The 115,343-nt window shown below is 57.1% G+C and carries 97 protein-coding genes and 2 tRNA genes (1 of these 99 running past the window's edge); 68 read left to right on the forward strand and 31 right to left on the reverse strand.

The annotated features are described in order from the left end of the window. The 11 genes from IEX96_RS09025 to IEX96_RS09075 form a co-directional block, all read left to right on the forward strand. The coding region (locus IEX96_RS09025) for a phage tail tape measure C-terminal domain-containing protein (RefSeq protein WP_188873811.1) at positions 1 to 2,171 on the forward strand (2,171 nt) is incomplete at its 5' end. A gap of 20 nt (positions 2,172 to 2,191) precedes the next feature. After that, positions 2,192 to 2,821: a DUF2460 domain-containing protein gene (locus tag IEX96_RS09030; RefSeq protein WP_150005197.1), complete on the forward strand. Its 630-nt coding sequence runs from the start codon at positions 2,192 to 2,194 to the stop codon at positions 2,819 to 2,821. Continuing rightward, positions 2,818 to 5,616, forward strand: coding sequence for a phage/gene transfer agent baseplate hub protein (locus tag IEX96_RS09035; RefSeq protein WP_150005196.1), 2,799 nt, complete (start codon positions 2,818 to 2,820; stop codon positions 5,614 to 5,616). Before IEX96_RS09030 ends, IEX96_RS09035 begins: the two co-directional genes overlap by 4 nt. A gap of 38 nt (positions 5,617 to 5,654) precedes the next feature. Continuing rightward, complete coding sequence (locus IEX96_RS09040; protein ID WP_150005195.1) at positions 5,655 to 6,086, forward strand: C40 family peptidase; 432 nt, start codon at positions 5,655 to 5,657, stop codon at positions 6,084 to 6,086. 2 nt (positions 6,087 to 6,088) lie between these two features. Further along, the gene (locus tag IEX96_RS09045; RefSeq protein ID WP_150005194.1) at positions 6,089 to 8,335 is read left to right on the forward strand and encodes a phage tail protein; all 2,247 of its coding nucleotides are present in this window, start codon (positions 6,089 to 6,091) and stop codon (positions 8,333 to 8,335) included. Then, positions 8,335 to 8,991 carry a DUF2793 domain-containing protein gene (locus IEX96_RS09050; RefSeq protein WP_150005193.1) on the forward strand — a complete coding sequence of 219 codons (657 nt, stop codon included), beginning with the start codon at positions 8,335 to 8,337 and terminating at the stop codon, positions 8,989 to 8,991. Before IEX96_RS09045 ends, IEX96_RS09050 begins: the two co-directional genes overlap by 1 nt. Positions 8,992 to 9,013: 22 nt before the next feature. Next, entirely contained in the window at positions 9,014 to 9,274 is a 261-nt protein-coding gene (locus tag IEX96_RS09055) for a DUF6127 family protein (RefSeq protein WP_150005192.1), read from the forward strand. Then, complete coding sequence (locus tag IEX96_RS09060) at positions 9,274 to 9,819, forward strand: glycoside hydrolase family 108 protein (RefSeq protein WP_150005191.1); 546 nt, start codon at positions 9,274 to 9,276, stop codon at positions 9,817 to 9,819. The genes IEX96_RS09055 and IEX96_RS09060 overlap by 1 nt, the downstream gene beginning before the upstream one ends. Next, a complete protein-coding gene (locus IEX96_RS09065; RefSeq protein WP_150005190.1) occupies positions 9,816 to 10,340 on the forward strand; it encodes a 3TM-type holin in 525 nt (174 codons plus the stop codon). Before IEX96_RS09060 ends, IEX96_RS09065 begins: the two co-directional genes overlap by 4 nt. Positions 10,341 to 10,588: 248 nt before the next feature. Then, complete coding sequence (locus IEX96_RS09070) at positions 10,589 to 11,824, forward strand: nucleoside triphosphate pyrophosphohydrolase family protein (RefSeq protein WP_229773633.1); 1,236 nt, start codon at positions 10,589 to 10,591, stop codon at positions 11,822 to 11,824. Continuing rightward, positions 11,821 to 12,513: a uracil-DNA glycosylase gene (locus IEX96_RS09075; RefSeq protein WP_150005189.1), complete on the forward strand. Its 693-nt coding sequence runs from the start codon at positions 11,821 to 11,823 to the stop codon at positions 12,511 to 12,513. The genes IEX96_RS09070 and IEX96_RS09075 overlap by 4 nt, the downstream gene beginning before the upstream one ends. Positions 12,514 to 12,535: 22 nt before the next feature. Here the strand turns inward: IEX96_RS09075 and IEX96_RS09080 are convergent, their stop codons facing one another. The 4 genes from IEX96_RS09080 to IEX96_RS09095 all read right to left on the reverse strand — a co-directional run bounded on the left by IEX96_RS09080 (position 12,536) and on the right by IEX96_RS09095 (position 14,930). Beyond that, entirely contained in the window at positions 12,536 to 13,147 is a 612-nt protein-coding gene (locus tag IEX96_RS09080; protein WP_150005188.1) for an Nmad2 family putative nucleotide modification protein, read from the reverse strand. A gap of 13 nt (positions 13,148 to 13,160) precedes the next feature. Continuing rightward, complete coding sequence (locus tag IEX96_RS09085; protein ID WP_150005187.1) at positions 13,161 to 13,634, reverse strand: TIR domain-containing protein; 474 nt, start codon at positions 13,632 to 13,634, stop codon at positions 13,161 to 13,163. A gap of 77 nt (positions 13,635 to 13,711) precedes the next feature. Next, a complete protein-coding gene (locus tag IEX96_RS09090) occupies positions 13,712 to 14,371 on the reverse strand; it encodes a hypothetical protein (protein WP_150005186.1) in 660 nt (219 codons plus the stop codon). A 4-nt stretch (positions 14,372 to 14,375) separates the two neighbouring features. Further along, positions 14,376 to 14,930: a TIR domain-containing protein gene (locus tag IEX96_RS09095; RefSeq protein ID WP_150005185.1), complete on the reverse strand. Its 555-nt coding sequence runs from the start codon at positions 14,928 to 14,930 to the stop codon at positions 14,376 to 14,378. Between the two features lie 99 nt (positions 14,931 to 15,029). On the opposite strand from IEX96_RS09095, the gene IEX96_RS09100 reads away from it, so the two are divergent. The 5 genes from IEX96_RS09100 (at position 15,030) to IEX96_RS09120 (ending at position 22,396) form a co-directional block, all read left to right on the forward strand. Then, positions 15,030 to 16,871: an N-6 DNA methylase gene (locus tag IEX96_RS09100; protein ID WP_150005184.1), complete on the forward strand. Its 1,842-nt coding sequence runs from the start codon at positions 15,030 to 15,032 to the stop codon at positions 16,869 to 16,871. Next, positions 16,858 to 18,162 (forward strand): restriction endonuclease subunit S, encoded by a 1,305-nt coding sequence (locus IEX96_RS09105; RefSeq protein WP_229773634.1) that lies wholly within the window; start codon positions 16,858 to 16,860, stop codon positions 18,160 to 18,162. The genes IEX96_RS09100 and IEX96_RS09105 overlap by 14 nt, the downstream gene beginning before the upstream one ends. Beyond that, the gene (locus IEX96_RS09110) at positions 18,159 to 18,911 is read left to right on the forward strand and encodes a DUF3800 domain-containing protein (protein WP_150005183.1); all 753 of its coding nucleotides are present in this window, start codon (positions 18,159 to 18,161) and stop codon (positions 18,909 to 18,911) included. Before IEX96_RS09105 ends, IEX96_RS09110 begins: the two co-directional genes overlap by 4 nt. A gap of 211 nt (positions 18,912 to 19,122) precedes the next feature. Next, the gene (locus tag IEX96_RS09115; protein ID WP_150005182.1) at positions 19,123 to 22,074 is read left to right on the forward strand and encodes a type I restriction endonuclease subunit R; all 2,952 of its coding nucleotides are present in this window, start codon (positions 19,123 to 19,125) and stop codon (positions 22,072 to 22,074) included. Further along, entirely contained in the window at positions 22,061 to 22,396 is a 336-nt protein-coding gene (locus IEX96_RS09120; RefSeq protein WP_150005181.1) for a M48 metallopeptidase family protein, read from the forward strand. Before IEX96_RS09115 ends, IEX96_RS09120 begins: the two co-directional genes overlap by 14 nt. Positions 22,397 to 22,519: 123 nt before the next feature. On the opposite strand, the gene IEX96_RS09125 is transcribed toward IEX96_RS09120, so the two are convergent. The 5 genes from IEX96_RS09125 to IEX96_RS09140 all read right to left on the reverse strand — a co-directional run bounded on the left by IEX96_RS09125 (position 22,520) and on the right by IEX96_RS09140 (position 31,843). Next, on the reverse strand, positions 22,520 to 25,060 hold the full coding sequence (locus IEX96_RS09125; RefSeq protein WP_150005180.1) for a S8 family peptidase: 2,541 nt from the start codon (positions 25,058 to 25,060) through the stop codon (positions 22,520 to 22,522). Between the two features lie 19 nt (positions 25,061 to 25,079). Next, positions 25,080 to 26,066, reverse strand: a complete 987-nt coding sequence (locus IEX96_RS09130; protein ID WP_188873813.1) for an AAA family ATPase — start codon at positions 26,064 to 26,066, stop codon at positions 25,080 to 25,082. Positions 26,067 to 26,361: 295 nt separating this feature from the next. Beyond that, positions 26,362 to 27,825, reverse strand: coding sequence for a DEAD/DEAH box helicase (locus IEX96_RS14050; RefSeq protein ID WP_229773635.1), 1,464 nt, complete (start codon positions 27,823 to 27,825; stop codon positions 26,362 to 26,364). Between the two features lie 225 nt (positions 27,826 to 28,050). Then, positions 28,051 to 29,823 (reverse strand): TM0106 family RecB-like putative nuclease, encoded by a 1,773-nt coding sequence (locus IEX96_RS14055; protein WP_229773636.1) that lies wholly within the window; start codon positions 29,821 to 29,823, stop codon positions 28,051 to 28,053. A gap of 754 nt (positions 29,824 to 30,577) precedes the next feature. Next, positions 30,578 to 31,843 carry a DUF2254 domain-containing protein gene (locus tag IEX96_RS09140; protein ID WP_150005179.1) on the reverse strand — a complete coding sequence of 422 codons (1,266 nt, stop codon included), beginning with the start codon at positions 31,841 to 31,843 and terminating at the stop codon, positions 30,578 to 30,580. Positions 31,844 to 32,681: 838 nt separating this feature from the next. On the opposite strand from IEX96_RS09140, the gene IEX96_RS09145 reads away from it, so the two are divergent. Genes IEX96_RS09145 through IEX96_RS09155 form a run of 3 tightly spaced genes read left to right on the forward strand, consistent with a single transcriptional unit; the run spans position 32,682 to position 35,214 of the window. Next, complete coding sequence (locus IEX96_RS09145) at positions 32,682 to 32,942, forward strand: helix-turn-helix domain-containing protein (protein ID WP_149999546.1); 261 nt, start codon at positions 32,682 to 32,684, stop codon at positions 32,940 to 32,942. Then, positions 32,942 to 34,648 (forward strand): SulP family inorganic anion transporter, encoded by a 1,707-nt coding sequence (locus tag IEX96_RS09150; protein ID WP_188873814.1) that lies wholly within the window; start codon positions 32,942 to 32,944, stop codon positions 34,646 to 34,648. Before IEX96_RS09145 ends, IEX96_RS09150 begins: the two co-directional genes overlap by 1 nt. Before the next feature lie 26 nt (positions 34,649 to 34,674). Further along, positions 34,675 to 35,214: a GNAT family N-acetyltransferase gene (locus IEX96_RS09155; RefSeq protein ID WP_150005177.1), complete on the forward strand. Its 540-nt coding sequence runs from the start codon at positions 34,675 to 34,677 to the stop codon at positions 35,212 to 35,214. A 26-nt stretch (positions 35,215 to 35,240) separates the two neighbouring features. Here IEX96_RS09155 and IEX96_RS09160 read toward each other — a convergent pair whose 3' ends face one another. Further along, the gene (locus IEX96_RS09160; RefSeq protein WP_188873815.1) at positions 35,241 to 36,524 is read right to left on the reverse strand and encodes an OmpP1/FadL family transporter; all 1,284 of its coding nucleotides are present in this window, start codon (positions 36,522 to 36,524) and stop codon (positions 35,241 to 35,243) included. A 241-nt stretch (positions 36,525 to 36,765) separates the two neighbouring features. Here IEX96_RS09160 and IEX96_RS09165 point away from each other — a divergent pair, with 241 nt between their 5' ends. Next, on the forward strand, positions 36,766 to 37,257 hold the full coding sequence (locus IEX96_RS09165; RefSeq protein WP_150005175.1) for a (2Fe-2S)-binding protein: 492 nt from the start codon (positions 36,766 to 36,768) through the stop codon (positions 37,255 to 37,257). Beyond that, entirely contained in the window at positions 37,250 to 39,517 is a 2,268-nt protein-coding gene (locus IEX96_RS09170; RefSeq protein WP_188873816.1) for a xanthine dehydrogenase family protein molybdopterin-binding subunit, read from the forward strand. Before IEX96_RS09165 ends, IEX96_RS09170 begins: the two co-directional genes overlap by 8 nt. On the opposite strand, the gene IEX96_RS09175 is transcribed toward IEX96_RS09170, so the two are convergent. After that, entirely contained in the window at positions 39,514 to 40,518 is a 1,005-nt protein-coding gene (locus IEX96_RS09175; protein ID WP_188873817.1) for a LysR family transcriptional regulator, read from the reverse strand. The two genes, IEX96_RS09170 and IEX96_RS09175, sit on opposite strands and share 4 nt — an antisense overlap. Positions 40,519 to 40,895: 377 nt before the next feature. Here IEX96_RS09175 and IEX96_RS09180 point away from each other — a divergent pair, with 377 nt between their 5' ends. Then, positions 40,896 to 42,140 (forward strand): efflux RND transporter periplasmic adaptor subunit, encoded by a 1,245-nt coding sequence (locus IEX96_RS09180; protein ID WP_150005173.1) that lies wholly within the window; start codon positions 40,896 to 40,898, stop codon positions 42,138 to 42,140. A 3-nt stretch (positions 42,141 to 42,143) separates the two neighbouring features. Beyond that, positions 42,144 to 45,320 carry an efflux RND transporter permease subunit gene (locus IEX96_RS09185; protein ID WP_150005172.1) on the forward strand — a complete coding sequence of 1,059 codons (3,177 nt, stop codon included), beginning with the start codon at positions 42,144 to 42,146 and terminating at the stop codon, positions 45,318 to 45,320. A gap of 52 nt (positions 45,321 to 45,372) precedes the next feature. Here the strand turns inward: IEX96_RS09185 and IEX96_RS09190 are convergent, their stop codons facing one another. Further along, positions 45,373 to 46,596, reverse strand: a complete 1,224-nt coding sequence (locus IEX96_RS09190; RefSeq protein ID WP_150005171.1) for an NAD(P)/FAD-dependent oxidoreductase — start codon at positions 46,594 to 46,596, stop codon at positions 45,373 to 45,375. A 105-nt stretch (positions 46,597 to 46,701) separates the two neighbouring features. On the opposite strand from IEX96_RS09190, the gene IEX96_RS09195 reads away from it, so the two are divergent. Then, on the forward strand, positions 46,702 to 49,140 hold the full coding sequence (locus IEX96_RS09195; protein WP_188873818.1) for a patatin-like protein: 2,439 nt from the start codon (positions 46,702 to 46,704) through the stop codon (positions 49,138 to 49,140). 82 nt (positions 49,141 to 49,222) lie between these two features. Here the strand turns inward: IEX96_RS09195 and IEX96_RS09200 are convergent, their stop codons facing one another. Further along, complete coding sequence (locus tag IEX96_RS09200; protein ID WP_188873819.1) at positions 49,223 to 50,233, reverse strand: zinc-binding alcohol dehydrogenase family protein; 1,011 nt, start codon at positions 50,231 to 50,233, stop codon at positions 49,223 to 49,225. 286 nt (positions 50,234 to 50,519) lie between these two features. Here IEX96_RS09200 and IEX96_RS09205 point away from each other — a divergent pair, with 286 nt between their 5' ends. From IEX96_RS09205 to scpA, 3 genes are all read left to right on the forward strand, one after another. Next, entirely contained in the window at positions 50,520 to 51,311 is a 792-nt protein-coding gene (locus IEX96_RS09205; RefSeq protein WP_229773657.1) for a sulfite exporter TauE/SafE family protein, read from the forward strand. A gap of 113 nt (positions 51,312 to 51,424) precedes the next feature. Next, positions 51,425 to 53,347 carry a methylmalonyl-CoA mutase family protein gene (locus IEX96_RS09210; RefSeq protein ID WP_150005167.1) on the forward strand — a complete coding sequence of 641 codons (1,923 nt, stop codon included), beginning with the start codon at positions 51,425 to 51,427 and terminating at the stop codon, positions 53,345 to 53,347. Further along, positions 53,344 to 55,542 (forward strand): methylmalonyl-CoA mutase, encoded by a 2,199-nt coding sequence (gene scpA, locus IEX96_RS09215; RefSeq protein WP_150005166.1) that lies wholly within the window; start codon positions 53,344 to 53,346, stop codon positions 55,540 to 55,542. Before IEX96_RS09210 ends, scpA begins: the two co-directional genes overlap by 4 nt. A 1-nt stretch (position 55,543) precedes the next feature. Here scpA and IEX96_RS09220 read toward each other — a convergent pair whose 3' ends face one another. After that, positions 55,544 to 55,975, reverse strand: coding sequence for a group III truncated hemoglobin (locus IEX96_RS09220; protein ID WP_229773637.1), 432 nt, complete (start codon positions 55,973 to 55,975; stop codon positions 55,544 to 55,546). Positions 55,976 to 56,152: 177 nt separating this feature from the next. On the opposite strand from IEX96_RS09220, the gene IEX96_RS09225 reads away from it, so the two are divergent. The 5 genes from IEX96_RS09225 (at position 56,153) to IEX96_RS09245 (ending at position 63,470) form a co-directional block, all read left to right on the forward strand. Continuing rightward, the gene (locus tag IEX96_RS09225) at positions 56,153 to 57,697 is read left to right on the forward strand and encodes a tetratricopeptide repeat protein (RefSeq protein WP_150005165.1); all 1,545 of its coding nucleotides are present in this window, start codon (positions 56,153 to 56,155) and stop codon (positions 57,695 to 57,697) included. Between the two features lie 51 nt (positions 57,698 to 57,748). Beyond that, a complete protein-coding gene (meaB, locus tag IEX96_RS09230) occupies positions 57,749 to 58,732 on the forward strand; it encodes a methylmalonyl Co-A mutase-associated GTPase MeaB (RefSeq protein ID WP_150005164.1) in 984 nt (327 codons plus the stop codon). Between the two features lie 126 nt (positions 58,733 to 58,858). Then, positions 58,859 to 59,431, forward strand: a complete 573-nt coding sequence (locus IEX96_RS09235) for a LemA family protein (RefSeq protein ID WP_229773638.1) — start codon at positions 58,859 to 58,861, stop codon at positions 59,429 to 59,431. A gap of 12 nt (positions 59,432 to 59,443) precedes the next feature. Next, positions 59,444 to 61,180 carry a DUF2207 domain-containing protein gene (locus IEX96_RS09240; RefSeq protein ID WP_188873821.1) on the forward strand — a complete coding sequence of 579 codons (1,737 nt, stop codon included), beginning with the start codon at positions 59,444 to 59,446 and terminating at the stop codon, positions 61,178 to 61,180. A 73-nt stretch (positions 61,181 to 61,253) separates the two neighbouring features. After that, entirely contained in the window at positions 61,254 to 63,470 is a 2,217-nt protein-coding gene (locus IEX96_RS09245) for a S9 family peptidase (protein WP_188873822.1), read from the forward strand. 93 nt (positions 63,471 to 63,563) lie between these two features. Here IEX96_RS09245 and IEX96_RS09250 read toward each other — a convergent pair whose 3' ends face one another. Beyond that, positions 63,564 to 65,381: a PHA/PHB synthase family protein gene (locus IEX96_RS09250; RefSeq protein WP_229773639.1), complete on the reverse strand. Its 1,818-nt coding sequence runs from the start codon at positions 65,379 to 65,381 to the stop codon at positions 63,564 to 63,566. Positions 65,382 to 65,616: 235 nt separating this feature from the next. Between IEX96_RS09250 and glpX the strand changes: the two genes are divergently transcribed. From glpX to IEX96_RS09265, 3 genes are all read left to right on the forward strand, one after another. Beyond that, on the forward strand, positions 65,617 to 66,588 hold the full coding sequence (gene glpX, locus IEX96_RS09255) for a class II fructose-bisphosphatase (protein WP_150005161.1): 972 nt from the start codon (positions 65,617 to 65,619) through the stop codon (positions 66,586 to 66,588). Beyond that, on the forward strand, positions 66,585 to 68,381 hold the full coding sequence (gene recJ / locus IEX96_RS09260) for a single-stranded-DNA-specific exonuclease RecJ (protein WP_229773640.1): 1,797 nt from the start codon (positions 66,585 to 66,587) through the stop codon (positions 68,379 to 68,381). The genes glpX and recJ overlap by 4 nt, the downstream gene beginning before the upstream one ends. 95 nt (positions 68,382 to 68,476) lie before the next feature. Then, a tRNA-Glu gene (locus IEX96_RS09265) sits at positions 68,477 to 68,552 on the forward strand. A gap of 206 nt (positions 68,553 to 68,758) precedes the next feature. Here IEX96_RS09265 and IEX96_RS09270 read toward each other — a convergent pair. The 4 genes from IEX96_RS09270 to IEX96_RS09285 all read right to left on the reverse strand — a co-directional run bounded on the left by IEX96_RS09270 (position 68,759) and on the right by IEX96_RS09285 (position 72,551). Continuing rightward, positions 68,759 to 69,715 carry a S1C family serine protease gene (locus tag IEX96_RS09270; protein WP_150005160.1) on the reverse strand — a complete coding sequence of 319 codons (957 nt, stop codon included), beginning with the start codon at positions 69,713 to 69,715 and terminating at the stop codon, positions 68,759 to 68,761. A gap of 22 nt (positions 69,716 to 69,737) precedes the next feature. Then, on the reverse strand, positions 69,738 to 70,169 hold the full coding sequence (locus IEX96_RS09275) for a YccF domain-containing protein (protein WP_188873823.1): 432 nt from the start codon (positions 70,167 to 70,169) through the stop codon (positions 69,738 to 69,740). Positions 70,170 to 70,295: 126 nt separating this feature from the next. Beyond that, a complete protein-coding gene (locus IEX96_RS09280) occupies positions 70,296 to 71,429 on the reverse strand; it encodes an acyl-CoA dehydrogenase family protein (protein WP_150005159.1) in 1,134 nt (377 codons plus the stop codon). Between the two features lie 78 nt (positions 71,430 to 71,507). Further along, positions 71,508 to 72,551, reverse strand: a complete 1,044-nt coding sequence (locus IEX96_RS09285) for a glutathione S-transferase family protein (RefSeq protein ID WP_150005158.1) — start codon at positions 72,549 to 72,551, stop codon at positions 71,508 to 71,510. Between the two features lie 148 nt (positions 72,552 to 72,699). On the opposite strand from IEX96_RS09285, the gene mazG reads away from it, so the two are divergent. The 8 genes from mazG to IEX96_RS09325 all read left to right on the forward strand — a co-directional run bounded on the left by mazG (position 72,700) and on the right by IEX96_RS09325 (position 80,443). Beyond that, complete coding sequence (gene mazG, locus IEX96_RS09290) at positions 72,700 to 73,542, forward strand: nucleoside triphosphate pyrophosphohydrolase (RefSeq protein ID WP_150005157.1); 843 nt, start codon at positions 72,700 to 72,702, stop codon at positions 73,540 to 73,542. Positions 73,543 to 73,738: 196 nt separating this feature from the next. Then, a complete protein-coding gene (locus IEX96_RS09295; protein WP_188873824.1) occupies positions 73,739 to 74,722 on the forward strand; it encodes a M23 family metallopeptidase in 984 nt (327 codons plus the stop codon). 146 nt (positions 74,723 to 74,868) lie between these two features. Further along, complete coding sequence (yajC, locus tag IEX96_RS09300) at positions 74,869 to 75,198, forward strand: preprotein translocase subunit YajC (RefSeq protein WP_150005155.1); 330 nt, start codon at positions 74,869 to 74,871, stop codon at positions 75,196 to 75,198. A gap of 96 nt (positions 75,199 to 75,294) precedes the next feature. Continuing rightward, complete coding sequence (gene secD / locus IEX96_RS09305; protein ID WP_150005154.1) at positions 75,295 to 76,881, forward strand: protein translocase subunit SecD; 1,587 nt, start codon at positions 75,295 to 75,297, stop codon at positions 76,879 to 76,881. 18 nt (positions 76,882 to 76,899) lie between these two features. Continuing rightward, entirely contained in the window at positions 76,900 to 77,853 is a 954-nt protein-coding gene (gene secF, locus IEX96_RS09310; protein WP_150005153.1) for a protein translocase subunit SecF, read from the forward strand. Between the two features lie 42 nt (positions 77,854 to 77,895). Further along, a complete protein-coding gene (locus IEX96_RS09315) occupies positions 77,896 to 78,270 on the forward strand; it encodes an Mth938-like domain-containing protein (protein WP_150005152.1) in 375 nt (124 codons plus the stop codon). A gap of 102 nt (positions 78,271 to 78,372) precedes the next feature. Next, entirely contained in the window at positions 78,373 to 79,836 is a 1,464-nt protein-coding gene (locus tag IEX96_RS09320) for an NAD-dependent succinate-semialdehyde dehydrogenase (RefSeq protein WP_150005151.1), read from the forward strand. 190 nt (positions 79,837 to 80,026) lie between these two features. Then, entirely contained in the window at positions 80,027 to 80,443 is a 417-nt protein-coding gene (locus tag IEX96_RS09325; protein WP_188873825.1) for a phasin family protein, read from the forward strand. A 93-nt stretch (positions 80,444 to 80,536) separates the two neighbouring features. Here the strand turns inward: IEX96_RS09325 and IEX96_RS09330 are convergent, their stop codons facing one another. Beyond that, on the reverse strand, positions 80,537 to 81,382 hold the full coding sequence (locus tag IEX96_RS09330; protein ID WP_150005149.1) for an AAA family ATPase: 846 nt from the start codon (positions 81,380 to 81,382) through the stop codon (positions 80,537 to 80,539). Positions 81,383 to 81,702: 320 nt separating this feature from the next. Between IEX96_RS09330 and flbT the strand changes: the two genes are divergently transcribed. From flbT to IEX96_RS14250, 5 genes are all read left to right on the forward strand, one after another. After that, positions 81,703 to 82,098, forward strand: coding sequence for a flagellar biosynthesis repressor FlbT (flbT, locus tag IEX96_RS09335; protein WP_150005148.1), 396 nt, complete (start codon positions 81,703 to 81,705; stop codon positions 82,096 to 82,098). Further along, positions 82,088 to 82,522, forward strand: a complete 435-nt coding sequence (gene flaF / locus IEX96_RS09340) for a flagellar biosynthesis regulator FlaF (RefSeq protein WP_150005147.1) — start codon at positions 82,088 to 82,090, stop codon at positions 82,520 to 82,522. Before flbT ends, flaF begins: the two co-directional genes overlap by 11 nt. A gap of 358 nt (positions 82,523 to 82,880) precedes the next feature. Beyond that, complete coding sequence (locus tag IEX96_RS09345; protein ID WP_150005146.1) at positions 82,881 to 84,158, forward strand: flagellin family protein; 1,278 nt, start codon at positions 82,881 to 82,883, stop codon at positions 84,156 to 84,158. 95 nt (positions 84,159 to 84,253) lie between these two features. Next, positions 84,254 to 84,652: a flagellar protein FlaG gene (locus IEX96_RS09350; protein WP_188873826.1), complete on the forward strand. Its 399-nt coding sequence runs from the start codon at positions 84,254 to 84,256 to the stop codon at positions 84,650 to 84,652. A 397-nt stretch (positions 84,653 to 85,049) separates the two neighbouring features. Next, a complete protein-coding gene (locus tag IEX96_RS14250) occupies positions 85,050 to 86,282 on the forward strand; it encodes a flagellin N-terminal helical domain-containing protein (protein ID WP_188873827.1) in 1,233 nt (410 codons plus the stop codon). 60 nt (positions 86,283 to 86,342) lie between these two features. Here the strand turns inward: IEX96_RS14250 and IEX96_RS09360 are convergent, their stop codons facing one another. The 3 genes from IEX96_RS09360 to IEX96_RS09370 are packed head-to-tail and all read right to left on the reverse strand — an operon-like array spanning position 86,343 to position 87,441. After that, complete coding sequence (locus IEX96_RS09360; RefSeq protein WP_188873828.1) at positions 86,343 to 86,900, reverse strand: YbjQ family protein; 558 nt, start codon at positions 86,898 to 86,900, stop codon at positions 86,343 to 86,345. Continuing rightward, positions 86,869 to 87,189 carry a YbjQ family protein gene (locus tag IEX96_RS09365; protein ID WP_150005140.1) on the reverse strand — a complete coding sequence of 107 codons (321 nt, stop codon included), beginning with the start codon at positions 87,187 to 87,189 and terminating at the stop codon, positions 86,869 to 86,871. Before IEX96_RS09365 ends, IEX96_RS09360 begins: the two co-directional genes overlap by 32 nt. Before the next feature lie 36 nt (positions 87,190 to 87,225). Continuing rightward, complete coding sequence (locus tag IEX96_RS09370; protein WP_188873829.1) at positions 87,226 to 87,441, reverse strand: hypothetical protein; 216 nt, start codon at positions 87,439 to 87,441, stop codon at positions 87,226 to 87,228. 187 nt (positions 87,442 to 87,628) lie between these two features. Here IEX96_RS09370 and IEX96_RS09375 point away from each other — a divergent pair, with 187 nt between their 5' ends. Beyond that, a complete protein-coding gene (locus tag IEX96_RS09375; protein ID WP_150005139.1) occupies positions 87,629 to 88,819 on the forward strand; it encodes an acetyl-CoA C-acyltransferase in 1,191 nt (396 codons plus the stop codon). A gap of 13 nt (positions 88,820 to 88,832) precedes the next feature. Here the strand turns inward: IEX96_RS09375 and IEX96_RS09380 are convergent, their stop codons facing one another. After that, complete coding sequence (locus IEX96_RS09380) at positions 88,833 to 89,333, reverse strand: MarR family winged helix-turn-helix transcriptional regulator (protein WP_150005138.1); 501 nt, start codon at positions 89,331 to 89,333, stop codon at positions 88,833 to 88,835. A gap of 225 nt (positions 89,334 to 89,558) precedes the next feature. Here IEX96_RS09380 and hppD point away from each other — a divergent pair, with 225 nt between their 5' ends. The 8 genes from hppD (at position 89,559) to IEX96_RS09420 (ending at position 96,457) form a co-directional block, all read left to right on the forward strand. Beyond that, complete coding sequence (hppD, locus tag IEX96_RS09385; protein ID WP_150005137.1) at positions 89,559 to 90,650, forward strand: 4-hydroxyphenylpyruvate dioxygenase; 1,092 nt, start codon at positions 89,559 to 89,561, stop codon at positions 90,648 to 90,650. A 50-nt stretch (positions 90,651 to 90,700) separates the two neighbouring features. Next, positions 90,701 to 91,849, forward strand: coding sequence for a homogentisate 1,2-dioxygenase (locus IEX96_RS09390; protein ID WP_150005136.1), 1,149 nt, complete (start codon positions 90,701 to 90,703; stop codon positions 91,847 to 91,849). A gap of 29 nt (positions 91,850 to 91,878) precedes the next feature. Further along, the gene (locus IEX96_RS09395) at positions 91,879 to 92,892 is read left to right on the forward strand and encodes a fumarylacetoacetate hydrolase family protein (protein WP_150005135.1); all 1,014 of its coding nucleotides are present in this window, start codon (positions 91,879 to 91,881) and stop codon (positions 92,890 to 92,892) included. A 111-nt stretch (positions 92,893 to 93,003) separates the two neighbouring features. Beyond that, positions 93,004 to 93,870 (forward strand): phenylalanine 4-monooxygenase, encoded by an 867-nt coding sequence (gene phhA / locus IEX96_RS09400; RefSeq protein WP_188873830.1) that lies wholly within the window; start codon positions 93,004 to 93,006, stop codon positions 93,868 to 93,870. Between the two features lie 58 nt (positions 93,871 to 93,928). Next, entirely contained in the window at positions 93,929 to 94,555 is a 627-nt protein-coding gene (locus IEX96_RS09405) for a glycosyltransferase (protein ID WP_150005133.1), read from the forward strand. After that, the gene (locus tag IEX96_RS09410) at positions 94,552 to 95,223 is read left to right on the forward strand and encodes a TIGR04282 family arsenosugar biosynthesis glycosyltransferase (RefSeq protein WP_188873831.1); all 672 of its coding nucleotides are present in this window, start codon (positions 94,552 to 94,554) and stop codon (positions 95,221 to 95,223) included. Before IEX96_RS09405 ends, IEX96_RS09410 begins: the two co-directional genes overlap by 4 nt. A 108-nt stretch (positions 95,224 to 95,331) precedes the next feature. Continuing rightward, a complete protein-coding gene (gene coaD, locus IEX96_RS09415; protein ID WP_150005210.1) occupies positions 95,332 to 95,850 on the forward strand; it encodes a pantetheine-phosphate adenylyltransferase in 519 nt (172 codons plus the stop codon). Positions 95,851 to 95,902: 52 nt separating this feature from the next. After that, the gene (locus tag IEX96_RS09420) at positions 95,903 to 96,457 is read left to right on the forward strand and encodes a peptidylprolyl isomerase (RefSeq protein ID WP_150005131.1); all 555 of its coding nucleotides are present in this window, start codon (positions 95,903 to 95,905) and stop codon (positions 96,455 to 96,457) included. Positions 96,458 to 96,499: 42 nt separating this feature from the next. Here the strand turns inward: IEX96_RS09420 and trmFO are convergent, their stop codons facing one another. Beyond that, the gene (trmFO, locus tag IEX96_RS09425) at positions 96,500 to 97,846 is read right to left on the reverse strand and encodes a methylenetetrahydrofolate--tRNA-(uracil(54)-C(5))-methyltransferase (FADH(2)-oxidizing) TrmFO (RefSeq protein ID WP_150005130.1); all 1,347 of its coding nucleotides are present in this window, start codon (positions 97,844 to 97,846) and stop codon (positions 96,500 to 96,502) included. 128 nt (positions 97,847 to 97,974) lie between these two features. On the opposite strand from trmFO, the gene nrtS reads away from it, so the two are divergent. After that, a complete protein-coding gene (gene nrtS, locus IEX96_RS09430) occupies positions 97,975 to 98,229 on the forward strand; it encodes a nitrate/nitrite transporter NrtS (RefSeq protein WP_229773642.1) in 255 nt (84 codons plus the stop codon). Positions 98,230 to 98,283: 54 nt separating this feature from the next. On the opposite strand, the gene hspQ is transcribed toward nrtS, so the two are convergent. Together hspQ and IEX96_RS09440 are read right to left on the reverse strand one after the other, a co-directional pair. Continuing rightward, positions 98,284 to 98,613 carry a heat shock protein HspQ gene (hspQ, locus tag IEX96_RS09435; protein WP_150005129.1) on the reverse strand — a complete coding sequence of 110 codons (330 nt, stop codon included), beginning with the start codon at positions 98,611 to 98,613 and terminating at the stop codon, positions 98,284 to 98,286. 96 nt (positions 98,614 to 98,709) lie between these two features. Further along, positions 98,710 to 99,156 (reverse strand): hypothetical protein, encoded by a 447-nt coding sequence (locus IEX96_RS09440; protein ID WP_150005128.1) that lies wholly within the window; start codon positions 99,154 to 99,156, stop codon positions 98,710 to 98,712. A gap of 109 nt (positions 99,157 to 99,265) precedes the next feature. On the opposite strand from IEX96_RS09440, the gene IEX96_RS09445 reads away from it, so the two are divergent. From IEX96_RS09445 to pssA, 3 genes are all read left to right on the forward strand, one after another. Continuing rightward, positions 99,266 to 101,086 carry an ABCB family ABC transporter ATP-binding protein/permease gene (locus IEX96_RS09445; protein WP_229773643.1) on the forward strand — a complete coding sequence of 607 codons (1,821 nt, stop codon included), beginning with the start codon at positions 99,266 to 99,268 and terminating at the stop codon, positions 101,084 to 101,086. A 166-nt stretch (positions 101,087 to 101,252) separates the two neighbouring features. Then, the gene (locus tag IEX96_RS09450) at positions 101,253 to 101,966 is read left to right on the forward strand and encodes a phosphatidylserine decarboxylase (protein ID WP_373293764.1); all 714 of its coding nucleotides are present in this window, start codon (positions 101,253 to 101,255) and stop codon (positions 101,964 to 101,966) included. After that, complete coding sequence (pssA, locus tag IEX96_RS09455) at positions 101,966 to 102,754, forward strand: CDP-diacylglycerol--serine O-phosphatidyltransferase (protein ID WP_150005126.1); 789 nt, start codon at positions 101,966 to 101,968, stop codon at positions 102,752 to 102,754. The genes IEX96_RS09450 and pssA overlap by 1 nt, the downstream gene beginning before the upstream one ends. A gap of 17 nt (positions 102,755 to 102,771) precedes the next feature. On the opposite strand, the gene IEX96_RS09460 is transcribed toward pssA, so the two are convergent. The 3 genes from IEX96_RS09460 to IEX96_RS09470 form a co-directional block, all read right to left on the reverse strand. Next, positions 102,772 to 105,945 (reverse strand): efflux RND transporter permease subunit, encoded by a 3,174-nt coding sequence (locus tag IEX96_RS09460; RefSeq protein WP_188873832.1) that lies wholly within the window; start codon positions 105,943 to 105,945, stop codon positions 102,772 to 102,774. Beyond that, a complete protein-coding gene (locus IEX96_RS09465; protein WP_150005125.1) occupies positions 105,942 to 107,036 on the reverse strand; it encodes an efflux RND transporter periplasmic adaptor subunit in 1,095 nt (364 codons plus the stop codon). Before IEX96_RS09465 ends, IEX96_RS09460 begins: the two co-directional genes overlap by 4 nt. 106 nt (positions 107,037 to 107,142) lie before the next feature. Further along, positions 107,143 to 107,682, reverse strand: coding sequence for a PadR family transcriptional regulator (locus tag IEX96_RS09470; protein WP_150005124.1), 540 nt, complete (start codon positions 107,680 to 107,682; stop codon positions 107,143 to 107,145). A 195-nt stretch (positions 107,683 to 107,877) separates the two neighbouring features. Here IEX96_RS09470 and IEX96_RS09475 point away from each other — a divergent pair, with 195 nt between their 5' ends. Then, positions 107,878 to 108,672, forward strand: a complete 795-nt coding sequence (locus IEX96_RS09475) for an SPOR domain-containing protein (protein WP_188873833.1) — start codon at positions 107,878 to 107,880, stop codon at positions 108,670 to 108,672. Between the two features lie 531 nt (positions 108,673 to 109,203). On the opposite strand, the gene IEX96_RS09480 is transcribed toward IEX96_RS09475, so the two are convergent. Continuing rightward, positions 109,204 to 109,277 (reverse strand) — tRNA-Gln (locus IEX96_RS09480). Positions 109,278 to 109,488: 211 nt separating this feature from the next. Here IEX96_RS09480 and IEX96_RS09485 point away from each other — a divergent pair. The 6 genes from IEX96_RS09485 to guaA all read left to right on the forward strand — a co-directional run. Next, entirely contained in the window at positions 109,489 to 110,559 is a 1,071-nt protein-coding gene (locus tag IEX96_RS09485) for a Ppx/GppA phosphatase family protein (protein ID WP_188873834.1), read from the forward strand. A gap of 1 nt (position 110,560) precedes the next feature. Continuing rightward, positions 110,561 to 111,292 (forward strand): RlmE family RNA methyltransferase, encoded by a 732-nt coding sequence (locus IEX96_RS09490; RefSeq protein WP_150005122.1) that lies wholly within the window; start codon positions 110,561 to 110,563, stop codon positions 111,290 to 111,292. A gap of 99 nt (positions 111,293 to 111,391) precedes the next feature. Continuing rightward, positions 111,392 to 112,864 carry an IMP dehydrogenase gene (guaB, locus tag IEX96_RS09495; RefSeq protein ID WP_188873835.1) on the forward strand — a complete coding sequence of 491 codons (1,473 nt, stop codon included), beginning with the start codon at positions 111,392 to 111,394 and terminating at the stop codon, positions 112,862 to 112,864. A gap of 75 nt (positions 112,865 to 112,939) precedes the next feature. Next, a complete protein-coding gene (locus IEX96_RS09500; protein WP_150005121.1) occupies positions 112,940 to 114,253 on the forward strand; it encodes an RsmB/NOP family class I SAM-dependent RNA methyltransferase in 1,314 nt (437 codons plus the stop codon). 133 nt (positions 114,254 to 114,386) lie between these two features. Then, the gene (locus tag IEX96_RS09505; RefSeq protein ID WP_188873836.1) at positions 114,387 to 114,914 is read left to right on the forward strand and encodes a tetratricopeptide repeat protein; all 528 of its coding nucleotides are present in this window, start codon (positions 114,387 to 114,389) and stop codon (positions 114,912 to 114,914) included. A gap of 86 nt (positions 114,915 to 115,000) precedes the next feature. Next, positions 115,001 to 115,343 carry the 5' end (the start) of a glutamine-hydrolyzing GMP synthase gene (gene guaA / locus IEX96_RS09510; protein ID WP_150005119.1) on the forward strand. The gene runs 1,205 nt beyond the window's last position, so 343 of the gene's 1,548 nt are visible here — the first part of the coding sequence; its start codon is at positions 115,001 to 115,003; the stop codon falls past the right edge of the window.

Raw genomic sequence — 115,343 nt, forward strand, 5'->3', positions numbered from 1 at the left:
CGGCGGGGCTGGCGGCCGGGGCGGCGCTCGCCGGCGTCGGGCTCGTGCTCGCACGCGGCATCGCCGAAGCCGCCGAGGCCGAGCGGTCGTACCGCCGCCTCGAGGCGGTGCTGCGGGCCACGGGTTTTGCCTCCGGCTTGACCGCGCGCGACATCGCCGGCTTTGCCGACGAGATGGAGCGCTCGACGCTAGCCTCTGCCGAAGCGGTGCAGGACGCGGCCGCGGTGCTCGCCACCTTCCGCTCGGTCGCGGGCGCGACCTTCACCCGCGCCATCCGGCTGGCCCAGGACCTCTCGGCGGTGTTCGGTCAGGACCTGCGCTCGTCGGCCACCCAGCTCGGCAAGGCGCTCGAAGAGCCGGTCCAGGGCATCTCGGCGCTCCGCCGGGTCGGCGTGTCGTTTACGGCATCGCAGAAGGAATTGATCGAGTCCCTGGTCGAGACCGGGCGGACGGCCGAAGCCCAGAAGGTCATCCTCGATGCGCTGGAACAACAGGTCGGCGGCGCCGGTGCGGCGGAGGCCGGCGGCCTCACCGGGGCCGCCAACCGGCTCTCGGATGCCTGGGGCAATCTCCTCGAATCGATCGGCCGCACGCCGGCGGTGTCGGGCACGGCGGAAACGTCGTTGAACCTGCTCGCGCGCTCACTCGAGGGTCTGGCGACGCTGTTCGAGGAGGACCCGATCTCCGTCCAGATCGTCGAGGCCAACAAGGCGTTGATCGAAGCCGAGGACAAGCTGGCGCGGTTCCAGGATCAGGGCCGCGGGCGGGCCGTGGTCCAGCTCGCCGAGCTGCGGGTCGAGCAGTTGCGGGCCGAGGTTGACGCCCTGATTGCCCGGGCGCGGCAGGAGTCCCAGGTCTTTTCCGAGGAGCAGCGCCGCGCCGAAGGAGGCCGGCGGGCGGCGGAATCCGAGCGCTTGGGCGAACTGCTCAGTACCCAGCGCGGGAGCATCGACCGCGCCCTCGATCAGCTCGCGACCGACCCCGCCGAGCGCATCGCCAAGGTCAACCGCGAACTCGACGAGACGAAAAAGAAACTTGAGGCGCTGCGGGCGCCCGATGGCGGCAACGCCGTCGACGTCGACGCGGCCCTCGGCAATGCCGAGGAACTGGCGCGGCGGCGGATCGAAGCGATCGAGCGCCCGGCCCAGGAGGCCGCCCGCCGCGTCGCCGAGGCCAATATGAAGGTCGTCGATGACCTGGCGGGCCAGCTTGCCGGCCTTGCCGACGAACGCGCGGCCTTCATCGACCAGGCCCTCTCGCGTCTCTCCGACGGCGCTACCGACGCCCAGCGGGCAGAGGTCGAGCGGCTCGCGGGCGCGCTGTTCGATGAGAAGGCGGCGCGCGAGGCGCTGGCCGAGGCGATGCGCGCCGAGGACCGGCTGCGCCAGGAGGGTGCCCGCATCATCGCGGCGACCCGGACGCCGGCGGAGGACTATGCCGCCACCCTCGAGCGGCTCAATATGCTGCTCCAGGCCGGTGCCATCGACCAGGACAGCTTCAACCGCGCGCTGGGCGAGGCCGATACGGCGTTCGCCGACGCCCGCGATCGGATGCTGGCGGAGAGCCGCGACTTCGGCGACGGCGTCGACCGCGCCGTTCGTGACATCGCGGACCGGGCGACCGATGCCGCCGCCGCGGCCGAGACGGTGACCCGCAACCTGTTCGCCGGCATGGAGGACGCGCTGGTCTCCTTCGTCACCACCGGCAAGCTCCAGTTCGGCGACTTCGCCCGCGCGATCATCGCCGATATCGCCCGCATCGCCATCCGGCAGGCGATCATCGCGCCGCTTCTGGGCGCCATCGGTGGCGGCACGGGAGGGGGCGGCGGACTCTTCGCCGGCCTCTTCCATGCCGGCGGCGTGGTCGGTCGCGACACCGGTCCCGCGCGCCTGGTGCCCACGGACGCCTTCATCGGCGCACCCCACTTTGCCCGAGGCGGGGTCGTCGGCCCCGACGAGGTGCCGGCGATCCTGCACCGCGGCGAGGCGGTGCTGACGCCGGCGCAAATGGCGATGCTGGGCGAACGTCTCTCGGCGCGGGAGGCGGGGATACCGAGCGTGGTGATCAACTTCAACGGTCCGGTCTCGAACGCCGCCGAGGTCCGCCGCTCCGCCGCCCAGGCCGCAGCAAACCTCGCCCGCATGGTGAGCGCCGGACGGCGGGGTCTTTGATCCGGAATGACTGATCACCGATGACCGACTTCGACGACATCCGCTTTCCGCTCGGGCTAAGCATGGGCTCGACCGCGGGGCCCGAGTTCTCGACCGAGGTCACCGAGTTCGCCTCGGGCTTCGAGGCCCGCAACCGCAACTGGGCCGGCGCCCGGCTGCGCTTCAACGTGGCCCCCGGGGTGCGCAGTGTCGCCGACTATGAGACGCTGCTCGCCTTCTTCTACGCCCGGGCCGGGCGGGCGCGGGGCTTCCGCTTCCGCGACTGGTCGGACTGGAAGTCGGGGACCTTGAAGGCGCCGGTGACGCCGACCGATCAGGCGATCGGCAGCGGCGACGGCGCCGAGCAGTTCTTTGCGCTCGTGAAGACTTACACGTCGGGCGGGATCGATCATGTCCGCCGGATCACCCGGCCGGTCGCGGGGACGGTCCGGATCGCGCTCGGCGGCATCGAGCAGGCGGCAGGCTGGAGTGTCGATATCGCCACCGGCATCGTCACCTTTGACCTGCCGCCGCCTGCCGGCGTGGTGGTGACGGCGGGCTACGAGTTCGACGTGCCCGCCCGCTTCGACATCGACCGGCTGGAGGCCACGGCCCCCGTGCCCAACATGATGCAGCTCTCCGAGATTCCGATCGTTGAGATCCGTGAATGAGCAAATTGATCCCCTATCCGAAGCCCGGAGCCACAGGCACGATCCGCCGCTTCGAGCCGGCCTGGTGGCATGTCGATTTTCCGCTTCCGATGATGGCGACGGTGGTGACCACCGGGCCCGATGCTCTGCGGGTGATGGCGACCTTCCGCACCAACCGCGACCTCATGGGGCTGATCTGGCCGACCGAGGATACGATCGACCACGGGCTCTATGCCTGGCCGCGGCGCAAGGATTATCGGGGCATCGTCTTCGAGTTCGACTGGCTGTCGGCGGGCATCCGTTCGATGGACCGGCTGCAGTCGGTGACGCTCACCGTCGAGACCTATGCCGGGCCCACCCATTTCGTGCGGATATGGAACTATGCAACCGCCGGCACGCCCGACGATTGCCATATCCGGGTGGTCTTGGACGAGACCACCAAATCCGGCTTCTTCGCTGGCACGCTGGTTCCCTGGCATGACGTGAAGCGGCTGTTCTTCTCGCTGCAGCCGGAGCAGGCGGGGCGCGGCAACTGCACGCTGGCAGCCCAGGCGCCGGCTGGCGCGACCTTCCTCACCATCAATGTCGGGGATGCGGGGCCGATCGAGCCGGGGGACCGCATCTTCATCCTCGGCCTTGCCGCCGAGCAGCCGTTCCTCACCGTCACCTCGTCGACCACCGGCCCGGTGCAGACGGTGACGGTCGCCGAGCCGCTCGCGACTGTCGGCGGCTTCACCGTCGCGGCGGGGGCGGAGGTCTTCGTCGAGACCAGGGACGCCGAGCCGATCGGCGAGCAGGAGGCCATGGTCGAGATCGCCAATATCAGCGTCACGGGCCCCAACAGTACGCTACCGGTCGAACTGGCGCCGCGTGCCCCTCACGCCCTGCGCATGGCCGACGGCTTCGACAATGCCTGGCCGCTGACCCCCGAACGCATCGTCGAGCAGGTCTGGCGGCTCGGCTATCGGGATTTCTATGTGCTCTTCATGGGGATCAGCAAATTCCACGCGCTTTCGTGGGACGAAGGCGAGGGGCGCTACATCGTCGATCCGGCAAAGCCGGTCCTGAACGCGCCCACCGCACAGTGGATCGACGACCTGTTCGCCCGGCTCACCGCCAAGGGCTATAAGATCATCGTCTCGCTCTCCTTCGAGATATTGAACCGCTTCATGCCGGCGGCCTGGATGCAGCGCGACCACGCCGGCAATCCGGGGCTCACCGGCTGGCAGCCGCCCTCGTCGCTGATCGCGCCCACGGTGGTGGCGGCGCTCGCCTATCTGCGCGCCGTCTATCTCGACTTGCTCGGCCGCGTGGCGGTCGCGGGCGGCGAGCCCGCCTTCCAGATCGGCGAGCCCTGGTGGTGGGACGGCAGCTTCGGCAGCGAGGCGCCGCATATCTATGACGCCACCACCATGGCGGCCTACACGACGGCGACCGGCGCGGCGGTGCCCGAGCCCAAGCTCACCACCATCTTCGGCCAGCCGGCGGCGCAGCATCTGCCCTATATCCAATGGTGCCGCGACCGGCTGGGCGCCGCGACCGCCTGGCTGGTCGCCGAAATTCGCGCCGTGTTTCCTGCGGCGGTGTCGCACATCCTCCTATTCTCGCCCCAACTGCTGCGCGAGGGGGCGCCGCTTCTGAAGATGCTGAACCTGCCGGTCGAGGACTGGAAATCTCCCGCCTTCGATATCCTCCAGATCGAGGAGTACGACCGCGTCATCGAGGGCGACTTCGCCTTCTCCCGGAAAACCTGGGGGCTGGCGACCGCAATCCTCGGCTACCCGAAGGACCGCATCCATTATTTTGCCGGGTTCAATCTGCTCGCTGCCACCAGCTGGACCTGGTTCAACATCGACCAGGCGATCTGGCGGGCCTTCGCGCAAGGACCGGCGGAGGTCTTCGTCTGGTCGCGCGAGCAGGTGATGCGCGACGGCTGGCTGTTCGACAAGCAGTCCTGGAAGCTCTATCCCGGCCTCACCCATCTCGCCACCTGCTGGCGGATCGCCCGCACCGATGGGGTGGTCCTCGGGTTCACATCGCACGACCGGCCGCTTGAGGTCGACGGGGTCACCTACCGGCCCGCCAACGGCTTCACCGCCTCGGCGCTCGCCTCCGACACCGAGATGGCGGCGGCCGATGCCGAGATGCTGGGCGCTATCGACGCCGACGAGATCACCGCCACCGACCTCTTGGCCGGCCTTTACGACCATGCCGAGGTCGAGCTGTTCCTCGTGGACTGGTCCGATATCACCATCCCGAAGACCATCCTCAGGCGCGGCACCATCGGCACCGTCAGCCAGTCCGACGCCGCCTTCACCGCCGAGCTCCGCGGCCTCGCCCAGCGCATCCAGCAGCCGGTGATCGACAGCTATTCGCCGGAATGCCGGGTCGACCTGTTCTCGGCCCCCTGCGGCATCGACCGCGAGGCATTCCAGATCTTCGCCACGGTGTCGGCGGTGACCGATGGCACGCTCGGCGCCGTCTCCGACAACCGCGTGTTTTTTACGAACGATCTGGCCCAGGAGGACGGCTGGTTCGACTATGGCGAGCTGCTGTGGCTGACGGGCGCCAATGCCGGCAGGAGGACCGAAATCCGCACCTGGACCGCGCCGACGGCCGACAGCCTTGGCCGCCTCGAGCTCTGGGAACCGATGGGCCGCGACATCGCCGTCGGTGACACGTTCCGCATCTGGCCCGGCTGCGACAAGCGGCTCTCCACCTGCCGGGACAAGTTCTCCAACGTCGTCAACTTCCGCGGCGAGCCCCATGTCCCAGGAACCGACGCCATGCTGCGGATACCGGATCCCAAAGCGTGACCAGTAATCAGTGACCGGTGATCAGTGATCGGAACCATATGATGGCAGATGAAATTGTCACTGCCGCACGGCGCTGGCTCGGCACGCCGTTTCATCACCAGGGCCGTGTCCGCGGCGTCGGCGTCGACTGCGCCGGGCTCGTCATTGGCGTCGCTCGGGAGCTGGACCTCATGTGCATCGACGTCACCGGCTACGGCCACCGGCCCGACGACACGGAAATGGAGCGCCTGGTCCGTGCCCATCTTACCGAGATCCCGCTCGCCGAAGCCGGACTCGGCGACGTGCTGCTGCTCTTGATCGACGGCCGGCCACAGCATCTCGCGATCAGGACGGATATCGGCATGATCCACGCCTACGCCCCGGCGCGGAAAGTCGTCGAGCACCGCATCGACGATTCCTGGGCGTCCCGCATCGTGGCCGCCTTCCGTTTCCCGATCACCGATCACCGATCACTGATCACCGGTCACTGAACATGGCCACTCTCGTCCTCACCGCCGTCGGCACCGCCTTCGCGGGGCCCTTGGGCGCCTTCGCGGGCGCGCTGGTCGGCTCGCGCATCGATGCGGCGCTCTTTGGCCCGGTGAGCAAATCCGAGGGCCCGCGGCTCGACGACCTCTCGGTCCAGGCCTCGACCTACGGCCAGCCGGTGCCGCGCCTCTATGGCACGGTGCGGGTCGCCGGCAATCTGATCTGGTCGTCGGGCCTGGTCGAGACCGAGACCACCAAGGTGCAGGGTGGCAAGGGCGGCGGCGGCAAGACCAAGACCACCACCTTCACCTGGCACGTCGACTGCGCCATCGCGCTCGGCAAAGGCCCGATCACGTCCGTTCGCCGCATCTGGGCCGACGGCAAGCTCTTTCGCGACGAGGCGGGCGTGCAGAAACATGCCTCCGCCCTGCGGGTCTATCCGGGTTCGGAGACCCAGCTTCCCGATCCCGTCATCCAGGCGGCCTTGGGCCCGGCCGACACCCCGGCCTTCCGGGGCATGGCTTATATCGTCTTCGAGCATCTGGAACTGGGCGACTTCGGCAACCGCATCCCCAACTTCACCTTCGAGGTGGTGAAGGGCGAGACGGCGACGGTCGCGACCGTGATCGAGGATCTGTTTTCCGACGCCGATATCCCGTTCCTCGATGCCGCGCGCACCGAGCGGATCGACCTTCAGGGCTACGCCATCGCCCGTCCGACGACGCTGCGCTCGGCCCTCGACCCCCTGCGATCGGCCTTCTTTTTCGACATGGCCGAGATCGAGGGCGTGCTCGAGGTCTTCCCGGTCGACGGCACGCCCACCGCCAAGGTGCCGGGCGGGCATCTGGCTGCTCATCCTTTCGGTACCGACCGGCCGCGGACCTTCGAGGCGAAGCGCACCGCCGACCTCGAGCTGCCGCGCCAGGTGACGGTGCAGCATCTCGACCCGGCGCGGGACTTCCAGGCCAATAGTCAGCGGGCGCGGCGCTCGACCTTGAACTCCACGGCCGACATCACGGTCGACCTGCCGCTCATCCTCGGCGCGGCCGAGGCCAAGGCGATCGCCGAGCGCATGCTGTCGATCGCCTGGGCGCGCCGCGATGCGGTGACACTCCAATTGCCGATGCTCTACCTCCATGTCGAGCCGGGCATGAAACTGGTTACCAGCCTCGAGGAGGGACGGGAACGACTGCTGCGGGTGACGCGCAAGGAATTGCGCCCGCCGGGCACCGTCCTGCTCGAATGCGAGACCGATGGGTCGAGCGTGCTGACCAAGGGGGCGCTGGCCGCGGGAGCCGCCGTGCCGGCCCAGAAGGTCCTGCTGCCGGGCGTGACCGTCGCCCATCTTCTCGACCTTCCGATGCTGCGCGACGCCGACGACGATGCCGGTTTCTATGTCGCCGGCAACGGCGCGTCCGCCGGCTGGGCCGGAGCGGTCCTGTTCCGCTCGCGCGACGGCGGCATCAATTACGATCCCTTCCTCGATTTGCCGACCGGCGCGGTGATCGGGACGACGCTCGATGCCCTGACGCCAGGGCCGGCCGACTATTGGGATCGGGAGGCGAGTGTCACGGTCGCCCTCCTGGACCCGGGCGACACGCTCGCCTCGGTCATGGAGGCGGACGTGCTGAACGGCGCCAATGCGGCGCTGATCGGCGAGGAGATCGTGCAGTTCACCAGCGCGACGTTGACGGCACCCGGCCAATATCGGCTCTCCGGATTCCTGCGCGGGAGGAAGGGCACGGAGGGCGCGATCGCCACGCATCAGACGGGCGAGCGCTTCGTGTTTCTCATCGGCGGCGGCGTTCTGCGGCCGGTGGTCGAGACTTCGGAGATCGGCGTCGCGCGCCACTTCAAAGCGGCTTCGGTCGGCACACTCGTATCGGACGCCGAGTCCGTCGAGTTCACCGACACCGGCCGGGCCTTGCGGCCCTATGCCCCGGTGCATTTGGCCGGACGCCGCGATGGCGACGACCTCGTCGTCACCTGGATTCGCCGCACCCGCCTCGATGCCTCCTGGCTCGACGGCGTCGATGCGCCGCTCGGCGAGGAAGCCGAGGCCTATGAGGTCGACATCCTCGATGCCGCGGACACCGTGGTGCGAACCCTGTCCGCGACCACGTCCACCGTCACCTATTTGGCCGCCGACCAGATCGCCGATTTCGGCGCCGTGCCGGTGTCGGTTCGTGTCCGAGTCCATCAACTGAGCGCCCGTGTCGGGCGCGGAATGCCTACGGAGGGAATTCTCTGATGCCGTCTCCCAATCTCGCGCTGCCCTATATCGTCCAATCCCAAGCCCAGAAGGAGGTGACCCACAACGAAGCCCTGAACCGCCTCGACGTGCTGGTCATGCCTTCGGTGCTCGACGCCGACCGCACCGTACCGCCCGCCGCCCCGGCCGAAGGCGACCGCCATCTCGTCGCCTCCGGCGCCACGGGGGCTTGGGCGGGGCATGACGGCGCCATCGCGGCGTGGTTCGCGGGCTGGCGGTTCCATGTGCCCGCCACAGGCTGGCGGACCTTCAACCGGGCCGACGGCAAGACCTGGGTCTTCGATGGCGCCGGCTGGCTGGAAGACGTACCCGACTTGAGCCCGGGCGCGTGGCAGATCCCGTCCCTCAACATGAACTGGATCGGCCTCGGGGGCAGCTGGCAAAACCCGCGATACCGTATCGACAAGTCCGGTCTCGTGACGATCGAGGGCGCCATCCAGAACGGCACGGCGTCGGAAGATGGCGTGATCTTCACCCTGCTCGCCGGCTACCGGCCGGAGAGCGATCTCATCTTCCCCGGCTACTCGGCCGGGGGCCTCAGCCGCTGGAACATCCACGCCAATGGTGACGTCGAGGTGGCCGCCTCGAACATGTTCTTCACCAGCCTGTCCGGCATCCGGTTCTATGCCGCTTGAAACCGATCAAGGAGGTCGGAAAATGAACGACACCGATCAACATCTCGAAGCGGTGATCGCCCGCGCCGTCGAGCAGGGCGTCGCCCGGGCGCTGGCCGAGATCGGCCTCGAGAATGGCAAGGCGCGCGAGGACATCCGCGATCTCAGGGCTCTCCTCCACGCCCTGCGTCTCGCGCAGCGCACGGCTTGGCAGACCATGGTGCGGCTCGTCACCACCGCCGTCTTCGCCCTGCTCTTGGCCGGCCTCGCCTGGAAGCTTCACCTCTTCAATGGAGGCAATTGATGGAAAGGATCGAGAAACTGCTCGACGAGGTGCTCGCCCGCGAGGGCGGCTATGTCCATCACCCGGCCGACCGCGGCGGGCCGACCAAGTTCGGGATCACGCGGGCGACGCTCTCGGAATGGCTCGGCCGGCCGGCGAGCATCGACGAGGTGCGTCAGCTCGACGAGGAAACGGCGCGCGAGATTTATACCGCCCGCTATCTCGCCGGCCCGCGCATCGACACGCTGCCGGACGAGATCGTGGACCAGGTGTTCGACATGGCCGTCAACCACGGCCCGCGGCGCGCCGTGCGCATCCTGCAGGAGATATTGGGGCTTGCCGGCTGGCGGGTCGATGTCGACGGCACGGTCGGGCCCGAGACGCGCCGGGCTGCGGCCGAGGCACAAGAACAGATGGGTCCGTTCCTCGCCAATGCCATCGCCGACCAGCGGGCGAACTTCTACCGCCGCCTCGTCGCCGCCGACCCGGCGCAGAGGGTGTTCCTGCGCGGCTGGTTGAAGCGCGCCGAATCCTTCAAACAACCCGTCGAGGAGTCCGTGGCATGATCGGAAAACTGCTTTCCATGCTCACCGGTGGCGGCGCGCAGCGCCTCGTGGAGACCGTCTTCGGCGACCGTGCCGCCCGCGACCGCTACGCCGCCGAGGAGCAGATGGCCGTGCAGACCGGCTTCCAGGCCGAGTTCTCGCACCGCGAGCGCCGCACATGGTGGGACAGCTTTGTGGACGGCCTCAACCGCCTGCCGCGGCCGCTGATGACCTTCGGCGTCATCGCCCTCTTCGTCTGGGCGGTGATCGACCCGCCGGCCTTTTCGCTTGCCATGCTGGCGCTCCAGAACGTGCCGGAGATGCTCTGGTACATCATGCTTTCCGTCATCGGCTTCTGGTTCGGCACCAAGATGATCGAGAAAGCCCCGCGCCGCATCGAGGGGCCGAGCGTCGAGGACGTGAAGCGCGTCCACGACCTCGAGGCCGAGCGGCGCTACCAGGAGGAGATTGCCGACACCTCGAAGCCGCTCTCGAACGCTGCGATTCTGGAATGGAATAGGCGGAGGAAAGCAACGGAGTGACGGTCCAGCTTTCCCGTGAGAGGCATTCGCTTAGCTTTATTTGTCGTCCCTCGGCACTGTGCCGTGGCTTCAAGTCCACAGCGGGATATCTGTAGGCTGATGCAGGTTGATCAGGGGTTCCCAAATTGCTCCATTTGTGATTCTCTACCTCCGTCGCTTAACGGTTGTACCATCGTTGGCGGATCGGTGTGATCGCTACGTCAAGGCGGCGAAGGGGGAGTTCGGCTCAGGGGAATGGGGGAAATCAGTTGGCGACAGCCGACGAAATCAGGCTTATTCGCTCACAGCTTGGGCTGTTTCCTGATGCCGAAACGCCCGTCAGCCTAGACGAATACCAACAGTTCACCACCAAAACCGACAAAAACAAGCGGCCGGGTGTCGCCGGATTGGGGTTCGTGCTTCTCGGACTGTTTGGTGAAGTTGGCAGCCTTCTGAGCGAGCTAAAGAAGAAGCAGAGGGATAGGGACTCCTATGTCGCCTACCGTGACGCCGTCATCGAGGAGTTCGGAGATGTGCTTTGGTATTTTGCCAATGCGGCCCTCCGTGCGAACCTCTCTCTTTCCGCGATAGCCAAGCTCGTTCCTGCCGATCTTGCCAACTGGGAATATCACGGGCGCGAGGGGGCATCGACCTTCGTCGATCTCCAGACAACAAAGGCAGAATTTTCAGGGCCGCGCTCCACAATGCGGGTTGAAAGGCGGCTGCTGGCGCTGGCCGGAAAGGTCGGTCAGCTCATGGAGAATTTCAGCAACAAGAAATTCAAACTAAATCGGGACGCACTCTCTGCCAATCTCGTAGAAATTTTCCGCGCGCTGATTGCAGCAGCCGATGATGCCGATGTCAGTCTCGAGGAAGCCGCATGCCGGAATATCGCGAAAGCGTTCAGCCGCTGGCCCTTAGAACGAAAGTGGGGGGCCCTCTATGACGAAAGTGAGCGCTTTGACGAAGACGAACGCCTGCCTCGCCGAATCAAAGTGGTGTTCAAGGAGAAGGACGTTGATGGGAAGAAATACGTCTTTCAGCAATGCAACGGTATCAACATCGGCGATCGGTTGACGGACAATCGGTTCGAGCCGGATGACTATCGATTCCACGACGTGTTTCACCTCGCATATGCGGCGATCCTCGGCTGGTCCCCGGTTATGCGTGCCCTGTTCAAGGTCAAGCGCAAGAGCTGTCCTAAGATCGATGAGAATGAGGACGGTGCACGCGCCATCCTGATTGAGGAAGGCGTTTCAACATGGGTTTTCAACCACGGCCTTCGGAATCATCATTTTCGTAGCATCAAGTCCCTTGACTATTCACTCCTGAAGGCTATCCGCGAACTGGTGAAGGGGTATGAAGTCGAGGACCGTCCACTCTGGCAATGGGAGCGCGCGATTTTGGAAGGATTTCGTGTGTTCAGAAAATTACAGGAACACCGTGGCGGCACGGTCATTGCCGATTTGAACAAGCACACCCTCACTTTTAGAGCACCGAAATGAATGAGATTGGAAACTCGCCGGTTCTCGCCTTCTTAGAGCACCTATCGTCGTTACGATTCAATAATGCCTTCAATCCTTATGCCGACACATGCCCGGACTGCGACGAGGGTGACGCACCGGCGACTCGTCGACGCAACCTTGAATTGGTTCTTGAGGCCGCCCTTTCGAAGGGGGTGGATTCAATCTGGATCGCTCGGGACCTCGGGTATCGAGGCGGGCGCCGGACAGGTCTTGCCTTGACGGACGAGGTACATTTGTCATTTCATGCAGCACTCTTCGGCACGCCGCCGCTTTTGCGCGCCACCAAAGGGCCTGCGCTCGCTGAGAGGACTGCGACGGTTGTTTGGCGCATGCTTCGAGTGATCGAGCGCCCGATCTTTCTGTGGAACGTCTTTCCGCTCCATCCACATGAGCCGGGTGATCCGATGTCGAACCGCAGTCACACCCGGTCGGAACGGGAGGCCTGTCAACCCTTGTTGGCTTGGCTCTTGGAAAAGCTGAAGCCAAACAATATTGTCGCCATCGGCCGCGATGCGCACGGCGCTCTTCAAAGCATGGGCGTGAAAGCGACCGCGGTGCGACACCCAAGCTATGGCGGCCAGGCGGAGTTCATCAGTGGGCTCACCACTATTTATGATTTGAACTCTCGCAGTGGTAACGGGCTCCCGCAGCTTCCTTTATTCCACTGAGAGGGCCTCCATGGCTTCCGCATCAGGGGGACAGCGCCCAGTCAAGTGGAGTCCCGACGTATCCATGCTCGCCCTGAGACCTGATCCATTCGATGAACCCCTGAACAAACAGGTCGGGGAAACGGTTCTTGTGCCCTCGACCGGCACATAAATCCGTGCCCCGACTGCCGCGAAAGCGTTCGGGAATTTCGGGCCCGCTACCGCCCCAATAGATGTAGTCATCGCTTATGAGAACGCGATCCGTCTGTGTGTCATTAGCAATATTCTTCTGGTTTGCGCACCCGTCCGCGTAGCTGTGGTGCGAATTTTCCTGGCACCAAGCGCCTAACACTGGATCGCGATGATAGATATTGTCGCCGAAAGCTTGTTTCTTGCTTCCTGCCAAGTTCGGCCTCTTGAGAAAGAATCGGGGATCGCCCCAGAACTCGTCAAAGGTCATTGTCTCCGTCACGCGCATCGCGAACACCATATGGCCGTGACGACGACGGGTCTTGGAACCAGTTCCTACCACCCAGTCGCCGATTTGAGCCATGCGTCTGATGATCGGTTTACACGTGGCGAGAGTGCAGAAGCCGTAGAACGGATTCGGCGCGAAGCCAAAGTCCCGGGCGACTACATACGAGTGCAGCTTCACGCTTCGATCTCCATCAGCAGCTATAGCGGGTGATTGGTCGGTCCGTCCGCAAATCCCCTTCTGGCGTTCTCCAGTCGTTAACATGGCCGGTGATGGCATCGATGATGCGGTCGCTATTCCAGCCGACGACAGCGTCCGCATACTGATCCAGGGCGTCGGGAACGTCACACTGGGCGGCGCCATGCGCCCAAACGCCGACAATGCGCTTGCCGAGCCTGTGCGCATATTCGATTTCCCAATTGACCCAAGGGCTGTTGCGGGTCTCCGGGGAAATATAGACGATCATGGTCCCAGCCCACTGAATGCGGGGGGCCAGAATTTGGGATTTGATGTACTCGGGGCTAGTCGCGTTATTCGGCTTCTCCGCGTTGATGGAGCCATCCCGTATATTGAAGCCCCTCTTTCCAAGGAGCTCCTTCATTTTCCCGAGGCCATCATCGTCCTCGTGGACGTGGCTAATGAAGACGTTTCGAGTTTCTTCGGCCATGAGAAGTTCCTCCATCATGTTGTCCCCGCCCAATTCGGGCGAAGGTCACGTTGACCGATTACCGATCTATCACCCTCTCACTCCGTCATGACCAAGCGACGCATGTTTTCTCGATAGCTAATCAGGCGCCGATTGACCTGCTCCATGTCGGCCTTCAACTCATCGTACTTTGGGAATTTTTGTTGTATTTCCTGCGGGTCGATCACCAGATCGCCGTCCTTCTTTTCCAATTCGTTCTCGTACCACCGCCGAAAGCGTGCCTGCCATGTCGTCAAATGGGGTCGCAGCCCCTCGTTCAGGACTTCTATCGACAGCTTGATGATCTTCTGCGTGCTTTTGTGGCGTACCTTGTTGACCGGGATTGATTTCACGAGCTCCCGGGTGACGCCGAAGAAATCGTGCCAGCTGTTGTAGATTTCGGCGATCACGTCATGCTCGAAATCGATGGGCAAGCCGATCTTCCGTGTGCTGAGTTCCACCCAGATCGCATAGGCGACTTGTCGATCGGTCATATTGGGCTTGAGCCGGAGTTTCCCGGTGCCCGTGCCAATCTCGGCCTGATCGATCTCGAATTCCTTCCAGCTCGATCCACCGGAAATCCATCGCCAAATGGCATAGATCGCGACCGGGACCAGAAGCGCACCGACGACCCAGACACTGACTTGGATTGCGAGCGACCAATCCGACAGAAATCGGACGGACAAGAGGTCGATATTCGATTGTTCTATGGTGTCCATCGGTTCACCCACATTGCCGGTTGTAGCCAAAGCGGTCTCGGGGATTGTCGATCCATCGAGCGTGCGTCCTGCGGTGCTGAAAGGCCTCCTCAATCGCGGCCCACAGCGCATCCGAAGATTGCGGATACGACAACCAACGAGCATAGCAGTCATATCCCGCATTCTTCTTTTCGAGACTCAGAAGGTTTGTGTTTAGACGTTCGGGAAATATGCCGTTCTCGGGAAAGGTCGGTAGTTTGATGGCGAGCAGCCCGTTGGGTAATCCGCCTTGTGGCGCTCGCAGGGACGCCTGGATTTCCCAGTCGACATAGCGCCGTGCCCATGTGCACCTGCCGAGCATCACCAAGGTGACGGTGGAGTCCGAGATGTATAGTTCCCGGATGCGCCGCATGACGTAATCGGGATTCGTGCTATCGATGATGTCTTGCGCCATCGTCTGCCCCAGCCCGCGCGCGATGAAGAGATTTCGACCATGATCGAAGGTATTCAAGAATTGATCAACCCACGCTTGATCAGCATGGTGGTATGAAATGAAGCACTTTCGGCGAACCAATCTCATCTTTTCCCGTTTCCTCCCGTTCGTCCCGCCTCAATGCGCCGATCTGGGGGCATTCGGATCCGGCTTGACGATAAATCAAATATAACAGATATAGCAAACATGACAAAAAGACAGGACATCCCCTCCATCCTTCGCGCCATCCGCGCCAACCTCAACCTGACGCAGGAGCAGCTCGCCGAGCGGCTCGGCGTGTCGTTCGCGACCGTCAACCGCTGGGAGGGCGGCGCCAACATGCCGCAGAAAGCCGCGCGCGCGACCATCGCCGCTCTTGCCAACGAGGCTGGCGTCGACATGGAAGAGTCTAGCGCGGATTCGACCGAGGCGGCAGCGAAAGTGACCCGCCGCCGCACCGGCACGCGCTCCGCCACGCCCTCCACGAAATCCATGGAGCAGATGCTGTGGGATGCGGCCTGCTCGATCCGCGGCGAGAAGGACGCGGCCAAGTTCAAGGACTACCTGCTGCCGCTCCTCTTCCTCAAGCGCCTGTCAGATGTCTTCGACGACGAGATCGCGCGGCTGGCGGAGGAATATGGCGACCGCGAAACGGCGCTGGAGATCGCGGAGGAGGACCACGCTCTCCTGCGCTTCTACCTGCCGCCGGAAGCGCGCTGGGCGGTGATCAGCGGCCGGCAACCCTATGAATGGCCCAGCGACGAACAGGGTCGCCCCACGCGCCCGAGGGACATTGGCGAGCACCTGACCAGGGCGGTGCGCGCGGTTGTTCGTCATAACCCGTCCCTGTCCGGTGTCATCGACGTGGTAGACTTCGCCGCCGAGCGGAACGGCGAGCGAGACATCAATCCGGCCAAGCTGCGCGAGGTGGTCGAGACCTTCTCCGATCCGCGCTATCGCCTCGGCCTCGCCGACGTGCAGCCTGATTTCCTCGGCCGCGCCTACGAGTATCTGCTGCGGAAGTTCGCGGAAGGCTCGGGCCAGAGCGCCGGGGAGTTCTTCACGCCGACCGAGGTGGGATTCCTGATGGCGCACATCATGCGCCCGAAGCCCGGCGAAGAATGCCACGACTATGCCTGCGGCTCGGCGGGGCTCCTCGTGAAGCTCCAACTCGTCGCGCGCGAGCTCGACCCCACCAGCAAGGTTCCCCTCAAGCTCTACGGCCAGGAGCTGACCGCCGAGAGCTACGCCGTCGCCCAGATGAATGCAATCATCCACGACATGAGCGTCGAAATGGCGCGCGGCGACACGATGATCAATCCGAAGTTCAAGACGGCGGACAGCAAGATCCGCACCTACGACATTGTCGTCGCCAATCCGATGTGGAACCAGCCGTTCAACCCGGACATCTTCGCCGATGATCCGTTCGACCGGTTCCGAACGGCTGGCGGCGCCACCACCGGCAAGGGCGATTGGGCCTGGCTCCAGCACACGCTCGCCTGTCTGAACGATCGCGGCCGGGCAGCGGTGGTGCTCGACACCGGGGCGGTGACGCGCGGCTCAGGGAGCAAGAACGAGGACAAGGAACGCAACATCCGCAAGTGGTTCGTCGAGCACGATCTGATCGACGGCGTGATTCTGCTGCCCGACAACCTGTTTTACAACACCACGGCCGCCGGCGTGATCGTGGTGTTGCGCAAATCGAAGCCCGCCGACCGTAAGGGCAAGATCGTGCTGATGAACGCCTCGCGCTGCGTGCAGAAGGGGCGGCCGAAGAACTTCATCCCCGAGGAGGACATCCGCCCGCTGGCCGCCGCCTACCTGAAGGGCGAGCCGGTTGACGGCGAGATCGCCGTGATTACCCGCGAGCAGGCGGCAGAGGCGGATTATAACCTGAGCCCGAGCCGGTGGGTAGGCGAATCCAGCTCTGTGGAAGTCGGCTCGGTAAGTGAGCTGGTCCGCGAACTCGGCAAACTCGACAATGAGGCGCATCAGCTTTCGGCCATGATTTCCAAGATGCTAGCGGGGGTCGTCGATGAGCCTGCTTGATGCCGATCTTGGAGAAGGCCGTGGTTGGACGAAGGTCGGTGACGGCTATGCGGTGACCAAAAAGCCGCGGGGCCTGGACCGTACCAAGTTTGCGACGGTCCCCTTTGCCGCGATGGAGGCTATTCCTCAGGGCGGGGCCTACTCGCCCGATTTCGTCATGAAGCCGGGCGATGCCATCGCCAGCGGCACTTACTTCGAGCGCGGCGATGTCCTTGTAGGCAAGATCACGCCGTCATTCGAGAACGGAAAGCAGGCTCTGATACAGGAACTGCCCGCGCCATTCGGCTATGCGACGACCGAGGTGATCCCGCTTCATCCGATCTCGGACCGCCACGATCCTCGATTCCTGTTCTTCTACCTCCTCCACCCCGACGTCAGGCACTACGTTGCGGAACGGATGGAAGGATCGACTGGGCGCAAACGGGTCCCGGAGCATGTCCTGCTCGACCTTGCCATCCCGGACCTTTCGCAAGTCGAACAGAAGGCCGTCGCGGACGGGCTCGAGACGCTTCACAGAGCGATTACAGCTGAGGGGTACTGCGAAAGAACAGCCCAGGACCTCAAGCGCGCGGCGATGCGGGCGCTGTTCACCAAGGGCCTGCGCGGCGAGGCGCAGAAGGAAACCGAGATCGGCCTGGTGCCGGAGAGCTGGGAACTTCGCTCGCTCCTCGATCTTTGCGATATCCGGAGCGGCGGCACACCACGGAAGTCTGTTCCTGAGTACTGGAACGGAGAGATTCCGTGGGTTTCGGGGAAAGACCTGAAGGCGCCCACGCTTGACGATGCAATTGACCATGTGTCTGCCGAAGGGGTCGAGGCAGGCAGTCGATTGGCTCCTGCCGGGACAGTTCTCGTCCTGGTGCGAGGAATGGGTCTGGCGAAGGATCTCCCGGTCGCGGTCATTACTCGCCCCATGGCCTTCAACCAGGACATCAAGGCTCTCGTGTCGCGTGGGAAATTCAGCGGCAAGTTCCTTCGCTCCGCAATCTATGTCCACAAGGATCGGTTGCTGGCGAGAATTGTGCCGTCGGCGCACGGGACGATGACTTTGAACCTGAATGATATCGAGACGTTCATGGTGCCTTGCCCCGCAGATCCCACCGAAGCTGATGAGATCGTCGCCATCCTCGACGCCATCGATCGGAAGATCGACCTGCACCGCCGCAAGCGCGCCGTGCTCGACGAGCTTTTCAAGGCGCTCTTGCACAAGCTGATGACCGGCGAGATCCGCGTCGCCGACCTCGACCTCTCGGCGCCGGATGCGAAGCCGGTTGCGGAGGTGGCGGCATGATCGATGCCGGCATCGCCAATTCCCGTTTCATCGCCTTCTTCGACGAATGCGGCGACCATTCGCTCGTCAAGATCAACCCGCAGCTTCCCGTCTTCGTGCTGTGCACGCTCATCGTCGAGCGCGAGGTGTATGCGCGGAGGATCGTCCCGGAAATCGCGGCGTTCAAGCTGCGCTACTTCCCTCATGAAGGCGTCAATCTCCATAGCCGGGATATCCGTAAAGCCGAGGGGCCTTTTTCCATCCTCCAGAACGCGGAAGTGCGTGAGCGTTTCATGGACGAATTGACGGCGCTGATGGAAAGTTTGCCCTTCACGCTGTTCGCCACGGTGATCCGGAAGGATGCGCATTTGAAGCGGTATGGAGACGAGGCCGCGAACCCCTATAACGTCGCGCTGGAATATAGTTTCGAGCGGATACTCCATTTCATGGAGGCCAATCGCGCCACCGACTTGCCGGTGATCGCCGAAGCGCGCGGCAAGAATGAAGACAATGAATTGCGCGCCAGCTTTCACCGCCTGATGACACGGGGGACCTATTACAATGAAGCGGAACGGTTCCGCCGCCTCGTGTGCCCGCTGGCGTTCCGCCGCAAGCACGACAATATCGCAGGGATTCAGTTGGCGGATCTGTGCGCCCATCCGATCGCGCGTAGGATCATCAAACCCAACCAACCCAATCGCGCCTTCTCCGCGATCGAGGGCCATTTCTATGCGGCCGGCAGGGTGAAGGGCCTGAAGGTGTTTCCCTAATGAAAACGAGCGCCTCCGGTATTACCAGACGACGCCCGCCGATCGGGCATTCCCGATCCCACGATCCATATATGCATTTTGGCCCCAAAAGTCAAAGGAAATGTGCCCGCAGGGCTTCGGCAGCGAGTGCTGCCATCGAATGGAAATCATTATATTTCAACATGTTATATCGTCTGTCAGCGCCTCTGGCGGGCACGCGGGAGGTGTCGCCATGACCGATCTCTCGATCAGCGAGGCCGGCACCGTCCAGTTCCCGATGGTGGCCCACGCCGCCAGCATCGGCTGGACGCCGATCACGCCCGAGGTCGCCAAGCAGAAGCGCGGCGGCGAGGCGGGCATGATGCTGCGCGACGAGCTGGAGGCGGCGCTGGCCAAATTCAATCCGTGGATGACGGCCGATGCCATCCGCCAGGTGATCGAGAAACTGGAGGCGATCCCGCCCACCATCGAGGGCAACCGCGAGGTTCTGTCTTGGCTGCGGGGCGAGCGGCAATGGTACGACGAGAGTGAGAAGCGCCACCGCCATGTTCAGCTCATCGACTTCGAGACGCCGGGCGAGAATGTCTTTCACGTCACCTGGGAATGGAAGCTGAAGCCGCCGGCGCGCAAGGGCAACCGGGCGGATGTGATGTTCGTCATCAACGGCGTGCCCGTGTGCATCGTCGAACACAAGAACCCCAAGGATGGCGGCGCCATCGACCGGGGCGTGACCCAGCTCAAGCGCTATGAGAAGGAGACGCCAGAGCTGATCGGCGCGCCCCAGCTCTTCAACGTCACCCATCTGCTGGATTACTGGTACGGCGTGACCTGGAACGCCAATCGCCGCTTCATGGCCCGCTGGAAGCAGCAGCCCGAAGAGACCTACAAGTTCGCGGTGCAGGCGTTCTTCGAGCCCACCGACTTCCTGCGTACGCTCCGCGACTGGATCCTGTTCTATGTCGAGGACGGCGAGACCCGCAAATCCATCCTGCGCCAGCACCAGCGCATCGCCATCGACAAGATCGTTGCGCGCTGCGAGGACAAGGCCAAGAAGCGCGGCCTCGTCTGGCACACGCAGGGCTCGGGCAAGACCTTCACCTTGCTCACCGCCGCGAAGCTGATCCTGGAAGACAAGGCGCGGTTCCAGAACGCCACCGTCATCCTGGTGGTGGACCGCACCGAGCTCGAGGGTCAGCTCAAGGGCTGGGTCGAGAAATTGCTCGGCGAGATGCAGAGCCAGGACATCCCGGTCTGGCGGGCCAACTCCAAGGCCGAGGTGCAGGAGCTGCTCAAGACCGACAAGCGCGGCCTGATCATCTCGATGATCCACAAGTTCGAGGGCATCGACAAGGACGCCAACACCCGCGAGAACATCTACGTCTTCATAGACGAGGCGCACCGCTCCGTCGCCAGGGACCTCGGCACCTACATGATGGCGGCCGTGCCGAACGCGACCATCATCGGCTTCACCGGCACGCCGATCGCCAAGACGGCGCAGGGCGAAGGCACCTTCAAGATCTTCGGCACCGAGGACGAGCAGGGCTATCTCGACAAATACTCGATTTGCGAGTCGATCGAGGACGAGACCACGCTGCCCATCCGCCACACCATGGCGCCGAGCGAGATGACAGTGCCGGCCGAACGGCTGGACAAGGAATTCTTCGAGCTCGCCGCCGCCGAGGGCGTGACGGATGTCGAGGAACTGAACAAGGTGCTCGACCGCGCGGTCGGCCTGCGCACCTTCCTCACCGCTGACGACCGCATCGAGAAGGTCGCCGCCTTTGTCGCCGAGCACTTCAAGGAAAACGTGCTGCCGCTCGGCTACAAGGCGTTTCTGGTCGGCGTGAACCGCGAGGCCTGCGCCAAATACAAGCGGGCGCTCGACAAGCTGCTGCCACCTGAATGGTCAGAGGCCGTCTACACCGAGAACGCGGCGGACATCGTCGACCGCCCGCTGGTGGCCGAGGTTCAGCTCTCGCCCGAGCGCGAGGCCGATGTGCGCTTGCTGTTCAAGAAACCGAACGAGGCCCCGAAGATCCTCATCGTCACCGACAAGCTGCTCACCGGCTACGACGCACCGCTGCTCTATTGCATGTATCTCGACAAGCCGATGCGGGATCATGTGCTGCTCCAGGCCATCGCCCGCGTGAACCGGCCTTATGTCGACGCCAATGGCGTGCAGAAGCGCGTCGGTCTCGTTGTCGATTTCGTCGGCGTGCTGCGAGAGCTGAAGAAGGCGTTGCAGTTCGACAGCTCCGACGTCAGCGGCGTGATCGAGGATCTGGACCTCCTTCTCAAGGATTTCCTCGGCAAGATCGAAAAAGCCAAGGACGATTACCTCGACGCCGGCGATGAGGGCAGCGCCGACGAGAAGCTGGAGAGGCTGATCTATGGCCGCTTCCTCGATCCCGAGCCGCGCAAGGCGTTTTTCGAGGCCTACAAGGAGATCGAAGCCTTGTGGGAAATCCTTTCGCCTTCGCCCGAACTGCGCGATTACATCACGACCTTCAAGCGGTTGGCGCAGCTCTATGCCGCCGTGCGGAACGCCTATGCGGACCATGTCGGCTACGTCGCCGACCTCGCCTACAAAACTCGCCGCCTGGTCGAGGAGAGCGCGACGCAGGAGGGCCTCGGCCGGCTGACCAAGACGGTCACCTTCGATGTCAAGACTCTCGAAGGGCTGCGCGGCGAGCGGGGGTCGGACGAGGGCAAGGTGTTCAACCTCGTGCGCGGGCTCCAGAAGGAGATCGAGGACGAGGCCGACACCGCTCCGGTCCTGCAATCCCTGAAGGACCGTGCGGAGAGGATCCTGAAGGATCTGGAGAACCGGAACACCACCGGCCTCGCCGCCATGGACATGCTGGCCGCGCTGGCAAAGGAAAAGGAAGAGGCGATCAAGGCCGCGAAGGATAGCGGGCTGTCGACGCGGGCGTTCGGGGTCTACTGGGCCTTGAAAGACGACGAGGCCCTTCAAAAAGCGGGCGTTTCGGCAATGGAACTGGCCCAGGAGGCGGAAACGCAGATCGTTCGCTTCCCCAATGCGAGGGTCAACGACGATGAGCGCCGCAAGCTTCGGGCTGCGCTCTACCGCCCGCTGCTGGGGCTCGGCAAAGAGGAGCGAGGCCGTGTAGTCGATACCGTCCTCGCGATCCTGCTCGATGGCGATCACGATGCGAACGCGTGAAGATCGGCGCGAACACCTTCGTCAACGCGTCGAGTACTGGTCTGAGCGGCTCAAAGCCGAACCCCGGATCGTACGCGTGCAGTGCATGACGCGGAAATGGGGTTCGTGCTCGACCAGCGGCATCGTCACGCTTGCCGACGATCTGGCCGGTCAGGACCCGGAATTCCAGGATTTCGTGATTGTGCATGAACTCCTGCATTTGCGGGTGCCCAGCCACGGCCGCCTGTTCAAGGCACTGATGACGGCACACGTGCCAGGATGGCGGAGCCTTGAAGTCGCGCGGCGCCAATATCGAGATGTCTCAGCTGCATTCGAGGCTTGAAGGCGGTAGAAATGCGGATCAACACAGCAATCTCTCCGCCGCAACGGGAGTTCGCGGTAACGTTTGTCCCTGCGTCACCGGGCTGGTCGAACGTTAAGCCGGCGCAGGGCTTGTGCCCCGCCGTCAAATTTCGATAACCGCTTCCTCAACAGGAACGCCGATCTCCTGCGCCACGGGCGTCCATATATCCACGCCTTCCGCCTCAGTCTCTATCGCGACAATCAGCGCATAGCGCGCACCGAATTTGCTGCGGTCGCGCTTGGGCTGGTCCTTCCACCATCCGGAGACAGGGTAAATCCCTACCACGCCTCGTTCCGCCAGATCTGCGGCCGTTCCGACCCATAAATCGGAGTGGATCGAGCCCTTGTTGCGCGCCATTTCGCCGAGGAACCAACCAGCCGTGTCGCCAGTGTCCGGCCTGTCTTCATCCTCGTCGAGCGCTCGTTGGTTGAGGCGCTTGCGGAATTCGTCGATCGACTCGGTCGGGGTCTTCAGATCGAACCGCAAACCATGCGAAGCATATCGATGACGCTTTTTCCACCCGCGGCGCCCCGGATTGGGCTCGATGAAATACGACAAGGTTACACGAAGGCGGACCGGAGTCTGACCCAGCTCTTCCAGGACTTCCTTGGGCCATGGGAGTTCATGGACGTGCATCTCCCGCATCTTACCTTCGGAAAAGGGCCGGATGGTTGCCTGCGCGACCAGGGTCAGGGCATCGTTTGCACTGCGCAGTGCACGATCGAGGTGTGGCACACCGAAGCCGTAGCGACGGACCAGTTTTGCCCGTGCACGCTTTCCCCCTGCACCGCGCAGGTGGGCCTGCATGGCTCTTGTCCATACGGCGGAATGAACGACCAGTGCCCGCACGGTCTCAGGCCAGTACTCCGGGTAATCCGCCCTTATAATTGCGGCAATACGGGCAACTTGTGCGGTCGCCGCACTCGTCGCCCACGACAGGACGAACGCCTTCTGGTTTGGTTGATAATAGGTCGACAAGAGGCAGAGATCGGGGACAGCATTGTCGAACGACCCTCCATCCGTGGCGACGTTACCACCTTCGCAAACGACATCTGGCTTGATTGGCCAGCGCTCCTGAAACGTGACGGACGTCGTGCTCCACGGCGACAGATCGCCGGGCGGTGCCAAGGGTGACCAACCGTTCAAGGCGGGGTCGCCGATGGCGGACTTCTCGGTGAAAGCCCCCACGGTCAGCGCGTTCCAGGCGTGGGCCGGGTCGTGCACGGCCTCCACATCGCTGCGACCGAGGTGGTCATCCTGCAAATGGTCAGGAGCGACGTTTCCCGCACTCAATATGAATAGCCGGCGTGCGCCTTCGTCGGCCTCGTCCAGATAGATGAGGCCTTGGGTGGCCGGATCGAAGGTGCGCCCCGCCGCAAGTGCATCAACGGCAGCAGACCATGATGTTGGCTGACCACGGTCGCGCTCGTCCGTCGCCGTCACCGCCATCGAGAAGATACGAGGGCGCTGAGGCGCGTTGATCTCGGGGCGTGTGACCGCCTGCGCCGTGATTGCCCCATAGAGCTCGGGAGGATTGGCCCCTCTGGGCGGAAGGATTTTCACCGACTCAAGACGATGCCGCATCTGTACGGGCGCCCGGGAGGCGAGGTGAGGTGCCAAGTCGCCGAAAGCGGCAAGGCCGGCCATTTCGGTTCCGTGCCCCATGTTGCCCGGGCCGCCGCCGTCATCATGTCCACCCCAGGCCGGGTCCACCGCCATCGCGTCGGCAGCTGCAATATGATCCACGAGCAGGGGGTGCGCACGCGTGACGCCGGTATCGAGGATGCAGACTGTCGGCGCATTTTTGGCGGCGGGAATTATCCGTTGTCTGAAATCGTCAAGCCACTCCGCTTGTTCCTCGGGTGACACATCGACAAAGAATGCGGCGCTTTCCTTGGCTTTGCGAACCTCCGCAAGATCGTTGAGCACATCCAGTGACGCTGAGATCTGGCTGGCCGTGCCCCGCACGAGGATCACGATTCGATCATCGAAACCCAGCCGACGTTCGCCAACATCGAGACCAGCCTGTCCTGCAAATTCCAAGAGCCGCTGGAGCTCATTTCCGTCATGTCGGCGGAGCCAGACCTCCCACCAGATTGCATCATCATCGTCGGGATAGGCTTCGGCGTCGTCGGTCCACAGCGCTTGCAGGGTTGCCTTTCGTAGGGCGGCAATGCGGTCCACCATATCCTTGTGGCGGGGCTGGTCTTTCTTGGTTCTTTCTTCCGTATACTGCCGGAAGCGATCGAAAAAATGCTTCAGGGCACCGTCCGGCACGAATACCGTGGCGAGTTGGGTGGTGGGCTCGTCGGGTGCGGCTGGAGATCGACGAACGGCCACCAGCTCAATGCCGCGGCGCCGGTCCTCAAGAGATTCGAGCTTGAGATCGACGTCTGGCGGGCTTTCAAACTCGACATAGAGGCCTGGCTCGGCGCCGTGCACGGCGATGTCTGCGGCTTCACGGTTTGCTTCGCCTTCTTGCTGGGCCGCTGTCAATGCATCGCGAAGAGCCGCGGCATGACGCCGCCGGTCCGGAGGAGCAGGAATAATTGGCGGCGGAATCTTTCGATCGTGCGGCCTGTACACCTCAGAGGAAGGCGCCGCCCGAACGAGGAGGTGTTTGCGATTTCGCGGGGCCGGCATCGGTCAGCTCCCCCGAAAACTATTGGTGGGCGGCGCGTCGTTCGATCAGAGCTTCTACGAGCTCGGCCGTATCGATGCGCGTGTGGTGTTGCAGAATGGCATTCTTGGCCGCGTGCTCGCACGCGCGCGTGATATCCGAATGGCTCAATCCCTTAGCAGCATCGAGGGCTTCACTCCAATTGACCTCCGAGGCGTCGAGAAGCGAAAGCCGGGCGCGCATCACCTCCTCGGCGACGTTCTCCGACGGCAGACGATATTCGATGACGGAATCGAACCTCCGAAACAGCGCCCGGTCGAGGATTTGCGGATGATTGGTGGCGGCGACGATGATGCTGTCTGAGTCGTCCTGTTCGAGAAACTGGAGGAACGAGTTCAGAACGCGCCGTATCTCTCCCACCTCGTTCCTGGCCGCGCGTTCGCCCCCAAGCGCATCAAATTCATCAAACAGATACACCGCCCTGGTCTGCTGAATCGCCTCGAAAATCAGGCGGAGCTTGGCCGCGGTTTCGCCCAGATATTTCGTGATCAACCCGTCAAGCTGGATCGTGAAGAGAGGGGTGCTCAATTCGCCGGCCAGCGCCGCAGCGGTCGTAGTCTTGCCGGTGCCCGGCGGTCCGACCAGGAGCAACTTGCGGAGCGGCGACATGCCATGCGCGCGAATGGTCTCGCGCTGCCGCTGTTCGAGGAGGATACGATCGATCCGAGCGCGGAGCGCATCGTCCAGTGCCATATCCGCTATGCGGCTTTTCGGGAAAGCCGCGCTAAGAAGCCCGGCGAGTTCCCCGCGCGGCTGAATAATCGGAACAGGCTTCGTCCGCTGCCCCGAAGGCTCTGCTTTCGCACGAAGCTTCGCCTGATCGACCAAGTTGCGAAGTTCCTGGGCGAACTTCGTGTGCCCCTGTCTGGCAGCCTGGGCGGCGACTTGCATTGCAATTGCGTAAAAACGCTCGTCGTCGCCCTCGGCGTGACTTCGGATCAGGGCCTTGACATGATCCGCTGTCGCCATTTTCTATTTCCCTCCGGGTTCGACATCAATCTTTTGCTTTATCATTACTCCTTGGGGAGTGGCGTCTTTCTTTGGGGCGTGTGCAACGTCACCTCGACCGAGACAGCTTGATAAGCTTTTACCCCATGGCGATTCCGCCGTCGAGGCGCAAATCGACACTGAGGCACGACGTGCCGGTGCGAAACATTGCCAATGGCACCGGCACGCCCTCGACATCGTGACCGGCGGCTTATCTGCAGGTCACGCAGCCGGCGCTATGTCGGCCGGCCTGGCGGGCTCCGAGAGGAATCGTTATTCATGCGGTGCCGGCGATTGTGCTGGGTCCGCGATCTCCCCCACCAATCGGCTTAGCCAGCTCCAGATACCGGCAGAAGGCGTTGGCAAGCTGTATTTGGCGCGGTGTCCGGCATTCGGCTTCGAAAATCGCCGGCGAACTGACAAGGATCGAGATGCATTTGGCGCGCGAAGTCGCCACGTTGAGCCGGTTCAGGCTGTAGAGAAACTCCATGACGCGCGGGGCGTCGGCATGGCTTGAGGTCGCGGTCGAGTAAATCGCAATCGGTGCCTGCTGTCCCTGGAATTTATCGACTGTGCCGACCCGCGCGCCGGGCAGGCGCTCCTGGATTTCGAAGACCTGCGCGTTGTAGGGCGTGATGATGACGATATCATGCCGCGTCACCGGCTTTTCGATCCCGTCACGGTCAACCCAGGTCGCCTTGCTTTCGAGGATGCAAGTCACGAGCGCGGCGACCGCTTCCGCCTCCTCGGGGGAGCTGTTCTGGTTGCCGTGATGCGCGACCGGGAGGAAGCGCAGCCCGGCGCCGCTGACCGGCGATGCCGCACCCTTGATCACCTGAACTTCAAGGCCAGGCTTCGAGCGGAGCTTGCCTTCGTAGAACAGCTCGGAGGTGTAGGCGCAGACTGCCGGGTGCAGCCGCCAGCTCTCCTCGAGGAACAGGCCCTTGTCCGGCGGGATAGTCTGCTCGCCGGCGAGGATATGATCGAGCGCCGAGACATCCGTGCCGTCCGGGTGAGAACCTTGCCGCGGCTGGTCGAGCTGCTGCGGATCGCCGATCAGCACCAGCGTCTTCGCTGCTTGCGATACGGCCACCACATCAGCCAAGGACATCTGCGCCGCCTCGTCCACAAACAGCACATCAACGCTCCCGGCCGCCTCTTCGCGAGCCCAGTGCCACGCCGTACCGCCGCCGACTTGCGCCGTGGTCCCGAGCGCAGCGTCGAGGTCTTTGCTTCGTTTCGTGAAACACAGTCGGGGCTGCGGCTCTTCGATCTCGTCGGGTTTCTGGCAGCAATGCAGATCGATGCCCTGTTCGTCGGCGAGCTTGATCACCTCGTCGATCAAGTTGCGGATGACCTTGTGGCTGTTCGCCGTAATGCCGACTGTCTTGCCGAGCCGAACCAGCTCGCAGATCATGTGCGCTCCGGTAAAGGTCTTGCCCGCGCCGGGCGGCCCCTGGATCGGCAGCACGCCGCCTTCCAAATACGCGCATAGGCGCACGGCGGCATCGACGGTGGTTTCGCCTTCATGATGCAGCGCCTGTCCATCGACCCGCGGCGGCAGTCTTAGCAGCAGATCGCGCGCGGCCTGGTACGGCCCGTCGCCGCCAAGGCCGTGATCCACGACATGCTGCGCAATGCGCACCAAGGCGTTCTTGATGACGTCCTTACCCACGAACTTATGGGCGAAGACGGCCTGAGGATGGATGTCGGCGCCGTCGCGCCGCTTTTTGATGTCCACCGTGCAATCATCGAGCGACAGGGCTGCGATCTGACCAAGTTTCGCTCCGCCGAGATTGTGCAGGTCTTCACCGCCGCGCAGCTCGGTTTCCTGCGGCGGAAAGCTGTAGCGGTGGATCGGGGCCTTCGCCGTGCCGCCGGCATCACCGATATAGGTCAGGCCTGAGAGCCCGGCGCGTTCATCCAGCAGGTCTTCGGCTGACAGGTCGGACAGGCGAAAGAGTTCTCACCAGACCGATTTTTCCTCGCGCCGGTGGTAGTCGAGCAGGTTGGCCAGAATCCAGCGGGCCTGCTGATCGTCATTGCGCTCTTCATGGTCGGGCGGAATATCGGCGGTGAGCTTTTCAAACAATGGCCCGATCAGTGCGAGCCATGCACTGATCTTTTCGTTCGGCGCCCCTTCGCCCGGTTCGGGGCGGGGCACATCGGTTCCGCCGGCGACCAATTCGCCGCGCAGTTTCTCCAGCCAGTCGCGCAAGCCGGCTGCGGCAGCGCAGTCATCGCGATTATAAGCCCGCACTGCTTCCTTGCTCTCGTCGGGAATCGAAGTCGGATCACCCAGTTCCAGGTTGGCTTGAAGCGCGGCGAGCGCGACATTGGCCTCAGTCAGCGGTGTTTCGCGCTCAAAGCCGAAAAACGATTCGAGCTGCTTGATGGAATAGCTTTCCACGCTTGCGCGCACGGCGTGCCGGACGACCTGGTACAGATCGACGAACAGCGTTGCCCGGAGCATCCGGTCGATCTCGTCTTCCCGGCTTGCATAGTGGCCCATCAGGCGCTTCAGCGCCGCCGGCTCATAGGGCGCATAATGGTAGATGTGCAGATCGGGGAAGACTTCCCAGCGGGCCATCACGAAATCGACGAAGCGCTCGAACGCCTGCTTTTCATCGGCGCGGGTGAAGGCCCATTCGCCCCGGTAGGTAGTCTCACCATCTGCGCCCGCGAACAGATAGCCGAAGAGATACTCGAGGCCATGCTCGCCGACAAAGGGATCGCCTTCCAAATCAAGGAAGATGTCGCCTTCGGAGGGCGCAGGCAAGCGCGTCAGGCCGAAGCCGTGCTCCACCGGCATCAGCTCGAATTTGCGCGCGCCGGACGCGCGCGCCTCGTACTGAATTCGTGCCTGCTCGCACACGCGAATGAGCGCCTCGGGCGAACCACGACCCGGCTTCCATGCGAGCGGGAGTGACATTGCAGCGAGGTCCTGCAGCGTCGCGACGCCATGCGCCTTCAGCTCGTTAATCTGGAGTTTAGAGATACCGGCGACGAGGCAAATATGATCGTCATCACGCCGGCGCTTCTCGCAATCCTCGCGCCACCTGCAGATATCGCAGTGCGCGATGGGATCGGGGTAGGTCCGTTCCCCATCGCCCGCGGCAAGGCTCGCCGCGAGGCCGGTCTTCACCTGCCGGTAATAGGCCCCGTAATCGGCGAAGCGATAGCATTGGGGTTCGAAATCCGACCACGGCACGACCACGTACATCCATTCCGGCGCTACCCCCTGGACTGCGTGGAGCAGGTCCGAGTAAAGACAGAGCTGGAGCACCGTACCCGCCTTGGTCTCCCGCGCGAGCTTCGTATCGATCGCTTCATAGGACCACGCACCGAGAGCGCTCGGGGTCTCAACGCGGCGCAAAATGTCGGCGCGGCCTGCCCAGCCGTCATGCGCCAGCGCGCCCTGCACGATCACTTCCGCCCCGTCTTTCATGGCGACCGATGTCTCGGCAATCCCGGAGTCGGTCACATCAATGCCGTCGATTCTAACGACTTTCAGGCCCGCATTCGCCAAGTGATCGACGTACTTCTGTTCGTGGATCGCGCCCCGCTCCCGGAGAATCTCGAGCAGCGGGTCCCAGACCTTGGGCTTCGCGCGCGTTCCTTCAGCGACCGCGCGGTCAAGTGCGGTCAAATGGCGGCAATTCAGATAGCCGACGAGATCGCTGGCACTGAGCCGAAAAGAGCCCCCGATCTTCTCCATGGGAGAAGGATAGCGAAGCATTCTTGCATTGGCCAAACGGAAATCGGGCGCTCCCTACATCATCCAGGCCAAAAATGACGAGGCTCGTGCCTAGGACGAAGGCTTCGACTTCGAGCCCAGCCCCACCGACCCCTGCCATCTCTTCTTGCTGATGAAAGACCTTCGGGCACTACTTGGCGATTGACGAAAAGGGGGCTTCAAGAGACACCTACACCGCTCTTCGCACCAGTACGCAACAATAGCACGCAACTACTTGGAGAGGGTTGGATGCCGGGTCCACTCCCTCCGCCATTATTACCATTGCGAACCAGTGACACTGCCCTGACGGGCACTGATTTTTTTGTGTTTTCAAAGGGGTTTGCGGAAACCGACTGAACCTCATAGATGCGCCGCCACGTCGACTGTGGGCTCAGAATGGCCCTCAGTCTCAGTTTGGGCGATCCTCGTCCAAACCCCGCCAAAACCAAACACGTATTCCGAACGATATCGGTGGTAACATAGACCGAACGCGCGGTAAGCGCGTTGATCGGGATGCCAGCGCAGCACAACATCCCCAAGCGACCGTTTACGGCATGGCGATCCACCCCGCGAGTCCCCCGATAATGATCGCGCCAAGAATTCCCAATCCCGTACTAATTTCCGTTCTTCGTTATTTTGATCCCTTTTGGGATAACTGCGAGGAGGACCAGAAATCGCATGTAGGTTTTTGTATGCAGCTTTGATAAACCGGTAAAGTTACGATAAACAAGCTGGCACCATGGCGGGCCGGTTGACGTCATGATGGCTCATGCCGCGCGTCCCGTCTCAACTTGACCGCAGAAACCTGTTGAAGAAGCCGGTACTCGCTCTCGGTCAAGGCGTTCTGAGCCCTTGACAGGGCATCCGCGGCCATGTCGGAGGCCGGATCCGCGAACACGCAGGGCGCGATTTTCGCAAGCGCATTCAACGCCTTCTGGACACGAAGTTGGACCTCTACCGAGGACGCACCGTCCCGGACGATGGGCCGGAAAGCATCGACGATTACGTCGGCAGGCATTACTCCCGGCACAAACACCGACCGATGGTCAATTTTCGCATCCGGGTTTTCTTTCCAGCGGGCCAGGATCCGCACCAACCGTCCAACGACGCTGATGGCCGTCCCGGGATCGTTCACCGCTGGCGACAGCGCGCGGGAGGCGATTTCAGAAATCACAATCAATCCGAAACGTGGGTCCTGCTCGAAGCTACGTTCCGCCCCGATTGTAAATGCAGTCCTAAGCTTCTGCAGCGCTTCATCGTCGTTTATTTCTCGCTCTACATGCAATAGCGGGCCTGCCTGGTGCACGAATGATCCGGGCAAGGCATTGAGCCAAACCTTGATCTTCAAACTCTCGGCAACAGAGTCGAGTTTGCCGACATCGACATGCAGAACATATCCGGCCTCTCTGGAAAGCACGGGAAGGCAGGTGTTCGGGATTCCGGCAGTAATTGGTCGCCCCCCGAGAAACGGATTGTTGAGCCGGTTCTCGAGGGATGTGATGGCAGCCGCTTCCACCCTATCCAATGTGTCGCCCATTCTGCCGAAGGTCATCAGGTGGCTGATCCACCGCAGCAGCGCCAAGACGACCAGCGCGATCACTGAGGCGGTTGCCACGAACAGGACGAGGCGACCAGCGCTGTCGTAATACCCCGCTTGGAGCGCGATGATACCAACCAAACTGAACAAGAACGCGCCCAGGAAAGTAGCAAGAACATTCTGTGCGGTTGGGTCTTCCTGAAGAAGTGCCGTCGCCCTCGGTGTCGCCGTGCTGGCGGCCGCCGAAAAAGCGGAGATGGCAATCGCCAACGAGAAGGTTGTCACGGCAAGCATCGAGGATGCGACGATATTAAGGACCTGATCCACTGAATCGGCGCCGATCTTCACTGTCCATGCGGAGGGAATAAGAGGCGCAACCAATTGGGAAACGCCTGCCGTCACAATCGCCAACACTGCAAAAGAGGCGACGCGGACCCACACATTGCGCAGTTGTCGCAATAGATGCCATGTGATTTTTGAAGACATTGAACAAACTCGCTGCGTTCCGCCTAGCGCAACCCCAGTCCGACGTTTTACGAATACGCGATCGACGACAGCCAGAGCCTGAAGGTAGACACTCGATCTTTATACTAGAGTAACTTACGTCATGCCAGCGCGGTCACCACACCGGACCCGCAGGCGTCAAAAATGGTCCGCTATGTGAACGCTAACCGTTGCACGAGCTTTGCAGATCCTGCCGTCACTCCGATGGCTTTCGGGGCGGCGGTTTTTATTTCAGGAAATTGGACTGTTCTGTTGTGATAACTCGCAAAAACTCTTGTCCAAATTGTTGTCCACCAATCTGACAACGTTGATTCGTAAATTATTGTTTTACTTGAGTTATTTTGACGTTCTGTGAGACGGAGGCGGACTGTCTCTTCGTCATTATCTTGATGGGATCAATGAAATGCGGGGACGATGCGACAGCTTCCCGCTGAATTGTCCTTAATTACGCTTCGCTTTGCGCCAGCAGAATTTCTTCCAGCCAGCATTAACAAAACGATTTCCCGATGGCGGCATCAAGGCACGCCACACCCAGCCAGACTGCGTGGGAGGGTGCCGAAAGGCCTAATGGCTTTTTAATATCACTGCACCTAGGGTTGAGGGTAAGATTGCCCTACAGCCGGTCATCGGTCTGATTGAGGTCGTTAAGATTAAGGGGGGGGCAAGGCCAGAATCTGTTTTTCGAGCATTTAGCCTTATCTGCCGAAGATTGCCCTGTGGATCGCCGCATATGGTGCAATGCGGCAAATTGCCTGTTTATCTTTCTATAATGATGTTTTATATATCATTTCTACCATATTAACAGTAATACGGGTGTGAAATGATAACTTCGGCGCAGATGCGGGCCGCGCGGGCTTTGTTGGGCATTGACCAAAAAGAACTGGCGGTGCGGGCCGGGCTTTCCGTGCCCACCATCCAACGGATGGAGGCCAGCGAAGGCTTGGTGCGCGGCGTTGTGGATTCTCTGAGCAAAGTTGTGGAAGCCCTTGAAGCATCGGGCATTGAACTGATCGCTGAAGGCATGGTCAGTGCATCGGGAGGGCGGGGCGTTCGCCTGAATTCAAGAGAAGGAGACGCCTGATGACCACAGATTCTACCGCTCAAAAATCGGGGAAACCCAGCTTCATTCCGCAATTCACACCCAAGCTGGTTACGGTTTTGAAGGATGGCTATAGCTTGTCCCATTTGCGGGCCGATGCCATCGCAGGGTTGACGGTGGCCGTTGTCGCCTTGCCTTTGTCCATGGCCATCGCCATTGCTTCCGGCGCAACGCCGGCTCAAGGCTTGTACACCGCCATTGTGGGGGGCTTTCTGGTGTCGCTTTTGGGGGGAAGCCGCTTTCAAATCGGCGGGCCTGCCGGGGCGTTTATCGTGTTGGTGGCGGCCACGGCCCATACCCACGGGATGGAGGGCTTGTTGCTGGCCACCATGATGTCTGGTGCCATGCTGATGCTGGCCGGCTTCTTCCGCCTTGGAACCTATGTCAAATTTGTGCCCTATCCGGTGACTGTCGGCTTTACGGCGGGCATTGCGGTGATCATTTTCGCAAGCCAGATCAAGGATATTTTCGGGCTGAGCCTATCAATGCCCGAGCCGGGGCCCTTATTGGAGAAATTGCCGGTTTTGGTTGAGGCTTTGCCCAGCGCCAGCCCGGCATCGATGGTTCTGGCGGGGGCGACCATCCTTGCGATCCAAGGGTTGAAACGCCTGAATCCGCATCTGCCGGGCATGTTGATCGCTGTGGCCAGCGCCGCCATCATCGCTGCAGTGGCCGGATTGCCGGTGGAAACCATTGGCTCGAAATTTGGCGGGATTCCGACCAGCTTTCCCCTGCCGCATCTGCCCAATTTCAGCATGGAGAAAGTCCAGGCTGTTTTCCCCAGCGCTGTGGCTTTTACACTTTTGGGGGCGATTGAATCGCTGTTGTCTGCCGTTGTGGCCGATGGCATGACAGGGCGGCGGCATCGCTCTAATTGTGAATTGGTGGCGCAGGGCGTTGCGAATATGGGATCGGCTTTGTTCGGCGGTATTTGCGTAACGGGCACCATTGCACGCACCGCAACCAATGTGCGGGCAGGGGCGCATGGCCCGGTTGCCGGCATGCTACATGCGGTGTTTTTGCTCGGCTTTATTTTGGTTGCCGCGCCCTTGGCTGCGTTTATTCCCTTGGCCAGCCTTGCGGGCGTGTTGGCCATTGTTGCGTGGAATATGGTGGAAAAACCAGCCTTTGCGACATTGCTTCGGGCTTCACGCGGGGATGCATTGGTGCTTTTGGCCACATTTGGGCTGACCATTTTCCGCGACCTGACCGAGGCGATCATTGTAGGCTTTGCTTTGGGGTCTGTGCTGTTCATCCACCGCATGTCGCAAATCACCAAGGTGGAAACCGCCGTTCCCTTCGTTGCCGAAGACAGGGCAGATGATGATGAAGGCGCGCGGCAGCCCTATGATGAAAAACGGATGAATGTCCCCGATATTGTGATTTACCGCATATCCGGCGCGTTTTTCTTTGGGGCTGCGGCCTCGGTTGGTTCGGTTCTTGACCGTATCAATGACCAGCATAAAGCCTTGATCATTGATTTTTCCGCCGTCCCCTTTGCCGATGCAACGGCGGCCAATGTTATCGAGCTATTGGCCCATAAGGCGCAAAAGCGCAATATCGCGGTGTTTCTTGCGGGCGCGGCGCCAGAGGTGCGGCGAGAGCTTTCCCGCCATGGCTTGAGACCCCCGCATGTGCGCTATGAGGCATCGATCGAAAGTGCCGTGGCACACGCACAACAAGGCTGATATCAGCAGTCGAGGGACAGAAGGTTATGTTGACAATCCGCTTGGCCACCATGGCCGATTTGGAGCCTCTGACAGATCTGATGGACCGGGCCATTAACGAACTGCAAAAAGGCTTTCTTAACGCACAGCAGATCGCCGCCAGCCGCGCCATTATGGGGATCGATACCCAGCTTATCCGGGATGAAACCTATTTTGTCGTGCTGTGGAACGGAGCTTTGGCGGGCTGTGGCGGCTGGAGCTTTCGTAAAACCCTTTATGGCGGCGACCACAGCAAAGATTTGCGCGATCGTGGCAGGCTTGATCTATCCTGTGACGCGGCAAAAATCCGTGCCATGTACACCCATCCCGATTTCACGCGGCGCGGGGTGGGGCGGGCGATTTTGAAGGCTTCGGAAGATGCCGCACGGGCGGCAGGGTTCAAAAGGGCGGAAATGATGGCCACCCTTGCAGGGGTGCCGCTTTATGAACGCTGCGGCTATCAGGTGATCGAGAAAGTCCAGTCGCCCCTCGCGGGCGGTGTTGATGGCATGTCAGTGCCGCTTTTGCGTATGGGAAAGGCCCTATAAAGGGCCTGTTCCCAAGCAGAGCCGCCTCAAAAGCCGATGGTGATGCCGGCTGTCAGTTCAAACTGATGCATGTCCAGCCGGATCTGTTGCGCGGGGTTCAGCGGATTGGCGCCGCTGACAGATGATTCCGGCGCATACATACCACCCAGATGTCCGGTGACAGAGCCGAACAATGTGCGTGATAGTCCCGCAGTCACATGATGGCGGACAACTCCGGGGGCGAGGATATTGAACAGCACTTCCGAAGGCTGAACAGGCTGGTCATTATAGGCATAGCCTGCACGCAAGGCCCATTGGTCGTTTATGGTCCATTCCGCGCCAAAGCGGGCCACGTCCACATCGCGCCAGCCAAATCCCGGCCCGTCTTGTGCGCCAAGGGGCTGTGTGCTGGCAAACGGATTGCCGATGGACCGGATATTGGAATACCAGATGCGTTGATAATCCCCATAGAGCGTTAGATGGTCGCTCGCTTTAAAGGCAAGACCTGCCGTTAAGGCCGGAGGGATATCAAACCCTCCTTGATCTGCAAACAAGCCGCTGAATTTTTCAAATTTGTCCATATAAATGCGGCTGACATAGGAGATGCCAAACTCCAGCCTGTCGGTCAGCGCCATTTGCGCCCCAAGGCGAAAGCCCGCGCCAAAGGCATAATCGGCGCTTTGATTGGACAAACGGTCCGGTGCGCTGGAAAGGGCGGCAAATGATCCGATGCCCTCTGCTTCAAAGCGCTGGACGGAAAAAATCGGGCTGATGCCAATGGAAATCCGGTCGGTCACTTGATGGGCATAGCCGGGGGCAAAGAAAAGCTGGATCAGATCCACGCCGGCGGCTCCGGCGCAAAACAATCCCGAGCCCGGCCCGACAGCACCGGAGGCGGGGTCCGGGCATTGTCGATCAAAGGCAGGAAATTCCGTGTTCATGCCACCATTTCCGTAAATGGCAAAGCCCACGCTGTTTTTATCATCCAACCGGTAAGAGACACCAAAATGCGGAATGACGAACAGTTCATTGCCGCTTTCTACCCGTCCGTCCGGAGGAAAGCCGAAATCGCCGCCGCCTGTGGCCGTTACCGCGCGGTGGGGGCTGAACATGGAAAACCCAAGATCCAAACCATTGTCGAGCTTTGTCAGCCCTGCGGGATTGAGGGCCAGAGTGAGGGCATCTTGCCCCGCGGCCACACCGGCTCCGCCCAGCGCTTTTGTTTTCGCCCCATATCCATTTTGGAAATATCCATTGGTGGCCAAGGCGGGGCTTATGGAAAGAAAACCGCAGCCAAGGGCAAAAAGACATGTCAATTGTTTGGTACGCATAAAACCGCCTGCTTATAAAATCGCGTGTATCGCGGACTGGACATATCAGCGAGAGCCGAAACATAAGCAGTGGCGTATGGGCGACAAACGACCTCTTCTGATGTGGTGCGTTAGCAGGGCTTGTTCATCGCCTTATATTGATATGCAAGGATGCTTTTGGATGTTGATCCTTGTAAACTTCTGACCGTTTTATAAAAGATCAGGAACGATTTGCCCTTTAACAAACAAGCGGGAGGACGCGGTGGTTCACTTCACGGTCAATGGACAATCTGTCACGGTGGATGCGCCGGACGACACGCCGTTTTTGTGGGTTTTGCGTGATAAGCTTGGCCTTATGGGCACCAAATTCGGCTGCGGCATCGCCCAATGCGGCGCCTGCACTGTCCATCAAGATGGCATTGCCATTCGATCTTGCGTGACACAGTTGTCCGATCTTGAAGGGGCCGAGATCACCACCATCGAGGGCTTGTCGGAAACGGGCGAACATCCCTTGCAGCAGGCCTGGGTGGAAGAACAGGTGCCGCAGTGCGGTTATTGTCAATCGGGGCAGATCATGCAGGCCGCTCAATTGCTTGATGAGGTGGAAAACCCCACCGACGATGACATCGACAACTATATGAGCGGAAATCTATGTCGCTGTATGGCCTATATCCGGATCAGAAAAGCCATCAAACGCGCTGCCCAAATCCAAACTGGTGGCCAAATCCAAACCGGGGGCCAAAACCATGACTAAAACAAAAAGCACGCCCGATGCTGTGATGGCCGCCACCCGTCGGCAATTTCTGGTGGGCTCCGTTGCCGGTGGTTTGATGATGGCTTTTGCCGTCAACCACACGGCCTTGGGGGCGGCGCGGACATTGGGGGCAGGGGCTTATGAGCCGAGCATCTGGTTCCAGATTGGCCCTGATGGCCGTATTCTCGTGAATATCGCCAAGGCGGAAATGGGGCAGCATGTGGGAACCGCTTTGGCCCGTGTGGTGGCCGAGGAACTGGAAGCGGATTGGGCCGATATCGAGATCGTTCATGTGGATAGCGATCCCAAATGGGGCTATATGGTTACCGGCGGGTCATGGTCTGTTCACACCAGTTTCGATCAATTGTCGCGTGCAGGGGCCGCCGGTCGCATCGCCCTTTTGGAAGCCGGTGCACAGATGCTTGGTGTGGCGCCGGACCAGTGCCGTGCCCGCAATAGTATGGTGATGTGTGGCGATGTTTCTGTCAGCTATGGCGAGATTGTCGCTGCAGGGAAAATAGACCGGACGTTCACGGACAAAGAGCTGGCGGCTCTTGGCTTGAAGCCGGCCTCTGCGCGGCGGGTATTGGGGGGCGCTGTAAAGGCGCTGGACATCCCCACAAAAACCACGGGCGAGGCGCGCTATGGGTTGGATGCGCAGGTAGAAGGCATGCTGTATGCTCGACCTGTTTTGCCGCCCACCCGCTATGGTTCAAAGGTTCTTTCGGTAGATGAACGCGCCGCCAAAGCAGTGAAGGGATACCGCCAGACCGTGGCTTTAGAGGACCCGTCCGGTGTTTGCCAAGGCTGGCTTGCCGTGGTGGCCGACAGCACTCACGCAGCCATTAAAGCCGCCGATGCCTTGAAGGTCGATTGGCAGGCCGGGCCACGGGCCACTATGGATGAGGCCGGGATTTTGGCAGAAGGCGAACGCCTTGTGAATGATGCCCGGGCCGGGGCCTTGTGGGTACAGGAAGGCGATGTGGATGCCGCCTTCCAATCTGCCGATAAAATTGTTGAAACCACCTACCGAACCCATTCGGTTCTGCATTTTCAATTGGAACCGGTGAATGCGCTGGCTTTTGAAAAAGACGGCCATTGGCACATTCATTCGGGCAATCAGTGGCAATCCCTGATCTTGCCGGTTCTGGCGCAGGCACTGGCGGTGGAGGAAAGCCGCATCACCCTTCACCAATATTATCTGGGCGGTGGGTTTGGCCGGCGGCTTTATGGGGATTATATGATTCCCGCCGCCCTTACGGCGAAAGCCATCAAGAAGCCGGTGAAGATGATCTTCACCCGATCCGATGATACGGGCTTTGATTGTGTGCGCTCGCCTTCGGTGCAGAAAGTCAGAAGTGCGCTGGATGCCAATGGTATGCCGATTGCTTATGATCATGCGGCGGCGGCGGGATGGCCCACAGCCTCTATGGCTCCGGGATTTCTGGCGGAAAAAGTGGAAGGCGGGGGAAAGGCTGACAGCTTTTCCATCAGTGGGTCCGACCATTGGTATTCCATCCCCAATCAACGGGTGCGTGCCATCAAAAATACGGTGGCGCAGGAAACCTTTTTGCCCGGCTGGCTGCGCTCTGTGGGGCCGGGATGGATCGGTTGGGCCGTTGAGCAGCACATGGATGAACTGGCCCATGCGGCCGGGAAAGATCCGGTGGCCTTCCGGCTTGCCTTGCTTGATGGTAAGGGCCGCAATGCGGGCGAAGCACCAGCCAGTACAGGTGGGGCTTTGCGGTTGAAGGCTGTGTTGGCGCGGGCGGCGGAAAAAGCCGGATGGGCGAAGCGCGATGCGCTGCCTAAAGGCGAGGGCATGGGCGTTGCCACCTGTTTCGGGCAGGAGCGGGGCATGCCCACATGGGTTGCCTGTATCGCCCATGTGGCGGTGGATCAAGACAAAGGGGATGTGCGTGTGAAACGGCTTACATCTGTTGTGGATGTGGGGACCGTGGTGCATCCCGATGGGGCATTGGCGCAGATGGAAGGCTCGACCCTTTGGGGCCTGTCTATGGCGCTTTATGAAAGCACGGCCATTGAAAATGGCATGGTTTCAGATCGCAATCTGGATACATATTCTCCGCTGCGCATGGATCAGGTGCCCGAATTGGATATCGAATTCATACAGAATGATCACATGCCTTCGGGCTTGGGGGAGCCGGGTGTAATCGTGGTTGCTCCGGCCATTGCGAATGCCATTTTCCATGCGACGGGTCTTCGCGTGCGGGATTTGCCGATCAAGCTCAAGGCCTAGGATATGGGGGGTGTTTTGGGCATGGCGCCTGCCTTGCTATCCAGACTGTGATCGGTTTTTTCTTGCTGCAAAAGGCAAGGATCATGATCCAGCATAAACCGGCCGCGGTGCGATTCTTCCAATGTGAAATCGATGAAGGATCGCACCCTTAAAGGCAGGTTTTTCCGCCCCGGATAACAAACATAAAGCGTGTGGATGGTTGCCCGGTAATCGACCAGAACGGGGACAAGAGACCCATCTCGTAATTGTTGCTGCACGAAATGGATGGGCGCTTGAAAAAGCCCCAATCCTGCAAGACCCGCAGCAATCACCGCATCCGCTTCATTGGCGATGAAATGGGCATGGGGGGTGATGCGGCGAACGGTATCGTTTATCCGAAAGGCCCAGGCATAAAGCGCGCGGCTGTCCGTTAGCCGGTAATTGATACATTGATGATGCTCCAGATCATCGGGCGTTTGGGGCACACCATGGGCTTCAAAATAGCTGGGCGCCGCCAGAGTGACCAATGTCATATCCAGAAGCGGACGGGCCACCATGGATGTATCGCTCAGTTCTGTTGCCAGCCGGAAGGCCACATCCACCTGATCGTCAATGAAGCTGCGGATACTGTCGGAAATATCCAGTTCGATGGTCACAAGCGGATGGCGCTTGTTGAAGTCGGCAACCAGTGGCACAAGTTTTTTGCGGCCAAATTCCGTGGGGGCTGCAATGCGCAAGGCCCCGGATGCAATGCCCCGGCTTTCCTGGATTACATGGCCCACTTGTTCCAGCTCGGCCAAGGGTTGCCGCACACGGTCCAGAAGCAATTCACCTTCCAGGGTGAGGGCCATTTTTCTCGTGGTGCGTGTGAATAATTTGACCCCGTAATCGTCTTCCAATCTGCGGATGGCTTGTCCAACGGCGGCAGGGGAAACACCAATGGCCCGTGCGGCTGCAGCAAAGCTTCCCAAACGGGCCGTATAAACAAAAGCATGGAGTGCCGTGGACAGATGCGGTAACATTATAAATCCATTCTTCATTCTTTGCTGGGCATTGTCGTTTGAAAAGCCCGGCCATACTCCATTATAAGGGGGAATGGGATGGCTGTGAATGTGTATGAATTCTGCGATTGTATTTCACTTTTCTGTGAAATGGTGTCTGTAATCGCGTGGCTGTGAATGTCCTTGGCCCTGTTTTCCTTGGGATTGGGGTATGAGGCCCATTCGAAAATTTATGTTTTGAATGTAACAAGCTGTCGCGGTCTAATGTTGCGACGCAAAAGACGCCAGATAGTGGGCTCTTAAAAAGAGGGCCATGCGCTTTGCCATGCTCCGAATTCCAATATTGCCCGCCATCAAGGTCGTCGGGCGGTCTTGGCCTGTATATTAAAGAGGAAAGAATGTCTTTTAATCCGACTGAGCCTTTGTCGCGCCTTCGTTCGCATAAGCGTCGTCGTTTTCCGATGATTGCTGTTTCTGCCATTGCCTTTTTGGCGCTGGGTGGCGTGTTTTATAAGGGCTGGCATTCTGAAAGCGCCGTGGCACAGGCCCAGAACGGGGCGGAGCAACCTGCGCTTGCCGTAACGGTCAGTCATCCGGCGGTGCGTGATCTGGTGGAGTGGGATGAATATACGGGCCGGTTTGAAGCCATCGACTCCGTGGAAATCCGGGCGCGTGTTTCGGGCTATCTGACAGAGATCGCGTTTGAAGACGGGGCGCGGGTGGAAAAAGGCGACCTGTTGTTTCGTGTTGATCCCCGGCCTTTTGAAGCGGCGCTTGATCGGGCGAAGGCAGATCTGGCCTCGGCCAAGGCGACCCTTGCCAATGCCACACGCGATGTAGAACGTGGTGAGGAATTGGTGAAAACAGCCGCCCTGAGCCGTGAGGTTTTGGATCGCCGCAAGCGCGATGAAGATGTGGCCCGTGCACAAGTGGCGGCGGCGCAAGCCTCTTTGTTATCGGCCCAGATCAATCTGGACTACACATCCATCCGGGCCCCCATTACCGGTCGGGTGAGCGATGAACGGGTGTCTTTGGGCAATTTGGTGACGGGGGATCAAACGATCCTCACCACGCTGGTCTCGGAAGATCCCATCTATTTCGAGTTTACCATCTCTGAAGCGGATTATCTGGATTATGCGCGGATGATGGCTGAACGCGGCCCCGATCAGGTGATCCCGGTTCAGGTGCGCTTGATGGATGAAGATGACTTTGCCCATGAAGGCCGCTTGAGCTTTGTGGACAACCAGTTGGACCGGTCCACCGGCACCATGCGCGTACGCGCCACTTTGGATAATCCCCAAGGGCTTCTTTTGCCGCAAATGTTCGGGCGGGTGCGCCTTGCCGCTTTAGACAGCCATGAAACCCTTTTGATTACCGATAGCGCCATTCAAAGCGATCAGGGATCGAAATATGTCTGGGCGGTGGATGCCAATGACACGATTGTGCAAAAGCGCGTGGTTCTGGGCCCCTTGATGGGGGATTGGCGCGTTGTGCGTGCCGGTGTGACTTCGCAAGACCGTATCGTGACCCAAGGCGTGCAGTTCGTGAATTCGGGCATGAAAGTGCGCCCTGATCTTCATCAGGTCGATCCACAGATCGTGCAGGCCTTTGAAGCACCGACGCCTGTTGATGAAAGGGGCTGATCGGTGAGATTTGCACATTTCTTTATTAACCGCCCAATTTTTGCCAGCGCAATTTGGGTGCTCACCATATTGGTGGGGCTGATCGCCTATCTGAATTTGCCGGTTGCGCAATATCCCGATGTGGCGCCGCCCACCATTCAGGTTACGGCAAGCTTCCCCGGTGCTTCGGCTCAAACGGTGTCGGAAACGGTGGCATCCGTCATTGAAGAAGAAATCAATGGCGTCGAAAATATGCTGTATATCAGTTCGCAATCCACCAATGCGGGCACGGCAACCATTCAGGTGGTGTTCAATCAGGGTACGGATCTCGATATTGCGCAGGTTTTGGTGCAAAACCGTGTTGCTTTGGCTGAGCCGCGCCTGCCGGCGGAGGTGCGCCAGCTTGGCGTGAGCACCGTCAAATCCAATCCCGATGCGCTGATGGTGGTGCATCTTTATTCCCCCGATCAAAGCCGCAACCAGCTTTATATCTCCAACTATTACCGCTTGCAGATGCGCGATGAATTGCAGCGTCTCAATGGGGTGGGGCAGGTGCAGGCTTTTGGTCTGCGCGAATATGCCATGCGTGTGTGGATCGACCCTGACCGGGCGGCGCGTTTTGACCTGAATGCAGGGGATATTGTTGCCGCACTTCGGGGCCAGAATCTTGAGGTTGCCAGTGGCACCTTGGGCCAACAGCCCATGGATAATCCCGGTGCGTTTGAAATTTCGGTACAAACGCAAGGGCGGTTGCGCACAGCAGATGAATTTGGTGATGTGGTGTTGAAATCCAGCCCCACCGGCGCCCTTGTGCGGCTTAAGGATGTGGCCCGTTTGGAGCTGGGTGCACAGGATTATGCCACCAATGCTTCTTTGGATGGCAAGCCGGCCCTGGCTTTGCTGTTCAATCAAGAGCCCGGTGCCAATGCTTTGGAAACGGCGGAGACCATTCTGGAAACGGTGGCGACCATGTCCAAGCGTTTCCCCGAAGGTTTATCCTATGATGTGGTGTTCAACCCCACGCAATATGTGGCGAAATCCGTTGAAAAGGTTCAGGAAACCATTTTTGAAGCGGTAATTTTGGTCGCACTTGTGGTGTTTGTGTTTTTGCAAAGCGTGCGCGCCGCCATCATTCCCATCGTGGCCATTCCGATCTCGCTGATCGGGACCTTTGCAATGATGCAGGCCTTTGGCTTTTCGCTCAACAATTTGTCCTTGTTCGGATTGGTTCTGTCCATCGGGATCGTGGTGGATGATGCCATTGTTGTGGTGGAAAATGTCGAACGCAATATGAAGGAAGGGATGTCGGCACGGGACGCCGCGCACAAAACCATTGATGAAGTGGGTGGGGCCTTGATTGCCATCGCGCTTGTGCTGTCGGCCGTGTTTATCCCAACGGCATTCCTGACGGGCATTTCCGGTGAATTCTATCGCCAGTTTGCCATCACCATTGCCAGCGCGACGATCATTTCTGCGGGCGTATCGCTTACCTTGTCGCCTGCTTTATCGGCAATCTTGCTAAAACAGCACAGCAAGGAAGATCATAGCATACGGTGGTGGCAGCGCCCGATAAACGGGTTCTTTTCCCGGTTCGAGCGGTTTTTCGATCGGGTATCCCACGGCTATTCTGCCCTGACCGGAAAGCTGATCCGCATGAGCATTCTTGTCTTGACGGTTTATGTGGGCCTTATGGCTTTGACGGGGGTGCAGTTCGGGCGGGCTCCGACGGGCTTTATTCCTGCCTCGGACCAATCCTATCTGATTACCGTTGTGCAAATGCCTGCGGGTACATCTTTAAAGCGTACGGAAGAGATGCTTCAACGGGTTGTAGCAACGGCGCTGGATCATCCCGATGTGGCCCATGCCGCAGCCTTTGCCGGGCTTGACGGGGCAACCTTTACCACCGCATCCAATTCGGGAACCGTGTTCCTGCCCTTGAAGAATATCGGGGACAGAATGGATCGTGGGCGCACGCTTGATATGACCCTTTCCGATCTGCGCCAAACCTTCGGGCAATGGCGTGAGGCGCGTATTCTGGTCATTCCGCCGCCACCGGTACGCGGCATTGGCAATTCCGGCGGCTTCAAGATGTATGTGCAAGACCGGTCTGGCGCTGGATATCCGGCCCTGGAAGGGGCCACATGGTCCGTTGCCGGTCCGGCCAATCAACTGGCACCTACGGAATCCGTTTTCACGGTATTCAATACGGCTTCGCCAGAGATTTATGCGGATATCGACCGCATCAAGGCCGAACAACTTGGTATTCCCGTGGAAGATGTGCTGGATACTTTGGCTGTTTATATGGGCTCAAGCTATGTGAACGACTTTACCCTGTTTGGCCGTTCTTATCGGGTGACGGCGCAAGCCGATGCGCCTTTCCGGAAAACGCCGGAAGATATTGCACGGCTGCGGGTGCGCAATGCAGATGGCAATATGACCCCCATCGGGTCGGTTGCCACCTTTGAAGATCGCATCGGGCCATACCGTGTGGCGCGCTATAATCTTTATCCGGCAGCGGCGGTGCAGGGGGATGTGACCGCTGGTTATTCGACCGGTGAAGCGCTTGATGCCATGGAGCGGCTGGCTTCGGAAAAGCTGGGTGAAGATTTCAGCTTTGAATGGACGGAACTGGCGCTTCAGCAAAAGCTGGCGGGCAATACAGCGGCCATCGCCTTCTCTTTGGCTGTTGTGTTCGTGTTCATTTTGCTGGCTGCGCAATATGAAAGCGTGACCCTGCCTTTGGCGGTGATCCTGATCGTTCCCATGTCGCTTTTATCGGCCGTATCGGGTGTTTTGATGCGCGGAATGGATGTGAATATTCTGGTTCAGATCGGCTTTATCGTGCTGATTGGTCTGGCCGCCAAGAATGCCATCCTGATCGTTGAATTCGCCAAACAGGCGCAGGACAAGGGCATGTCGGCTGAGGATGCCGCAGTGGAAGCCGCGCATTTGCGCTTGCGGCCCATCATCATGACCTCTTTTGCCTTCATTCTTGGGGTTCTGCCTTTGGTGATCGCAAGCGGGGCAGGCTTTGAAATGCGCCAATCTCTTGGAACGGCGGTGTTTTTTGGGATGCTGGGGGTGACGGGCTTTGGCTTGTTGTTCACGCCGGTGTTTTATGTCACCACCCGAAAGGCAGCCGACTGGATGGCGCATCGGCTTTTAAAACGTCCCATATCCGCCCCCGTATCTGCGAAATAGGGCGGTCAAGAAACAGAACGGCGGCAGGGTTTTGAAAGACCTTGTCGCCGTTTCAATTGGTGATGCATTCTTTGAGCGGGATGTCAGGATCGGCCAGCGCTTCTTTATTTGGTCGGGCGCCTGATGCAATCAGCCTTTTTGCCTGCACAAAATCCTTCATGCGGTTGATGGCTTCCACCGCCACAAGCTGGCCATTGCGCAGATGCACAACACTGATGGCTGTGCCATCCTTGGCTGTGCGGGGGATTGCTTCATCGCCGGGGGCAAACAGTCCGGCGCTTTGCAGCTTCAGATCATATTGGTCGGACCAAAACCACGGCACGGCATCATAGGCCTTCGGGCTGCCAAGGATTGCACTGGCCACAGCCTTTGCTTGATCGATGGCATTTTGTACCGATTCCAGCCGGATGGCTTCCAAGGCCAAAGGGTGGTGAAAGCGCGTGCAATCGCCCGCCGCATAAATGCCTTTGGCGGATGTTTCGCCATAAGCGTTCACAAGGATACCGTGATCGGTTTGAAGGCCAATGTCTTGGACAAGGGCGGTTTCCGGTTCCACCCCGATACCCACCAGCAATAGATCGGCCTTTATGCTGCGTCCATCGGCCAGTGTTACGGCCCCGAGACGCCCATTGGCCCCTTCGATGGAAACAAGCGCCGATCGGGTAAGGATGTCCACCCCTTCTTTTTCATGTCTGCGGCGAAAAAAATCCGCGATCGGGGCCGAAGCCGTGCGCGGCATCAGGCGGGGAGCCTGTTCTAAAACGCAGACATCTTTGCCCATCCGCCGGGCAGCGGAGGCCACCTCTAGCCCGATATAGCCGCCACCGACAATGACAAGCCGCTGCATATGTTCAAGGGCTGTGCGCAGGTGGATGCTGTCCTCCAGACTGCGCAGGCTGTGAATGCCTTGCAGGTCTGCACCGGGGCAGGCAAGGGTTTTGACCCGCGCCCCCGTTGCCAGTACCAGATGGTCATAGGGATGACGTGCGTTATCTGATGTTTTGACGGTTTTGCTGTCGGGATCAATATGGGTGGCGGTTATGCCTGTTTTCAAATCAATCTGCTTTTGCGCATAAAATTGTTCGGCGCGTAGCAAAAGCTGGTCTTTTGAAACGGCCCCCAGCAAATATCCTTTGGATAAAGGGGGGCGTTCATAAGGCGGTGTGCGTTCCGATCCAAGCAGGGTGATCGTCCCTTCAAATCCGCCATTGGCAAGGCTTGAAGCGACCTGACAGCCCGCCTGACCCGCGCCGATGATCACGACATGTTGTGCCATTGATATATCCGTATGCCCGTATGTTTGAATTGTGGCTCTATGAACCAACTTTCAGAAGGGTTAGCATAGCAAATGCCGGGGCAACCATAACAATCATCGGATGAAATGGACCAACGCACAGAAAACACGGCAAGCATGGACGATCCGCAGGCTAAAACCAATGGCGGAGCACACCGGGAACGGGAATTGCGGTTGGCGCTGGTATGTTATGGCGGTGTGTCTTTGGCCGTTTATATGCACGGCATCACCAAGGAAATCCTGAAACTGGTGCGGGCGTCGCGGGCTTGTCAGGATGCTTCCATGCGATCTGACGGCACGGCGTGCAGCTATGAAGAAACCGGCGCAAAAGAATCCGAAGAAGTGGATAGCGAGCGCATCTATTTCGATATGCTGTGCCACATAAGAGAGCAGGTGGATTTGCGCGTGGTGGTGGATGTGCTGGCCGGGGCTTCGGCTGGCGGGATCAATGCGGTAATGCTGGCCCGCGCTTTGGCATATGACCTTTCTTTGGATGAACATCGGGATTTATGGCTCAATCTTGCGGATGTCTCGGAATTGCTGGAGCCAAAGGGCCGCGCCAAGCTGTGGTCGAAACCCTATATGCGCTGGTTTTTCTGGGGCCTGACCCAATGGCACAAAAACCGGGAAGAAGCTTTGGGCGATTTAAGCCGGAACCGCGAAGTTCTGGAAAAACTGTCTTTGTTTACCCGCTCCAAATGGTTTGAGCCGCCGTTTTCCGGAACCCGCATGAGCGAAATGATGCTGGATGCGGTGACAAAGATGGGGAAAGTCGGCAACAATCCGTCTTCGTTGTTGCCAAAAGGGCAAGTGCTTGATCTGCTGGTGACAGCCACCGATTTTTGGGGGCATAGGGAAGCCATTTTATTGCATGATCCGCCCATTATTGATGAGCGGGAACACCGGCATATCCTGCAATTTTCCTATGTGCAAAAGGTGGATGGCAGCATCAAAAGCCAGTTGGGTGATGACGATCAGGCCTCTTTGGCTTTTGCGGCCCGCGCCACAAGTTGTTTCCCCGGTGCTTTTCCTCCGGCGCGATTGGCGGAAATGGATGACGTGGTGGCGCGGCGCAAGGTGGATTGGAAAGGCCGGCCGGCTTTTGTGAGCGAAAATTTTGCCGCTCTTATCGATGCGGGAGAAGATCCCGAAGAGGCCGCCTTCATTGACGGCAGTGTGTTGATGAACAAGCCCATTTCCCTGGCCATCGAAGCGGTGCAAAGCAAAGCGGCCCACCGCGAAGTGGATCGCAGGCTGGTGTATATCGAGCCGAACCCGGAGGTGAGGCGCAGCTCAGAACGCGAGGTGCCGGGCTTTTTCAAAACCGTCAAAGGGGCGATGTCCGATATCCCGCGCAATCAACCGATCCGTGACGATCTGGAATTTCTCGCGGATTTCAACAGCCATGTGCGGACCCAAAGACAGGTTATTCAAGCCGTTCGCCCCACGGTGATGCGCATGATTACCGAATTGATGGGCGATCGGCTGGATGCGGCACCTGATGTTGGCAGCCTTATCACATGGCGCGGTACGGCCAATGAATGTGCCGCTCGTGATGCTTCTTATACCTATGATGGCTATGCGCGGATCAAGGTTTTGTCAGTGCTGTCCGATGTGGCAGGAAGGTTACAACAATGCGCGCGCTTGCGGGATCGGTTGGAATCGGAAGCTGTGGTGGATGCCTGGGCGTGGCGTGTGGGTGTTCGCCCCGTGGGCAATGCTTCCGAACAGGCTGTGCGCAACGAAGGGGTGGCGTGGATTCATTTTCTGCGCCGCTTTGATATACGCTATCGGGTGCGGCGCTTGCGCTTTGTGATCCGCCGCATAAACGAACTTTATGGCGAGCTGACTGCCGACAGCAAGGGAGGCATCCGCTTGGCGCGGGCATGGCTGAACAGCTTGAAATCCAGCCTGTATCAGCAGATCGACGATCTTCGCAACCGCGCAACATGGCCCCGTTGCCCTGACCGGATAAAAGAGGAGGCCATCGAAGAGCTTCTGGAAAGCATGGCCTTGCAAATGGGGCTGGTGGATGCCGATATCGGTGTGGATCAATTGCTGGCCCATGCGGGGGAACATTGCCCCGATAAAACCTTATGGCGCGAGATTGTCATCGCCTATCTGGGCTTTGCCTATTATGACGTTTTGATCTTTCCCATGGCCCAGTGGAAAACCTTGGACGAACTGGATGAAATCAAGGTGGACCGTATTTCCGTTAATGATGCCAATACCTTACGCAAAGGCAGCTCGCGGGAGATTTTGAAAGGCGTGGAACTGGGCAATTTCGGTGCGTTTTTTTCGCGGCAATTCCGTGAAAATGATTATCTGTGGGGGCGCTTGACCGGTGCGGAACGGCTGGTGGATATTCTGGCCAGTGCCGCACCGGAAGCAGTTCAATCCGGGGATTTCAATGTTTTGGAATCGAAAAAGCGCCTGTTTTTGGCGATTTTGGATGCCGAAGCTCCGCATCTCACCAAATTACGCGCCCAGATCAAATCCTTGAAGGCCGAGGCCGAGGCCCTTTAGCCATCGGCTTTTTATGGGACGAAATCCTTTCGGTGCAGCCCTGCCGGTCTTCTGGATTGATTGGCACGAGGGATGCTTGGCCTTACCAGCCTTCCACGACGATTTTTCCCTTTGCCTTGCCTGTTTCGATCAACGCATGGGCAGCGCGGATATTTTCGGCATTGATGGGAGAAAATACCGTGTCGAGCGTGGTGCGGATATGTCCGGCATCGATTTCATCTGCAACATAATTCAGCAGATTATGCTGCTCGATCATGTCTGGCGTTTGGTGCATGGCGCGGGCGAACATGAACTCCCAATGCAGGCTGGCGGCCTTCATCTTCATGCCATCCATGGGCATTGGCAGATCGGTATCATCGATGGAAACAATCCCGCCTTGCGGGCGGATCAGTTCCACCGCCGTCTCCCAATGGCGCATGTCGTTGAATATGGCGATATGGTCCATATGCTGAAAGCCTAAAGCGCGCACCTGTTCCACCATGGGTTTGCGGTGGTTGACCACATGATCGGCCCCCAATTCCCGAACCCAGCTCTCGGTTTCCGGTCGCGAGGCCGTGGCAATCACAACAAGACCGGCGGCTTTCGCCAGTTGGATGCCGATAGAGCCAACACCGCCGCCAGCGCCGATGATAAGGATCGACTGGCCTTTGTCTGCGCCGTCACGGTCGATGCGCAGCCTGTCGAAAAGCGCTTCATAGGCGGTGAGCGTGGTCAAAGGCAGGGCTGCGGCTTCGGCAAAGCCGAGGCTTTTTGGCTTCGCACCCACAATGCGTTCGTCGATCAACTGGAATTCCGCATTGGAGCCGGACCGGGTGATGTCGCCCGCATAATAAACCGCGTCACCGGGCTTGAACAAGGACGCATCCGGGCCGACGGCGTCGACAATTCCGCTGGCATCCCAGCCAAGAACGCGGGGTGTTTTTTCGATGATGTCTTTGGGAGCGCGTATTTTGGTATCCACCGGATTTACGGAGATAGCCTTCACAGAAACCAGAAGGTCATGGCCATCAGGCGTGGGGCGGGGAAGGTCCACATCAAGTAAGGCTGAGGGGTTTTTAATCGGCAAATAATGGGTAAGGGCAACAGCTTTCATTTTGAAGTCTCCGCATGTTCAGGGAAGGGGGCAAAATAGGATGTCGGGGCAGGGGATTAGGTTTAGCATGGATAGGAGGCAATGTTGGTCAGGTGGATCGGTGTTCAAGCAAATTGATTATGCCGGATGAACGAGAATTTCTTGTCCATACGGGCCATTATCGGATGGAAGAAGGGGCGTGCTGGCTGGCAAAGGGCGCGTGGCGTGCTAAGCAGGGGCGGATTTATATGATGTCCTGTCCTTTAGATGGTGGTTTATGCCGGAATTAAGCACTGATTTGTTGAGTATGATTGCCATGTTGGCGGCGGCGGCAGCCATTGCGGGCTTATTGGCGGGGTTGTTGGGCATTGGCGGCGGGATCATCATGACGCCGGTGCTGTTTCAGATATTCGTTTGGCAAGATGCCGCTCAGGATTGGCGCATGCATATGGCGGTGGCCACGTCCTTGGCGATCATTGCGCCCACCACTTTATCTTCTGCCCGTGCCCATACCCGTCTTGGCTCGGTCGATAAAAAACTGGCACGGCTTTGGGTGCCCGCGGTGGCTATTGGTGCTGTTATGGGGGCTATTTTGGCGCGGTTTTTGTCGAGCGAGGTCTTGATGATCGTCTTTGCCGGATTTGCGCTTTTGATGGCCGTGAAGATGCTGCTTCCTCTTGATCAATACCGCATTGGCGGGGATGTGCCGCGCGGAAGTCTTGGCACCATTGCGCCGGTGTTGATCGGTGGACTGGCCAGCTTGATGGGTATTGGCGGCTCCACCTTTACGGTGCCTTATCTGACACTTTTCGGTATGCCGGTGCATCGGGCCTTGGGCACGGCGGCGCTGGTGGGATCGCTTGTCAGCATTGTGGGGGCCATAGGATTTATGCTGAGTGGCTGGTCGGTGGAAACCAATCTGCCCATGATGCTGGGGTTTGTGAATGTCCCTGCGGTGTTGCTTGTGGCGCCCATTGCGGTGTTTGTGGCCCCTTTTGGCGCAAAGCTGGCCCATAAAATGAAACGGCGGACTTTATCGGTGTTGTTTGGCGGGTTTTTGATCCTGACAGCGGCCCGCCTGATTTCCAGCCTGATTTAACAAAGATAGCAAACACAAAGGCTTGTGGTGTTGTGACTTGTCTTGACCCTTGCCTTGGCCCCGGAATAGGGCCTAAATCCCTCCTGATGTTTTACTGATCCAAGGGGTCCGGAATGCCTGATAGCACGCTCAATCTAGCCGCAGGGTTTGATGCCCCCAGCTATGAAGACTGGAAAACGCTGGTTGAAAGCGGTTTGAAAGGCCGGTCATTCGATCGTGCCATGATGTCTGATGCGCCGGATGGCTTTCGCATCAAGCCTCTTTATACCAGTGCGGATTTATCTCCGGCCCCCGATGCCGCCGGCTTTCCCGGTTTTTCGCCTTTTGTCCGCGGGATGACGGTGGATGGGCGGGGCTGGCAGGTGCATCAGCGCCATGATCACCCCGATCCAAAGCGTGCCAATTCGCAAATTTTGAAAGATCTGGAACGGGGGGCAAGCGGGATCACGCTGGTGATCGACCCGACGGCACAAAAGGGCGTGGCCATCCATGATCTAAAGGATTTGGATCAGGCGCTTCTGGATATGGATCTTGCCATTGCGCCCCTGCATCTGGAGGCAGGCCGTTTCGGTATTCCGGCGGCAGCGCTGCTGATGGCGCTTTGGGACAAGCGCGGCTTGGCTTTCAATGCGATATCTGGCCATTTCGGCGTGGACCCTTTGGGGGCTTTGGCAGCGGAGGGATCATTATTGTCGTCTTTGCCTGATGCCTTGCGCGAAGCCGGGGCTCTGGCGGCCCAATGCCATGACCGTTTTCCCAAGATGACAGCGCTTTCTGTATCCAGTGAAGCGGCCCATTCCGCGGGCGCGACCGAGGCGCAGGAACTGGCTATCGCCTTAGCCACCGGACTTGCATATTTGCGGGCATCGGAACAGGCGGGGTTGGCTTTGGACGATGCGGCCAGGCAGATCCGTTTTCGCTTGATGGCGGATACGGATGTCACCTTGACCATTGCCAAATTCCGCGCCATGCGGTGCCTTTGGAGCCGCGTGCTTATGGCGTGCGGGGTCGCGCAGCCGGTTATGGCTTTGGACGCGCAAACGGCACCGCGCATGATGAGCCGGCGCGATCCCATGGTGAATGTGCTGCGGGCCACGATGGCCTGTTTCGGCGCGTCTATTGGTGGGGCGGATGCCCTCATGATTGCCCCCCATACGGATGCCATCGGCATAGCAGATGATTTTGCCCGCAGGATCGCCCGCAATGTGCAGATCATTTTGGCTGAAGAAAGCCATTTGGGGCGGGTGATGGATCCGGCAGGGGGGTCTTTTACCATGGAAGCCCAAAGCAATCAGTTGGCGGAAAAGGCATGGGATATTTTCCAGTCCATTGAAGCGCATGGCGGGATGGAAGCCGCTTTGATGGATGGTAAAATCGCCGCCATGTTGGAAAAAAGCTGGTCGAAGCTGCAAAAAGATGTGGCAACCCGGCGTGTTCCGCTGATTGGCGTGTCGGAATTTCCCAATATCCATGAAATGGCAGTGGCGGTGGAAAGCGTAGATCGGGCCGCCTTGGCAAAAGAGTCCCTGAAAGGCGTGGACATTGCCGCCAATGCCGCAATGCTTCCGCCTTTGCCACGGTATCGGCTGGGGCAGGATTTTGAAGCGCTGCGCGATCGGGCCGATGCCCATGCGGTGCGCCCAAAGGTGTTTTTGGCAACTGTGGGCCGTGTGGCCGATTTTACCGCACGGGCCACATGGACGCGGCATGTGTTTGAAACCGGTGGCTTTGATGTGGTGATTGGCGAGGGCGGCTTTGATGCCGGGTGCATTGCCGGTCAGTGGCAATCCCTTGGCGCATCAGAGGTGGTGCTCTGCGGTGCGGATAAGGATTATGCCGACCATGGTATGGACATCGCCAAGACGCTGAAAGCGGCGGGGGCACCGCATCTGATGCTGGCAGGAAAAGGGGGCGATCAGGAAAGCGCATGGCGCGATGCGGGCGTGGAGGGTTTTCTCCATATGGGCGTTGATATCGTTGCATTATTAGGCGCGGCCCATGATCGGGCAGATGCAGCACAAGGAGCAGGCCAATGAGCCATATTCCCGATTTCACAAAAATTGGCTTCAAAAGCGATAGCAAGGCTGCCAACCGTGCCGCATGGGACAAGGCCTTTGCCCAAACCACTGGCAAGCCGGTAAACAAGGCCCATTGGACGACGCCCGAAGGCATTGATGTGCCGCCGCTTTATAGCCAAAGCGATGTGGCCGGACTGGATTTTATAGATGGCAAGCCGGGTTTTGCGCCTTTTTTGCGCGGGCCTTATCCGTCCATGTATGTGGAACGCCCCTGGACCATCCGTCAATATGCGGGGTTTTCTACAGCAGAAGAGTCCAATGCCTTTTACCGGCGCAATCTGGCGGCCGGGCAAAAAGGGCTTTCGGTGGCGTTCGATCTGCCCACCCATCGCGGCTATGACAGTGATGATGAACGGGTGGCGGCGGATGTGGGCATGGCCGGTGTTGCTATCGATTCCATCTATGATATGCGGCAATTATTCGATGGAATCCCGCTTGATAAAATGAGCGTGTCCATGACCATGAATGGTGCGGTGCTACCTATTTTGGCGCTGTATATCGTGGCGGGTGAGGAACAAGGCGTGTCGCCTGAACAGCTTTCCGGCACCATTCAAAACGATATTCTCAAAGAATTCATGGTCCGCAACACCTATATCTATCCGCCGGCCCCTTCCATGCGGATTATCTCCGATATTTTCGCCTATACGTCCCAGCATATGCCGCGCTTCAATTCCATTTCCATCAGCGGCTATCATATGCAGGAAGCTGGTGCGACGGCGGATCTGGAACTGGCCTATACGCTGGCCGATGGCATTGATTATGCCCGCGCCGGGATCAAGGCCGGGCTGGAGATCGACCGCTTTGCGCCGCGCTTGTCGTTCTTTTGGGCCATTGGCATGAACTTCTTTATGGAAGTGGCCAAAATGCGGGCCGCCCGGTTGCTATGGGCCAAGCTGATCCGCGACAATTTCCAGCCCAAAAACCCGAAATCCCTTTCCTTACGCACCCATTGCCAAACCTCCGGCTGGTCGCTTACGGCGCAAGATGTTTATAATAATGTGACCCGCACGTGTATCGAGGCAATGGCCGCCACCATGGGCCATACCCAGTCTTTGCATACCAACAGCTTTGATGAAGCCTTGGCCCTTCCCACGGATTTTTCCGCACGTATTGCCCGGAATACCCAGCTTGTGATCGCCCATGAATCCGGCATTACCCGCAGCATCGATCCGTGGGGCGGCAGCTATTATGTGGAAAAGCTGACCCATGATCTGGCGGCCAAAGCGCTGGCCCATATTGAAGAAGTGGAAGCCGAAGGCGGCATGGCCAAGGCCATTGAAGCGGGTATTCCCAAAATGCGGATCGAAGAGGCTGCCGCGCGCACACAGGCGCGGATCGACGGAGGCCGCCAAGCGGTGATCGGCGTCAATAAATATCCTTTGGATGAAACCGAAGAGGTGGATGTTCTGAAGGTGGACAATGCCGCCGTGCGCCGTGGCCAGATCGAAAAACTGCAAAAATTGCGGGCCGAACGAAGCGAGGACGGGGTGAATGAAGCGCTTGCAGCTCTTACCCATGCGGCGCACTCTGGTTCTGGAAATCTTTTGGAACTGGCGGTGAATGCCGCACGGGCCAAGGCTACGGTGGGGGAAATCTCGCTGGCTTTGGAAAAGGAATTCGGACGCCATAAAGCGCAGATCAGGGCCATTGAAGGGGTGTATAAAAGCGAAGTGGGTAAAAACAGCGAGATATTGTCCAAAGTGCATGAAAAGGTTGAAGCCTTTGAAGCACGCGAAGGGCGCAGGCCGCGTATTTTGATCGCCAAAATGGGTCAGGATGGCCATGATCGCGGCCAAAAGGTGATTGCCACGGCCTTTGCCGATCTGGGCTTTGATGTGGATATCGGCCCGTTGTTCCAGACACCGAAGGAAGCTGCCCGTCAGGCCGTGGAAAATGATGTGCATATCGTCGGCGCAAGCTCGCTGGCAGCGGGGCATTTAAGCCTTGTGCCGGCCTTGCGAAAAGCGCTTCAGGATTTGGGGCGCGAGGATATCATGATCGTGGTGGGGGGCGTGGTGCCGCCACAGGATTATGATGAACTGAAAGCCGCCGGGGCCAAGGCCATTTTCGGCCCCGGTACGGTGATTGCCGATGCCGCATTGAAGCTTTTGGATGATCTCGCCCCAGCGGATCAAGGGGCGGATTGCAGATAGATTAGCGTCCGCCGACGACCGGCAGGGCATTGGGACGATAGAACAGGCCGAGACGAAAGCTATCCGCGATCGTTTCGGCTTTTTCAATGAACAGCTCCGCAATATCCTTGGGACATATCTGATGGGCTGTTTGGCGGAATAAGCCCAGCCAGATATCAAAATCCGGCTCGGTGATGCCGGTGATACGGGCATGGGTGGCCATGGGCCGTCCTTTGAACCGTGCTGTTTTCAGCATCACCGACGACCAGAAATCGCACATTTTCTCAAGATGCACCGGCCAAGGCTCGCTTATGGCTCCGTCGAACAACGGACCAAGCCGATCATCGGCGCGCACTTTGTCGTAAAATCCATGCACAAGCCTTTTGATCATCTCCTCGTCTATATCGGGATGAAGCGCAAGGCGTGGAGAGCGGGTATCTGGCGAATGGGCCATGGACATGATCCTGAAGGGCTGTTTTTGTGCATATGGCTGGGTTAGTGTTCATATGCCAGTCTATCAGGCCGGTTTGTTGCTTTCCATCTTCCTGTCAAAAGGAAAGTCGCAAAGGATCAACGCATTGCTTTTGCGCTTCTATGCGGTGCGTCTGGATTGAAAAAGGTGATCAAATTCGTGCGTATTATTGGGTTTCTGGGTTTGTTATTTTGGTTTTCCATTGGTGCCGGTGAAGCACAAGAAACAGGCGAACAAGAACAAAGCGGACAGGATCAGGAACAATTGACCCCGGATGCGCCGCAAACCGCCGAAACAACCGATTTCGTTGAGGCATATGCGGCAGGGAAATTCGATCTGGCTGCCCGATTGGCGCAGCAAGGCATCGATGGTGGCGATCTGCCACGGGACAGGCGTGGACGGGCTTATCTGGCTGTGGGGAAAGCCCATGTTCTTGCCAATCGTTTCGATCCGGCCCGTGAGGCACTGGATCAGGCGCTGGCTTTGCTTGATGCGCCCGCAGAGGCCCATTATGAGCGGTTCAAGCTCGCTTATATGGACCGGGATTGGGTAACGGCGGCGCGGGATCTCAAGGCCTTGGCCGAACAGCGTCCGGATCTGGCGCGTCCGGTGCATTTGTCTGCGGTGCAGGCCATCCAATATGGGGCGCTTGGCATGGGCGAAGATGCGCTGGTGTTCGATCTGCTGATCGCCTTGCGCAATGCTCGCTATTCCGGTGCGCCCAATGATGCCCGGCCAGATAGATTATACCGCGATCTGGTGCAAATGTTGGGGGAGCGGGGGCGGCTGTTTGAAGCGGAAGCGTTGATTGATTTGATCCATGATGTGGATCTTATGGCCGGAATGATGGTGGACCGTCGTTTTGCGCCGCTTTGGCGGGTTCTGGATACGAAATTCGGCACGTCGGCTTCTTCGCTTACGATACGGGAATTGGAATTTATCAACCGGACGCGCCAAAATAATCGCAGTTCTTTGGGGATGGTGCGTCAGCATATGAAGGATTTGCGCCGCCACGGCTTGCCACAACAGGCCGCACAACTTGGCGGTGCGGTGATGAACAGCGTTGAAAGCGGTGCCATTGGTCAGGTGGGCGGCAGCGATCTTCTATGGGTGGCCAATGAACTGGCCTATGCGCTTTTGGATATGGAAGAAGTGGATGCTGCCATCAGCCTTTTGGGGCAATTGGCGGGGCTTGATCCCAAACAGGTGCCGGGACTGGTCAATCAGCAGATCAATTATGCGGGAATTTTGATGGGGCTGGGGCGCTTTGAAAGTGCGCTCAATGCGGCACCCTTGGCAGAAATGGGGGCTGTGTCACGCTATGGGCAGTTTTTTATTCGCCAGATTGCGGTGTGTTCCTATGAAGCACTGGGCGAACATGAAAAAGCGCTGGCCGCCTTGGGGCCTTTGCAAGACCAACCCCTGATCAATCCACGGGCCACGCAAATTGCGCTTTTGTGCCTTGATAGGGCCGATGAAGGGGCGGATCAGTTGGTGCGCCGTTTGGAAAACGAGCGGATCCGTGAAGATGCCTTATTGGCGCTTTTGACGCCGGATCTGTCTTTCGTACAGGAGCCGTTTTTCCTTGTCTTGCAAGACCGTTTCGATGTTTTGCGGAAAAATCCCAAGGTGATTTCGGCACGGGATAAGGTTGGCCGGGATTTGTCGCTGTCCTTGCGCCCCATCTATTGGGCAGCCTTCTAAGGCTTGTCTATGTCCATATTGCATACACAAGATGTGAACAGGGGAGGCCATATGCCTGACATTGCGGCATTGGAGACGGGGATAAAAAAAGGTGATCGCGCCATGCTGGGGCGGGCTATTACATTGGTGGAAAGCCGCCGGTCTGACCATCTGGCGCAAGCCCAGGAACTGCTGAGCCGCCTTTTACCCTTCACCGGCAAAGCCCGCAGGGTCGGTATCACCGGCGTTCCGGGAGTGGGGAAGTCTACCTTTATCGACGCCTTCGGTAGCAATCTGACAAAGCTTGGAAAGCGGGTGGCGGTGCTGGCGGTGGACCCGTCATCGGGGCGCAGCGGCGGGTCTATTCTGGGGGACAAAACCCGTATGGAACGGCTGGCCGTTGATGAACAGGCATTTATCCGTCCGTCACCATCGGCCGGGGTTTTGGGCGGTGTGGGCCGCGCCACCCGCGAAACCATGCTGCTATGTGAAGCGGCGGGCTATGATGTTATTCTGGTGGAAACAGTCGGGGCCGGGCAATCGGAATATATGGTTGCCGATATGGTGGATGTGTTTCTGGTTCTGATGCTGCCCGGTGCGGGGGATGAACTTCAGGGGATCAAGAAAGGCATTCTGGAAATCGCGGATATCCTTGCCGTCAATAAAGCGGATCAGGATGCCGGAAAAGCGCGCCGCGCTGCCCGCGACTATGCCTCGGCCCTGCATATCATGACGGCGGGGGATGCGGCGTGGAAACTGCCGGTTCTCACGGTTTCCGGTCTGCAAAACCAAGGTCTTGATGCACTTTGGGAGACAATGGAAAAACACCGTCATGTGATGGTCGAGGCCGGGTTGTTCGATCAGCGCCGGCAAGATCAGCGGGTGAAGTGGATGTGGGCGATGGTGGAAGACCGGCTGCTTACGCGCTTTCGCAATCATGAAAAGGTGTGCCGTATATTGCCGGGTTTGGAGAGCGATGTGCGCAACGATTGCAAAACCGCAACCCAGGCGGCGGAAGATCTGTTGTCGGCCTTTGGTATGGGGGATTTGGAGTAGGGTTTTTGTTCAGGATTTATGACGTTTCAGCATAGTAAATATCTTTGGTTTCTATCCAGACTATAGTCTTGGGTTTAAGCTGGGGTGTGCTGAGCTTGTCTTGATAAGAAAAGGAAGAGGGCTGCCATGAGCGTTCTTATGATTATATTGCTGGTTAATCTGGCGTGCGTCGTGTTGTTGGCGCTTTATGTGGCCAGCGCCTATAACAGCTTTATTCGCCTGCGGACCCATGCTTCAGAAGCATGGAGCGATATCGATGTGCAGATGAAGCGGCGCTATAATCTGATCCCCAATCTGGTGGAAACGGTAAAAGGCTATGCCAGCCATGAAAAAGACACTCTGGAACGGGTGATCGCGGCGCGTAATTCCGCCATGGGCAATCAGGGATCGCCGGGGGAGCAGGCGGCTTCGGAAAATATGCTCAGCGGTGCGTTGAAATCGCTCTTTGCGCTTTCGGAAGCCTATCCGGACTTGAAAGCCAACACCAACTTCATGCGTTTGGCTGAAGAATTGTCGGAGGTGGAAGACCATATCCAGAAAGCACGGCGCTATTACAATGGCAATGTGCGGGAACTGAACACGAAAATAGAGTCTTTTCCGTCCAATATTGTGGCGCGCGCCTTTGATATCAAACAGCGCGACTTTTTCGAACTGGATGAAGCGTCGCCGGCGCGCGAAGCTGTGAAGGTCAGCTTTTAAAGGAAAAGACATATGCGTAACGCGCTTTTCGTCTTTGGTATTTTTTTCGGCCTATTTGGTATGGCTGCCTCGGCGTTGTCTCAAGAACAGATCGTCCGCTATGATAGCCAGATCACGGTCCTTCCTTCGGGGCGTCTGGATGTGGTGGAAACCATTATCGTGGATGCGGAAGGCGAGCGGATCAAGCGGGGGATTTTCCGGGATTTTCAAACGGATTATCAGGGCGACCATGGCCGGTCTACTGTCGATTTCGATATAGGCGAGGTGTTGCTTGATGGTGCCCCCGTTCCGTGGAAAATGATCAAGGCCGGGGCTGGAAAGCGCCTGCGGATCGGTGATGGGGAAAAGACCTTGGAACCGGGGCGTTACCGCTATGAGATCCATTTCCAGACAGACCGGCAATTGATCTTTTTCCCCGAGCGCGATGAACTGGTTTACCAGCCCATTTCCTATGGCTGGGAATTTCCCATTCAATCCGCCCGTGCCACGGTGATTCTGCCCGAAAATGCAGCGCCCATGGCCTTGCGCGTTTCCGCCGGATCTTCGGGAGCGTCAGAAGGCGGGGCAGAAATCACGCAACCGCAGCCCAATAGGGTGGTGTTTGAAACCGATGGTCCACTGGCTGCGCGTCACGGAATGACGGTGGCGCTTACCTGGCCGGCAGGTTTTGTGGCGCGTCCTACAGAGATGGAGAGTGTGAGCCATTATCTGGGTGATAATATCGGTGTGCTTTTGGCCCTTGCGGGTGTGCTTGTGGTGCTTTGTTATTATCTTTGGGCTTGGCATCGGGTGGGGCGCGATCCCAAGGGCGGGGTGATTATCGCGCAATATGGCCCGCCAAAGAGTTTGTCCCCTGCAGCCGCGCGTTATTTGGTGAAACAGGGCTGGGATGATGCAGGCTTTTCTGCAGCCATTGTCAGTCTGGCGGTGAAGGGAGCCTTGGATATTAATGAAGACCAGAAGAAGGTTTTTACCTTGAGCCGTCGTCACGGGGCGTGGCGTCCGAATAATTTGTCGGCGGGGGAGGTGGCCATTCTTGATGCGCTCTTTGCGCAATTTGATCATATTCTGGTGGACAAGAAAAATCACAAACGCCTGGCAACAGCGCGCACAGCCCATCGTCGGGCCTTGGCGCGGGAACATCTGGGTACGCATTTCAAGCGCAATCTGGGGCATTTTGTGCTTGGTGTAGGCTTAAGCCTTGGCTTTGCGATCCCGTCCCTGATGCTGGCCAAAAGCGCACCATTGTTGATGATTATCGCTTTGGTGGTGCTGTTTTTGCTCAATCCATTGTTTTTCTGGCTCTTGCATGCTCCCACTTTGAAGGGCCGGAAATTGCTGGATGAAATCGAAGGCTTCAAACGCTATTTGTCGGTAGCGGAAAAAGACCGGCTGAATTTCCATAATCCACCAGAGAAAACCCCAAAATTGTTTGAAGCCTATCTGCCCTATGCCATGGCTTTGGGCGTGGGGCAGGAATGGGGAGATCAATTCGATGATGTTCTAAAAGCAGCAAAAGATCCCGAGACTGGCCATCCATGGCATCCAGCCTGGTATCATGGGCAGGTTCTTTATCTGCAGCACGGTGGTTTTCAGGCTGGCAATTTTTCCTCTGCCCTTGGCCGTGGCATGGCCAGTTCATTTGCGGCGGCGGCAAGCCCGCCATCTTCCTCATCCGGTTCGGCTTTTGGTGGTGGTGGATTTTCCGGCGGCATGGGTGGCGGTGGCGGCGGCGGTGGCGGCTGGTAAATCAACGGGGCTTGCCAAGCCTTTTGACGCGATGCATTGTATCGCGACATTAAAATAGAAAATGGGGACCGTTATGCGCACTGCTATTTTTGCTGCCGGCATTTTATTGGCGGCTGGCACATCACATGCTGAAGATTTGACCATTGAACGGTTGGTAGGAAGCCCTTCTCTGGATGGTCCCAGAGTGGCGGGCCTGAAACTCGCCCCCGATGGCAGTCGAGTGACTTTTTTGAAAGGCAAAGACCGGGATTTCCGCATTCTGGATCTGTGGGAATATCATATTGCCAGCGGTGAAACGCGCATGCTGGTCGATAGCGACGATATTCTCGGCGGCGAAGAAGAAGAGCTGAGCGAAGTGGAAAAGGCTCGCCGTGAACGCCAGCGGATTAGATCCAGCGGCATTGTGGAATATCACTATTCCAAAGATGGCAAGCGCCTTCTGTTCCCCCTTGGCGGTGATCTTTATGTGCTGGAAATCGGTGCAGATGAGGCCAAAAGGCTTACAGAAACCGATGCTTTTGAAACAGACGCTAAATTCTCCCCCAAGGGAAACTATGTGTCGTTCATCCGCGATCAGAATTTGTTTGTGGTTGATGTGGAAACCGGTACGGAAATTCAGCTCAGCAGTGAAGGCGGCGATACCATCCTGATCGGGATGGCGGAATTTGTGGCGCAAGAAGAAATGGGCCGGGACACCGGCTATTGGTGGGCGCCAGATGAAAGCCGCATCGCTTTTACCCGTGTGGATGAAAGCCCGGTGAAGCTGGTCAATCGTTATGAGCTGTCCGGCGATGGCGGTGTGACTACTATTGAGCAGCGTTATCCTTTCGCCGGAACGCCCAATGTCACCGTGGATCTGGGTGTTGTGACACTTGAAGATCAAAAGACCCAATGGATTGATCTGGGCGATGAGGAAGATATCTATCTAGCCCGGGTGAATTGGCTACCAGATAGCCGCCATGTGGCCTTTCAGCGCGAAAGCCGCGATCAAAAGCAACTGGATCTGGTATTTGCCGATCTGGAAAGCTGCACAAACCGCACTGTCCTTACGGAAAGGGCGGAAACATGGTTGAATCTGCACAATAATCTGCGGTTTTTGAAAAACAGCGACCGGTTCATCTGGTCATCGGAAAAAAGCGGCTATCGCCATCTTTATCTTTATGACCTGTCGGGCAAGGAACTTGCACCCCTAACCGCCGGCGATTGGGTGGTTTCCGGTATCAAGCAAGTGGATGAAAAGGGCGGGAAACTCTATTTCACCGGCTTTCATGAAACGCCCATTGAAAGCCATCTTTATTCCGTGTCTTTGACACCTGATCCAAAGTCTCTCACACGCCTGACGGTGGAAAAGGGCTCGCACAATGTGAGCGTAAGCCGGGATGCCTCGGTATTCGTGGATAATTATTCCGCGCCTAAGGTGCCACCCCGGGCTGCTCTCAAGAAAATAGATGGCACGCTCATTACATGGATTGAAGAAAATCCGTTGGATGGCGACCATCCCTATGCCCCTTATCTGGATAAGCATGTGGAGCCGGAATTCGGGACATTAAAAGCGGAAGATGGCACTATTCTTCATTATTCGCTGATGAAGCCTGCCGATTTCGATGCGAAAAAAACCTATCCGGCGGTGGTGAATGTTTATGGCGGCCCCGGTGTGCAAAGGGTGCGCAATAGCTGGTCCATCGATTTCGACCAGATCCTTGCGCGGAATGGTTATGTGGTGTTCAAACTGGACAATCGCGGCTCTACCAATCGGGGCAAGGCCTTTGAAGATGTGATTTATCACAATATGGGGTCGGCGGAAGTCAGCGATCAGGTGACAGGGGCTGCGTTTTTGGCGAGCCTTGAGTATGTGGATGCGGACCGGATCGGCGTTTATGGCTGGTCTTATGGCGGTTATATGACCATCGAACTGCTGTCGAAAGCGTCGGAGATTTTCAAGGCGGGCATGTCGGTGGCGCCGGTGACCGATTGGCGGCTTTATGACACCCATTATACCGAACGATTCCTTGGCATGCCCGATGAGGGTGATGCTTATGAAATTTCTTCGGTTTTTCCATATATCGAAGGCATCAAGCCCAACAGCCTGCGGCTTGTGCATGGTATGGCCGATGATAATGTGTTCTTTGATAATGCGGTGAAGCTGATGAGCCATTTGCAAGAAAAAGGCGTGCCTTTCGAGCTGATGACGTATCCGGGCAAACGCCATGGCATTAGCGGACAGGCAACGCGGAAGCATCTGTGGACTGACACGCTCGATTTCTTCGATCGGAAGCTGAGCGCAGATTAAAGCCTTCTGACGAAAGAGCGATTAAAAAGCGGCGCGGGATATTTCATCTCGCGCCGCTTTTGTGGTTACAGATGTTCAGGTCTGGTCTGGCCGTTACAGCGCCTTCACCTTCACATAGCGACCCGGTGCGTCTTCAATGGCTGGAAAGTCACCGGACCCCGCTGTGCGGGCGGGGACTTTTTTCCCGCTGTGTTTTTCAATCCATTTTATCCAGTCCGGCCACCAGGACCCGGGTGTTTCTTTGGCTTTCGAGACAAAGCTTTCCAAAGTATTTGGCAACCGTCCGCTGCGTGTCCAATACTGATATTTCTTGGCGGATGGCGGGTTTACCACACCAGCGATATGGCCCGATCCTGCCAGCACGAAGCGTTTGGGGCCCGAGAGAATTTTGGTCATTTTATAGACCGATTCCGGCGGCGCGATATGGTCTTCTTTCCCTGCCTGAATATAGGCCGGTGTTTTGATGGATGTGAGATCTATTTTCTCGCCGGCAAGGGTCATCTGATTGGGTTTGACCAGCGCATTTTCATAATACATGCAGCGCAGATATTGCTCATGCACGCCTGCAGGCAGATTGGTGCTGTCGGAATTCCAATAGAGCAGGTCAAAGGGGAAGGGTTCTTTCCCTAAAAGATAATTGTTTACGGCAAAAGACCAGATCAGATCGTTGGACCGTAACAGATTAAAGGTGCTGAACATGGATCGTGCGTCCAGATACCCTTTTTTCCGCATACGCTTGGAAAGAACTTCCAACTGGTCTTCATCCACAAAAACCTTCAATTCACCGGCATCTTCAAAATCCACCTGTGCGGTGAAAAAGGTAACGGAATTCACTCTGTCCTCTTCGCCCTTTGCATGAAGCCATGCAAGGGTGGCCGCCAGCAGGGTTCCGGCCACGCAATAGCCGATCACATTGGCCCCGCGCACGCCGGTGATCTTTTCCACCATCTCTAAAGCGCGCACCTGACCGTCCTTGAGATAATCATCCAGGGTTTTGTCGCGCAGATTGGGGCCGGGATTGACCCAGGACACGATGAATACGGTCAACCCCTGATCCACGCACCATTTGACGAAGCTTTTTTCTGCCGTCAGATCGAGAATGTAGAATTTGTTGATCCATGGCGGGAAGATCAGCAAGGGCGTTTCATAAACCTGCTCCGTGCTGGGGCTATATTGCAAAAGCTGGAACAGCTCACATTCATAGACCACCTTGCCCGGTGTTATGGCCACATTGCGCCCCACTTCGAAGGCGTCTTTGTCGGTCATGGAAATGTTGAGTTCACCTTCACCGTGCTCCAGATCGCGCAGCAGGTTTTCCATGCCCTTCACCAGATTTTCACCCCGGCTTTCCACGGTGGCTTTCAAAACATCCGGATTGGTCATGGCGAAATTGGTGGGTGAGAGAGCGTCCACGAATTGACGGGTGTAAAATTCCGTTTTGCGTTCGTCTTCGGGGTCCAGCCCTTCGGTTTCGCTAACAATCTTGTTCACATGGCGCGATGCCAAAAGATAGGACTGCTTGATGAAATCGAACAATTGGTTGTCCGACCATTCCGGGCTTTTAAAGCGCTTGTCGCCTTTTTCGGGCGTGATCACAGGGTCGGCCTTTTCGCCCATCATGTTCAGGGTCGTATTGTGCCAAAGCTGCATATAATCCTGAAACAAAGCCATTTGCTGTTCGGCTAGGCGTGTTGGATCGCTCATCATTTTTGACGTTAACTCGAAAAAAGAGTCGCCAATATTGAGCGGGTCCAGATCGGGATCTTCTGCCTGCTGTTTTTCCAGCCAATCCTGAACCAGCTTTTGGGTTTGTGCTGCGACCTTGGCCATATTGTCAGAATAAGCTTGCCAATCGGCGGGAGAGAAGATGTTTTCCTGTGGGGATTCTTCGCCATTATCCGGTTTGGTCATCATCGTCTCCTGACAGGCTTGCGGCTTCATTTTATAACGACATCAAGATGTAAGATATGTTGGTGTCTTCTGCAATCATGTGGTCATTTTTGCCGCTTGATTTGCATCCACAAGGGCGTTTGATTATGGGAAATGGCGCGGCATCAAGATTGCGGTTTAATGTCGGGATCAAGATGATGCTATAGCTGGGCGTGGGCTTCGGTTTTTCAGAATGTCTTGGGCGAAAGGAACGGGAATGGAACGAAAGAGCACGCTTGATCGCATGTTGGTGCTGGAAATGGTGCGGGTCACGGAAGCCGCGGCCATTGCAGCCTCTAAATGGTGTGGGCTTGGCCGGGAAAAAGAAGCGGATCACGCAGCGGTGGAATCCATGCGGACAGCGTTCAATCGCCTGCATATTGATGGCACAGTGGTGATTGGCGAAGGCGAGCGTGATGAAGCGCCCATGTTGTTTATCGGCGAAAAAGTGGGATTGGGCGGCCCGGCGGTGGATATTGCTCTTGATCCCCTTGAAGGCACCGGATTAACGGCGCGCTTTGCTCCCGATTCCATGGCGGTTTTGGCAATTGCCGAAGAAGGCAAGCTGTTGAATGCCCCGGATGTCTATATGGACAAGATTGCCATTGGCGGCGGTTATCCCGATGCTTTGGTGGATCTGGATAAAAGCCCGACAGAAAATGTCATGGCCCTTGCCAAGGCAAAAGGTGTCACCCCGCAAGACATTACCGTCTGTGTGCTGGATCGGGTCCGCCATGAAAAATTGATCGGGGAATTGCGCAATATAGGGGCGCGGATCAAGCTGATCCCAGATGGCGATATCGCGGGCATCATTGCCACCACGGACCCGGAAACCGGTGTCGATATGTATATGGGCGAGGGCGGTGCTCCCGAAGGGGTTTTGGCAGCCGCAGCGCTCAACTGCGTGGGTGGCCAGATGCAAGGCCGTCTGGTTTTCCGCAATGATGATGAACGCAGCCGCGCCCAGCGCTGGGGCATTACGGATCTGAACCGCAAATATGCACTGCACGATCTGGCCAGCGGTGATACCATTTTCGCAGCGACCGGTGTGACAGATGGCTCCATGCTGAAAGGTGTGTTCCGTTCTCGTACAGGATGGCGCACGGATTCCCTGGTGATGCGCGCCTCCACCCGCACCGTGCGTCATGTTCGTACTGATCATCTTTTAGAGGACCCACCCCGCTCTTGACGGATCATCCCATTACCGACGATTTTGCTTTGGATGTGCAGCACTCTTTGGGTGGCAGGGCATGGCGTTTGCGCCCCTGCGATGAACGATTGGCTGTGCATCTGAGCCAGCAATTCGAGCTGGAGGATATGGTGGGCCGGGTTTTGGCCGGGCGAGGGGTCACCCCTGAAGACGCGCCCGTCTTCCTCAGTCCGTCCTTGCGTTCCAGCTTGCCCGATCCGTCTGTCCTCAAGGATATGGACGTGGCGGCGGACCGCATCGCCGCAGCCATTGCGGGCGGTGAACAATTGGCGGTTTTTGGGGATTATGATGTGGATGGGGCCACCTCGTCTGCATTGCTGAAAAAATTTATGGATGCGGTGGGGGGCCGCCTGCGCATCTATATTCCCGACCGTATCACCGAAGGGTATGGCCCCAACAGCACAGCGCTGGCCCAGCTTGCCTCGGAAGGGGTTGGCCTTGTCATCACGGTGGATTGCGGCACCTTGTCTTATGAGCCGTTGGCTGCCGCCGCAAAGATGGGGCTGGAGGTGATCGTGGTGGATCACCATAAGGCGGAATCAGAGCTGCCAACCGCTTTGGCCGTGGTCAATCCCAATCGGCTGGATGAAGACGGCAATCTGGGGCAGTTGGCGGCTGTCGGGGTGACATTCTTGCTGGTGGTGGCCGTCAATCGCGCTTTGCGTCGGGCCGGATGGTATACTGCCGACCGTTTAGAGCCTGATTTGCTGGCATGGCTGGATGTGGTGGCGCTGGGAACCGTATGTGATGTGGTGCCACTTACCGGCCCCAATCGGGCGCTGGTGGCGCAAGGGCTGAAGGTGATGGCCCGCCGTGACAATATAGGGCTGGCGGCGCTGGCCGATGTGGCCCGCATGGATGCCGCTCCGGCTGTGTATCATTTGGGGTTTTTATTGGGGCCACGGGTGAATGCCGGGGGCCGCGTGGGGGAGGCGGACCTTGGGGCGCGTTTGCTTACCACCCATGATCCGGCATTGGCCCGCAGCCTGGCAGAACAACTGGATCTTTATAATTCCGAGCGCCAAGCCCTCGAAGCGGATGTTCAGGCTCAGGCTTTGGCTTCGGTTTTATCGGAAAAAAATGGCGAAGACCCGCATCCCGTCGTCTTCGCCTCTGGTGAGGGATGGCATCCCGGCGTGATCGGCATTGTGGCGTCAAGGCTGACGGACCGGTTCGGCAGGCCCAGCGTGGTGATTGCCATTGATGAAGCGGGGGATGCCAAAGGATCTGCCCGGTCTATTCCCGGTGTGGATATCGGGGCCGCCATTATCGAAGCGGCGCGGCGCGGGCATATTACGAAAGGCGGAGGCCATGCCATGGCAGCAGGGTTGAGCGCCCGTGCCGATCAATTGCCTGCCTTGCGGGCTTTTTTGGAAGAGTGGCTGGAGGCCAGAGTGGAAAAGGCGCGCGCCGGACGCGTGCTGGATCTGGATGGTGTTCTGAGCCTGAAGGGCTGTACGCTCGATCTTGTAAAGGCGCTGGAGGCGCTGGCCCCCTTCGGCATGGGTAATCCCGCCCCGCGCTTTGCCTTGCCGTCTGTGGAGCTTGTGCGCTGCGATATGGTGGGGCGTGGCCATGTGCGGTGCATTTTTGCCGGCAGTGGTGGTGGACGATTGAAGGCTGTGGCCTTTCGCGTTGCGGATCAGGAGTTGGGTGAAGCGCTTTTGAAAGGAATTGGAAAGCGGTTTCATGTGGCCGGGCGTTTGAAGATCGATGATTGGGGGGCAAAACCCCGCGTGGAAATGACCATTGACGACGCCGTTTTGGCTTAAAACAGGGGCTTTCAAATATTTTCGTGATTTTTCTACAAAGTGTGCTTGACGGGGCCGCCATCCATTGGCTAAACACCCCTCCACGCGAGCAGCACGGCCCCTTCGTCTAGCGGTCTAGGACGTCGCCCTTTCACGGCGAAAACACGGGTTCGAGTCCCGTAGGGGTCACCAGCCTTTTATATCAAAGGCTTGGCGGTGATCAGAACAATCTGAAAATCAAATGAAACATCCACCCCCTTCGGGGGGGGCGGTGATGGTTTTTATCGCCTTTTGGCAATATCCCGATCATGCTTTGCGCAGTTCAAGATATCGCATCATTTAAACACGATGGTTGACCCGCTCAATTTGGTATGGGTCATATGGGGAATATGGATATATCAGCGGCGGCAGACGACCCGCACAATGCTTTCATTGTCCAAAGGTGATTTTGCATGGCCGCTCATCTCAACAGCGGTGTCGTCGGGGGCGGTGTCTCTCTCCGCCCTTGGATATGTGGCCAGATGGAGGCCGCTTTCTTTTAAGAAACGGTCAAGGCTTTCATTGGCGATGGCAAAGGCCATATTCCGTACACGTGAGCCAGAGGCTTGAAAAATCGCCACGCTATTGGCTTTGGCAATCACCATCCCCACCAGCGCCCCCTGATCATCGAAAAGCGGGCCACCGCTATTGCCGCCGCGAACCGGCGCTTTGAAGGCAAGAAAGCGCGCGGTACCATCATCGAAGCTGATATCTTGCAAGACCCCGTCAATGCTGCCGGGGCGGATGCGCGGCAGGCCCTGTTCGGGATATCCGATCGCCGTCACGCTATCGCCGCGTGCGGGATGATCCGGGCGTGCCAAAAGGGGCGGAAGCTGAAGTGCGGGGGCAAAAAGCAGGGCAATATCTTGATCGGGGGACCGCATAAGGATCGTGGCTTCAAAGCCTGTGCCATCGGCAAGATTCAGATTGGGCGTATCGCAATGATCCACCACATGCCGGGCGGTCAGGAAATATCCCCGTTCATCAATGGAAAAGGCGGTTCCGAAGGCGACAATTCTAGCGCGGGACGGGGCTTTTTCCGCAGCGCTATTATCGTCATTCCCGCTATGAGGCATAGCGGGAAGAATTCGTGACAGCCGTTCGCGTTTTATGCGGTCGCGGATTATTTGTGCTTCTTCGGCGGTTACCACGTCGCCTTCACAGGTGCCGTTCAAAACCGATTGAACGATGTCGCGCTCTTTATCGTAGCAGAGTGCTATGGGAGAAAAAGACCGGGCTGCACCGCTGAACAAGAGCGCTAAAAGCCCCGCAAAGATCACGGGATAGAATCGTAATTTTGCGGGGCTTCTGGTCATGGTCTAACCTGCGGTTCCGGCCTTAAGACCGTTGGGAATAGGGCTGGGTCATGTTGTTTCTGGATACCACCATCATGCCGACAGGGAACAAGGTGATAGGCACCAGCTTGAAATGGATATAGGCAAAGGGCAGGCCGATAATGGTGATGGCCAAAAACAAGCCGATAACAATATGGCCCAAAGCCAGCCACCAACCGGCCAGCAAGACCCAGATGATATTGCCCAACAGCCCCAAAGCACCGGTGCCGATATCTTCTTGGCCCAAAGCCGTATCCCGCCGCACTGCGTCAGAGCCAAAAGGCCATAATGTATAAAGCCCGATATTAAAAGCGGCCCGCGCCCAAGGGATGCCGATGATGGAAATAGCGAAAATCAGGGCGATAAACCACCAGGCAAGCGCCAGCTCCAATCCGCCAAGGATAACCCATAACACATTGAAAATAAGCCGAAACATTGCAAATCCCCTCATGGATGGATGCTGAAAGCATCAAATTGATATATCTCACTTATATATATCTACGATCGTGTCATGCAATCACCTATGGCCCGCTCATCCGGCATTTTTGAGGGCCGTTTTTTATCAGGCGGTCATTTGCCTATTAATCACCAGTCTTTGGATATCCGACGTCCCTTCGTAAATCTGACAGACTCTGACATCCCGGTAAATACGTTCAACCGGATAATCTTGTAAATATCCATATCCGCCCAATGTCTGGATCGCGGCGGAGCACACCTTTTCCGCCGCTTCCGAGGCAAACAGCTTGGCCATGCAGGCTTCTTTGAGGCACGGCTCGCCTGAATCTTTCAGGCTGGCTGCGTGGAGCACAAGCTGACGGGCGGCTTCCAGCTGTGTTGCCATATCGGCCAACCGGAACCCGACAGCCTGATGGGCTATGATCGGTTTTCCGAAGCTTTCCCGTTCGGTGGCATAGGCCGTGGCATAATCAAGGGCGGCCTGTGCCATGCCCACGGATTGCGCGGCAATGCCAATGCGCCCCGCTTCCAGATTCATCAGGGCCAACCGGTAACCATCACCTTCCTTGCCCAACAGGCAGCTTGCGGGAATGGCCATATCCTCGAACACGATCTGCGCCGTGTCCGATGATTTTTGCCCCAGCTTTTCTTCAATGCGGGCCACTTTATAGCCCGCTGTATCGGTGGGCACCAGAAAGGCGGAGATGCCGCGTTTTCCCGCATCGGGGTCGGTTACGGCAAACACGATGGCCACGCTGGCAATGCGTCCCGATGTGATGAATTGTTTGGTGCCATTCAGCACCCAGCCGGAGTTGTTTTTCCGGGCGCGGGTCTTGATTGCCGAGGCATCGGACCCTGCTTGCGGTTCAGTCAGGCAAAAGGCTCCGATGGCTTTTCCAGTGGCAAGCTGCGTAAGCCATTGCGCTTTCTGCTCTTCGTTTCCGGCCCCTTCAATGGCGGCGCAAACCGGGGAGTTATTGACGCTCATCAGGGTGGACAAGCCCCCGTCTCCCGCGGCGATTTCCATCAGAGCCAAGGCATAAGACACATAATCGGTGGCCGCCCCTTGATAGTCTTCGCTGACGGTCATTCCCAAAAGGCCAAGAGCGCCCATTTCGCGCAAAACGCTTTCGGGAATGACGCCATCGCGTTCCCATTGGGCGGCATAGGGGGCCACTTGATTGGTGGCAAAGGCCTTTGCCATGTCGCGGATCATGCGTTGTTCTTCACTAAGAATCATGGGTGATCGTCTCTTGTCTTTGGTTGAAAGGCGGACAGAAGGAAAAATATCATAAAAGGCCGTCATATTGGCAAAAGATCAGGCGGGCAGAAGATACGCTTCCATCACGCCAAGCGGGGATAATGCCTCGCTCACGATCTTCTGGTCTTTTGGGCTCAGGCTGTGAAAGTCCTTGGCGGTTTCTATGCGGGTTTTCTCCGTATAGGGCCGGGCAATGATCGTGCGCGGTCCGTATCCCAGATCGACATCCACCATCGCGCGGCCCGCTTTCAAAGCCTTTTGATTGCCTGCCAGATAGGCATGAAAGCCCATGGCGATATGCTGCAAAACCGGGGCCAGCGTTTCGGGAACGGTGGTCATCATTGGCCAGTCTTCTCCCAATCGGGAGGCTTTTGCAGCCTTCATGCGCTGCTGATAGGCCACAACGGCGGGGGCAATTTTCTCTGTAAGCTTGCGCGGCGTGGGATCGAACAGAAAATGCGCCGTCAAGGCACCTTGAAGGGCAAAATCCGCAAGGCAGGGCTTGGACCCCAGCAGAAAATCCGAGGCGGCAAAATGCTGGTCGAGCAAGGTCATGAGCCGGCTATATTCGCCAATGATTTCCCCATGTGCGTTATTATGCGCATCCAGCTTTTCAATGGTCTTGCGGGCCCATGTTTCAATCATATCCCGCGCTTGGCGCACCAGCTTTTCGCCCGTGGCATCAAGGGGGGTGTCTTGCGGAATACCGACGGCATCGCGGGCAAGGCTATCGCCGGAATGGGCAATATCTTCAGGGCTGCTCCAGCGGAAAAATATGGCCGCTCTTGTGGTCCATTCATCGAAGAAATCTTCCAGAATACGGGCGATGATGCGGGCAAGAGGGGCAGGGGGAAGAGTGGCGCTTTTTGGAAAACGCTTGTCCAACTCGAAAGCGATGGGCGTTGTATCCCACATCCATTCGTCTTGCGGGGTCACCATGACCGGCATCATATGCGTGCCGGATTTTTGCTCTACCTCGGCACGAATGGCGATGGATTTCTTGCGGAAATCGGTGGGGATTTCCTTGTAAGAAAGCAGACTTAGCGCTTTTTGTGTGAAATAGGAAGCGTCCATGCCATAGATAATATAAGGCGCGCTCATAAAGATGCTCTCCGGGACTGTATCAACCCCAAATAGCGGGGCGGGAGGGTGAAACTGCGCCACAGCAACAGATGCGTCAAGCCACCGGTTGCGGTGTCTATGGATGCGGCGCTAGGGTGCGGCCCATCTTTGATGAACGAGGCCCCTTATGTCCCAAACATGTCGCCCTGCCGCCCCGCCGCTTCAACAAGCGCCCGATACAATCGAGCGGTTGCTGGAAATTATGAGCCGCTTGCGCGCCCCTGAAGGTGGCTGCCCATGGGATATTGCGCAAAATTTTGAAACGGTGGCTCCTTATACCATCGAAGAAGCCTATGAAGTGGCTGACGCTATTGCCCGTAAGGATATGGACGATCTGTGCGATGAATTGGGCGATTTGCTGTTTCAGGTGGTGTTTCATGCCCAAATGGGCAAAGAACGCGGAGCCTTCGATTTTTCAAAGGTGGTGGCGGCCATTTGCGACAAGATGGAGCGCCGTCATCCCCATGTCTTTGGGGATGCAACGGTTGCCGATGCCGATGCGCAGGTCCGCGCATGGGAAGAGCAAAAAGCCAAAGAACGCGCAGCCCGCGCACAATCCGAAGGTCGGACACCCAGCGCGCTGGAGGGGGTGGCACGGGGGTTGCCTGCCTTGATGCGGGCGGTGAAATTGCAAAAGCGGGCCGCGCGCGTTGGGTTTGACTGGGACAATCCCAAAGATGTGATCGCCAAAATCCGTGAAGAACTGGACGAGGTGGAAGAGGTGCTTGAGAAAAAAGAAGCACCGGAACGTCGCTTGGAAGAAATGGGCGATCTGCTGTTCAGCTGCGCCAATCTGGCACGGTTCATAAAAAGCGATCCCGAAGATGCACTTGTTGCTGCCAATGCGAAATTTGAGCGCCGTTTCAAATATATAGAAGACTCTCTGGCGGCAAAGGGCCGCAACATCATTGGTGCCGGTCTTGCGGAAATGGAAGCTCTTTGGGTGCAGGCAAAATCCACAGGCTTGTGACGGCGGCTGCGCAAATCAACAAAGCGGCTTCTTGACATCTCGGCCTCAATCTCGCCGGATCTATGGGATTTATGATCGATATGATCTCGATGCCTTGGGTAAATAGAGATCTGAGCTTTTTCCTCTATTGCATTGATAAAAGGCGATTCGTATCATTCGGGCTATGGTTGGGTTAAGGGAATTCGCTGGACGATGGATGCTGCCGGCCTTGCTGTCGGTGGCTGTGTCTGGCTGTTATGCGGGTGCGAACCGCCCCTATTGGGCTATTGCGCCGGTTTATGATGTGCGAAATTCGCCCATTCCCGTACCGCGTCCAGCCTTTCGCCCCAAGCCACCGAGCCGTTATGCGTCTGTTGCTCCCCCCACACGCACCGTTCGTGCAAGCCCCAAAGCGACCTCGCGGCCCGCGTCCAAAGCCACATCAACGGCCCGAACCGTAACGGTGCAGCGCGGCGATACGGTTTATGGCATCGCCAGAAAGCGTGGTGTGCCGCTTCCTCAATTGGTGGCGTTGAATAATCTGGAACCGCCCTATTTATTGGCTGTGGGCCAGCGCTTGAAAATACCCGGACAACGCACCCATGTGGTGCGGCGCGGCGATACGGCTTTCTCCATCGCCCAGCGCCATGATCTGGAGGTCAGCCAGCTTGCACAGGTCAATCGTCTGGCACCGCCTTATATGCTGAAAGTGGGGCAAACCCTTGTGGTGCCTTCGGGGCGGACAGAGGAAATGACCGTAGCCGCGCGGCCATCGCGCAGCCTGGCTGCCCCGCCGCCGCGCACCGGCAATGGCTTTGATTGGCCGGTTGCAGGCACGGTGATTTCCAAATTCGGCCCCAAGCAGGGCGGTTTGCGCAATGATGGCATCAATATCCGTGCGCCGAATGGGGCCCCTGTACGGGTGGCGGAAAGTGGAATTGTCGCCTATGCCGGATCGGGGCTGCGCGGCTTCGGGAATTTGGTTCTGGTGCGTCATTCCGATGATTGGGTTACCGCCTATGCCCATAATGAGGATGTGCTGGTGAAACGGGGAGAGGCGGTCAAGCGCGGGCAGATGATAGCCCGGGTTGGCTCTTCAGGCGGGGTAACCGATCCGCAATTGCATTTTGAAGTGCGGCGGGGCACCAAGGCCGTGGATCCCCTGAGCGTGCTTCCACGCCTATCGGCAAATGCTCGATAAGACGGTGTAAGGGGCCTATAAAGAGCAATGATATGGTCGTATCTCGACCAACGATGTTGCAATCACCCCATGGGCCATTATATTCCGCCTCAATACGGTCATAATCCCTCAGGGTTTGGTTTAATCAAAAAAGAATTGAGAATTTTATGCTGATTTCTCCCGCATATGCACAAGCAGCCGGTGGCGGTGCCGCAGGTGGTGGCCTTTTGGAGATGCTCTTACCGCTCGCCTTGATCATGCTGATCTTTTATTTTTTGCTGATCCGTCCTCAGCAAAAACGGATGAAAGAGCATCGGGCCTTGATCGAAGCCATCCGCCGGGGCGATACGGTGGTGACATCGGGGGGCTTGATCGGCAAGGTTACGAAAGTGGCCGATGATGAACTTCAGGTGGAAGTGGCCGATGGCATGCGGGTGCGTGTGGTACGCGGCACCATTGCCGAAGTGCGCGGTAAAAGCGAACCCGCCGATAGTTGATCTGCAAAGCTTTGGGTGTGCCAACCGGGCGCACCCATTTTTTCTCTTCGTGCCTGCTGGCTGAACGGCCCGCTGTCTCAATGGAATTGATCTCCCATGCTTGACTTTCCTCCGTGGAAAATTGCCGTCGTCCTTCTTCTCAGTTTTGTGGGATTGGTGGCGGCCGTTCCGAATTTCCTGTCCGATGACCAGATAGAGTCTTTGCCGGGCTTCCTTCCCGATAATCGCATCACCTTGGGGCTGGATCTGCAAGGCGGGGCGCATATGCTTTTGGAAGTGGATGCGGACGCCATTGTGTCTGAACGTTTGGCCAATCTGGAGGCGGAAATCCGCGAGGCACTGCGCGACAAACGCATCCTTGGCACCATCGAAACCCGCGGTGACCGCGTATATGTGCGGGTGCGCGATGAATCACAACGCAGTGCGGCTTTGGAAGCCGTGCGCGATCTGGCAACGCCTGTCACCGATGGTGTCGGGCTTGGTGGGGCCTTGTCTCGCAATATCGAAGTTGCAAGTCAGGGGGATGGCCAAATTGTGGTCGCCATGACCGAAGCGGCGATCCGGGCACGGATTTCCGGTGCTGTGGATCAGTCGCTGGAAATCGTGCGGCGACGCATTGATGAAATGGGTACACGCGAGCCAACCATCCAGCGTCAGGGCGCAGACCGTATTCTGGTGCAGGTGCCGGGGCTGCAAGACAGCCAACAATTGCGGTCCCTGCTGGAAACCACTGCAAAATTGACCTTTCATATGGTCAATGCGGCGGCAGATCCCAATCGTCCACCGCCCGGCTTTATGGCGCTTCCTTCTGTGGATACGGGGGAAATGCTTGTGCTGGAGCGTCGGGCGCGGCTGACCGGTGAAAATCTTGTGGATGCGTCTGTCGGATTTGATGAATCCAGCCGTCCGGTGGTGAATTTCCGCTTTGATTCCACGGGCGGACGCCGCTTTGCCGATATTACCCGGGAAAATGTCAACCGGCGCTTTGCCATTGTTCTGGATGACGAGATCATCTCTGCCCCCAATATTCAGGAACCGATTCTGGGTGGTGCCGGGCGGATTTTTGGTAATTTCACCATGGAAGGCGCCAATAATCTGGCCATTTTGCTTCGGGCCGGTGCCTTGCCCGCACCCTTGACCATCATGGAAGAGCGTACAGTGGGCCCTGATCTTGGTCAGGATTCCATTGAAGCCGGCGAAATTGCCGGAATTCTGGGTCTGGCTGCGGTGGTTGTGTTCATGCTGTTGGTCTATGGCCTGTTTGGCGCTGTGGCCAATATCGCCCTTTTGGTGAATATCGGCCTGTTGATGGGTGCTTTGTCCGTTCTTGGGGCCACGCTAACCCTTCCGGGGATTGCCGGGATCGTGCTCACCGTGGGCATGGCGGTGGATGCCAATGTGCTGGTGTTTGAACGCATCAAAGAAGAAGTGGCCGATGGGCGTGGTCCCTTGCGGGCTATCGAGGCAGGCTATCAGCAGGCGCTGAGCACCATTCTGGATGCCAATATCACCACCTTCATCGCCGCTTTCTTGCTGTTCCAATTCGGCTCTGGTCCGGTACGCGGCTTTGCCGTGACATTGGGGATCGGCATTCTTACATCCATGTTCACCGCATTGATGCTCACACGACTTATCCTCGTTTTGTGGCTTCGCCGTCGGCGTCCGCAGCGTTTGCCCATTTGATCGGGGAAGGAATTCACTATGCTTTTGCGGCTTATACCGAAAGATACCCACATCCCTTTCATGAAAATGCGCAATGTGGCTTATGCCATTTCGCTGGTGATGGTGGTGGCGTCTGTGGCCCTGTTCTTCATGCGCGGCCTTAATCTGGGCATTGATTTTGTTGGTGGCTCCACTATCGAGATTCAAACGCCAGAAGCAGCCGATGTGGGCAAGATCCGCACGATGCTGGGGGAGCTGGATCTGGGTGATGTCAGCGTGCAGGAATTTGGCGCCGATACGGAAGTTCTGATCCGCTTTGAAGAACAAGAAGGGGGCGAGGAAGCGCAAAAGGCGGCGCAAATCCGGGTGGAACAGAAGCTTCAGGCGGATATTCCCGGTGTGTCTATCCGCTCTACCAGCTTTATCGGGCCAAAGGTGTCTTCGGAACTGGCGCGGGATGGTTTCCTGGCCGTCAGCCTGTCTGTTGTGGCGGTGCTGATTTATATCTGGTTCCGCTTTGAATGGCAGTTCGGGCTGGGCGCTGTGGTGGCGCTGGTCCATGATGTGTTCTTGACGGTCGGGTTCTTCTCGATCACCCAGTTGGATTTCAATCTGTCGATCATCGCCGCCATTCTCACCATTGTTGGCTATTCTCTGAATGATACGGTGGTGGTGTATGACCGGGTGCGCGAAAATATGCGTAAATTCCGGAAGATGCCTTTGCCGGAGCTGATTGACCAATCGGTGAACGACACGCTGTCGCGTACGATCATGACATCGCTGACCACTTTGTTGGCCTTGGCGGCGCTGTTCTTCTTTGGCGGCACTGTGATTCGCGGGTTCACAGCGGCGATGATCTGGGGGATCGTGGTGGGGACCTATTCCTCGATCTTTATCGCTTCGCCGGTATTGTTGTTGCTGAATTTGCGCAGCACGACCTTTGATGAAACCGATGGCGATAACCCCAATGTGGAAAGCACCTCTTTGTCTTGAGGGCGTGATCTTTTCTCTTGGAAACACATCGGATGGTGGCCCATGGAAATCAGAGAAATAAGCGGCGCCGGGAAGCCTTTTATCGAAGCCTATGGCCCGGGCCGTTTTACCATTGGCGACCGGGTGATCAATGGTGCTTTATTGGTGCTTCCCGACCGCTGGGTTCCTTTGGATGTGGCCGGGTTCGATCATCTTGATGAAGATATATTGACCGCGATCAAACCGCTGATGGATGGGCTTGATATCTTGTTGATCGGCACCGGGGCCAGCATGGCGCTGGTTCCGGGCTATGTGCGGGAATGGGCGCTGGAGGCTCATATGTCTATAGACCCTATGGACAGCGGCGCCGCTGCGCGGACATTTAATGTGCTGTTATCGGAAGAACGGCGCGTGGCGGCCCTTTTATTTCCCGTTTGATTGCAGGTCAGGCGCGATATAGGGCGTTATCTTTTTGAACCGATGGGTGCGTCCCTTCCTGTTTGGGATGCTGAAAGACCTTGAAAGATTTGGGAGTTTGGCATGTTAACGAATACAGTCGTTTTGAAAAACCGCGGGCTTTTGCGTCAGCAAGCGTTTGTTAATGGCCAGTGGATCGATGCCTCCAATAAAGACACCTATGAGGTTTTGAACCCCGCCACCGGGGCGGTGATCGCAACGGTGCCCAGCCTGTCTGCGGATGAGGTGGAGTTGGCCATTCACGGAGCCGCTAAAGCGCAGAAAGACTGGGCGGCCAAAACGGCTCAGGAACGGTCCAGAATTCTGCGACGCTGGTTTGAACTGATGCATGAAAATGCCGAAGATCTGGCGCTTTTGATGACCACAGAGCAGGGCAAGCCCTTAGCCGAAGCCCGTGGCGAGGTGGCTTATGCGGCCAGTTTCATTGAATGGTTTTCTGAAGAGGCGCGGCGGGTTTATGGCCGGATCATTCCGCAGCCAAGCAATGACCGGCGCCTGATGGTTATGAAACAGCCAATCGGGGTTGTGGGCGCGATCACACCGTGGAACTTCCCTGCAGCGATGTTGACCCGCAAGGCTGGTCCGGCTTTGGCCGCTGGCTGTGCGATGGTGGCAAAACCGGCCGAGGATACGCCGCTTACCGCCCTTGCCCTTGGGGTTCTGGCCGCCGAAGCCGGGGTGCCCGACGGCGTTTTGAATATCGTGACCGGCAAGCCCGATGTGGTCGGCCCGGCCTTGATGGGCAGCTCCATCGTGCGCAAAGTCAGCTTCACCGGCTCGACAGCGGTGGGGAAATTGCTGATGCGGCAAGCCGCCGACACGGTGAAAAAACTCAGCCTGGAATTGGGCGGGAATGCGCCCTTCATCGTGTTTGACGATGCGGATGTGGATGCCGCTGTGGATGGAGTTATGGCCTCGAAATACCGCAATACCGGTCAGACTTGCGTCTGCGCTAACCGTATTTTTGTGCAATCCGGCATCTATGACAGCTTCACTCAAAAATTGGCGGAAAAGGTTTCGACCATGAAAGTGGGCGCCGGCACCGAAGATGGCGTGGTGCAAGGTCCGTTGATCAACAAGGCTGCCCTTGAAAAGGTGAAGCGCCATGTGGCGGATGCAAAAGCCAAGGGCGGTCGGGTTCTCACCGGCGGTGATGTGCATGAACGGGGAGGCTCTTTCTTCCAGCCCACCGTGATTGCCGATGCAACGCCGGACATGCAGGTTTTTGTGGAAGAAACCTTTGGCCCCGTTGCGCCGATTTTCCGATTTGAAACGGAAGATGAAGCGGTGGCGCTGGCCAATGACACGCCTTTCGGTTTGGCGTCTTATTTCTTTAGCCGCGATCTTGCGCGGATATTCCGTGCGGCAGAGGCGTTGGAAAGCGGCATTGTTGCGGTGAATAGCGGGGTGTTCTCTACAGAAGTGGCTCCCTTTGGCGGCGTCAAGGAATCTGGCTTGGGCCGGGAAGGCGGACAGGAAGGGATTGAAGAATATCTTGAAACCAAATTCCTGTGCCTTGGTCTTTAAAGCCGTCGGGGCCTTTAGCTCTGGCGTTCGGTTTAGGCCGGATTCGTGAGGGTTTTTGATTTTTCGGGGTTTTTATGTGGTTTTTTTGTGCGCTGCACAAAAAGCGCCTTGACAAACCGCTGGGTGACCGTCATATAGGCTGTGTTGTTGCAGCGCAGCAATTTAGATTTTTATGATTGGAGCAGAGAAAATGGCAACCACCAGCAAAACTGACACCGTCGAGAACGGCATTGCCGCTCTCTTCAAGACCCCGAATTTTGACATGAGCGCCATCATGGATGCGCAACGCAAAAATGTTGAAGCCTTGATCGAAGCCAATCGCGTGGCTTTCGAAGGTTACAAAACGGTTTCTGAAAAGAATGTCGCTTTGGTGCGCACCATGTTTGAAGATGCGTCCGGCGTCGCCACCGATGTCCTGAACGGCAAAACCCCTGAAGCCAATGCCGGTAAACAAGCCGAATTTGCTCAGGACGTAGCCCGCAAAGGTTTGGAAGGCTTCCGCGAAGTGTCAGAACTGGCGCTGAATGTGAACCGCGATGCCTTTGGTGTGGTCCAAAAGCGCTTCACACAAAGCATGGACGAATTGAAGGCTGTCAAAGCCAAATAAGACGGCTCTAACCCCCGTCTATATAAAAGAACCCGGTCCGCATCATGCAGGCCGGGTTTTTTCTATTGATGTGATCTGCTCCGGTAAACCGGCTTATCGTCCTTCGCGGCGGTTGAGAAAAGCAAGGCGTTCGAACAGGGCAATATCTTGTTCGTTTTTCAAAAGAGCGCCATGCAGCGGCGGGATCACAGTTTTGCTGTCCTTGCTGCGCAGGGCCTGGGGCGGCATATCTTCGGCCATCAACAGCTTCAACCAATCCAGCAATTCCGAAGTGGATGGTTTCTTTTTCAGCCCCGGCACCTCACGCAATTCGTAAAAAACGGTCAGTGCTTCGTGCACCAATCGTTTTTGGAGATCGGGGAAATGCACATTGATGATGTCCAGCATCGTCTCCCGATCCGGGAATTTGATATAGTGAAAGAAGCAACGCCGCAAAAAAGCATCTGGCAGTTCTTTTTCATTGTTCGAGGTAATGATCACGATAGGGCGTTGCTCGGCGCGGATGGTTTCGCCGGTTTCATAAACAAAGAACTCCATCCGGTCCAATTCCAACAGCAGGTCATTGGGGAATTCGATATCCGCTTTGTCGATCTCGTCGATCAGCAAAATAGGCGGCACATCGGCAACAAATGCCTCCCATAATTTTCCGCGTTTGATGTAATTGCCGATGTCATGCACCCGCTCATCACCGAGCTGGCTATCCCGAAGGCGGGACACGGCATCATATTCATAAAGACCCTGTTGCGCTTTTGTGGTGGATTTTACATGCCATTCGATCAAGGGGCGGTCGAAGGCGCGGGCCACTTCCTGGGCCAGCACCGTTTTCCCTGTTCCCGGTTCGCCTTTAATCAGCAAAGGGCGGCGCAAGGTGGCGGCTGCATTGACTGCAATGGTCAAATCATCGGTGGCCACATAGCGATCGGTTCCGGAAAATTTCATGGAGGATGCCTTCTTTTGTCTCGAATTCTTGGGGGCACGCTAATGGGCGCGCTTCTTTGTGGCAAGCCCTTGTGCTTTATTGATGTATCGGCTGGTCGGGCTGTTGATTGTGTTCTTGGCCAGCTTTTGGCATGGTGATTGCTTATATTCTGAATGGTATGTGCATATATTTGCAATTCGGCGATGCTCATGCTTGACGAATAAGAGGGTATTTGACCGGCTTTTGGAAAAAAATCCACAGATCCGGTGCAAACCTTAAGAGACGGGAAACAACTTATGCCTAGCTTGAGAATCGAGCGGGCCGATCTGGAGAGACTCTTATGGCGCTCAAGCTGTCGCTAAAGCCGGGTGAAAAATTCGTGGTCAATGGAGCGGTGATCGCCAATGGCGACCGACGGTCCAGTTTGGTGATTCAAAACAAGGTGTCGATCCTGCGTGAGAAAGACATCATGCGTCAGGAAGATGTGAACACACCGGCTCGCCGGATCTATTTTCCGATCATGCTGTGCTATCTCGATCCTGACAGCCGAGCGAAATATATTGAGGAATTCATGACCCGTATGACCGAGTTCATGTCGGTTGTCGAAGATCCTGAGGCAAAGGCCCGCTGTATCGAAATCAGTGCGGATGTGATGAACAGCAATTATTACCGGGCTTTGATGACCTGTAAGAAGCTGTTCGATTATGAGAAGAAAAGGCTTGAATATGTCCCTTGATGCCTATCATCAGCGTCAGGTGGCTGCAGAGTCACCCAGACAAACCGAGTATCGCCTGTTTGGCCGGGTAACCGGTGCTTTGATTGATGCGAAAGAGCAGGCTCTTAAAGGGGCCGCCTTGATGAAGGCGCTGGATTGGAACCGCAGGCTTTGGTCCACCTTGGCCGCCGATTGCTCGGTCGATGATAATGACCTGCCGCAAGCCACCCGGGCGCAGATTATTTCCCTGTCGATCTATGTGTCGAAAAGCACAAGCAAGGTGATGCGCGGCGAAGCATCGATCGACGATCTGATCGGCATCAACAAAATTATCATGGAAGGGCTGGCCCTGCAGGTGCGCAATGAACGCGAGGCGGCCGAACGCGCGGAAAATCAGCAAGCAACGCCGCCGCCGTCTTTACCCCTTGGTGGGCTGGTGGGGTAGGTGGAAAGATTTGTCCATCACCATCAATAAACTGTCACGGTGCTATTTGCTTTGCGCGCAATCTTATAAAGGGTTGCGTGCATTTTTGTATTCGGGGCGTGTTTTTAAGGGGTATACGGCAAATTTTGCCGTATTTTGAGGGGTAAAGCAGGAAAATTTTGCCCACTAGGCAAAATATGCCACCCATTCAAGACCAATAGATGTGATGCGGTATTTTAGAATTTGTGTTTATTTTCAATTGTTTGATGTAATTTTCGCATAGAATTCCAAACTTGGCATCACTGTTGCATTGGATAGTGCGAGGCAAAACGCCTCGAGAGCAAAATGCTCGGTAAAACCCCAGAATGGAGATGCCAAAATGGCTTTTTCTGTGAATACGAACCAAGGTGCCTTTCTGGCCCTTCAATCCCTTTCCAGCACCAACAGCCAGCTTGCAACCACGCAGAACCGGATTTCTACCGGTCTTGAAGTGGCCAGTGTGCGTGATGATTCTGCTACCTTCTTGATTGCGCAAAATCAGCGTTCCGATTTGGCCGGCATCAGTGCGGCCCGGTCGAGCCTGGATCGTGCGCAAAGCACGTTGGATGTGGCGACCGATGCTGCTGAAGCTATTGATGACCTTCTGATCGAAGCGCGTGAAATTGCAGTTCAGGTGCAAGATAGTGGTCTTGATAGTGCCTCTGTTTCTTCTTTGAACAATGACTTTGGTGCGATCGTTTCTCAGATCGACTCCATCGTTGGTCAGGCTGAATTTAACGGCACCAATCTGATCAATGGCAGTGGCCAAAATCTTGATGCCATCACCGGCGTCAATCGGTCTGGAACTATCAGCCGGATTTCCGTGGGTGGTCAGGATTTGACCACTGCAGGAGCCACAGCAACTGCTGCCAGTGTAACTGTGGATGGTGATGTCACCATCAACTCAGGCGGTGGCGCAACGGACGTGGTGGATGAAACCGATTCCGGTACGTCGGTTACCAGCTTCGATGCCAATGTCCGTAATAACACCGACTTCTTGCAAGGCATCGTGGATGCAGGGCTTGATACCAATGGTGTGATCGCGGTCGACGCCAATGGCAATGCCACAGGTCTCGATTTTGCCAATTCCGCCGCGACCTTCACTGATGGTGGTGCAGGTGTCAATGATACGATTGCCTTTGACTTCGGTACGACCACCTTCACCCTGACGACCAACGACACGACTGTAGCTCCGAGTGGTGGTCTTGCTGATGCCGACACGGCCGGCAATATCACTGATGTTGCAGTGACCGGTACGGCGCAGGTGGTTGCGGATGTGGCCAATGGTGTCACGCTGACGGATGTCACCTTGAACTCCATTGATTTCAATACCTCTGACAGCCGCAATGCCGCAGTGCAGGTTGTGGATAATTTCCGCAGTCAGCTTTCCACGGTTCTGAGTACGCTGGGGTCTTCCTCGCAGCAGATTTCGTTGCAATCTGAATTTGCATCCAATCTGTCTGACTCGATCGAGGTTGGAATCGGGAACTTGGTGGATGCGGATCTGTCGCGCGAAGCGGCAAGCCTACAGGCCCTTCAGGTGCAGCAGCAGCTTGGTCTTCAGGCCGCTGGTATCGCCAATCAGGCCCCGGGCTCGATCCTCGCCCTGTTCCGTTAAAAATATCCTTGAAGGGCGGCTCTCAGAAGGAGCGCTGCCCTTCTTCCTCTTTCCGCATAGGCTTGCCAGCCAAGCCCATGAAAGGCGGGAATTGAATGATGATTAGGTTTGAAACACAGAATATTCCTCCACAATCTGCCGATGGAACACCGCGTGTGATCCAGCGGGTTGATGCCGTTTCAGCGGATAATGCTGGCCTGGCTGGTGATCGCCAGACTGTTGGGCTTGTGCAATCCGGGGCGGTTTTTTCCGGCCCGCTTGATGACAGAAGCCTTGATGCGCAGGTGGAAGAGGCCATTTCCCAATTGATTGGGGAAGATATTGGGTCTGCCCGATTGCGTATCGATCAGGACGAAGAGTCCGGGCGCGTGGTGTTTCAATCGGTGGACCGCGATAGCGGCGAAGTGATCAACCAGTTTCCGCCGGAAACCATTTTGAAACTGATCGCATCTATCCGTGAGGCGGAAGGGATTGTGCTGGATACCAGCGTTTGACCGGTTTCGCGCGGGTCGCTTTTTAAAAATATTTTCCAGATTGGGCCGAACCTTGCCGTTCGGCCCTTTTTTATGGCGCAAGGTCTATATCAATACGCGTAAGGGAAAATACCCGGGCTAAAAGAAGCGGGCCCTGATATGGAATGCTCATATAACCCGGCAAGTTTGCCATAAGGGGATGTGGAAACTTCTGCCGCTTTGGGGGACAGTTGTTACCCTGTTGGGATGCCATTTTTTCTTTTTGAGTAGTGTTTATCCTGAAATTCCTAAAAATATCTGATTAATATCAATGCCTTAATCATAAAAATAAAAACTGGCACGGTTCTCGCATTGTGGTGTTCGATTGCAGGAACATTTGGCGGCATTCGTCGTCTTCACAAAGCGAGGGAGGGGCAGCATGGCCTTTTCAGTAAATACGAATGCTGGCGCATTAGAAGCCTTGCGTCAGCTGGTTGGTACAAATCAAAGTCTGGATGTCACCCAAAGCCGGATCAATACCGGCCTGAAGGTGCAGTCCGCTGCCGATGATCCGGCGAATTTTTCCATTGCGCAGAATTTGCGTGGCCAGGTGAAAGGGTTCGATGCCGTTCGTTCGAGCCTTGATCGGGCAACCAGCACGGTGGATGTGGCCATTGCCGCAGCGGAAACCATTTCGGATCTGCTGATCGATATGCGGGAAACCACGATTGCCGCGGCAGATTCAGGCATTGACAGTGCCTCTCGGCGCGCGCTGAGTGATGAATTCAGCCGGCTGCTGCAACAGATCGATTCGGTGGTTAGCCAAGCCAATTTCAATGGCACAAATATCGTTGATCCGTCACTCACCCGCATCACAGCGCTTACTGGCACAGAAGTCACCGTCAATGATCTGAATGCCGATAGCATTGTCGATCCGGGCGAGGCCAGCCTGTCCAATGTGATCGCCATCAATGGCCGCGACCTGACCACCTCCGGTCTTGGTATTCAGGTGAACAGCTTCGAGATCGACCCGGCTGTGGGTTATGATATCGATGTGGATAGCCTTGATGTTGTTGCGGAAAATCTTGGGGATCGGGATTTCGTGAATGCCCTTGTGGCGTCGGGAAATCCGACCGGGATTGTGGATGTTGCTACAAATCCGGCCTCTTTCGATTTTTCTAGCGCCACCTTCAATCTGGGGGGCGGAGGGGCCAGCTCTGGCGATGAAACCCTCAGCTTTTCTTTGGGGGGGCAAACCTTTACCGTAACAGGTAATTTTGCCGATCAGGCCGCCGCCACAGCGGCGCTGGAAGCTGACTTTTCTTTGGCCACCCCGGCAGCACCTTTTACAGTCACGTCCATACCGGCGGATAATTTCAGCTCGAACATCCGAGCCGAGCAGGCCTTGGTGGATGTGGATAATGCACTGGATTCGGTGAACAGTGTTCTGGCGGAATTCGGGGCAGCGGCTCGCCAGCTTGAATTGTCTTCCAACTTCACCACAAGACTGTCTGATGAACTGCAAGTTGGCATCGGCAATCTTGTGGATGCGGATTTGGCGCGGGAATCTGCCAGCCTTCAGGCCTTGCAGGTGAAGCAGCAGCTTGGTCTTCAGGCGCTCAGCATTGCCAACAGCAACCCGCAGTCCATCCTTGCTCTATTCGGGAACTGATCCCGCAAAGCTCTAGACCTTCCTCGCTTTTGGAAAGGGTCGGCAAAATGCCGGCCCTTTTTAGTGCCTTTTTTGAAGAGCGGTTCCATAGGCCACCACTTCAATACCCAAAGAGCGGCCGCTGCCGGTGCCTATATTATGGCTTGTGAACCGTAAATTGATTAAAAGATCCGCATGGCGGGCGGTGATTTCCTCTTCCAGTCTTAAAATTGCTTCGCGGCGGGCGCGATTGACCATCCGTTCCAGAATGGGGATATTTCCGCCGATCATGCGTCGCCACAAAATGGCAAATACGCGGGTTTTTGAATGGGAAATGACCACATTGGCACTGACAATCACCGGATTGCCATATCCTTCGGGCGGGTGCTTCAAGGTGGTGAGGTGGGGCCGTGGTGTCATGGCCTCACGCACCGCCAAAGACCGTGCATGGCGATAAGACATCACCCGTGCAATGATCCAAAAGATAAAGGCGGGCAAAAGTGTCAGAAAAAGCCAGTTCTGGAGGATGGACCACAGATTGATCTTGTCCAATGTCCAGGGCATGAAGGTTGTCTGGATAAACTCCCACCAACCGGATTGGAAAAACTTACCGTCCATCAAGACGAACGGCCGTGCCATAGGCAAGAATTTCCGCGGCCCCTCCCGTGACAGACGCGGTTGCCAAACGCACATTCAAAACGGCATCCGCTCCCAGCTTTTCTGCTTCCTTAGCCATTCGGTTGATGGCTTCTTCCCGGGCTTCTTGCATCAATTCCGTATAACCGTGCAGTTCACCGCCCACAATATTTTTGAGGCCCGCCATGATATCGCGCCCCAGATGCTTGGCCCGTACGGTGGAACCTTGCACAACGCCCAAAATTTCGCGCACCTCTTGGCCGGGAACTGTATCTGTGGTGATGATGATCATAGTGCTGCGCTGCCTTTGAAAAGCTCGACAATAAGATTAGCGGGACTGTTTCCAGTGGGAAAACAGGGCATAGCCAAGACCAATGCTCGCGCCAATCAAGGCACCGGGCACCGGGGCGTAAAAGATAAAGCCGCCTATGGAGGCTCCAATCATCAGCCCGGCAAATAACAAAACCCCGATCAACGTAAAATCGCCACCTTGAGGGGTGTTGTCATGCATTTTGGATGGCTCATCAGGGTCAGGGGAGGCCATGTGCCACAGTCCTTTAGAATAGGTGGATAGGGGAAAATCGGTGCCTATATGATTTACTCTTCCTGTTTGTCTGGCACAAGAGGCCTTGCGCAGGGCAGGGAGGGGCGCCTATTTGATGGTTTAAGCGCGGTGGCCCATTTGCGCATCAAGGACCCAAGGGCCTTACAAGAAAGAAGGAGTGTTTTTCATGGCAACATCAGATCCCGTTGTTATCGTTTCCATGGCGCGGACCCCCATGGGGGGATTTCAGGGCGATTTGTCGCCGCTCATGGCATCAGAGCTAGGCGCCACTGCAATCAAAGCCGCGCTGGAACGGGGCGGCGTGTCGCCCGATGATGTGGATGAAACCATCATGGGCTGTGTGTTGCCCGCAGGGCAAGGGCAGGCTCCCGCCCGTCAGGCATCCAAAAAAGCAGGAATTCCCAATAAAACCGGGGCGGTGACGCTGAACAAGATGTGCGGTTCGGGCATGAAGGCCATGATGGTGGGGCATGATTCCTTGCTGGCCGGAACCAATGATATCGTTGTGGCCGGTGGCATGGAAAGCATGACCAATGCGCCTTATCTTTTGCCCAAGGCCCGGGGCGGTATGCGCCTTGGCCATGGTGATGTAAAAGATCATATGTTCCTTGACGGGCTGGAAGATGCCTATGATCCGGGCCGTTTGATGGGCACCTTTGCTGAAGAAACCGCACAGCATTACCAGTTCACCCGTGATGCACAGGATGCCTATGCCATTGAAAGCCTGAAACGGGCGCAAAAGGCGGGCGAGGATGGCACTTTTGCCGATGAGATCGCGCCGATCCGGATCGTCACACGCAAAGGTGAGACGACCATTTCCATCGACGAGCAACCCGGTAAAGCGCGCTTTGATAAAATTCCCCAGCTGAAACCTGCCTTTGCCAAAGATGGCACGGTAACAGCCGCCAATTCTTCCTCTATTTCCGATGGTGCCGCCGCACTTATCCTGATGCGCCGGTCCGAAGCGGAAAAGCGCGGGCTGCCTGTTTTGGCGGAAATCAAGGGCCATGCCACCCATGCGCAAGAGCCGCAATGGTTCACCACCGCCCCCATCGGAGCCATCAAATCAGTTTTGGAAAAATGCGGCTGGACCACGCAAGATGTGGATTTGTGGGAAGTGAATGAAGCCTTCGCCGTTGTCGCCATGGCGGCCATGCGCGATCTGGATCTTCCCCATGATGCGGTGAATGTTTATGGCGGGGCTTGCGCTTTGGGCCACCCCATCGGGGCATCTGGCGCACGCATTGTGGTGACCTTGATCAATGCGCTTCAAAAGCGCGGCAAAAAGCGCGGCGTTGCCACCTTGTGTATCGGTGGTGGGGAGGCCACGGCGTTGGCCTTGGAACTTGTAAGCTAATTTAAAAGACCGTTCAGGCGGCTCCGTCCTCGTCTTTGGAGGTGCGGGCGGGGTCACCGAATGTTTCCAGCGACAAGCCTTCCAGCCGGTCCAGCAATCGGTTCAGTTCGGCTGTTTCCTGTTTGCCGAGATGGCTTAACAATTCCGCCTCATAAGACAAAGCCAAGGGCATGATCTTGGCATGGATTCTGACGCCTTCCGGGGACAAGGCCAACACCGAACGCCGCCGATCCTGCGGTGAAAAATGCCGTTCCAGCCGTTTCTTCGCCAATAAGCGCGAAACCGCCCGGCTTACTGCCACTTTATCCATGGCTGTGCGGTGGGCCACCTCACTGGCACTCAGATCGCTTTCATCCCCCAAAACCGCCATCACCCGCCATTCTGGAATGGTAAGATCATAGCGGTCCGAATAAAGCCGCGAAATGGTGCGGGATATCCGGTTCGAGATCGTTGCCAGCCGATAGGGCAGAAAATGGGGCAATTTCAGGCGATTTGGCACTGTGTTTTCGGTCATGGACTACTCGTTTTCTGTCTGTCGGGCCCATCATGCCAAGCCTTGTTCAAAAGTGCCATGGCGCTGTGGGATGCGCGAGGATTCTTGTAAACGCGGCAAAGTGTAACTTGCAAAGAGCCGGACGACCGCTTATTTGGTTACATATGAAACCATTTTGCGGCCATCCTGATATGGTGGGGATGGACAGGCGTGTTTTGTCATCAATAGCTAGGCACAGGTGCATGAATGTTGGGCTTCAATATTGATAGCAAACCGGAAAACCCCATGGGGACGGACGGGTTTGAATTTGTCGAATATGCGGCTCCCGATCCGGTTCTGTTACGGGATTTGTTTGAAAAACTGGGCTTTCCCGCCATAGGAAAGCATAAAAGCCGCGATATCAGCTTGCACCGTCAGGGTGATATAAATTTCGTTATTAATGCGGAAAAAACTGGCTTCGCTGCTGATTTCGTTAAAAAACATGGCCCTTGCGCTTGTTCTATGGGGTTTCGCGTAAAAGATGCCAAAGCGGCCCTTGATCGCGCCAAAAGCCTTGATGCGGTCTCCATCGATGATGAAGACCGGATTTTATCGAAACCGGCCATTGAAGGTATTGGCGGATCGCGGCTTTATCTGGTGGATGGCTATGGCGGGGTCAATGCGTGGGAAAGCGATTATGAACTTTTCCCCGATGCGGAAGAGCGCATGGACCGTTGGGGCGCGGGGCTTTCCTATATCGACCATCTGACCCATAATGTATATTGGGGTAATATGGATAAATGGCGCGACTTTTATGGCCGCCTGTTCAATTTTGGCCAGATCCGCTATTTCGATATCAAGGGCAAGCTTACCGGCCTTGTAAGCCGTGCTTTGGCCAGCCCATGCGGCAAAATTCGTATTCCTTTGAACGAATCGGAAGACGAAAAAAGCCAGATCAATGAATATCTGGAAGCCTATAGAGGCGAAGGCATACAACATATCGCTTTGGGCACCCATCAGATATATGATTCTGTAGACAAGCTGCGGGCGAACGGGATCGCGTTTCAGGAAACGCCCGATCCCTATTATGAAAAGCTGGATACGCGCCTGCCGGGGCATGGGGAATCCGTGCCGGACATGCAAAAACGTCATATTTTGATGGATGGTGGAGAATCGCAGGGTGGCGGGCTGTTGTTGCAGATTTTCACAAAAAATGTGATCGGGCCGATTTTCTATGAGATTATCCAGCGCAAGGGCAATGAAGGTTTTGGCGAAGGCAATTTCAGAGCATTGTTTGAATCGATCGAAGAAGACCAGATCCGTCGGGGATATCTGAAGCCGGATACGGCGGCGGAGTAATCAGCATCGGCCAAAGATGGCCTTGATAGTATCATGCGGGAGACGAACCCATGCGCAACTGGATCAGCTTTCCACGGCTTGAGGGAGAGGCGTCACGCCAAGCCCATGCGGATTTCCCCGAAGGGGCCTATGAGCGTGAGATGGGGAAAGAGGGGTTTTTCGGACCCGCAGCCCATCTGTACCACCGCCATGCTCCCACCGATTGGGTGGGCTTTGAAGGCCCGTTGAAGCCCCGCGCTTTTGATACAAACAGGTTCGCCGATTATGGCCCAAGCCCATGGGATGCCAAAAAACTGTTGAGCAATGCCCATGTGGCCGTGCGTTTTTGGTCATTGGATGGGGCGATGGATCATTTGGTTCGCAATGGCGATGGCGATGAGCTGTTGTTCATCCATGAAGGTTCTGGCGATCTTTATTGCGATTTTGGCCATATGCCATACCGGGATGGGGATTATGTGGTGTTGCCACGTGGCTCCATGTGGCGGCTGGATGCACAGTCTCCCACCCGCCTGATGATGGTGGAAGCGACCAATTCCAGCTATCAGTTGCCGGATAAAGGGCTGGTTGGGCCGCACGCTATTTTCGATCCGGCGATTCTGGATACCCCCAGGATCGACGAGGCCTTCAAAGCCCAGCAAACCGAGGATGAGTGGCGCGTTTTGGTGAAGCGGCGCAACCAATTGACCACCATCACCTATCCCTTCAACCCGCTGGATGCCATGGGTTGGAAAGGGGATCTGATGCCGATGCGGCTGAATTGGCGCGATATTCGTCCCTTGATGAGCCATCGCTATCATTTGCCGCCCAGCGCCCATACCACTTTTGTGGCCAATCGATTTGTGGTGTGCAGCTTTGTGCCGCGCCCCATCGAAAGCGATCCCGGGGCGCTGAAGGTGCCATTTTATCATAATAATGACGATTATGATGAATTCATCTTTTACCATCGCGGTGAATTTTTCAGCCGCGACAATATCCATCCCGGCATGACCAGCTTGCACCCTTGCGGCTTTACCCACGGCCCGCATCCCAAGGCATTTGAAGCGGGGATGAAGGCGGCCAAAAAAGAAACCGATGAAGTGGCGGTCATGATCGATACCCGCGATCCTTTGGATGTGAGCGAAGAAGCGGTTGGTATTGAATGGAAAGACTATTATCTAAGCTGGGGTGGACAGGCACGGTACGGGTCTGCCGCGGAATAAGCACGTAAACGACGGATCAAGGAGCATTTATGCGTTTAGCATCTCTCAAGCAGGGGCGGGATGGCCAGTTGGTCGTCGTTAGCAAAGACCGCAAAAGCATGGCATTGGCGGCAGAGGTTGCTCCCACATTGCAAGCAGCACTGGATGACTGGGATGCGGTTGCGCCCCGTTTGCAGGCCTTAAGCGATGATCTGGATGCTGGGCGCGTGGATGCAAAACCCTTCGATGAAACGGCCTGTGCGTCACCTTTGCCGCGCGCATATCAATGGGCCGATGGCTCGGCCTATGTCAATCATGTGGAATTGGTGCGAAAGGCGCGCGGGGCAGAGGTTCCGGCAAGCTTTTGGGAAGACCCCTTGATGTATCAGGGCGGCTCTGACAGCTTTTTGGCACCTTATGACCCCATCCAAATGGCCGACGATGCGTGGGGGATCGATTTCGAGGCGGAAATCGCCATCATCACCGGCGATGTGCCTATGGGGGTCAGCGTTGAAGAGGCCGGGCGCTATATCCGGCTGGTGATGCTGGTCAATGATGTGTCGCTGCGCAATCTGATCCCCGGCGAATTGGCTAAAGGCTTCGGATTTTTCCAGTCCAAACCGTCTTCGGCATTTTCCCCCCTTGCCCTGACACTGGATGAACTGAACGCCCATTGGCGCGACAACAAAATGCACCTGCCATTATTGTCGTTCCTGAATGATGCGCCTTTTGGCAAGCCCAATGCCGGTCAGGATATGACCTTCGATTTCGCACAATTGGTGGCCCATGCCGCGAAATCGCGGCCTTTGGCTGCAGGCACCATCATTGGTTCGGGAACGGTATCGAACAAGCTGGATGGCGGGCCGGGAAAACCCATCGCGGAAGGTGGTGCAGGCTATAGCTGTATTGCGGAAATCCGGATGATCGAAAAAATCCAGAGCGGGGCGATGAAAACGCCGTTCATGACCTTTGACGATCGGATCCGCATTGAAATGCGCGATGATGACGGGCACTCCCTGTTTGGGACCATTAACCAGTCGGTGGTAAAATACGGGGATGCTTGACCCCGCTTCGGGGCTTGAATGTGCGTTCGGGCAGCGCATGTTTTATGTATCCGGCGACGGTTTTTATCGCCGGAGCGGATTTGCCTTTATCAGCGTAGAAGGAGAGGCGCCATGTTGATCACCACAAGGCTTGGCCGAGAGGTTGAGGTCAATGAAGATTACACGGTGGATCAGAATTGGGCGCATTATACTGCCGACGAACATGCCCGTTGGGATCGGCTTTATGATCGCCAACGCGAGATTTTGAAGGGCCGGGCCTGTCAGGAATTTCTTGACGGTCTGGAAGCCTTGAAACTTTCTGATGGCGGCATCCCGAATTTTGAAGAACTGTCCGAAAGATTGATGGCGCGGACGGGCTGGAAAGTGGTGGCGGTGCCGGACCTTGTGCCCGACGAGGTGTTTTTCGACCATTTGGCCAATCGGCGCTTTCCTGCGGGTAATTTTATCCGCCGCGAGGACCAGTTCAATTACATTCAGGAACCGGATGTATTCCATGATGTATTCGGCCATGTGCCCATGCTGAGCCATCCGGTGTTTGCCGATTATATGGAAGCCTATGGCAAGGGCGGGCTGGCGGCAGCGGGCAAGGGCGTGCTGCAAAATCTGGCACGGCTTTATTGGTATACGGTGGAGTTTGGCTTGATCAACACACCGGACGGCATGCGCCTTTATGGAGCAGGCATTGTGTCCAGCCCTGCGGAATCGGTATTCGCTTTGGAAGATCCATCGCCCAACCGTATCCATTTTGATCTGGAACGGGTGATGTGCACCAATTACCGCATTGATGATTTCCAGCAGAGCTATTTCGTGATCGATAGCTTTGATGAATTGCTGGATGCCACCTATCAGCCCTTTGGCCCCGTTTATGATCGGGTGCGTGGCCGTGCGGATTATGCCGTGGATACGGTTTTGGCATCGGATCTTTTGCACCATCGGGGCAGTCAGGCCTATGCCCGTGAAAAAACGAAGGCGTCATAATTATTAGCCACCAGATGGGGCTTTGTGTGCAGCTATGAACGCGCTATAGGCTGGCTGCATGTCTGATCCTGTGATTTCTGTGATTATTCCCGTTCGCCCCAATGAGGCGGCCTTGCCGGCATTGCTTTCCCAATTGGAAGGCCATCGGGCCATTTGTGATATCCATGTGATGAGCGAAGGCAGCCGTGCCAAAAGCCTGAATGCGGGCACAAAAAAAGCGCGCGGAACGCTGCTGTGGTTTTTGCATGCCGATAGCGTTTTGACTGACGATAGCATCGACCATCTGTTGGCCGCTTTTGCAAAAAGCCCCAGGAGCCTGTTGTATTTTGATCTGGCCTTTGCCCGCGATGCTGTGGGGCTGGTGAAGCTCAATCAATGGGGCGCCAATCTGCGCTCCCGGCTATTGGGCATTCCATTTGGCGATCAAGGGCTGGCATGTCATCGCGATATATTCAAAGCGGTCGGTCCATATGATGAACAATGTGCTTATGGCGAAGACCATTTGTTTGTGTGGCAGGCCCGGCAGGGCGGGGTGAAACTTTTCCCCATTGGCGCACCGCTTTTGACCAGTGCCAGAACCTATCGCCAAACCGGTTGGCTGAAACTGACCATATTGTACCAATATCGCTGGATCAGGCAGGCCCTGCCAGAGGCGTGGAAACTGATGCGGAGACGTGGCTTATGACCGGTGCTGTTGCTGTTTTTGTAAAAACTCCGGGCCTGACAGCACCCAAAACCCGCCTTGCCGCCAGCATTGGCCCTGATGCGGCGGGGGAATTTTATCATCATAGCCTTGATGCGGTGGAAGAAACGGTCAGCCGGTTTTTGAAGCCCCGTGCCGATTGGATCGCCCGCTGGGCGGTGGCGGAAGAAGAGGGCGTGTCCCATCCGCGCTGGCAATCTTTCGGGGCGCGGCACACCGGACCAGGCGATCTGGGCGCGCGCATGTGGCGTATTTATGAAGGCTTGCGCCGGGTGCATGGCCGGGTGTTTTTAATCGGTGCCGATGCGCCGCAATTAACGGCACAGCATCTGAAAGCGGCAGAAAAAGTCTTGGACAGCCACGATTTTGTATTCGGTCCGGCATCGGATGGGGGATTCTGGTTGTTTGGCGGCCGGCGCGTGGTTCCCAAAGAGGTGTGGACGGTACCGCGCTATAGCACGGCCCATGCCCGAAGTGATCTGGAACAGGCCATGATAGAGGCAGGGCTTCAAAAACCGGCCCATTTACTGCCGCTGACGGATGTGGATGAAGTGGCGGATCTGGCGGCCTTGGCGCAGGAAATGCCCAAAAGCCGCACCGTCAGCCAGCGAAAAATCATGGGTTGGGTGAAGAGGATGGAACAGGCATGACGCTGCCATAGGTTTCGACAGTCTATCGCCCGCCTTGCCATTCTGTTTTGCGCTCTATAATCCTAGGTGAGCATTTATGCGCTGCATAGTAAGGAGAGCACTGTGGCTCTGGAACGGATCGGTCTTTATCCGGGAACCTTTGATCCCATCACCTATGGACATCTGGACATCATCCGCCGGGGACTGAAACTGGTGGATAAGCTGGTGATTGGTGTTGCGACCAATCCATCAAAAGATCCGTTGTTCAGTTTGGACGAGCGCGTCACCATGGTCCGTGCAGAAACGGCAGAGCTTGCGCAGTCTTTGGGCGTGGATATCTCGGTGATGCCCTTCGATGAATTGCTGATGAGCTTTGCAGAGAAAATCGGCGCCTCGATCATTGTGCGCGGCCTTCGGGCTGTCTCGGATTTTGAATATGAGTTCCAGATGGCGGGAATGAATGCGTTTCTCAATCCCGAAGTGGAAACCGTGTTCTTGATGGCCGATGCCAAATATCAGCCCATTGCATCAAAGCTGGTGAAAGAAATCGCCACTTATGGCGGCAATATTGATGGGTTCATCCCAAAGCGTGTTGCCCATGCTGTGCGCGCGCAAATGGCCTATAAACGCCAGCATAAAAGCGATTGAACAAGAGATCGGGTGTGTTCAATACGGCCCGAAATGACGGAGACGACTTGGTATGATGAAGAAACTTCTTGCAGGCGTGTTGGCTTTTGGCCTTGCAGGGCCAGCAGTATCTGAGCAATCGCTAGACCTGAAAGACCCGGAAAACACACTCTATCTGGATTTGCCCACGGGCCGGGTGGTGATACAGATGCGTCCCGATAAAGCCCCGAACAATGTGGAGCGTATCAAGACACTGGTGCGTCAGGGGTTTTATGATGGTTTGACCTTCCATCGTGTAATCCCCAATTTTATGGCGCAAGGGGGCGACCCGGCGGGCAATGGATCGGGTGGGTCCGATTTGCCGGACCTGAAAGCCGAGTTTAACGATCTTCTGCATTTGCGCGGCACCATGTCTATGGCGCGGTCCGATTCGCCCGATAGCGCCAACAGCCAGTTTTTTATCATGTTTAGCCGTATGTCGGTGCTTGATGGGGAATATACCATTGTCGGGCGCGTGACATCGGGCATGGAATTTGTGGACGCGATCGCCCCGGGCGAGCCTCCGGCCGAGCCGACAAAAATCGTCAAAATGACATTGGCATCGGATGTGGACAATCCGGTGAACTGACACAACGACGCCATGACGTATAAACGCCATGGCGTCAAAATCTTAGCTGTCGGCCTTTTCCTGTGTCGCAAGGCCGTTGATCCAGGCATCCAATGCTTCAAGAGCGCGCCGGCTCATGGCTGGTTTGCGCTCTTTCTTTTTGACCTTCCCCGCAAGTGGCGGGAACAGGCCGAAATTCACATTCATCGGCTGAAAGCTGTCTGGCCGCGCGCCGCCGGTGATATGCGAAAGAACAGCACCGAAGGCGGTTACATCGGGCGGCGGCGTCAGGGAATGCCCCAAAGCATCGGCAGCGGCAAAGCGTCCGGCCATCAACCCCACAGCGGCGGATTCGATATAGCCTTCGACCCCGGTGATCTGACCGGCGAAGCGCAAGCGCGGATCGGCTTTCAGGCGCAGGCTTTCGTCCAGCAAGCGGGGTGAATTGATGAAAGTATTGCGGTGCAGGCCGCCCAAGCGTGCAAAAACGGCCTTTTCCAGACCGGGAATGGTCCGGAAAATCTCGTTTTGGGCACCATATTTCAACTTGGTCTGGAACCCGACGATATTATACAGCGTTCCCAATTGGTTATCTTGTCGAAGCTGAATAACGGCATGAGGTTGTTTTCCTGTTCGGGGGTCGGTCAGCCCTACCGGCTTCATTGGCCCGAAGCGCAAGGTTTCACGGCCCCGTTCCGCCATGACTTCAATGGGCATACAGCCTTCAAAATAGGGGGTGTTTTCCTCCCATTCCTTGAAGCTGGTTTTTTCGCCTTCCAAAAGGGCGGTGATAAAGGACTCATATTGAGCTTCATCAAGGGGGCAGTTGATATAATCGGCCCCTTCGCCTTTATCATAACGGGATTGATACCAAGCCACATCCATATTGATGCTGTCTTTATGCACGATGGGGGCAATGGCATCGAAAAAAGCGAGGCTGTCTTCGCCGGTCAGATCGAGAATGGCGTGGCTCAGGCCATCGGAGGTCAAAGGCCCGGTGGCGATGATCACATTGGCCCAGTCTTTGGGGGGCAAGCCATCGATACAATCACGCTCGATGGTAATTAATGGATGCTCGGCCAGTGTTTTGGTGACCATCTGCGAAAATTGATCGCGGTCGACCGCCAAAGCTGATCCGGCGGGAACTTTTGCGGCATCGCCGCAGCGCATGATCAAGGAATTGAGACGGCGCATTTCTTCATGCAGCAGGCCAACGGCATTGTTTTGTGCATCATCGGAACGAAAAGAATTGGAACAGACCAGTTCCGCCAATCCGTCCGTATGATGGGCCGCCGTGTTTTGCACGGGGCGCATTTCGTGCAACACCACCGCAATGCCTGCCTGCGCGATTTGCCATGCAGCTTCAGACCCTGCAAGACCGCCGCCGATGATATGGACACAATTGGACATGGGAAAAACCTGTTCTTGCTTTAGGAAAAAAGGGTCTGCCTGCGCGCATTATCGCTGGAGCAATGTCCAAGGCTAACGCTATTGTGCGGACTCTATTTCAAATCCGCAGCAAGGACGCAAGAGAGATCATGACCAATCAAGACGGCAGGGTGACTTTTTGGCAGGCATTAAGGATGAAGCCGGTGGTGCACCGTGCCGGGCGGGTGGCGCTGATCGTGGGGACGGTTTTGGTCTTGATCAATCAGGGCGAGCTTTTTCTTACCGGTGAAATGCCGCCCTTATGGAAGATAGTGCTGACCTTTGTGGTGCCTTATTGCGTCTCAAGCTATTCCAGCGCTGCGCATATTGCCGAGAAAAGCCGCCAAGAAGACGCACAAGTCTAAAGCGTTTTAGAACGCTTTATCCGCAGACACGGTTCCTATTTAAGATTTGCGCCTTTAATTCATGCTGATGGATTTCAGGCTGTAACGCCCGCCATCAAAACTATCGAACAGATCGTCGATATCGGGATGGCGGCAGGGCCCCCCTGAATCCGGCTCCAGATTCTGTTGGCTCACATAGGCGAAATAGGTGGACGTGTCGTTTTCGGCCAGAACATGATAAAAGGGTTGCTCTTTTTTGGGACGTGCCTCTTCAGGGATGGATTCCCACCATTCTTCATTATTGTCGAATTCGGGATCGACATCGAAGATCACGCCGCGAAAGGAGAACAAGCGGTGCTTGACCACCTGGCCGATGCAAAACTGTCCTTTGCCTAATTTAGGCATTGCTCTCATCCTGTTGTTACGCACGTTCAATACAGAGTTGTTTGATAGATAAAACCTCTATCCCATTGGTTAAGCAGGATAAAGTCTGGTTTAGAGCTAGGTTTGTGGCAAGCGTCCCCGTAAGCTGGAAATTTTGGAATCCAGAGATATCAAAATGATGGTCATGGTTTCCAGAATGCTGTCGAAATCGGTTGGCGCGTCAAATATGGTCGCGCTTTCCAGGGAAATATGCCCCGTTTTATCGAGCAAGATATGGTCATGGGTGCGAAATTTTGATCGTTCCGTTTCGGCAATGGCCGTTTTGCGGGCGTCAGGGTCCTGCGCAGAAAAGGGAAGGACGCCCAATTGTGCGCGCAAATTCAAGGTGCATTGCCCGAAATGGGGCTTGCCAAGATGGGCCTGAAAGACAATGCCATCCCATGTGAAGCTGAAATCCAGAGGCAGGCCTATGGTGGGATTGTCCAAGTGCTCCTGTGCCTGCATCAGAATATGATGCAATTGCGGCAATTGGTCAGTCTCGCTATGTGACATGGTCTGCATCATATATATCGCCCGGTTTCGTGGTCACAGCGGTGGCGGGATAAAGATTTTTGCGTGCCAGAGTCTACGGCCATGGTTTTAATGAAGCGTAAAATTTGAATGACTATTTGCCATGAAAGGGCAATTGATGCCGAAAGGCCTGAAACACGATCCTTTACAAAACAGCCCTTCGGCAGGCCATTGGCCGGTGATCAAGCGGTTAAGCCCCTATCTTTGGCCCAAAGGGCGTCCGGATCTTCGTTGGCGCATTGCTTTATCGCTGCTATTGCTTGTGGCCGCAAAGGTGGTGACGGTTTACACGCCGTTTTTCTACAAAGCAGCCATTGACGGATTGTCCAACCCTGCGCAACAAGCCGTGGCGTTGCCCCTTTTGTTGCTTGTGGCTTATGGGGTGGCCCGTTTTGGCTCGGTGGCTTTGGCGCAGATCCGCGATGCGATTTTTGCCAAAGCGTCCCAGCATGCCTTGCGGTCTGTGGCATTGGAAACATTTTGGCATCTGCATGCGCTGTCCTTGCGCTTTCATCTGGAACGCCAGACCGGCGGGCTTTCCAGAGCCATAGAGCGCGGCACCCGCGCCATTGATTTCCTGTTGCGGTTCATGACCTTCAACATCGTTCCAACCATATTGGAACTGCTGTTTGTCGGAGGCGTTTTTTATGTTCATTTCGGCTGGCACTTTGCCGTTGTTTTGCTGATATCCGTTGCCGCTTATATCGGGTTTTCAGTGATGATAACCGAATGGCGCACCCGTTTTCGTCGCACCATGAATGCACAAGACAGAAAAGCCAACAGCCGGGCGGTGGATAGCCTGCTGAATTTTGAAACGGTAAAATATTTCGGCAATGAAGCCCATGAAGCCGCACGCTACGACAAGGCCTTGGCCAGCTATCAGGAGGCGGCGGTCAAAAGCCAATCGTCTTTGTCGGCCCTGAATGCGGGGCAGGCGTTGATCATCAATGCCGCTTTGGCCAGTGTGATGGTGATGACAGCGCAAGGCTATTTGGCCGATCGCCTGACATTGGGGGATGTGGTTTTGGCCAATGCCTTGCTGATCCAGCTTTTTGTGCCGCTTAATCTGTTGGGATTCGTGTACCGCGAAATCAAGCAATCGCTGATTGATATGGAATATCTGTTCGGGCTTTTGGATGCGGACCGCGAAGTGGCGGATAAGCCCGACGCCAAAGCCTTGGTGGTGAATGGCGCGCGCTTGTCCTTTCGTAATATGTGCTTTGGCTATGATGCGCGCCGGCAGGTTTTGCACGATATATCCTTCGAGGTTCCCGCGGGGAAAACCGTTGCCATTGTAGGGCCCAGTGGCGCGGGAAAATCCACTTTGTCGCGGATATTGTACCGTTTTTACGATATTGAATCCGGCCATGTGGAGATCGACGGGCAAGATATCCGGGATGTGACCCAAGCCAGTTTACGCGCTGCCATCGGGATCGTTCCCCAAGATACCGTCCTGTTCAATGACAGCATTGCCTATAATATTCGCTATGGGCGCCCTGATGCCCGTGAAGACGAGGTTTATGAGGCGGCAAAACTGGCCCGTATTGACGATTTTATCGCGCGTTTGCCCGATGGATATGAAACACGGGTTGGGGAGCGCGGGTTGAAATTGTCGGGCGGGGAAAAGCAGCGGGTGGCCATTGCCCGAACCATTTTGAAAGACCCGCCCATTTTGCTGTTGGATGAAGCGACAAGCGCCTTGGACACCCGCACAGAACGGGAAATACAGGATGCCATTGAACGTGTGGCGCGCAATCGCACAACGCTGGTGATTGCCCATCGGCTGTCCACTGTGGTCAATGCCGATGAAATTTTGGTGCTGGATGAGGGGAAAATCATCGAGCGGGGCCGCCATGAGACATTGTTGCAAGCAGGCGGGGCCTATGCCGCCATGTGGCAACGTCAGCAAGAAAACGCAGGATAGGGGACGGGGGAGGAACCGTTCTTTTCGCTTGCTCAAGCACAGCAAACCAAAGTTGAAATGCCCTGATCTGTCTCTTTCGTGCAGGCTCTATTTGACCTTTGCATGGGAATTGGTCAAATTCCGCGCAATCTGTCATACATCGGGGCGCAATGGCCCTGAACAAGAACTGGAAAGGCTCGCTTTCATGGACCCGTTTCGCTCTGCCTTCAACCGCGTGCACCGCGAGGGCGTCCCCTTCGTATTGATTGCCTTCGCTTTGGCCGCCCTTTCCATGGTGTTTATCAGCGAGGTGCTGGGCTGGATATTGATCGTTCTGGGCCTTTATATCGTTTATTTCTTCCGCGATCCTGTGCGGATGACGCCCATTCTGGATACGGCATTGGTCAGCCCCGCCGATGGTGTGGTGTCGAAAATCGAACAGGCTGTGCCGCCTGTGGAATTGGAAATGGGCGAGGGCGCCCGCACGCGAATCTCTATTTTCCTGTCGGTGCTGAATGTGCACGTGAACCGGGTTCCATCCGATGGCACCATCACAAAACTCAATTATATTCCCGGTAAATTCATCAATGCCACTCTGGATAAGGCCAGCGATGAAAATGAACGCCAGCTTGTGCGGCTGGATCGGGCTGATGGCCGGTCGGTGGCCTTTGTGCAGATTGCCGGCCTGATTGCCCGGCGCATTGTGTGCAATTTGGAAGTGGGCCAGACAGTGGAAGCTGGCGAGCGCTTTGGGATTATTCGTTTTGGCAGCCGCATGGATGTCTATTGCCCTGAAGGCATGGAGCCGGTGATCGCTGTCGGCCAAACGGTGGTCGGTGGTGAAACGGTGATCGCCGATGACAAACCGTCCCATAAAAATATTCAGGGGCGCGCTTCCTGATGGTCAAACGCGCCTCCCGCAATTCCAGCGGCAATGGACGCCGCACCTTCACGGCGCGTATGATGGCGGCCAATGTGGTTACCACCCTTGCGCTATGCTCGGGCATGACCGCCATTCGCTTTGCCATTGAAGGCCGGTTTCAACTGGCTGTGGTGTTTGTTGTTGCAGCGGCGGTTCTGGATGCCATGGACGGGGCCATTGCGCGTTTATTGAAAAGCACCAGCCGGTTCGGGGCCGAGCTTGATTCATTGTCCGATGTGGTGGCATTCGGCATGGCTCCGGCCTTTTTGCTTTATGCCTGGGGCTTGGGCGATATGGGGCGCATTGGGTGGATTGTGGCTTTGGCCTTCGGGGTTTCTGTGGCTCTGAGACTGGCACGTTATAACGCATCCATAGATGAGGCGGACGATCCCTATAAAGCCATGGGATTCTTCACCGGCGTGCCTGCGCCGGCGGGGGCCATGCTGGTTTTGTTGCCGATGTTGCTGGATTTCGCTTTTGAATCGGCGTTGTTTCAAAAATCGTTCGTTCTGGTGGGATATGTGGCGATCATTGCAACGCTGGTGGTATCGCGGGTACCCACCTTTTCATTGAAACAATTGCGGGTGCGCCGAGAAGCGATGGTGCCCAGCCTGTTTGTGATCGCCTTGTTTGCCGCATCTGTCACGGTTTATCGCTGGGCCGCCATAGCCATTGTTGCCATTGCCTATTTGGCCTCGATTCTTTTGTCTTGGCGGGTTTATCGCCGCAAGCTCAAAATTGCCGATAAAAACGCCGCGCAGGATTGACAAAAAAGTGCTAGCGGTTATTCCGCCGCTTGCGTTACATCTTTGATTTCTTTGATTGTTTTGTCTTCAATGCCCGCTTTTTTGGCTTTACGGGCTGCTTTCTTTTCCTTGCGGATAATGCGCCAAGCCAGCATGGACGGGGTGACAATCAATGTCAGAACGGTGGCAAAGCTTAGCCCGAACACAATAGCCAAAGCCAGATCCACCCAGATAAAGCTGGTGGGGGAACCGATTTCCACCGCGCGGGAAACGAAATCCACATTGAACTGGAACACCATGGGCAGCAGCCCGATCACAGTGGTGATGGTGGTCAGCAAAACCGGGCGCAAGCGTTGGGCGCCGGTGCGGACCACAGCTTCCAAAGGCGGGATGCCCTGTTTGACCAAACGGGCATAGGTATCGATCAGAACGATATTGTTGTTCACCACAATCCCTGCCAGCGCGATGATGCCCACCCCTGTCATCACGATCACAAAGGGCCGGTCTGTCAGCCACAGGCCGAACACCGCGCCCACCGTTGATAACAGCACGGCGGTCAGGATCAGCCCCGCCTGATAAAAGCTGTTGAACTGCGCCAGCAAAATCAGTCCCATGCCGAACAATGCAATAACGAAGGCATTAAGCAAAAAGCTGCCCGATTCCTTTTCCACTTCATCCTGGCCCGCAAAACGGATCGAGACGCGCGGATCGAAATTCTGGTCGGCAATCCATTTTTTGATTTCGATCACCTTGGCCGCAGGCTGCACGCCTTCAGCCACATCGCTGGCAAGGGTCATGACCCGCTGTCCATCGATGCGTTCAATATCGCCGGTTTTGGGGCGGGCATTGCGCTCCACGAAATTTCCGATGGGCACCGAGCCGAACTCTGTAGGAATACGCAAGGTATCAAGGGCGAGAATGCCGCGTTGGTCGACCGGAAAGCGCACCCGGATATCCACCTCGTCATCGGCTTCATCGGGGCGATAGCGTCCAACCAATGCGCCATTGGTGACAAGCTGGATGAAACTGCCAACGGTGGTAAGATCGGTGCCAAAGCGGCCTGCTTCGGCGCGATCCACCTCTAACCGCCATTCAATTCCGGCCACGGGGCGGCTGTCCTCCTGATCCACCAGCCCGTCCATATTGTCGATGAACTCGCGAATACGTTCTACCGTGGGGGTGATCAGGCTGGGGATGGCGCTGGCCACCTCGATCTCGATGGCTTTTCCTTGCACCGGCCCTTGTTGTTCTTCGGAAAACTCCACTTTGACGCCGGCCACATCAGCAACCCGTTCGCGGATTTCTTGTTCAATTTCCGTTGCAGGGCGGCGCTCGTCCCAATCCTTGAACAGCAAGGTCACGCGGCCAATGGTATCTTCCGCATCGCCCGAACCCGCGCCGATGCGGGTATAGCGGTTTTCCACCCCATCGATATCCAGAAGGCGGCTTTCCACATCGGAAACCAGCGTATTCATTTCCGTGATGGAAAAATTGCCGCGTGCATGGACAAGCACGCGGGCGCTGTTAGGCTCGCCATCGGGAAACAGGATCTGTCCGTTATTATCGGTGATGAACAGCCCCCATGCGCCGATCAGGGCCACAAGGGTCAGGGCCATGATCTTGCCGGGATGATGGATCAGAACCGATAAAAGCCGCGTGTACCAACCGGTGATGCCGCTCAGAGACTTGGGATCGAAGGTCTGGTCCCCCGCCAGATGTTCCATCAGGTCGGGATCTGCCTGGCCGGGTTTGCCGATCAAGGCGCCAAGGGTGGGCAAAAAGATCAAGGCCATCAACAGCGACCCGATCAGGGTGAAGATCAGTGTCAGCGGCAGATAGCTCATGAAATCGCCGATGATACCGGGCCAGAAAAGCAAGGGCGCAAAGGCAACCAACGTGGTCGCGGTCGAGGCAATAATAGGCCATGACATGCGCTGGGCGGCCAATCGGAAGGCCTCTTTCCGGTGGTGGCCCTCCAGCATCTTCCGGTCGGCATATTCCGTTACCACAATGGCCCCGTCCACCAGCAGCCCCACAGCCAGGATCAGGCCGAACAACACCACGGTATTGATGGTGTAGCCCAAGGCATAAAGCACCAAAATCCCGAAGAGGAACGCGCCGGGAATGGACACGCTGACAAGGGTGGCCGAGCGCCAGCCAAGAGCCGCAACAACAACGATGGAAACCAGCGCCACCGCAGACAGAACGGAATTGCGCAAAGTGCTCAGGAAGTCGGTCACATAAACCGATGTATCGCCCAAAAATTCGTATTGCATGCTGCCGGGCCAGCTTTTGGCCGCGAATTCTGTCATGGCTTTGGCGGCCTGCGCCGTTTCAACGGTGTTGGTGCCCACACGTTTGATCACTTCGATGGTGATGGCGGGGCGGCCATTGAAGCGGGCCAGAGATGTGGCATCCTTGAAGGTGCGGCGCGCCTCGCCAAGATCGGCAAGGGTGACAACCCCGTCGCGGGATGTCTTGACCGGGAGGTTGGCCACATCGCGGGCGTCTTCAAACAGCCCGGGAACTTTTACGGAAAACCGCCCGTCACCCGCATCAAGGGCGCCAGCGGCGATCAGGCGGTTGTTGTTTTGCACCACCGTCAAAAGCTCGTTCAAGGACACATCATAGGTTTCGATCCGGGTGGGATCGACCACCACTTCCAAAACCTCTTCGCGCTTGCCGCCGACCTGGGCTTCCAAAACGCTGGGAATGGTTTCCAGCTGGTCTTTCAGGGTTTCCGCAATGCGGACCATGGTGCGTTCGGGCGCATCGCCAAACAAGACCACCGTTATGATGGGTTGCTTGCCTGCGGAATATTCCGCGACAACCGGCTCTTCGCTTTCATTGGGCAGATCGGCCTTGGCCATATCCACCGCTTCCCGCACATCCAAAAGCGCCTGATCCGCATCCACATCGGATTGGAATTCCAGCACGATGCTGGCCCCGCCCACAAACCCGTTGGCGGTCATTTCCTTAACGCCTTCAATGGTCTGGAGCTGACGTTCCATGGGTTTGATGATCATCCGTTCGGCATCTTCGGGGGAGATGCCGTCATGGCTGATGCTGACGGAAAAGAAGGGGAACTGGACGTCTGGATTGTCTTCTTTCGGGATGGCGTAATAGGCATAGCCGCCAGCCAGCAAGATCATCATCAAAAGCGATAAAATCAACCGCTTGTGATCGACCGCGCTTTTGATGATCGAATTCATTGGCTTATTCCCGGCTGTATGGCAGCCTGAGGCTGTAATACGGTTCGGACTTTTTGACCGGCTGTGACAAATTCTTGCCCAACGGTGATGACCTCTATCTGATCGGGCAATCCACCCACCCAGATTTTATCCCCCGCATCGCTCAGGATGGTCACAGGATAAAACACAACCAGCCCATCTTGATCTGCGGCCCGAATGCCCAAACGTCCATCGGCATCCAGAACCAGCGCGGTCGGGGGCAGGGGATGGGCGCGGATGATTTCCAAAGGCACATGAATGGTTGCCGTCATGCCATCACGCAAGGAGCGGTCTTCATTGGGGATGGCCACTTCGACCCGGAAGGTACGGGTGCGTTCGGATGCCGTGGCGGAAATAAAACGGATGGTGCCGGTCTGTTCTTCAATACCGTCAATTTGTACCCGTGCTTTGGTTCCCAAAGACAGGGCTCCCACATCGCGCTCCGATACTTCGCCCACAATAAGGAACGGCGTTTCATCAATGAGGCGCGCGCAGACGCCGCCTTGTTGCAGATAATCGCCAATTTCTGCGGGTCTGTCATCGACCAGACCGGCAAAAGGTGCTCGGATTTCTGTATTGTCCAAGGCGATCTGCATTTGGCTGAGCTGCGCTTGGGCCGCTTCGAATTCCGCTTTGGATTGTGCAAGCTGCGTGGCGGAGCGATGGCCTTTTTTCACCAATTCAAGGGCTGCATCATATTCCAGTTTTCGCTGGTCGCGGAGAGCCTTGGCCTGCGCCAAATTGGCTTTTCTATCTTCGGTGGACAGGCGGCAGATAACGGTGCCGAGTTCCACACGTTGGCCTTTTTCCACCGGTGTTTCCACCACACGGCCGGTGATTTCCGCCTGAAGTTCTACCGAGCGAATGGCTTCGGTGCGGCCTCTTATTTCCAGATCCCGTTGAAATTCGGTGGCAATGCTTTTTTTTGTCCGGACCGAAAACGCGGTCTGCGCGGGCGTTTGGGATTTTTGCTCGTTTGTTTCGGTTTCCGGTGCTTTAAAAAGCATGCCGGACAAAACCCAGATCACAAGCACGACCGTAATCAACGCGGCAAGAAGAAAGGACTTTTTCATAGGGTGGTCGATCCTGATAGATATCGTTTTTATCAAAGCCAATCAGACGATTGAACGTTTTTTGAAGATGACGTCGACATCCCCGTTTTCGGTGCCGTGATAGAAATTACTCGGCCGCCTCGCCAGAATTGGTGATCTGGGCAAGAAGGTCGTCTTGGTGGTTCTGTAAATAAGACAAAGCGGCCTTTTGCATTGCGACACCATATTCCAGAACAAAGCGCGAGGCCGGCGACATATCATCCGCCAACAAAGCCTCTAAAGACCGGATGCGTGTATCATGGTCTTCGATACGTTCATTGACCAGATCGCTAACCCGGTCGGGGGAAACGGCTTCGGCAAACAAAAGCGCGGCCAGAAATTCGGAGCGGTTTTTATCAGGGCCGGGGGCTTTGCGCAATTGATCTGTCAAGGCGCGCTGGCCTTTTTCCGTCAGGCTGTAAACCTTTTTGTCGGGCCGCTTGTTTTGCGACATGGCACGGCAGGTGACAAACCCTTCATCGGTCAATTTTGTCAAAGCCGGGTAGATGGAGCCATAGCTGGCTTCGCTAAAAAAGCTGAAACTTCCTTCTGCGACCATCTTTTTGATTTCATAGCCGCTTGCATCACCCAAAGCGAGAATTCCAAGACAGAGTGTGCGTACATCCATGATTATTCTTCCCGATAGCCAGCATTAATAAGATACTATCGGCATGATATAGTCATTCCCGTGCCGCACTGCAATGGAATTGCAAAGAGCGCGTCTTCCGGAATGTGTTTTTCTCTTTGCCCCTTGCGCCTTTCTTTACGAAGCGGAAAGAAGCGGCTGATAGGGTTGTTGTTTATGCTGTTTCGAGGCTTTTGGATGATGCGTCACTTTTATTTGATCCGCGGTTTGATGCCTGCTTCACCATTCTGTTTGGCCGTGTCGTTGTTATGTGGCTTGTCGGCTTGCGCCTCAGCTCCCCAAACCGGGCCTGCTCCCATCGGGCTTTATCATCCATCGGCGCCAATAGAGCCAGAAAGCGCTGTTGATACAGAGCTTGCATCCTCTTTGACCTATCGGGTGGAGCAACAAGCCCGGCAGTTGAAAGCGATTGATGACGCGCTTGTGGATATTACCGGAAAGCTGGGCGGTGCCGGTGGAGATCCGGCGGCTGATATTGCGGCCATACAGCAGGATGTAAGGGGCTTGTCCGATAAGGTGGATGGCCTGATGGCGCAGTTGAATGAAACGGACAGGACTGTTGCCACCATAATGCGCCGTTTGGATATGATCGAGGCGGCAACGGTGGGCGCGGTGAAAGAGGCTGCTGCTGCGCGGGATCTTGTGAATCGCGTCGAGGGGGTAAAGGCTGCGCAAGAAGGCTATGAGCTTGAAGCCGGGCCGGGCCAATCCTATGCCATTCATCTTGCGTCTTACCAAAGCCCCGACGCTGCCAAAGAGGGATGGGACGTGCTGAAAGGCCAATATCCGGCGGTGTTGGAGCATTTATCGCCGCGTCTTGATCCTTTGCGCTTGGATCAGGCGGGCGGGCAGTTTCTGCGCCTGATTGCCGGGCCGTTTGCGGATATTCCACCGGCCAGGGAAGCCTGCGAAAGCCTGCGCCAGCACGGGGCGTTTTGCCAACTTTCCTTATTCAGGGGAGAGGGGCTTTAACCGCCTTGCTATCCCGAAAAAACCGCCGGCGTCTTTGCGCAACAGGCTTTGGCCCTTGATCAAATGGTCATCAAAGAAGCCATTCCATCCGCTCATATCACAGCGTTTTCACGCGATGCGGTATGGAGCATATTTTGCTTTTGTGCAGCACACCGCTTTGCGTGGGCGAAGGGGGCGCGCAGAGGGCGCGATGGATTTACGGTAGGCTGCCAGACTTTGAAGCATGTCTTCCAGCCCCACCCAGGCCCAAATCCCCAACAAGCCGAAAAAGAATAACCCGCCGATATGTGCGAACATCTCCATAGCGCCCTCCGTTCTTGATATGTTCTTATACCTATGGGCAAGTCATCAATCAAGAACAAAATAAGAACGAAATGGAAAATTCAGAAAAACCCATGGAAAAGCACAGGCATTCAGCATGATTTTCAGATTTTAACAGGGAGGATGATCCGGAATCCAAAGGCGAAGGGACGATTTTCGGGCCATATGCAATGGCTTTTATCGTCCGTTCCTGATCGGTTTTTAAAAGAATGGATGCCCCGGGAGGACTCGAACCCCCACTGACGGAATCAGAATCCGCTGTCCTACCATTAGACGACGGGGCAATGGTTGGATCGGCGCGGCTTATAGGGGGCGGTCGGGCTGTCTGTCAAGGGCTGTTGGAAAACTCTGTGTCGATTGCCGGCTTGGCGGGAAAGGGGAAAGCTTCTTTAAGGGAACGCAGTTTGAGACTGGCACCGCCTTTGGAAAAGGTGTTAAAGCTTAAAGCAAGTTGCGGGGTTCATGATCCTCGCTTGTGATGAGTATCAGTCGATTATGTCAGTTATTGAGGATAAAAGCCTTGCGCGGCCTGTTTCGGCCGATGAGGCAAGGCCCCGAAGGGCCGGGCCCGTTTATGGTGGCCGCGCCGTTTACAGCGCGATCGATTTGGGCACCAATAATTGCCGCTTGCTGGTGGCAAAACCGACCCGAAATGGCTTCCGTGTTATTGATGCCTTTTCCCGTATCGTCCGTTTGGGGGAGGGGCTCGAACTGTCGGGCCGCTTGTCCGATGCGGCCATGGATCGCGCTGTCGGCGCGCTGAAAATATGTGCCCAGAAAATCAAGAGCAGGAAAGTGACCTGTATGCGCTCGGTTGCGACAGAAGCCTGTCGGGCGGCGGTCAACTGCTCTGATTTCGTGGCGCGGGTGAAGCGTGAAACCGGCCTGAATCTGGATGTGATTTCCCCGGCAGAAGAAGCGCGCCTTGCGGTTGTCGGCTGTCAATCATTGATGGATCAGCGGTATAGCCATGCCTTGGTGTTTGATATTGGTGGTGGCAGCACCGAGCTTATTTTTATTGAAAAGCGGACGGGCGGGCAATTTTCCATCCTTGCCTGGACATCCGTGCCTTTTGGGGTGACGACCATTGCCGAACGCTTTGATTGCCATTCGCTGAGCTCCGAAACCTACAAAGAAATGGTTGCCCTGATTGCCAATCATCTGGCGGATTTCGAGGAGCTGGGCAAACTTGTTGGCTATGTAAAACGTGGCAAGGTCCAGCTTTTAGGCACATCGGGCACCATCACAACGCTTGCCAGTGTGCAATTGGGCTTGAAACGATATGATCGCAGCCGGATTGACGGGGCTTGGCTTCGGGCGGGTTCTGTTCATGCCCTTGCGCGGGCGGTGGCGCTGATGCCATATGAGGAACGCTTGGCCCAGCCCTGTATCGGGGAGGATCGGGTGGATTATGTGGTGGCCGGATGTGCCATTCTGGATGCTATTTTGACGCAATGGCCCTTCACACGGATACGGGTGGCTGACCGCGGGATTCGCGAGGGTGTGCTGCGCGGCCTGATGAATGAAGGCGTGGCCTTTGATACCGGACATAACAGGGAACGATAAGATGGCGCGACCGCCGGAAAAAAGAGGAGCGCGGGGGCGCAGCGGGTTGAAAGTGCGGGTGCGCACGGCGCGTGGGCGCAAATTGTCCTCGACCCGTTGGCTTCAACGTCAGCTGAATGATCCTTATGTGGAAGAAGCCCGCAGGCAGGGCTATCGCTCTCGTGCGGCGTTCAAATTGCTGGAGCTGGATGAAAAGTTCCAGCTTTTGAAGGGCGCCCGTCGGGTGGTGGATCTGGGCGCCGCGCCCGGTGGCTGGACACAAGTTCTTGTGGAGCGGTTCACCCGTTCGGGACAAAAAGACAACAAGATCGTCGGCATCGATATTCTGCCCATGGACCCGATTTCCGGGGCGGATCTGATCGAAATGGATTTTTTGGCACCCCAGGCCCCCGCTGAATTGAAGGCCCTGTTGGGCGGCCCTGCGGATATTGTCCTGTCGGATATGGCTGCCCCCACCACGGGGCATAAGCAGACCGACCATATCCGGACCATGGGATTATGCGAGGCAGCGCTGGATTTCGCCATGGATGTTTTGGAACCGGGCGGAACATTTGTCGCCAAAGTGCTGCGCGGCGGCACCGATGACGATCTGTTGCGGCGGATGAAGCTGCATTTTTCCACTGTTCGCCATGCCAAGCCTCCTGCCAGCCGCCCTGAGTCGGTGGAATGGTATGTGATTGCCAGTGGCTTTACCGGAAAATCGCAGGCTTTAAACGATCAATCCGCCCCATAGTTCGGCGGCGTCCAAGAAATCCATTGGACAGAGCGGGCCACAATGTCATATAGGCCCCAATCTTTTCTTTCGGATCGGTTAATAGGAGTGTCGGAAATCATGGGTATTCGTCTGGGTCTTACATTTGATGATGTCCTGTTGGTGCCCGGCGAATCCGATGTGATGCCCGCACAGGTAGATGTGGGCACTTATGTCACCAATGCGATCCGGCTGAATATCCCCCTGATGTCGGCGGCCATGGATACGGTTACGGAAACCGATCTGGCCATCGCTATGGCGCAGGTGGGCGGCATTGGCGTTCTGCACCGGAACAATTCCGTTGATGAACAGGCGCAGATGGTGCGGCAGGTGAAAAAGTTCGAGGCGGGCATGGTGGTCAATCCTGTCACCATGCACCCCGATGAAACGCTGGCTGATGCCCTTGATCTGATGGCGCGGCATAAAATCTCCGGTATTCCTGTGGTGGAACGTTGCGAAAGAGCCGGACCGGGAAAATTGGTGGGGATCGTTACCAACCGCGATGTGCGCTTTGCCAGCAATCCCCAGCAACCGGTGTCGGAATTGATGACCCGTGAAGGGCTGGTGACGGTTCATGCGGGCGTGTCCAGTTCGGAAGCCAAGCGTTTGTTCCATCAGCACCGTATCGAAAAGCTGTTGGTCGTGGATGAAGAATTCCGCTGCACGGGCCTGATCACGGTCAGGGATATGGAAAAGGCCGTTGCCTATCCCAATGCGGCCAAGGATGAAATCGGGCGCTTGCGGGTGGCTGCGGCCACAACCGTGGGCGATACTGGCTTTGAACGCTCATTGGCCTTGATCGATGCCGAATGTGATCTGGTGGTTCTTGATACCGCCCATGGCCATTCGGCACGGGTGATCGAAGCGGTGTCGCGCATCAAACGCGAAAGCAATTCCGTGCAGCTTCTTGCGGGCAATGTGGCCACCGCCGATGCCGCCAATGCGCTGATCGATGCCGGGGCGGACGCCATCAAGGTGGGGATCGGGCCGGGATCTATCTGCACCACCCGCGTGGTGGCCGGTGTGGGCGTTCCGCAATTGACCGCCATCATGGATGTGGTGGATGCGGCCCGGAAGAAAAATATTCCGGTGATTGCCGATGGCGGTTTGCGCACATCGGGGGATATCTCCAAAGCCATTGCCGCCGGGGCCAATGCCTGCATGGTGGGCTCGTTACTGGCGGGTACGCAAGAAGCGCCGGGTGAAGAATTTTTGTATCAGGGCCGCGCCTATAAAGCCTATCGGGGCATGGGCTCGGTTGGGGCGATGGCACGGGGCTCGGCGGACCGTTATTTCCAGGAAGATATCAAAGATGCCCTGAAGCTGGTTCCCGAAGGTGTGGAGGGGCAGGTGCCGTTCAAGGGCCCTGTGAAGAATGTCCTGCATCAGCTTGTGGGCGGGCTGCGGGCCGGTATGGGCTATTCCGGGGCGCGCACCATTCCTGATATGCATGAACGGGGCAGCTTCATACGCATTACAAATTCCGGCTTGCGTGAAAGCCATGTGCATGATGTGGCCATTACACGGGAATCACCAAATTACCCGTCCAATTGATCGAGTCTTCGGCGTGATCGGGCGATCACCAGCCTTTTACGCCGGCCATTTTATTTTTGAAAGAAAGAGGCGTTCATGACCCCTTCTGCACGCCTTGCTGCGGCGGTTGAAATTCTCGGACAGATCGATGATGCCTTGGCCCATCGCGGGGCGGCCGCCGATGTGTTGATCAAACGCTATTTTCAAAAGCGTCGCTATGCCGGATCGAAAGATCGTGCGGCAATTATAAATCTTGTTTATGGCGTGCTTCGCCGTCGCGGTGAATATGGCTGGCGTTTGATGTCGGCGGGATTGCCTATCACGCCGCTTATGCTGGCTTTGATGCATCTGCGAATGGATGGGCCTTTGGCGGCAGATCTGTTTGAAGGCACCTATGCGCCGGAAGCGCCCGGTGATGATGCCATTAGCCGGTTTGATCGGGCCGTTGGCTTGAAAAACCCGCCCTTGGCGGCGCGATTGAATGTGCCGCAATGGCTGTCTGACCGGTTGGAAGCCCGCTATGGCGATGATATAACGGCGCAGATTGATGCGCTTTCTGGGCGGGCGCCCACCGATTTGCGTGTCAATACGCTCAAGACCTCCCGCGAGGATGCCTTGGCGGCCCTTGCCGATGCGGGCATCAATGCCGAGCCGACCCCCTATAGCCCTGTTGGCATTCGTTTGGAAAAAGATAGCCAGATTAAAGGTTTGGATCTTTTTTCAAAAGGGTTGGTCGAGGTGCAGGACGAAGCCTCGCAGATTGCAGTGCAGCTCTGTGGTGCGGCTCCGAAAGCGCAAGTGCTGGAATTATGTGCGGGCGCTGGCGGTAAAACGCTGGCTTTGGGTGCACAGATGAACAATTCTGGCCAAATCTATGCCCTTGATACGGACAAGCGCCGGCTGGATGAATTGAAGATACGCACCGACCGGGCGCGTCAGACTAATTTGCAAATTCATCGTCTGACCTCCGGTGAGGACAAACGCGCCGATCAGCTATACCGCTTCCTTGGTCAAATGGATCTGGTGATTGTGGATGCGCCTTGTTCGGGCAGTGGCACATGGCGGCGCAACCCCGAATTGCGTTGGCGGCTGGATGAAGACGCGCTGGCCGAAGCCGTTGCTATCCAGCGGGCTTTGCTGCGTGAAGCCATGACGCTGGCAGGGCCGAACGGGCGGATCGCTTATATGACATGTTCGATCCTTCAAGAAGAAAACGAGAATGTGATCGACCATGCCTTGTCTGAATCCGAAGACTGGGAGTTGGCGGATTATCACCGCAAGCTGGAAGATCTTGGCTTGGAGCATTTGCCCGAAAGCGTGTCCAGTGCTCCGGAAATGCTGCAAATGACCCCCCTGCAGCATGGCACCGACGGGTTTTTCCTCGCCTTGCTGCAAAAAGTGCCGGACTAATCATAAGGGTGGCTATGGAGTGGACGGTCGATAAAATGCGCAGGGATTTTCGTGGCGTGCTATCTTGCATCCTGGCATTGCAATCACACATAAATCCTGCAGCGAACCCCTGTCCTTCATATGGAACGGCGTGATGATGTTTATGTCTTTGAAAGAAATCCGCACTTTGGGTTCCATTCTGGTTTTGAGCGGCGCGGCCTTGATGGCCGCACCGGCATCCTCCTTTGCCTATCAAGGCACAGCCCCGGCCTATCGATCTGCTTCGCAACATCTGATGATGGAAGGGCAGGCGGCGATGGAGGCGGCGGACTATAAAACCGCGCTGACCAAATTTGAAACGGCATTGGTGGCGGACCCGAACAATCTTGCAGCCCTTGTGGCCATTGGCCGGGCCCATGAAGCTTTGGGCGACCGCAGTGCCGGGATTGCCTATTATCGGCGTGTTCTGACCATCGAACCGGATAATCGTGCGGCTTTGGCCGCCGAATCACTGGCCTATCTTGCGGATTTCGGTCTTGTGAAAGCCCGGCAGAATCTGGACCTTTTGAAGCGCCTTTGCGGGACGGAGGGCTGTGAGGAGGTGGACGAGGTTCGTGCAGCCATTGCAGCGTTCGAGGCGGAAAGCCCCGAAGACAGCCCCGCGGATCAAGGAAAAAGTTGACGATTGGGCCTTAAACAGGCTCATGCAGTCCGCTTTTGGTGCGTTCGATGATAGACAGAGCCTTTCAGCAAAGCTAAAAGCGCGTCATGTCAGATCATATCCTCATTCTCGACTTCGGCAGTCAGGTCACCCAACTCATTGCGCGGCGTGTGCGTGAGGCCGGTGTGTACTGCGAAATCGTGCCGTTCAACGCGGCCCAAGATATCCTCGACCAGTTTGATCCGAAGGGCATTATCCTGTCCGGTGGTCCGGCGTCCGTCACATGGGACGATGCGCCACGCGCTCCCGATCGGGTGTTTGATATGGGTGTGCCGGTGCTTGGCATTTGTTATGGCCAGCAAACCATGGTCCAGCAACTTGGTGGGGCGGTTCAGCCGTCTGACCATCAGGAATTTGGCCGCGCCTTCATTGATTTGGTCGCCGATTGCC

The sequence above is a fragment of the Iodidimonas muriae genome (assembly GCF_014647255.1).
Taxonomy (GTDB): domain Bacteria; phylum Pseudomonadota; class Alphaproteobacteria; order Sphingomonadales; family Rhodothalassiaceae; genus Iodidimonas; species Iodidimonas muriae.

Bases quoted from the DNA above. Each gene is read 5' to 3' on its own strand.
- IEX96_RS09235 (WP_229773638.1), top strand. From the start codon at position 58,859: ATGAGCGTTCTTATGATTATATTGCTGGTTAATCTGGCGTGCGTCGTG.
- IEX96_RS09190 (WP_150005171.1), bottom strand. From the start codon at position 46,596: ATGGCACAACATGTCGTGATCATCGGCGCGGGTCAGGCGGGCTGTCAG.
- IEX96_RS09315 (WP_150005152.1), top strand. From the start codon at position 77,896: ATGGAAATCAGAGAAATAAGCGGCGCCGGGAAGCCTTTTATCGAAGCC.
- IEX96_RS09140 (WP_150005179.1), bottom strand. From the start codon at position 31,843: ATGTCTTCAAAAATCACATGGCATCTATTGCGACAACTGCGCAATGTG.
- glpX (WP_150005161.1), top strand. From the start codon at position 65,617: ATGGAACGAAAGAGCACGCTTGATCGCATGTTGGTGCTGGAAATGGTG.
- IEX96_RS09220 (WP_229773637.1), bottom strand. From the start codon at position 55,975: ATGGCCCATTCGCCAGATACCCGCTCTCCACGCCTTGCGCTTCATCCC.
- IEX96_RS09145 (WP_149999546.1), top strand. From the start codon at position 32,682: ATGATAACTTCGGCGCAGATGCGGGCCGCGCGGGCTTTGTTGGGCATT.
- IEX96_RS09345 (WP_150005146.1), top strand. From the start codon at position 82,881: ATGGCTTTTTCTGTGAATACGAACCAAGGTGCCTTTCTGGCCCTTCAA.
- IEX96_RS09035 (WP_150005196.1), top strand. From the start codon at position 2,818: ATGAGCAAATTGATCCCCTATCCGAAGCCCGGAGCCACAGGCACGATC.
- IEX96_RS09195 (WP_188873818.1), top strand. From the start codon at position 46,702: ATGGACCAACGCACAGAAAACACGGCAAGCATGGACGATCCGCAGGCT.
- IEX96_RS09405 (WP_150005133.1), top strand. From the start codon at position 93,929: ATGTCTGATCCTGTGATTTCTGTGATTATTCCCGTTCGCCCCAATGAG.
- IEX96_RS09160 (WP_188873815.1), bottom strand. From the start codon at position 36,524: ATGCGTACCAAACAATTGACATGTCTTTTTGCCCTTGGCTGCGGTTTT.
- phhA (WP_188873830.1), top strand. From the start codon at position 93,004: ATGTTGATCACCACAAGGCTTGGCCGAGAGGTTGAGGTCAATGAAGAT.
- IEX96_RS09085 (WP_150005187.1), bottom strand. From the start codon at position 13,634: ATGGCCGAAGAAACTCGAAACGTCTTCATTAGCCACGTCCACGAGGAC.
- IEX96_RS09045 (WP_150005194.1), top strand. From the start codon at position 6,089: ATGGCCACTCTCGTCCTCACCGCCGTCGGCACCGCCTTCGCGGGGCCC.
- hppD (WP_150005137.1), top strand. From the start codon at position 89,559: ATGTTGGGCTTCAATATTGATAGCAAACCGGAAAACCCCATGGGGACG.
- IEX96_RS09180 (WP_150005173.1), top strand. From the start codon at position 40,896: ATGTCTTTTAATCCGACTGAGCCTTTGTCGCGCCTTCGTTCGCATAAG.
- IEX96_RS09325 (WP_188873825.1), top strand. From the start codon at position 80,027: ATGGCAACCACCAGCAAAACTGACACCGTCGAGAACGGCATTGCCGCT.
- IEX96_RS09445 (WP_229773643.1), top strand. From the start codon at position 99,266: ATGAAAGGGCAATTGATGCCGAAAGGCCTGAAACACGATCCTTTACAA.
- secD (WP_150005154.1), top strand. From the start codon at position 75,295: ATGCTTGACTTTCCTCCGTGGAAAATTGCCGTCGTCCTTCTTCTCAGT.
- IEX96_RS09055 (WP_150005192.1), top strand. From the start codon at position 9,014: ATGAACGACACCGATCAACATCTCGAAGCGGTGATCGCCCGCGCCGTC.
- flaF (WP_150005147.1), top strand. From the start codon at position 82,088: ATGTCCCTTGATGCCTATCATCAGCGTCAGGTGGCTGCAGAGTCACCC.
- nrtS (WP_229773642.1), top strand. From the start codon at position 97,975: ATGACCAATCAAGACGGCAGGGTGACTTTTTGGCAGGCATTAAGGATG.
- IEX96_RS09250 (WP_229773639.1), bottom strand. From the start codon at position 65,381: ATGACCAAACCGGATAATGGCGAAGAATCCCCACAGGAAAACATCTTC.
- IEX96_RS09375 (WP_150005139.1), top strand. From the start codon at position 87,629: ATGGCAACATCAGATCCCGTTGTTATCGTTTCCATGGCGCGGACCCCC.
- IEX96_RS09210 (WP_150005167.1), top strand. From the start codon at position 51,425: ATGCCTGATAGCACGCTCAATCTAGCCGCAGGGTTTGATGCCCCCAGC.
- IEX96_RS09285 (WP_150005158.1), bottom strand. From the start codon at position 72,551: ATGAGCGCGCCTTATATTATCTATGGCATGGACGCTTCCTATTTCACA.
- IEX96_RS09360 (WP_188873828.1), bottom strand. From the start codon at position 86,900: ATGGCACGGCCGTTCGTCTTGATGGACGGTAAGTTTTTCCAATCCGGT.
- IEX96_RS09440 (WP_150005128.1), bottom strand. From the start codon at position 99,156: ATGATGCAGACCATGTCACATAGCGAGACTGACCAATTGCCGCAATTG.
- IEX96_RS09295 (WP_188873824.1), top strand. From the start codon at position 73,739: ATGCTGCCGGCCTTGCTGTCGGTGGCTGTGTCTGGCTGTTATGCGGGT.
- IEX96_RS09095 (WP_150005185.1), bottom strand. From the start codon at position 14,930: ATGAGATTGGTTCGCCGAAAGTGCTTCATTTCATACCACCATGCTGAT.
- IEX96_RS09050 (WP_150005193.1), top strand. From the start codon at position 8,335: ATGCCGTCTCCCAATCTCGCGCTGCCCTATATCGTCCAATCCCAAGCC.
- IEX96_RS09030 (WP_150005197.1), top strand. From the start codon at position 2,192: ATGACCGACTTCGACGACATCCGCTTTCCGCTCGGGCTAAGCATGGGC.
- IEX96_RS09125 (WP_150005180.1), bottom strand. From the start codon at position 25,060: ATGCCGGCCCCGCGAAATCGCAAACACCTCCTCGTTCGGGCGGCGCCT.
- IEX96_RS09470 (WP_150005124.1), bottom strand. From the start codon at position 107,682: ATGGATGTACGCACACTCTGTCTTGGAATTCTCGCTTTGGGTGATGCA.
- IEX96_RS09500 (WP_150005121.1), top strand. From the start codon at position 112,940: ATGACCCCTTCTGCACGCCTTGCTGCGGCGGTTGAAATTCTCGGACAG.
- IEX96_RS09490 (WP_150005122.1), top strand. From the start codon at position 110,561: ATGGCGCGACCGCCGGAAAAAAGAGGAGCGCGGGGGCGCAGCGGGTTG.
- IEX96_RS09475 (WP_188873833.1), top strand. From the start codon at position 107,878: ATGATGCGTCACTTTTATTTGATCCGCGGTTTGATGCCTGCTTCACCA.
- IEX96_RS09100 (WP_150005184.1), top strand. From the start codon at position 15,030: ATGACAAAAAGACAGGACATCCCCTCCATCCTTCGCGCCATCCGCGCC.
- IEX96_RS09130 (WP_188873813.1), bottom strand. From the start codon at position 26,066: ATGGCGACAGCGGATCATGTCAAGGCCCTGATCCGAAGTCACGCCGAG.
- mazG (WP_150005157.1), top strand. From the start codon at position 72,700: ATGTCCCAAACATGTCGCCCTGCCGCCCCGCCGCTTCAACAAGCGCCC.
- IEX96_RS09240 (WP_188873821.1), top strand. From the start codon at position 59,444: ATGCGTAACGCGCTTTTCGTCTTTGGTATTTTTTTCGGCCTATTTGGT.
- IEX96_RS09350 (WP_188873826.1), top strand. From the start codon at position 84,254: ATGATGATTAGGTTTGAAACACAGAATATTCCTCCACAATCTGCCGAT.
- IEX96_RS09090 (WP_150005186.1), bottom strand. From the start codon at position 14,371: ATGGACACCATAGAACAATCGAATATCGACCTCTTGTCCGTCCGATTT.
- IEX96_RS09170 (WP_188873816.1), top strand. From the start codon at position 37,250: ATGACTAAAACAAAAAGCACGCCCGATGCTGTGATGGCCGCCACCCGT.
- IEX96_RS09175 (WP_188873817.1), bottom strand. From the start codon at position 40,518: ATGTTACCGCATCTGTCCACGGCACTCCATGCTTTTGTTTATACGGCC.
- flbT (WP_150005148.1), top strand. From the start codon at position 81,703: ATGGCGCTCAAGCTGTCGCTAAAGCCGGGTGAAAAATTCGTGGTCAAT.
- meaB (WP_150005164.1), top strand. From the start codon at position 57,749: ATGCCTGACATTGCGGCATTGGAGACGGGGATAAAAAAAGGTGATCGC.
- IEX96_RS14055 (WP_229773636.1), bottom strand. From the start codon at position 29,823: ATGCTTCGCTATCCTTCTCCCATGGAGAAGATCGGGGGCTCTTTTCGG.
- IEX96_RS09505 (WP_188873836.1), top strand. From the start codon at position 114,387: ATGATGTTTATGTCTTTGAAAGAAATCCGCACTTTGGGTTCCATTCTG.
- IEX96_RS09465 (WP_150005125.1), bottom strand. From the start codon at position 107,036: ATGAAAAAGTCCTTTCTTCTTGCCGCGTTGATTACGGTCGTGCTTGTG.
- IEX96_RS09270 (WP_150005160.1), bottom strand. From the start codon at position 69,715: ATGACCAGAAGCCCCGCAAAATTACGATTCTATCCCGTGATCTTTGCG.
- IEX96_RS09040 (WP_150005195.1), top strand. From the start codon at position 5,655: ATGATGGCAGATGAAATTGTCACTGCCGCACGGCGCTGGCTCGGCACG.
- IEX96_RS09275 (WP_188873823.1), bottom strand. From the start codon at position 70,169: ATGTTTCGGCTTATTTTCAATGTGTTATGGGTTATCCTTGGCGGATTG.
- IEX96_RS09060 (WP_150005191.1), top strand. From the start codon at position 9,274: ATGGAAAGGATCGAGAAACTGCTCGACGAGGTGCTCGCCCGCGAGGGC.
- IEX96_RS09075 (WP_150005189.1), top strand. From the start codon at position 11,821: ATGAATGAGATTGGAAACTCGCCGGTTCTCGCCTTCTTAGAGCACCTA.
- IEX96_RS09205 (WP_229773657.1), top strand. From the start codon at position 50,520: ATGATTGCCATGTTGGCGGCGGCGGCAGCCATTGCGGGCTTATTGGCG.
- hspQ (WP_150005129.1), bottom strand. From the start codon at position 98,613: ATGCCTAAATTAGGCAAAGGACAGTTTTGCATCGGCCAGGTGGTCAAG.
- IEX96_RS09460 (WP_188873832.1), bottom strand. From the start codon at position 105,945: ATGAATTCGATCATCAAAAGCGCGGTCGATCACAAGCGGTTGATTTTA.
- IEX96_RS09370 (WP_188873829.1), bottom strand. From the start codon at position 87,441: ATGGCCTCCCCTGACCCTGATGAGCCATCCAAAATGCATGACAACACC.
- IEX96_RS09120 (WP_150005181.1), top strand. From the start codon at position 22,061: ATGCGAACGCGTGAAGATCGGCGCGAACACCTTCGTCAACGCGTCGAG.
- IEX96_RS09420 (WP_150005131.1), top strand. From the start codon at position 95,903: ATGATGAAGAAACTTCTTGCAGGCGTGTTGGCTTTTGGCCTTGCAGGG.
- IEX96_RS09245 (WP_188873822.1), top strand. From the start codon at position 61,254: ATGCGCACTGCTATTTTTGCTGCCGGCATTTTATTGGCGGCTGGCACA.
- IEX96_RS09280 (WP_150005159.1), bottom strand. From the start codon at position 71,429: ATGATTCTTAGTGAAGAACAACGCATGATCCGCGACATGGCAAAGGCC.
- IEX96_RS09200 (WP_188873819.1), bottom strand. From the start codon at position 50,233: ATGAAAGCTGTTGCCCTTACCCATTATTTGCCGATTAAAAACCCCTCA.
- IEX96_RS09390 (WP_150005136.1), top strand. From the start codon at position 90,701: ATGCGCAACTGGATCAGCTTTCCACGGCTTGAGGGAGAGGCGTCACGC.
- IEX96_RS09150 (WP_188873814.1), top strand. From the start codon at position 32,942: ATGACCACAGATTCTACCGCTCAAAAATCGGGGAAACCCAGCTTCATT.
- IEX96_RS09115 (WP_150005182.1), top strand. From the start codon at position 19,123: ATGACCGATCTCTCGATCAGCGAGGCCGGCACCGTCCAGTTCCCGATG.
- scpA (WP_150005166.1), top strand. From the start codon at position 53,344: ATGAGCCATATTCCCGATTTCACAAAAATTGGCTTCAAAAGCGATAGC.
- pssA (WP_150005126.1), top strand. From the start codon at position 101,966: ATGGTCAAACGCGCCTCCCGCAATTCCAGCGGCAATGGACGCCGCACC.
- IEX96_RS09065 (WP_150005190.1), top strand. From the start codon at position 9,816: ATGATCGGAAAACTGCTTTCCATGCTCACCGGTGGCGGCGCGCAGCGC.
- yajC (WP_150005155.1), top strand. From the start codon at position 74,869: ATGCTGATTTCTCCCGCATATGCACAAGCAGCCGGTGGCGGTGCCGCA.
- IEX96_RS09110 (WP_150005183.1), top strand. From the start codon at position 18,159: ATGATCGATGCCGGCATCGCCAATTCCCGTTTCATCGCCTTCTTCGAC.
- IEX96_RS09105 (WP_229773634.1), top strand. From the start codon at position 16,858: ATGAGCCTGCTTGATGCCGATCTTGGAGAAGGCCGTGGTTGGACGAAG.
- trmFO (WP_150005130.1), bottom strand. From the start codon at position 97,846: ATGTCCAATTGTGTCCATATCATCGGCGGCGGTCTTGCAGGGTCTGAA.
- IEX96_RS09485 (WP_188873834.1), top strand. From the start codon at position 109,489: ATGTCAGTTATTGAGGATAAAAGCCTTGCGCGGCCTGTTTCGGCCGAT.
- guaB (WP_188873835.1), top strand. From the start codon at position 111,392: ATGGGTATTCGTCTGGGTCTTACATTTGATGATGTCCTGTTGGTGCCC.
- IEX96_RS09395 (WP_150005135.1), top strand. From the start codon at position 91,879: ATGCGTTTAGCATCTCTCAAGCAGGGGCGGGATGGCCAGTTGGTCGTC.
- IEX96_RS09320 (WP_150005151.1), top strand. From the start codon at position 78,373: ATGTTAACGAATACAGTCGTTTTGAAAAACCGCGGGCTTTTGCGTCAG.
- secF (WP_150005153.1), top strand. From the start codon at position 76,900: ATGCTTTTGCGGCTTATACCGAAAGATACCCACATCCCTTTCATGAAA.
- IEX96_RS09330 (WP_150005149.1), bottom strand. From the start codon at position 81,382: ATGAAATTTTCCGGAACCGATCGCTATGTGGCCACCGATGATTTGACC.
- IEX96_RS14250 (WP_188873827.1), top strand. From the start codon at position 85,050: ATGGCCTTTTCAGTAAATACGAATGCTGGCGCATTAGAAGCCTTGCGT.
- IEX96_RS09380 (WP_150005138.1), bottom strand. From the start codon at position 89,333: ATGACCGAAAACACAGTGCCAAATCGCCTGAAATTGCCCCATTTTCTG.
- IEX96_RS09410 (WP_188873831.1), top strand. From the start codon at position 94,552: ATGACCGGTGCTGTTGCTGTTTTTGTAAAAACTCCGGGCCTGACAGCA.
- IEX96_RS09365 (WP_150005140.1), bottom strand. From the start codon at position 87,189: ATGATCATCATCACCACAGATACAGTTCCCGGCCAAGAGGTGCGCGAA.
- IEX96_RS09155 (WP_150005177.1), top strand. From the start codon at position 34,675: ATGTTGACAATCCGCTTGGCCACCATGGCCGATTTGGAGCCTCTGACA.